Source organism: Dyadobacter subterraneus, assembly GCF_015221875.1.
In the GTDB taxonomy this organism is placed as follows: domain Bacteria; phylum Bacteroidota; class Bacteroidia; order Cytophagales; family Spirosomataceae; genus Dyadobacter; species Dyadobacter subterraneus.
The window spans coordinates 3,966,612-4,081,954 of sequence record NZ_JACYGY010000001.1 but is presented as its reverse complement, the minus strand read 5'-3'; the positions used below and the strand labels follow the sequence as shown (position 1 = coordinate 4,081,954).

88 protein-coding genes (1 of these 88 only partly in view) are annotated in these 115,343 nt (G+C 40.0%); 36 read left to right on the top strand and 52 right to left on the bottom strand.

What is annotated here, in order from left to right; translation table 11 throughout:
* From IEE83_RS16945 to IEE83_RS16925, 5 genes are all read right to left on the bottom strand, one after another.
* Positions 1 to 1,348, bottom strand: partial view of a M43 family zinc metalloprotease gene (locus tag IEE83_RS16945; protein WP_194121716.1) — the 5' portion only. The gene continues 203 nt to the left of window position 1, outside the view; only the first 1,348 of its 1,551 coding nucleotides appear in the window; its start codon is at positions 1,346 to 1,348; the stop codon falls past the left edge of the window.
* Positions 1,349 to 1,354: 6 nt separating this feature from the next.
* The gene (locus IEE83_RS16940) at positions 1,355 to 2,011 is read right to left on the bottom strand and encodes an outer membrane beta-barrel protein (protein WP_194121715.1); all 657 of its coding nucleotides are present in this window, start codon (positions 2,009 to 2,011) and stop codon (positions 1,355 to 1,357) included.
* Positions 2,012 to 2,473: 462 nt separating this feature from the next.
* Entirely contained in the window at positions 2,474 to 3,517 is a 1,044-nt protein-coding gene (locus IEE83_RS16935) for an NAD(P)-dependent alcohol dehydrogenase (RefSeq protein ID WP_194121714.1), read from the bottom strand.
* Positions 3,518 to 3,697: 180 nt separating this feature from the next.
* Positions 3,698 to 4,597: a metallophosphoesterase family protein gene (locus tag IEE83_RS16930; RefSeq protein WP_194121713.1), complete on the bottom strand. Its 900-nt coding sequence runs from the start codon at positions 4,595 to 4,597 to the stop codon at positions 3,698 to 3,700.
* 132 nt (positions 4,598 to 4,729) lie between these two features.
* Complete coding sequence (locus tag IEE83_RS16925) at positions 4,730 to 5,134, bottom strand: hypothetical protein (RefSeq protein ID WP_194121712.1); 405 nt, start codon at positions 5,132 to 5,134, stop codon at positions 4,730 to 4,732.
* Between the two features lie 429 nt (positions 5,135 to 5,563).
* On the opposite strand from IEE83_RS16925, the gene IEE83_RS16920 reads away from it, so the two are divergent.
* From IEE83_RS16920 to IEE83_RS16890, 7 genes are all read left to right on the top strand, one after another.
* On the top strand, positions 5,564 to 6,358 hold the full coding sequence (locus IEE83_RS16920; RefSeq protein ID WP_194121711.1) for a hypothetical protein: 795 nt from the start codon (positions 5,564 to 5,566) through the stop codon (positions 6,356 to 6,358).
* 19 nt (positions 6,359 to 6,377) lie between these two features.
* Positions 6,378 to 7,457 (top strand): hypothetical protein, encoded by a 1,080-nt coding sequence (locus IEE83_RS16915; RefSeq protein WP_194121710.1) that lies wholly within the window; start codon positions 6,378 to 6,380, stop codon positions 7,455 to 7,457.
* Between the two features lie 371 nt (positions 7,458 to 7,828).
* Entirely contained in the window at positions 7,829 to 8,461 is a 633-nt protein-coding gene (locus tag IEE83_RS16910) for an ABC transporter ATP-binding protein (RefSeq protein WP_194121709.1), read from the top strand.
* 11 nt (positions 8,462 to 8,472) lie between these two features.
* Entirely contained in the window at positions 8,473 to 9,588 is a 1,116-nt protein-coding gene (locus IEE83_RS16905) for a hypothetical protein (protein ID WP_194121708.1), read from the top strand.
* A gap of 148 nt (positions 9,589 to 9,736) precedes the next feature.
* Positions 9,737 to 12,172, top strand: a complete 2,436-nt coding sequence (locus IEE83_RS16900; protein ID WP_194121707.1) for a DUF2339 domain-containing protein — start codon at positions 9,737 to 9,739, stop codon at positions 12,170 to 12,172.
* Positions 12,169 to 13,428 (top strand): hypothetical protein, encoded by a 1,260-nt coding sequence (locus IEE83_RS16895; protein WP_194121706.1) that lies wholly within the window; start codon positions 12,169 to 12,171, stop codon positions 13,426 to 13,428. The genes IEE83_RS16900 and IEE83_RS16895 overlap by 4 nt, the downstream gene beginning before the upstream one ends.
* A 509-nt stretch (positions 13,429 to 13,937) precedes the next feature.
* Positions 13,938 to 14,645: a DUF4919 domain-containing protein gene (locus IEE83_RS16890; protein ID WP_194121705.1), complete on the top strand. Its 708-nt coding sequence runs from the start codon at positions 13,938 to 13,940 to the stop codon at positions 14,643 to 14,645.
* A gap of 24 nt (positions 14,646 to 14,669) precedes the next feature.
* On the opposite strand, the gene IEE83_RS16885 is transcribed toward IEE83_RS16890, so the two are convergent.
* From IEE83_RS16885 to IEE83_RS16855, 7 genes are read right to left on the bottom strand one after another with little or no spacing between them, the layout of a single operon-like run.
* Positions 14,670 to 15,722 carry a hypothetical protein gene (locus IEE83_RS16885; RefSeq protein WP_194121704.1) on the bottom strand — a complete coding sequence of 351 codons (1,053 nt, stop codon included), beginning with the start codon at positions 15,720 to 15,722 and terminating at the stop codon, positions 14,670 to 14,672.
* Between the two features lie 2 nt (positions 15,723 to 15,724).
* Entirely contained in the window at positions 15,725 to 17,323 is a 1,599-nt protein-coding gene (locus IEE83_RS16880; protein ID WP_194121703.1) for an FAD-dependent oxidoreductase, read from the bottom strand.
* Positions 17,320 to 18,840, bottom strand: a complete 1,521-nt coding sequence (locus tag IEE83_RS16875; RefSeq protein ID WP_228101843.1) for a polyamine aminopropyltransferase — start codon at positions 18,838 to 18,840, stop codon at positions 17,320 to 17,322. The genes IEE83_RS16880 and IEE83_RS16875 overlap by 4 nt, the downstream gene beginning before the upstream one ends.
* An 8-nt stretch (positions 18,841 to 18,848) precedes the next feature.
* Complete coding sequence (locus IEE83_RS16870) at positions 18,849 to 19,055, bottom strand: DUF350 domain-containing protein (protein WP_194121701.1); 207 nt, start codon at positions 19,053 to 19,055, stop codon at positions 18,849 to 18,851.
* Between the two features lie 30 nt (positions 19,056 to 19,085).
* Positions 19,086 to 19,247 carry a hypothetical protein gene (locus tag IEE83_RS16865; RefSeq protein ID WP_194121700.1) on the bottom strand — a complete coding sequence of 54 codons (162 nt, stop codon included), beginning with the start codon at positions 19,245 to 19,247 and terminating at the stop codon, positions 19,086 to 19,088.
* Positions 19,248 to 19,250: 3 nt separating this feature from the next.
* Positions 19,251 to 21,155: a DUF4178 domain-containing protein gene (locus IEE83_RS16860; RefSeq protein WP_194121699.1), complete on the bottom strand. Its 1,905-nt coding sequence runs from the start codon at positions 21,153 to 21,155 to the stop codon at positions 19,251 to 19,253.
* A 2-nt stretch (positions 21,156 to 21,157) separates the two neighbouring features.
* Positions 21,158 to 21,514, bottom strand: a complete 357-nt coding sequence (locus tag IEE83_RS16855) for an S-adenosylmethionine decarboxylase family protein (protein ID WP_194121698.1) — start codon at positions 21,512 to 21,514, stop codon at positions 21,158 to 21,160.
* Positions 21,515 to 21,698: 184 nt separating this feature from the next.
* Here IEE83_RS16855 and IEE83_RS16850 point away from each other — a divergent pair, with 184 nt between their 5' ends.
* The 4 genes from IEE83_RS16850 to IEE83_RS16835 all read left to right on the top strand — a co-directional run bounded on the left by IEE83_RS16850 (position 21,699) and on the right by IEE83_RS16835 (position 25,455).
* A complete protein-coding gene (locus IEE83_RS16850) occupies positions 21,699 to 22,160 on the top strand; it encodes a hypothetical protein (protein ID WP_194121697.1) in 462 nt (153 codons plus the stop codon).
* A gap of 410 nt (positions 22,161 to 22,570) precedes the next feature.
* A complete protein-coding gene (locus IEE83_RS16845; protein ID WP_194121696.1) occupies positions 22,571 to 23,392 on the top strand; it encodes an MbnP family protein in 822 nt (273 codons plus the stop codon).
* Positions 23,393 to 23,414: 22 nt separating this feature from the next.
* Positions 23,415 to 24,536 carry a cytochrome-c peroxidase gene (locus IEE83_RS16840; RefSeq protein WP_194121695.1) on the top strand — a complete coding sequence of 374 codons (1,122 nt, stop codon included), beginning with the start codon at positions 23,415 to 23,417 and terminating at the stop codon, positions 24,534 to 24,536.
* Positions 24,537 to 24,546: 10 nt separating this feature from the next.
* Complete coding sequence (locus tag IEE83_RS16835; protein WP_194121694.1) at positions 24,547 to 25,455, top strand: transporter family protein; 909 nt, start codon at positions 24,547 to 24,549, stop codon at positions 25,453 to 25,455.
* A gap of 105 nt (positions 25,456 to 25,560) precedes the next feature.
* On the opposite strand, the gene IEE83_RS16830 is transcribed toward IEE83_RS16835, so the two are convergent.
* Positions 25,561 to 26,979 (bottom strand): aminotransferase-like domain-containing protein, encoded by a 1,419-nt coding sequence (locus IEE83_RS16830; RefSeq protein ID WP_194121693.1) that lies wholly within the window; start codon positions 26,977 to 26,979, stop codon positions 25,561 to 25,563.
* A gap of 74 nt (positions 26,980 to 27,053) precedes the next feature.
* On the opposite strand from IEE83_RS16830, the gene IEE83_RS16825 reads away from it, so the two are divergent.
* Positions 27,054 to 27,983, top strand: coding sequence for an EamA family transporter (locus IEE83_RS16825; RefSeq protein WP_310588521.1), 930 nt, complete (start codon positions 27,054 to 27,056; stop codon positions 27,981 to 27,983).
* A gap of 60 nt (positions 27,984 to 28,043) precedes the next feature.
* A complete protein-coding gene (locus tag IEE83_RS16820; protein WP_194121692.1) occupies positions 28,044 to 29,285 on the top strand; it encodes a pyridoxal phosphate-dependent aminotransferase in 1,242 nt (413 codons plus the stop codon).
* Positions 29,286 to 29,381: 96 nt separating this feature from the next.
* Here IEE83_RS16820 and IEE83_RS16815 read toward each other — a convergent pair whose 3' ends face one another.
* Complete coding sequence (locus IEE83_RS16815) at positions 29,382 to 30,380, bottom strand: sigma-70 family RNA polymerase sigma factor (protein ID WP_194121691.1); 999 nt, start codon at positions 30,378 to 30,380, stop codon at positions 29,382 to 29,384.
* Positions 30,381 to 30,869: 489 nt separating this feature from the next.
* Between IEE83_RS16815 and IEE83_RS16810 the strand changes: the two genes are divergently transcribed.
* Entirely contained in the window at positions 30,870 to 35,069 is a 4,200-nt protein-coding gene (locus tag IEE83_RS16810; protein WP_194121690.1) for a hybrid sensor histidine kinase/response regulator transcription factor, read from the top strand.
* Between the two features lie 33 nt (positions 35,070 to 35,102).
* Here the strand turns inward: IEE83_RS16810 and IEE83_RS16805 are convergent, their stop codons facing one another.
* The 12 genes from IEE83_RS16805 to IEE83_RS16750 form a co-directional block, all read right to left on the bottom strand.
* On the bottom strand, positions 35,103 to 36,452 hold the full coding sequence (locus tag IEE83_RS16805; RefSeq protein WP_194121689.1) for an amidohydrolase family protein: 1,350 nt from the start codon (positions 36,450 to 36,452) through the stop codon (positions 35,103 to 35,105).
* 209 nt (positions 36,453 to 36,661) lie between these two features.
* Positions 36,662 to 37,249 (bottom strand): cysteine hydrolase family protein, encoded by a 588-nt coding sequence (locus IEE83_RS16800; protein ID WP_194121688.1) that lies wholly within the window; start codon positions 37,247 to 37,249, stop codon positions 36,662 to 36,664.
* A 23-nt stretch (positions 37,250 to 37,272) separates the two neighbouring features.
* Positions 37,273 to 37,581: a hypothetical protein gene (locus IEE83_RS16795; protein ID WP_194121687.1), complete on the bottom strand. Its 309-nt coding sequence runs from the start codon at positions 37,579 to 37,581 to the stop codon at positions 37,273 to 37,275.
* A 29-nt stretch (positions 37,582 to 37,610) separates the two neighbouring features.
* Complete coding sequence (locus IEE83_RS16790; RefSeq protein WP_194121686.1) at positions 37,611 to 38,873, bottom strand: MFS transporter; 1,263 nt, start codon at positions 38,871 to 38,873, stop codon at positions 37,611 to 37,613.
* Positions 38,874 to 38,930: 57 nt separating this feature from the next.
* Positions 38,931 to 39,548, bottom strand: a complete 618-nt coding sequence (locus IEE83_RS16785; RefSeq protein ID WP_194121685.1) for a TetR/AcrR family transcriptional regulator — start codon at positions 39,546 to 39,548, stop codon at positions 38,931 to 38,933.
* Between the two features lie 215 nt (positions 39,549 to 39,763).
* The gene (locus IEE83_RS16780) at positions 39,764 to 40,882 is read right to left on the bottom strand and encodes an ABC transporter permease (protein WP_194121684.1); all 1,119 of its coding nucleotides are present in this window, start codon (positions 40,880 to 40,882) and stop codon (positions 39,764 to 39,766) included.
* Positions 40,879 to 42,006 carry an ABC transporter permease gene (locus tag IEE83_RS16775; protein WP_194121683.1) on the bottom strand — a complete coding sequence of 376 codons (1,128 nt, stop codon included), beginning with the start codon at positions 42,004 to 42,006 and terminating at the stop codon, positions 40,879 to 40,881. Before IEE83_RS16775 ends, IEE83_RS16780 begins: the two co-directional genes overlap by 4 nt.
* A gap of 249 nt (positions 42,007 to 42,255) precedes the next feature.
* On the bottom strand, positions 42,256 to 43,002 hold the full coding sequence (locus IEE83_RS16770; RefSeq protein WP_194121682.1) for an ABC transporter ATP-binding protein: 747 nt from the start codon (positions 43,000 to 43,002) through the stop codon (positions 42,256 to 42,258).
* Between the two features lie 11 nt (positions 43,003 to 43,013).
* Positions 43,014 to 43,952 carry an ABC transporter ATP-binding protein gene (locus IEE83_RS16765; RefSeq protein ID WP_194121681.1) on the bottom strand — a complete coding sequence of 313 codons (939 nt, stop codon included), beginning with the start codon at positions 43,950 to 43,952 and terminating at the stop codon, positions 43,014 to 43,016.
* A 143-nt stretch (positions 43,953 to 44,095) separates the two neighbouring features.
* Entirely contained in the window at positions 44,096 to 45,028 is a 933-nt protein-coding gene (locus tag IEE83_RS16760) for an HlyD family secretion protein (RefSeq protein ID WP_194121680.1), read from the bottom strand.
* A 13-nt stretch (positions 45,029 to 45,041) separates the two neighbouring features.
* The gene (locus IEE83_RS16755; RefSeq protein ID WP_194121679.1) at positions 45,042 to 46,331 is read right to left on the bottom strand and encodes a TolC family protein; all 1,290 of its coding nucleotides are present in this window, start codon (positions 46,329 to 46,331) and stop codon (positions 45,042 to 45,044) included.
* Positions 46,332 to 46,386: 55 nt separating this feature from the next.
* Positions 46,387 to 46,989 (bottom strand): TetR/AcrR family transcriptional regulator, encoded by a 603-nt coding sequence (locus IEE83_RS16750; RefSeq protein WP_194121678.1) that lies wholly within the window; start codon positions 46,987 to 46,989, stop codon positions 46,387 to 46,389.
* Between the two features lie 207 nt (positions 46,990 to 47,196).
* On the opposite strand from IEE83_RS16750, the gene IEE83_RS33445 reads away from it, so the two are divergent.
* Both IEE83_RS33445 and IEE83_RS16740 read left to right on the top strand, forming a co-directional pair.
* Positions 47,197 to 49,155 (top strand): LTA synthase family protein, encoded by a 1,959-nt coding sequence (locus tag IEE83_RS33445; RefSeq protein ID WP_310588520.1) that lies wholly within the window; start codon positions 47,197 to 47,199, stop codon positions 49,153 to 49,155.
* A 183-nt stretch (positions 49,156 to 49,338) separates the two neighbouring features.
* The gene (locus IEE83_RS16740; protein WP_194121677.1) at positions 49,339 to 49,758 is read left to right on the top strand and encodes a hypothetical protein; all 420 of its coding nucleotides are present in this window, start codon (positions 49,339 to 49,341) and stop codon (positions 49,756 to 49,758) included.
* A 447-nt stretch (positions 49,759 to 50,205) separates the two neighbouring features.
* On the opposite strand, the gene IEE83_RS16735 is transcribed toward IEE83_RS16740, so the two are convergent.
* The 4 genes from IEE83_RS16735 to IEE83_RS16720 all read right to left on the bottom strand — a co-directional run bounded on the left by IEE83_RS16735 (position 50,206) and on the right by IEE83_RS16720 (position 56,920).
* Entirely contained in the window at positions 50,206 to 51,657 is a 1,452-nt protein-coding gene (locus IEE83_RS16735; protein ID WP_194121676.1) for a RagB/SusD family nutrient uptake outer membrane protein, read from the bottom strand.
* 51 nt (positions 51,658 to 51,708) lie between these two features.
* Positions 51,709 to 55,173 carry a TonB-dependent receptor gene (locus tag IEE83_RS16730; RefSeq protein WP_228101842.1) on the bottom strand — a complete coding sequence of 1,155 codons (3,465 nt, stop codon included), beginning with the start codon at positions 55,171 to 55,173 and terminating at the stop codon, positions 51,709 to 51,711.
* Between the two features lie 154 nt (positions 55,174 to 55,327).
* Positions 55,328 to 56,344, bottom strand: coding sequence for a FecR family protein (locus IEE83_RS16725; protein ID WP_194121675.1), 1,017 nt, complete (start codon positions 56,342 to 56,344; stop codon positions 55,328 to 55,330).
* A 21-nt stretch (positions 56,345 to 56,365) separates the two neighbouring features.
* Positions 56,366 to 56,920: an RNA polymerase sigma factor gene (locus IEE83_RS16720; RefSeq protein WP_194121674.1), complete on the bottom strand. Its 555-nt coding sequence runs from the start codon at positions 56,918 to 56,920 to the stop codon at positions 56,366 to 56,368.
* 549 nt (positions 56,921 to 57,469) lie between these two features.
* On the opposite strand from IEE83_RS16720, the gene IEE83_RS16715 reads away from it, so the two are divergent.
* Positions 57,470 to 57,883, top strand: a complete 414-nt coding sequence (locus IEE83_RS16715; RefSeq protein ID WP_194121673.1) for a hypothetical protein — start codon at positions 57,470 to 57,472, stop codon at positions 57,881 to 57,883.
* Between the two features lie 115 nt (positions 57,884 to 57,998).
* Here IEE83_RS16715 and IEE83_RS16710 read toward each other — a convergent pair whose 3' ends face one another.
* Together IEE83_RS16710 and IEE83_RS16705 are read right to left on the bottom strand one after the other, a co-directional pair.
* Positions 57,999 to 58,304 carry a MoaF-related domain-containing protein gene (locus IEE83_RS16710; RefSeq protein ID WP_194121672.1) on the bottom strand — a complete coding sequence of 102 codons (306 nt, stop codon included), beginning with the start codon at positions 58,302 to 58,304 and terminating at the stop codon, positions 57,999 to 58,001.
* A gap of 354 nt (positions 58,305 to 58,658) precedes the next feature.
* Positions 58,659 to 60,410, bottom strand: a complete 1,752-nt coding sequence (locus IEE83_RS16705) for an ABC transporter ATP-binding protein (RefSeq protein WP_194121671.1) — start codon at positions 60,408 to 60,410, stop codon at positions 58,659 to 58,661.
* A gap of 144 nt (positions 60,411 to 60,554) precedes the next feature.
* Here IEE83_RS16705 and IEE83_RS16700 point away from each other — a divergent pair, with 144 nt between their 5' ends.
* The gene (locus tag IEE83_RS16700) at positions 60,555 to 61,079 is read left to right on the top strand and encodes a peptide-methionine (S)-S-oxide reductase (protein WP_194121670.1); all 525 of its coding nucleotides are present in this window, start codon (positions 60,555 to 60,557) and stop codon (positions 61,077 to 61,079) included.
* Positions 61,080 to 61,108: 29 nt separating this feature from the next.
* Here IEE83_RS16700 and IEE83_RS16695 read toward each other — a convergent pair whose 3' ends face one another.
* The 3 genes from IEE83_RS16695 to IEE83_RS16685 form a co-directional block, all read right to left on the bottom strand.
* Positions 61,109 to 62,440: a ferredoxin reductase family protein gene (locus IEE83_RS16695; RefSeq protein ID WP_194121669.1), complete on the bottom strand. Its 1,332-nt coding sequence runs from the start codon at positions 62,438 to 62,440 to the stop codon at positions 61,109 to 61,111.
* Between the two features lie 90 nt (positions 62,441 to 62,530).
* Positions 62,531 to 63,508, bottom strand: a complete 978-nt coding sequence (locus IEE83_RS16690) for a quinone oxidoreductase family protein (RefSeq protein ID WP_194121668.1) — start codon at positions 63,506 to 63,508, stop codon at positions 62,531 to 62,533.
* 89 nt (positions 63,509 to 63,597) lie between these two features.
* Positions 63,598 to 64,212 carry a Crp/Fnr family transcriptional regulator gene (locus IEE83_RS16685; RefSeq protein ID WP_228101841.1) on the bottom strand — a complete coding sequence of 205 codons (615 nt, stop codon included), beginning with the start codon at positions 64,210 to 64,212 and terminating at the stop codon, positions 63,598 to 63,600.
* Between the two features lie 123 nt (positions 64,213 to 64,335).
* On the opposite strand from IEE83_RS16685, the gene IEE83_RS16680 reads away from it, so the two are divergent.
* From IEE83_RS16680 to IEE83_RS16650, 7 genes are all read left to right on the top strand, one after another.
* Entirely contained in the window at positions 64,336 to 65,391 is a 1,056-nt protein-coding gene (locus tag IEE83_RS16680; protein WP_194121667.1) for an alpha/beta fold hydrolase, read from the top strand.
* A gap of 130 nt (positions 65,392 to 65,521) precedes the next feature.
* The gene (locus tag IEE83_RS16675) at positions 65,522 to 66,391 is read left to right on the top strand and encodes a sugar phosphate isomerase/epimerase family protein (protein ID WP_194121666.1); all 870 of its coding nucleotides are present in this window, start codon (positions 65,522 to 65,524) and stop codon (positions 66,389 to 66,391) included.
* Between the two features lie 529 nt (positions 66,392 to 66,920).
* Positions 66,921 to 68,450, top strand: a complete 1,530-nt coding sequence (locus IEE83_RS16670; RefSeq protein ID WP_194121665.1) for a hypothetical protein — start codon at positions 66,921 to 66,923, stop codon at positions 68,448 to 68,450.
* Complete coding sequence (locus tag IEE83_RS16665; RefSeq protein ID WP_194121664.1) at positions 68,447 to 69,829, top strand: glycosyltransferase; 1,383 nt, start codon at positions 68,447 to 68,449, stop codon at positions 69,827 to 69,829. Before IEE83_RS16670 ends, IEE83_RS16665 begins: the two co-directional genes overlap by 4 nt.
* 187 nt (positions 69,830 to 70,016) lie before the next feature.
* Positions 70,017 to 70,541: a putative antibiotic biosynthesis monooxygenase gene (locus tag IEE83_RS16660; RefSeq protein WP_194121663.1), complete on the top strand. Its 525-nt coding sequence runs from the start codon at positions 70,017 to 70,019 to the stop codon at positions 70,539 to 70,541.
* Positions 70,542 to 70,668: 127 nt separating this feature from the next.
* Positions 70,669 to 71,409: a 3-oxoacyl-ACP reductase family protein gene (locus tag IEE83_RS16655; protein WP_194121662.1), complete on the top strand. Its 741-nt coding sequence runs from the start codon at positions 70,669 to 70,671 to the stop codon at positions 71,407 to 71,409.
* Between the two features lie 533 nt (positions 71,410 to 71,942).
* Complete coding sequence (locus IEE83_RS16650) at positions 71,943 to 72,350, top strand: response regulator (RefSeq protein WP_194121661.1); 408 nt, start codon at positions 71,943 to 71,945, stop codon at positions 72,348 to 72,350.
* Between the two features lie 275 nt (positions 72,351 to 72,625).
* Here the strand turns inward: IEE83_RS16650 and IEE83_RS16645 are convergent, their stop codons facing one another.
* Positions 72,626 to 75,793: a ligand-binding sensor domain-containing protein gene (locus tag IEE83_RS16645; RefSeq protein WP_194121660.1), complete on the bottom strand. Its 3,168-nt coding sequence runs from the start codon at positions 75,791 to 75,793 to the stop codon at positions 72,626 to 72,628.
* A gap of 663 nt (positions 75,794 to 76,456) precedes the next feature.
* Positions 76,457 to 76,918 carry an RNA polymerase sigma factor gene (locus IEE83_RS16640; protein ID WP_229251488.1) on the bottom strand — a complete coding sequence of 154 codons (462 nt, stop codon included), beginning with the start codon at positions 76,916 to 76,918 and terminating at the stop codon, positions 76,457 to 76,459.
* Between the two features lie 598 nt (positions 76,919 to 77,516).
* Here IEE83_RS16640 and IEE83_RS16635 point away from each other — a divergent pair.
* Positions 77,517 to 77,942, top strand: coding sequence for an SRPBCC family protein (locus IEE83_RS16635; protein WP_194121659.1), 426 nt, complete (start codon positions 77,517 to 77,519; stop codon positions 77,940 to 77,942).
* 26 nt (positions 77,943 to 77,968) lie between these two features.
* The gene (locus tag IEE83_RS16630) at positions 77,969 to 78,541 is read left to right on the top strand and encodes an isochorismatase family protein (protein ID WP_194121658.1); all 573 of its coding nucleotides are present in this window, start codon (positions 77,969 to 77,971) and stop codon (positions 78,539 to 78,541) included.
* 114 nt (positions 78,542 to 78,655) lie between these two features.
* Here the strand turns inward: IEE83_RS16630 and IEE83_RS16625 are convergent, their stop codons facing one another.
* Positions 78,656 to 80,071 carry a M20/M25/M40 family metallo-hydrolase gene (locus IEE83_RS16625; protein WP_194121657.1) on the bottom strand — a complete coding sequence of 472 codons (1,416 nt, stop codon included), beginning with the start codon at positions 80,069 to 80,071 and terminating at the stop codon, positions 78,656 to 78,658.
* Between the two features lie 434 nt (positions 80,072 to 80,505).
* Between IEE83_RS16625 and IEE83_RS16620 the strand changes: the two genes are divergently transcribed.
* Positions 80,506 to 82,815, top strand: coding sequence for a PAS domain S-box protein (locus tag IEE83_RS16620; protein WP_194121656.1), 2,310 nt, complete (start codon positions 80,506 to 80,508; stop codon positions 82,813 to 82,815).
* Here IEE83_RS16620 and IEE83_RS16615 read toward each other — a convergent pair.
* The 4 genes from IEE83_RS16615 to IEE83_RS16595 all read right to left on the bottom strand — a co-directional run bounded on the left by IEE83_RS16615 (position 82,812) and on the right by IEE83_RS16595 (position 88,724).
* Entirely contained in the window at positions 82,812 to 85,895 is a 3,084-nt protein-coding gene (locus IEE83_RS16615) for a lantibiotic dehydratase (RefSeq protein ID WP_228101840.1), read from the bottom strand. The genes IEE83_RS16620 and IEE83_RS16615 overlap by 4 nt on opposite strands.
* A 105-nt stretch (positions 85,896 to 86,000) precedes the next feature.
* Entirely contained in the window at positions 86,001 to 86,375 is a 375-nt protein-coding gene (locus IEE83_RS16610) for a response regulator (protein ID WP_194121654.1), read from the bottom strand.
* A 377-nt stretch (positions 86,376 to 86,752) separates the two neighbouring features.
* Positions 86,753 to 87,928: a sensor histidine kinase gene (locus IEE83_RS16600; protein ID WP_194121652.1), complete on the bottom strand. Its 1,176-nt coding sequence runs from the start codon at positions 87,926 to 87,928 to the stop codon at positions 86,753 to 86,755.
* A gap of 7 nt (positions 87,929 to 87,935) precedes the next feature.
* Positions 87,936 to 88,724: a LytR/AlgR family response regulator transcription factor gene (locus tag IEE83_RS16595; protein WP_194121651.1), complete on the bottom strand. Its 789-nt coding sequence runs from the start codon at positions 88,722 to 88,724 to the stop codon at positions 87,936 to 87,938.
* A 687-nt stretch (positions 88,725 to 89,411) separates the two neighbouring features.
* Here IEE83_RS16595 and IEE83_RS16590 point away from each other — a divergent pair.
* Positions 89,412 to 91,040: a Na+/H+ antiporter gene (locus IEE83_RS16590; RefSeq protein ID WP_194121650.1), complete on the top strand. Its 1,629-nt coding sequence runs from the start codon at positions 89,412 to 89,414 to the stop codon at positions 91,038 to 91,040.
* Positions 91,041 to 91,108: 68 nt separating this feature from the next.
* On the opposite strand, the gene IEE83_RS16585 is transcribed toward IEE83_RS16590, so the two are convergent.
* The 3 genes from IEE83_RS16585 to IEE83_RS16575 are packed head-to-tail and all read right to left on the bottom strand — an operon-like array spanning position 91,109 to position 94,575.
* Positions 91,109 to 91,453 (bottom strand): HU family DNA-binding protein, encoded by a 345-nt coding sequence (locus tag IEE83_RS16585; RefSeq protein ID WP_228101839.1) that lies wholly within the window; start codon positions 91,451 to 91,453, stop codon positions 91,109 to 91,111.
* Between the two features lie 54 nt (positions 91,454 to 91,507).
* Positions 91,508 to 92,308 (bottom strand): MYG1 family protein, encoded by an 801-nt coding sequence (locus tag IEE83_RS16580; protein ID WP_194121649.1) that lies wholly within the window; start codon positions 92,306 to 92,308, stop codon positions 91,508 to 91,510.
* Positions 92,309 to 92,343: 35 nt separating this feature from the next.
* Complete coding sequence (locus IEE83_RS16575; protein ID WP_194121648.1) at positions 92,344 to 94,575, bottom strand: hypothetical protein; 2,232 nt, start codon at positions 94,573 to 94,575, stop codon at positions 92,344 to 92,346.
* 165 nt (positions 94,576 to 94,740) lie between these two features.
* On the opposite strand from IEE83_RS16575, the gene IEE83_RS16570 reads away from it, so the two are divergent.
* A complete protein-coding gene (locus tag IEE83_RS16570) occupies positions 94,741 to 97,089 on the top strand; it encodes a GH92 family glycosyl hydrolase (RefSeq protein WP_194121647.1) in 2,349 nt (782 codons plus the stop codon).
* A gap of 3 nt (positions 97,090 to 97,092) precedes the next feature.
* Here IEE83_RS16570 and IEE83_RS16565 read toward each other — a convergent pair whose 3' ends face one another.
* Positions 97,093 to 98,544, bottom strand: coding sequence for a hypothetical protein (locus IEE83_RS16565; protein ID WP_194121646.1), 1,452 nt, complete (start codon positions 98,542 to 98,544; stop codon positions 97,093 to 97,095).
* A 287-nt stretch (positions 98,545 to 98,831) separates the two neighbouring features.
* Between IEE83_RS16565 and IEE83_RS16560 the strand changes: the two genes are divergently transcribed.
* Together IEE83_RS16560 and IEE83_RS16555 are read left to right on the top strand one after the other, a co-directional pair.
* Positions 98,832 to 99,638 (top strand): alpha/beta hydrolase, encoded by an 807-nt coding sequence (locus IEE83_RS16560; protein WP_194121645.1) that lies wholly within the window; start codon positions 98,832 to 98,834, stop codon positions 99,636 to 99,638.
* A 340-nt stretch (positions 99,639 to 99,978) separates the two neighbouring features.
* Complete coding sequence (locus IEE83_RS16555; RefSeq protein ID WP_194121644.1) at positions 99,979 to 101,136, top strand: zinc-dependent alcohol dehydrogenase; 1,158 nt, start codon at positions 99,979 to 99,981, stop codon at positions 101,134 to 101,136.
* 63 nt (positions 101,137 to 101,199) lie between these two features.
* Here IEE83_RS16555 and IEE83_RS16550 read toward each other — a convergent pair whose 3' ends face one another.
* Together IEE83_RS16550 and IEE83_RS16545 are read right to left on the bottom strand one after the other, a co-directional pair.
* Positions 101,200 to 104,049: a PAS domain S-box protein gene (locus IEE83_RS16550; RefSeq protein WP_194121643.1), complete on the bottom strand. Its 2,850-nt coding sequence runs from the start codon at positions 104,047 to 104,049 to the stop codon at positions 101,200 to 101,202.
* Between the two features lie 73 nt (positions 104,050 to 104,122).
* Positions 104,123 to 104,518 (bottom strand): response regulator, encoded by a 396-nt coding sequence (locus IEE83_RS16545; protein ID WP_194121642.1) that lies wholly within the window; start codon positions 104,516 to 104,518, stop codon positions 104,123 to 104,125.
* A 734-nt stretch (positions 104,519 to 105,252) separates the two neighbouring features.
* Between IEE83_RS16545 and IEE83_RS16540 the strand changes: the two genes are divergently transcribed.
* Positions 105,253 to 107,130 (top strand): arylsulfatase, encoded by a 1,878-nt coding sequence (locus tag IEE83_RS16540; protein WP_194121641.1) that lies wholly within the window; start codon positions 105,253 to 105,255, stop codon positions 107,128 to 107,130.
* Between the two features lie 89 nt (positions 107,131 to 107,219).
* On the opposite strand, the gene IEE83_RS16535 is transcribed toward IEE83_RS16540, so the two are convergent.
* Positions 107,220 to 107,708, bottom strand: a complete 489-nt coding sequence (locus IEE83_RS16535; RefSeq protein WP_194121640.1) for a hypothetical protein — start codon at positions 107,706 to 107,708, stop codon at positions 107,220 to 107,222.
* A 263-nt stretch (positions 107,709 to 107,971) separates the two neighbouring features.
* Here IEE83_RS16535 and IEE83_RS16530 point away from each other — a divergent pair, with 263 nt between their 5' ends.
* Positions 107,972 to 108,517, top strand: coding sequence for a hypothetical protein (locus IEE83_RS16530; protein ID WP_194121639.1), 546 nt, complete (start codon positions 107,972 to 107,974; stop codon positions 108,515 to 108,517).
* Between the two features lie 215 nt (positions 108,518 to 108,732).
* Positions 108,733 to 109,794 (top strand): cobalamin-independent methionine synthase II family protein, encoded by a 1,062-nt coding sequence (locus tag IEE83_RS16525; RefSeq protein ID WP_194121638.1) that lies wholly within the window; start codon positions 108,733 to 108,735, stop codon positions 109,792 to 109,794.
* Between the two features lie 88 nt (positions 109,795 to 109,882).
* Here the strand turns inward: IEE83_RS16525 and IEE83_RS16520 are convergent, their stop codons facing one another.
* A complete protein-coding gene (locus IEE83_RS16520) occupies positions 109,883 to 110,143 on the bottom strand; it encodes a hypothetical protein (RefSeq protein ID WP_194121637.1) in 261 nt (86 codons plus the stop codon).
* Between the two features lie 182 nt (positions 110,144 to 110,325).
* On the opposite strand from IEE83_RS16520, the gene IEE83_RS16515 reads away from it, so the two are divergent.
* Entirely contained in the window at positions 110,326 to 112,059 is a 1,734-nt protein-coding gene (locus tag IEE83_RS16515) for a serine hydrolase domain-containing protein (RefSeq protein ID WP_194121636.1), read from the top strand.
* Between the two features lie 151 nt (positions 112,060 to 112,210).
* On the opposite strand, the gene IEE83_RS16510 is transcribed toward IEE83_RS16515, so the two are convergent.
* Both IEE83_RS16510 and IEE83_RS16505 read right to left on the bottom strand, forming a co-directional pair.
* Positions 112,211 to 114,676: a TonB-dependent receptor gene (locus IEE83_RS16510; RefSeq protein WP_194121635.1), complete on the bottom strand. Its 2,466-nt coding sequence runs from the start codon at positions 114,674 to 114,676 to the stop codon at positions 112,211 to 112,213.
* Positions 114,677 to 114,780: 104 nt separating this feature from the next.
* Complete coding sequence (locus IEE83_RS16505) at positions 114,781 to 115,146, bottom strand: DUF8478 family putative metalloprotein (RefSeq protein WP_194121634.1); 366 nt, start codon at positions 115,144 to 115,146, stop codon at positions 114,781 to 114,783.
* Between the last annotated feature and the right edge of the window lie 197 nt (positions 115,147 to 115,343).

Genomic DNA, 115,343 nt, shown 5'->3' with positions numbered 1-115,343 from the left:
TTGTAGAGGTATATTCCACACCAGCACAGGAAATCCTTTGATATCTTCGATCAAAGTCAATATTACTGGCGTAACTATTGCGATCGTAAAAGGGCGTGTCGCGGCAGAAATCCGGGTCAGCCGTGTTACATGAGTTAAAGCTTGTATTATTTCCGTTGAAAACATGATACAGTCCCAGTACATGGCCAGCCTCATGCGCGAGTACTTCCTCAGTCCTCCCGCCTTCGTAATTGATCGATGCATGATTTCCATTTAAGAAAATACCGTAGGGAAAGAATGGGGCAGTGCCCTCCGCAACCGTTAAAAGCCCATCCATCGGAACGGTCACACTGGGGTAGTAAGACCAGGATGCCTTTTCATATTCTCCTGTGATATTGGGATAAACCCAAACATTGAGATAATGTCTTGGATCCCAGAATGAAGTAAATGCGTCGTTGAAGGCATCATTCGAAGAAAAGGATGTTTTTGAACTCTCCGCCTGGTGAAGTCCGGGTGAACTAAGCTTTTTCCCATCAAGACCAGTTTCCGCGGGATAAAATTCTACAAAAAGATCTTCTGCATTAGGATCTTTCTCTGCCTGGTTGATATTAAACTGATTACGAAATGCCCGGCTCATGTCCGCGGTTAACTGTCGTATTCTGTCTGCCGTTAGAACTCTGGTATTGACCTCATGAAAAATAACAGGCAAACGTACCACCGGATACGTCGGTTTGGGAAGTGCGTTGATGGTAATCTCGTTACTAACCTGGCCCAATCCTTTTACCTGGAATTTATAAACGCCGGAAGTTTTTGTTGCGAATTTTCCGGACCGCTGCTCCTTATCATTCACATAGAGCTGATAAGGAAATTTGACACCAACGACCTTACTACCTTTAAGCACATTGACCTTGAAATTTAATGTGTCTTTACCATTGGCGTAAAACGCCGCGGGCTGGTTTGAAATACTCAAAGAAAGTTTCAATGAAGCCGGATTCCAGACCCTGATAATCATCGTATCACTCACTTGTCCGGCCAGCTTGCCAACGATAGCATATCTTCCTACTTTTTCGGGTACAAAGGATTCACCAGTAATTTCAACATCGTTACTATAAAAACTAATTACTTCCGACGGAGCCTCAATTACGCTTCCACGCTCATCGTAAGCAATTGCACTTAAAGGAATTTCGGGTTTTTCGGTACCCAGAAAAAAATCGGTTGTTTTCGGCTTTTGAATTGATAATTTATGAAGATTATCAAACCTGTAAAATTCATCTGTTTCCAAGGGAGCTACCTTTTCGCAGCCTGATAAAAGACAAAATGCGTAAAACAGGCAAAAGAGCCGGGCAGAAAACATGAATTGATATTTCATGGCAAACTAGATAGAAAAGGACAGGATAAGAGAACGGTTCTTGATATCTGATGAAGATGATACGGAACGTAATCCGGCTTCGTAGCGAATTTCAAAAACAGGTCTTTTACGAATGTAAATGCCTGCCGAAACCGAGTAGCCATAATCGCCCCTGACATTAAGATTTTTGGTTGTTATGGGGTCATTCTCCCAATTTTGCTGTGGGGTTTTTGATTGGGAATTAATACCGATTCGCCTGGCATAATAACCGCCAAAGGCCAGATACGGGTTGATTTTTTTAGATCCGCCTTTGAGCACAAGCGGCAGGGCACTAAGCTGCAAATAATGTAATCTGTTTTTACTTTGAATACTTATGCGGTCATTATTAAACGTTTCTCTGGCGCCTTTGCTTAGGTAAGACAATTCAACACGGGCGTTGTAGTTTACTTTTGAAAAGAGATCCATAGCAAGACCGGCGTGCCAGGCAGAAAGAGATTTTTTGCCTGGAGAAGGCATCATGATACTGCTGTTACGGCTGAAAGAGCTCGCCAACGCACCAAATTTAAGACCGATATAATTTATAGTATGTTTTTTCTGCTTCGTCAGAACGCTGCCGGGCTGGCTGTTTTGTGCGGTAAGTCCGAACGGAAAAATAAGAATGAGGCAGGTAAAAAGTATTTTCATAGAAGAAGGTTATAGCTCCAATTGATACTAATACGTTCAAAAGTAACTTATTTATACTTAATAATTACAAATTTATTCGACAGTATACGTAAATTTTTATTTGTTATTCCAAGGTTTGTGTAAAATTAGTTCTATGAAACTAAATTTTTACCGTTTTAAACTTTGGTATTAAGGAATAAGGCAGTTTTGAAATAATAATCTGGAATTGGAGGGGGTTTGGGTGGTAATACAATTACTTATTCAAAATAATTCCGGTTCTGTTCATTATTCGCCTATTTATGCAGAAATAAGAAATTGCAGTAATTACCTGTTGAATCCCTTCGGTTTCAACCTCTGTGGTCATACGGTTAAAAAAAATCCATTAAACTTACCGAAATTCAGGTAAGCTTAATGGATTTTCTCTTTTGCGGATTATGCTTTTATAAAGTTTTGTTTTTCATCTGCGAAATCTTCTGATAACGATTACAATGTTGCGATATCGATCACAAATCTGTAACGAACGTCTCCTTTTTCCATCCGCTCGTAAGCGTTATGAATATCCTTAATATCGATCATTTCTATGTCCGAAACGATATTATGTTCTGCACAATAATCAAGCATTTCCTGAGTTTCAGCGATACCGCCAATACCTGAACCACCGATACTTTTTCTGCCGCCCAGCAAACTGAAAGCTGCTATTTCAGCCGGTTTCGGCGGAACACCTACGCAGATCAACGTTCCGTCAGTTCTTAAAAGCGAAAGATACATGTTGAAGTCGTGCGGCGCGGAAACTGTATCCAGTATGAAATCGTAAGTACCTATTGCAGCCTTAACCTGCGCTTCGTCCGTAGTTACAACAAAATGATGCGCACCTAATTTTTTTGCGTCCTCTTCTTTTTTAGGCGATGTACTTAGTACAGTCACTTCGGCACCGAAAGCTACACCAAATTTCACAGCCATGTGACCAAGGCCTCCAAGTCCAAGTACCGCCAATTTATGGCTTTTTCCTACTTTCCAGTGTCTTAATGGAGAATAAGTAGTGATTCCGGCACATAACAAAGGCGCAACTGCTGCAAGATTTAATTTCTCAGAAATACGTAAAACAAATTCTTCTCTTACCACAATGGTGCTGGAATAACCTCCGTAAGTTGGCGTTTTACCATCACGTTCGTAACTGTTGTAAGTCTGGGTGTTGCCTTCCAAACAATACTGTTCAAGATCCTTTTTACAATTTTCACATTCCTGGCAGGAGTCAACCATACAGCCTGTTCCGGCCAGGTCACCTACTTTGAATTTCTTTACATGATCACCCACTTTAACCACGCGGCCAACGATTTCGTGTCCCGGTACCATTGGAAAAATTCCAGGAAACCAGTCATTTTTAACCTGGTGCAAATCAGAATGGCAAACTCCACAAAATAGTATATCAAACTGTACATCGTGTGGGCCTACTTCGCGGCGCTCAAAGTTCCATGGAGTCAAATCTGCTGCGACACTTTGCGCTGCATATGCTTTTGCTTCTATCATTTTATAGTTTTGTTGAATTAAAAAATAAAGGTAGAAACTTCCGCAAATAACGGATTGCAAGAATCAAACAATTGATTTTTGAGATCAAAATAATACTATTGACTGACTATGTACATCAGGTGAAATTAACCTGGGAAAACTGATTGTTATTCAGTCCGATACCTTATTCTGCCATTTCGATTAATAATTACAATATTTTTCCTCAAAACTTCCATCTGCATAAAGGTCAATCAAACCATAACCGGGAGCCGTTTGACGGTTATTACCATTCCACCACGCGCCGCTTACAGCACCGTTGCAGATATAGCTGACGTTATTATATTCCACTTTGTCGCGTAAATGAATATGCCCGCTCAAACACACTTTCACGTTTGGGTGCTGGTAAAACAGGTTTATAATTTTGGACGTATCCGTGTGCATATCGCCTCCCAATATCTCCCACTTATTGATCACTTTGTCCTCAATCATCAGAGTGGCAGTCAGGATTGGAATGTGCGATAAAACCAACACCGGTGTTTGGGTATCTGTATTTTTTAATTCATTTTCGAGCCATGAGAATTGTTCCTCACCGAGTTTTCCAATATACCAGGTATCATCAATATCCAGATGTACGCTGTCGAGAACAATAAACTTCCAGCCTTTTTGCATAAAACTGTAATAGGGCCGGGAAAGACCGAGCTGATTCATGGCATAATGCTTCCCGTAGAAAGTTTGTTGCCTGCTTTTCTCGTCCCACCATATGTCATGATTTCCCAGACAGTAATGAACCGGAATAGAGCATTCTGCCTTCATAATACCATGAACAAGTTTCCACTGGGCATTGATTGTGTCAATATTTTCCTTGTTCATATCAAAAACAATGTCACCACCATTAAGAATCAAGTCAACTTTTGGCGTTTGCTGCTGAACATGGTGCAGGCATCTGACAAATTTTTCAGGTGCTGTGAATTCATTTTTTAAGTGGATATCTGTGAGATGAGCTATTCTTAAAACAGGCTGTTTTTCCTTGATGATCGGACCCGGAGCGAGGGCGGGTGTTAAAAGTAAACCAATATTTTTCAGCGCCGATCTTCTTTCCATACTATTGCTATTTTTGGACAAAGTTAGCTTGCCGACCGGATCTTTGAACTTTTCAATATTATGAATTCATTAAGCAAAATTGATTCTCAAATCCCGGTTCCAACCATGCATCCAAAGGATAAAATCACTTTGCTAAATTTTGCTTTTGAGCTTTTCCATTTGATAAAGTGTAACGACGGGAAGACCTAAGACGCATACATTTTTGAAACCATTGACTTTTGAATAGGTAAATTCCAGCGTGTCACCCAGGATGATTCTGTTTTGTGGAACCGGATTTAACACCACGCAATTTTTATAAATTGTATCATTTGGATTAGAACTATCCTGAATACCATTCAGATGCGACCTTCCCCAAAAGTTTTCACCCTTGTTTTCGGTGTTATCCAGCAGCTGTACAACCTGACCAGCGCATGAAATTTCCAAAATTCTGGCTTTTGTGGTATAAAATGTTTTATCCGTTTCTATTTGAGAAACCTCATTTTTCTTACAACTTAAAGAAATCAGCAGTAAGCCTAAAAACATTATGAATTTTTTCATCGGAGGTGGTTATCGGACTTATGTATTAAAAAACACTTAGTAATGTAATTGTATTAAATTGTCTTTTGTAGATCAATATTATTTTAATAAAAGTTACATCAATTTAATTAATGGATTTTGGTAGTCACTGTTGATGCGCTTGAAGCAGTGATATCAAAGCATAAAAATAAATTTCAATACTGAAAATGCAGATGTTCTTACCGGTTACTCAAACAATGCCCTAAATTTTTCAGTATATTTTTTGATCGTATATTTTTTTCTAATTTAGTTTAGTATCTGTTCGTCAGTCAATTGAGTTTTGGCTTTGCTCTAATTTGAAAAAGAATAAAGCTGGTTTCTAAGAGAAATCCTTGCAGCTAGACTTCAATTTCGTATGATTCTAAAAGTGACTGAGCCGGATATTGCTCTAATGACATAAAAGGCAATACAATGAAATACCCTTGCTTCGTATTTTGGATCTTTTTTGTAACAATCTCTCCTTGTTCTGCCCAGCGCGATCATGATCAGGATATACAGGACAGCGTTATCGGCTGGTGGAGCAATAACCGGTTTGATCACCTGAAACCGCAGACCGACGCGACCGGCAAAAAGAAGGAGGTCATTGTCAATGACATGATCAAGTGGATGAAAGCCAGTTATACGCCAGTCGGTGGTTTGGGTACCTCATCACGCTATATCAATAACAAGGGATATGGAGTTAATTTTCTTGTTTGGAATGTAAGTCACGATAAAATGTGGACAGAACCCAATGGAAATTTCAAGCCAATACCGGAAGAAAATACAAAGTTTGCCATAGCAGCGAACCAATTATTCGGTGCTTTTCCTATCAGTTTTATAAATACGGGAAATGAATTTTATTTTGTAATACAGCCAGACGGCTATGCTGAAACCAGTCAGACGTTAGATAACCGGAAGGGAGCAGATCCGCGTATTCATCCCAACGCCTACAAGTATATTACCAGAGTAAACGACTGGTCCACAGTATATCTGGCGCCTGATAATAAACTTCCATGGATTTCTGTAAGTAAAGGTGAGTTATTGCAAAAGGCCGAAGAGGGCCTGCAAAAAGTATTGGCTGACAAAAGAAAAGAGGTTGCATCGCAATGGCCTGATAATAAGAAAAAGCAGGATGAGGCGCTGGATTATTTTGAGAAAAACGACATTACCAGATACAGAAAGAATATACAGGAATTGAAAAGACGATATGCAAACTCATTAAAATGAAGCAGCAATTATTCGTAGTATGCAGCCCAGTATGTTCAGTTTTGAAACGGACCCGGATATTTTTAAAATTGATAACTTTGGAAAAGGTCTGAATCAGGCTTTTCAGGTTCTGAAACTGGATGCAGCAACCATGGCCAAATTGAATGACATAACACCATTATGGATAGCCGTTGCATTCCCATTTGAAAAAAAAGACAGAGGAAATCAGTTGTATGAATTGTATACAGCAATGTCACAAAACATTAATTATGATTACATCTACAATTATTTCTATGACCCCGACAAAATTAAAGGCAAAACCTACGCGCCATCAAATGCTGGTGAATTAAAGGCGAGACTGGATTCTTACAGAAATACAACTGCCGAAAAAAAAGACCTGACTGCTAAAAAACTGGGAAATCTGCCAGCTGGTGTTGTGTTGTTTGATGACTTTTCGCAGGAACAAGTTGGAAGCAAACCCGCCGGCTGGCATTTTAGCTCGACAGGAAAAACTCATGTTATATCGAAGATTGAAGGTGAAAATGGGAACTGGTTAAAGCTGGGATATAGCACGGAACTAACACCTGCCACGCTTAAAAATCTGCCTGAAAATTTCAGTCTGGAATATGATGTCGTCACTTCCGCATTTGACGGCAGGTGGGGGGCAAACCTCACGATGGAACTGAAAGGCAGCAAAAAGGGCAGCGATGGCGTGACCTATTCTTCCGGTTTGAAAACAAGTATTACAGCCGGCAACCAAAGTGCACTGGATGAAAATCATAATTACCGGGGGGAATTAAAAATTGACCTTTTAAACTATCCATCGAAAATGGATTATAACGACAAAGGCGGTTATTTTACCGAAGCCCAGCCCGTATTCACCAGCAAAAAACGTAAGGTGCACATTCAGCTGATAAAAAAAGGTCCGCTTATTTCTTTGTTTCTTAACGGAAAGGAATTCACCAACTCCTCACAATTTAAAACCAAATATGGCAAACCTTGTGGCGATTGCAGCATTGCAGACGGATTGTTATATACTGGTTTTGTAATCAGAAGTTTTACTCAGGAGCCGGATCTGGTGGATTGTTTTATTGGAAATATTAAGGTTACAAAGCTTTAACGACGTTTTGGTTAATAATAAAATAGGACTTTAACTATCTTGGTCTCTTTGGGTTTGGTGCAAATGTTTCGAAATATATGCGCATCGGATGCGTCCCTTCATTTCGAAATCTCCTTCAATTTTTTTGCAAGTTTTAAAGCACATTTTATAAAACTTTTTGCGAGGCTTAAACAAAAATGGCATCCGCCAATTGTTATACTTTAAGATTTAATATTAGAGAATCCAAAATTATTTCCCGGCTTTTCGCTCTACTTTCCAGTATTTCTACCTAAGTGAAAATTTGTCTGATTCGGATTGTATATAATAGTTTCTTTTATATAAATTTGGAGTGATCCAAGTAATGGCTGGACGGATATTATACCAGGTAGCAGATGCTGAAAATTACGAATTTTAAAAAATCATATAACAAAGATCTCATTCTTCAAATTGACAATTTAACTATTGAATCGGGTATAAGCTGGATTCGTGGTGCCAATGGAACCGGTAAAAGTACATTTCTTAAATCGGCAGCAGGTATAATTGCATTTGAGGGCGATCTTTCGCTTGCTTCGGATGTCAGTATAAAAGCGCAACCAGTAGCTTACCGAAAACTAGTCAATTTTGCAGAAGCGGAGCCGGTATTTCCTGAATTTCTCACCGGAACCGACTTGATCAGACTGTTTACAAAAGCGAAGGATGCGCCAGTAAAACAGGCTGATTATTTTGTAGAGACGATGAAAATGGGGTCTTACGTGAGCGATCCGGTTGGCACTTTTTCAAGCGGAATGTTAAAGAAACTCTCTCTTCTTTTGGCCTTTATCGGAAATCCAAAACTCATTTTACTTGATGAGCCCCTGATTACCATGGACAGCCAAGCGCTTCAAACCTTGTATGGCTGGATTGATGAATACTATTCGAAGAAGGGGACAAGTTTTTTATTATCGTCGCATCAGGCGTTAGATGAGTCTTTTCCACACGGAATCAGGGAATTATTAGTTGCCGGTCAGACTTTAAAATATATTTGATCGTTCCCGCCATGACCAGAATTTTACTGAAAACTTTTGCTGCCGGTTTTTACAAAGTACACGCAGGTCTGCTTTTGACACTGTTTGTTACCTTGTTTATCAATTTTTTCTTCACCAACGTTCTGAATCAAACCCATCTTAACAAGGAGCAAATTCTGCTGAATAATCTTAAACTTGTACTCACTTCGGTCAGTAACCCCGTTGCCATGGGAATTCTTTTTGTGATCTGGCTCGGCTACACAATCAAAAGCTGCCAATACGTATCCGCCCAGCTTGCCTTGAATCAGTACCAGTTTATGTTTTACAGTTGCAACGCCATGTCACTAAAAAAACAGTTTCTGTCCTGGTTTATTATTCAATCTGTTATCTCCATACCCATTTTGGCATTGGGCTTTTTTGCTATGGGTGTAGGAATTGCTTTTCACTACTTTTTTATTCCGATTTTAATACCAGTCTACCAGATGATTCTGCTTTCGGGAAGCGCCTTTTATTACACAAGGTTGGTCAATAATCTTACTGAAAAAAAGTCGGAACCTTATATTCCTGATTTGATTAGAAAATTTCCAAAGCCGGTTTTTAGCCTTTTTCTCTATCAGATCATTTATAGATTCAAACTCACATTTGCTATCACAAAAGTTATTTCGGCAATCGTCATTATTGGGATGTATGTTTTGTTCCCCGACAATAAAAACGACATCCGTATTGCCGGCATCAGTATTTTGAGTGTGATTGCTGCCCATACCGTTTTAATTTATCAGTCCAATGAATTTGAGCGTTCTTACCTGAGTTTTTGCCGTAATTTTCCTTTAAGCAAAAAGAAAATGTACTTACAATTTGTCCTTCTTTATCTGCTTTTGATACTTCCGGAAATCATCTTGTTTTTCTTTCTTAATACTCCTTTGATAGCAGTAAGAATTTCAATCCTGGGATTAAGTTTCGCACTTTTATTGCGGACTATTTTATATCATCAAAATCCAAAAATGGGATCTTATTTAAAGAAGGTTTTTGGCCTCTTTATTTTCTCGGCACTGATTGTGATGTTTGGTGGATTATCCTTTTTGACAGTGCTTTGCGTGGGAGTTTCTGTTTTTATATTTGACAGAAGGTATTACGGTGCAATCGAATGATTGGTGATCTTCTACTATACAGCTATGCAATATATTTTACTAGTACTTGTAATTTAAAGTTACATATGACTATAAATTCTGGTCATTTTATTTACATTTAGCTACAAATTGTATTCGAAACTCCCTCTTTAAAAATAATATTAAGTTAATGGAATTTATTCTCATAATTGGAATTGTCCTCATAGTGCTGTTGTTGAACAGCCATAAGAATCGATTAGAAAGCAGGTTTGACTCGATGCAGGCAAATTTCGATAATCTATTCAATGAGATCAGAAGAATTGAAACGCTGGCAAAGGGAAATGAGACTGAGAAATTGGACGTATCGTCTGAGATTCGGCCTTTTTTTGAAATAATAAAAGCTGAACAGGAAGCGGAAATAATTGAACAGCAATCGGTATTAGAAGTTCAAAATATTGCTGAGACAATTCAGCAGGAACTAGTTTCTGGACCTGAATTTGAGGCCGTTGCAGAACCAGAACCAGCAGTAGGTTTTGAAAAGATTGAACAAGAGCCGGAGTCGTCGTTTTGGCAACGTAATCCGGATCTGGAAAGGTTTATAGGAGAGAATCTTATCAATAAAATTGGTATCGCAATTCTTGTTCTGGGAATGGGATTCTTTCTAAAATACGCTATTGATCAGAACTGGATTAACGAAATCGGCAGGACCTTCATAGGGCTCTTTACCGGCGGAATTTTGATTGGTATTGCCCACAGAATGAGACATGCCTACCGTTCTTTCAGTTCAGTCCTGATAGGTGGAGGTATAGCCATATTATATTTTGCCATTACAATCGCCTATCAGCAGTATAATCTGTTTGGCCAGGAAGTCGCTTTTGTGATCATGGTCTTCATTACAGCCGCAACTGTGTTTTTATCCATATCATACGACCGCCTCGAATTGGCGGTTCTTGCTATTGTCGGAGGCTTTTGTGCACCTTTTCTTGTGAGTTCTGGCGAAGGAAATTATGTTGTTTTATTTTCCTATTTGCTCATCCTGAATGTTGGAATGCTCGTGCTGGCTTATTATAAGAAATGGAATCTGATAAATCAGATATGTTTTGTTTTGACGATGCTGCTTTTTGGAGGATGGGTCTGTACCAAAATTGTAAACATGAATGTGACCGAACCAAAGCCCTACTGGGGTGCTCTGAGGTTTGCAGTCTTGTTCTATTTTGTCTTTTTCGTTATGAATGTTATCAATAACATCAAAGAAAAAGTGGCCTTTAAAGAACTCGAAATTGTTCAGTTGCTCAGCAATACTGCTGTCTGTTTCGCGGCAGGAATTTTAATTTTAGGTCAGGTTCAAGACGGAATATACAGAGGTACGTTCACGATTTTTATGGCGGCAGTAAACTTCCTATTTGCCTTTTTTCTCTATAAAAATAACAGAGTTGACCGGAACCTGCTCTATTTACTGATCGGTCTTGTACTTACTTTCGTGAGTCTGGCGGCACCTATTCAGCTGGAAGGCAATTACATTACTTTGTTCTGGGCTTGTGAATCGGTGCTATTGGTTTGGCTTGCCCACAAATCGGGAATCCATTTTCTACGTGAGGCTTCTGCAATTCTGGTGGTACTTCTGATTATAAGTCTACTGCTGGATTGGAAAAATATTTATCTGGATCCGGAACCGATCAAAAATGGAAGTCATTTATTTCCGTTTCTTAATAAAGGTTTTGTGACCAGCGTAGTAGCAATTGGAGGACTTCTGGCTTACATTACTTTAATGAAACGTTATTTTCTTTCCGGCAAACTGATAACGCAGGATGTATCAATATACCTTGATGTTCTTTCTGTTGCAGCTGTGATTTTGACCTACTTTGGTATTATACTGGAACTTCATTATCAGGCAGAAATTTATTTCCCTGCTACCAGAATCATCATTCTTGGATGCTACAATTACATATGGTCTCTTTTGCTGGTTTATTTTAGTAGAAATTTACGATGGGAAGTACAGTTTGCTACGCTTTTGTATGCTGCTGTAATGGTTGTGGCTTTTGCTGTCTACAATAAAGAAACTATCTGGATACGGGAAAATTATTTATTGCGGTCGGGTTCCAGGCTTAGCTTTTTAAGCCATTATATCCTTACATTTTTGTCACTTGCAAACCTGTATTTCATATCCGTTTTCTGTAAAGGTTTTGCAGAAAGATTTAAAATGAAGAAGGCTTTTCAATGGATAACCATCGTGGCTATCGTTTATGCGGCTAGCGCTGAATTGGATCATATTATGGTAGCTTCTTACTGGAATCCTCATGTTTCTGTTGACGAAATTTTGACAGCAAATCATAAAGCTGGCTTTGCAATTCTTTGGGGAATATGTTCTTTCATACTTATTTACCTGGGGATGAAATGGAAATCAAAGACCATCCGTATAGCTTCCCTTGCCTTGTTTGGCCTGGCGCTGCTAAAACTGTTCATAGTTGATATCAGAGGACTTTCAGAAGGAGGGAAAATCGGGGCTTTTATTTCTCTGGGCGTTCTCTTGCTGGTAATTTCATTTATGTATCAGAGATTGAAAATACTTCTTCTAGAAGATGAATTAAAGGCTGACATCACTTCAGAAAACCCTGAAATACAGTGACCAGATTTCTAACAGTTTTGTCTTTTTGCTTTCTGTCTTTGTTGTCTGCAAAAGCGCAGAAAGATACCTGGGAGGCGGCTATTCCTGAAATACCTGCAGATGGATTTTATAAAATCCCCTTATCGCCGCAAGTTTTGGCCAAGGCAAAAAATCAGTTCAATAGGTTTAGAATTTCGGAAAGCTCAACAGAGGTTCCGTATTTGATTAAAACTGAGGCTGGCATAGTTTCGAAGAGCAAAACGGTAAATCTCCCTATTATAGAAAGAAAGGACGAGGATTCACGAGGTTTTATCATTTTCGAAAATCCAAAGGCAATTCGTCTTTCATCGTTAGTTATGAAAATCAAGCGCGTTTGGATAAATAAAAAGCTCAGAATAAGTGGTAGCAATGACGCAGAAAATTGGTTTGCGGTAAGAAGTGAATTTTTGCTGAGTGCATTTCAGAATTCTGAAAATAGTGATGAAACCACGGGTGATTACCAGATTGATATACCGCGGACAGATTATAAGTTTTACAAAATTGAATCCAATAACCATGATGATCTTTCAATAAATGTTCTTTCTATTGGATATGTAGTACATGTCAAAAATAAAGCTTCGCTTTTAGCTCTGCCTGAACCTCAGATGAGCAAGGAAAGAACAGAGGAGCCTTCTGCAAGTCTGTTTAAATTTGGTTTCAGAGAACCCTATATGATAAATCAACTGGTTTTTAAAATTAAAAAACCAAGGTTTTTTCAACGAAATGCAAAACTGTATCTGGCAGATCCCAGGATTAAAACGGCTCTCCGGAAGGAAAATAACAGCTTTGATTCCGACCCCTATAAGTTTTTTACATTATCTTCAAACGATTCTGTAAATACGATTTTTTTGGAAAATAACTCCGTGGCATCTTTTTTCATTCTGATTGAAAATCAGGATAATCCACCACTTGACCTTCTAAGAGTACAAGCTTTTCAGAATAAAAATTTCATCCAGGTATATTTGGAAAAAGGGAAAAGGTATACATTGAAAATAGGTTCGGCAGGTTTGGCCTCACCAGTTTATGATCTTGCAGGCTTTCAGAATCAGATTGAAGAAAACATTCCCGTACTTACAATTGGTGGTTTGCGGAAAGGGCCGGATGCAAATCCAATCAACGTAGCGAAAGACACTTTTTTCCTAACCAAAAACTGGATTTGGCTGGGATTATTCCTTGTTGCTGCGCTATTGGTTTATATGTCGATTCAAATGGTTAAAGAGATGAAAAATAACGGTTAATAGCAATTTTGACAGGCTTAAACTTTTGGAAAACTAATGGCGATTTTGTTTTATTACAGCGACTTAGTTCCTATGATAAGTGTGAAATCGGACAGAGAATTTATTGAAAAAGCCCGGCGGACATTGCCGCCCGCCAGTCATTTAATTCAAAAGGAAATCTGTTCTAAACCATTTTCATTAAAATCAGAAAAAGCACCGGCGTTTTGTTCGAAAGTCCCTTCGAAAAGAATGGGGAGATTGTGATCTTTGTTCTCAATTCGGCCATGATGATTGCGGAAATCGAAATATTTAATTATTAGCAAAAAGGAAACGAATAAAATAATAATAATGAACGATAGTTTTTTCATAGTTGAGTAAGGAGGATAACTTTTAAGTCGCGATTTACCAATTGTTTCAGAATTGGCATAACCGTTAAATAAATTCTGGCAACAAGTGAAAATGGTGATTGCGGCTTAGAATTTTACGCTTAAAGGAAAAAAGTGCATGACAGTACATTTATGTAATCTACAATGAAAATTTATTCCAAACTGGTTCTAAAATTCAAGCTCCCAATCTATGCATGTGTTCTTTTATCTTCGCTTTTGAATGTATGCAGGGCGCAAGGGGTACCACTGGAAGAAATAAAAACGGTAACCAGGGATAGCAGTCATAAGTATTTTTATCCCCGGTTATTGGACGAGTTTAATGCTCAGCCGGAATATTATTCGATGGAAAAAGGGATGTATTTATATTATGGACAGCTTTATTCCAGCAGTTATAAATTTTTCAATTTCGGTAAAAATGCCATGCAATTCGAACAGTTTATAAATAGAGGACAATTAAAAAAGGCGATTAAGATTGGTGAACAAATACTTTTGGAAAATCCGGTTAATTTAAATGTGCTTTACAAATTGGCATATTGTTACAACAAGGAATCGCAGCCGGAGAAAGCGGATATTGCCAAAAATAAGGCCGTAGAATTGCTTCGGGCGATAGAGTCTTCGGGGAGCGGAATGAATCGTGAACAAGCTTTTAAAGTTACCTCGGTTAACGACGAATATATCCTGGCTGGTAAGTTAGGGATTAAGAAAAAAATACGGAAATCAGAAATGTTGGCACATTCCGTCGTGGATAGTTGGGAACTGAAAGATCCGGATTCTGGCGTGATCAAATATCTCTATTTTGAGGTCTTATATAATTACGATGCAGTCCGTTTGCCAGAGGACGATAAGAAATGAAATCTTTAATCCAGTAGATCCTATTCAATATTCCCTCGGTTTTTTCCAGATAAAACCGTCCACAATATAATGGGTGATTTGAGGGAGTGTGAGTAATGGAATGATAACGGCCAGCAATGTACGGTCTATTTGAAAAGGAATCTGATGGAAAAAGCCGAATATATTTTTGTGCTCTTTCCAAACGGTCCAGTCCCACAATCCTTCTTCAAGATATGCCAGCAGAAATATCAATCCCAGGAAAAATACAATACCATATTTCCCAAAAAAGAACTGTACTAATTTATCCGTTTTTTGTTTTTCAAATTCGTTACTTCCAGAAATCCATATCAACGCCATGTAAGGAATTCCGTGACTGATCACATTCAGAAGCGTAAAAGCCAGATCGCCGTTGAAATAAATGATACCAAAATACCAGGAAATTAAAGTGCCGGTGACGACGACAAATTTAGGGATATTGATCCGCTGATTTCTGAAAAGATTCAGCATTTCTTTTAACAGATAAATGGCAATGGAAATCCAGTAAACGGCCGCTGCAAATTCCAGAATTCCTGCGGCAGGAAAGAAGACAAAATCATTATCAACAAACCAGTTAAAATTCCTTTTATCGCCTAAGTGCCAATTTAAAAGCGGATAAATAGTGGCGTAATAAATGACAAACTTATCAATATTTCTCTCCCAGGTTGGTGTGCTTTCGTAGCGGCTGTAAAGTTTCATAAAGCCATATTGCTGTCTGATAAAATGATACACGGCTAAATAGGCAAGAATCCGCCAGAACCAATTGTCGCTCAATGTATATACCAATGCCCCGACTATAAAAGATAAGACAGGAATTGAGATAAGCAACGGTTTGAATTTCCGGTAAGCTGCTTTGTTGAAATAGGTTCGATACAACGTACTGTAAACGTGAGCAACATCCACCAATAAGATCAAAAGTACCCACCATGCGTCAGGCATGTTTTTGTTGTTTTGAAAAACATCAGGAAAGCAAATAATTGCCAAAAGACAAAGAAAGGGTGGGAACAAAATGAAAAGAATATCCACAATCGGTTTTCCCAGCCACGGTTGTTTTTGAGCCATACTCAAATAGTTTTTATGATTTTTTCTGCTGCTCCGATTCCCTGATAAAAACCTTCTTCAAAAATACTTATACCCGCAATATCCGTGTGGGCAAAGTGTATTTTTTGATGAATACTCTCTGCCAGTTTTGTTCTTAAATTCCCGTGAATCATACCAGGCTTAGGCTGCACCATCGCATGTCCCCAAACCATAATATCAACATTTTCAGTTTGCTTTCGGATGTCAGGATGAACCTTTTGAAGATCGGCCAGGATTTTCTCAGTCCATTCAGAATGTGATGTCTGGTAAGCATGCTTTCTTGCTATTTCCGGTTCGGCGTGGGTTAATGGTAGATAATAAGTGAGATTTCTTTTGTCTTTTCTTTGCTGCAATTGCTGATGCGTGGCATCAACATATCCGAGCGATTCACTCTCATAGATCACATTATCCCAGCTCGCGGGCTGGCCGTTTCGTTCCTCGGTTTGCTGTACAGTCAGATTGGCCACCATCCAGGGTACATAATGCATATTTTCCTTTACCAAAACCTGACGCTGCTGATCTTCCAGCAAACGGGCGGCAACAAATTGTGGAATGGCCAGAATGCAATGTTGCGCCGTATAGCTTTTCAGGGTTTTCGTTTGGACATCAAAATAGTTAATCTGAACGCTGTCATTTTTGTATTTTACTGATGTGGCAAGTGATTTTGTTTTAATTTTTTGATGTAAATCTTTCTGTAAATGCTGCACTAAAAAACCATTTCCCTGCTCCCAGGTTAGCACATCATTATAGGAGGCGTTGTTTGATTTTCCTTTTCGGGAGGCAAAATAATGGATACCGGCCCAGGCGCTGATATTTTCGGAAGTCGTTCCAAAGTCATCCCGCGTACAGTAATTAACATACCATTTGATATAAGCACTGCTAAAATCCTGACGCCTCATCCACTCGTTCATTGTTATTTTATCAAGCTCCACAAAACGTTCATCTTTGCTGGAAGTATTAACCGGAATGCTGAAAGCATCTTTGCCATCTTTTCCTTTCATTTCTTTAAACTCATTCATCAAAAGAAAAAAATTATGAAACTCGGACAGTTCAGCGTCAGTCAGGCCTGATTTGGGTACGAGCCCATCCTGCCATTTTCCGTTGATATAAAGCCTTTCCTCCGGGTCCTGACAAAGAAAATATTCGTTGTAAACAGGTAATCCGGCCTGATCGTAACCCGTAATAACATTAGCTTCCGAAAGAAAGGAAAGATATTCAGTCAGATTGTTATTTGGCAAAGGAATATAATGCGCTCCCCAGGGATACTGTGAAATCCGGTTTGCTCCCGAAGAAGAGTTACCACCGGAATGCTCTTCCAGATCCAGAATTACAAAATCGGTAATATTGTTTTTTAGAAGATGTCTGCCCGCAGATAACCCGCTGATTCCGGCACCGATAATAACAACCTGTTTGGGCTCAGAATCCTGTGTTTCACCAAAAGCATGGTCACGGAGCAGGTGACCGGTTTTGGAAGAAGCACCAATAATTTTTCCAGGCATCGGTTTTTTTTCAGCACAGGAATTAATCAGGGGAGCCATGATGGCTAATCCGGCTGATAATCTGATGAAATCTCCTCTTTTCATTGTTCAAGATATTTTCCCCATTCCTGTTCGAAATAGGTGACCAGCGCCTGGTTGTTCAGCTTGTTAATTTCCAGTGGTTCATGCGCTTTCATATCTTCGGGAAATTGAAGCATTTGCTGCATAACAGCCTGGCTAATATATCTTTTTTCAATATTGAATGTATCAGGAATTTGGTAAGAAACAGAATTCATTGCCATTACATAACCCCATTCCCCAAAAGAAGGCACATAGTTGTGATACGCAACTGCATTAAAACCGGAAGCCTTCAAAGTTTCACTGACGCACCAAAAACTTTTCGGCGCAACATAGGGAGAGGTGCTTTGAATTACAGCTACCGCGTTTGTTGTCATTGCAGTTTTTAATAGTCGGTAAAAAGCTGTGGTATAGAGCTTTCCAACCGAAAAACCGGATGGATCCGGAAAATCAATAATGACACAGTCGAACTTTTTTTTATTTTCCTTTAACCAGACAAATGCATCTGCATTGGTAACCGTAACTTTTGAATTGGTCAATGCGTGATGATTGATTTCGGAAAGGATCTTTTGGGTACTAAATAGTTTTGTCATAACCGGATCCAAATCCACCAGTTGTATACTTTTAACTGAATTGTACTTCAAAATTTCCCGCGCGGCAAGTCCATCACCGCCACCCAGGATCAATACATTTTTGGGGTTGTTGGCAGCCATCATTGCCGGATGGACCAGCGCTTCATGATAGCGATATTCGTCAGCCGAGCTGAATTGAAGATTATTATTCAGATAAAGGCGCAGATCCCGTCTGTTTTTGGTGATCACGATACGCTGATAAGGTGTAGATGTTGAATAAACAACCTGATCGTTGAAGGCAAGCGTTTCACTGAAACTCATGATATTTCCCGAAAAAATAAAGGCAGCAATTTGTGCAATCAAAATCACGATTCCACCCATTCTGATCCTGTTTACATTTCTTATTTCAGCTGAAAAATAATGACACAGATAAAGTCCCACACCAATATTGAGAAGGCCAAAAAAAAGACTGGTACGGATAAGGCCAAGATAGGGTACAAACAACAGTGGAAAAATCAGCGATGCCAGCAGCGCTCCGATATAATCGTATGTAAAAACCCTGCTGACAAGTTCTTTAAATTCGACTTTGTCTTTTAAAATTCTCAGTAACAAAGGAATTTCTATCCCGACCAGTATTCCTGTTACAGAAACAATCGCATACAAAATGGGCTGAAAACTGACCGCCAATGGGAAGACCAGAAATAATAATGCAGCACTGAATCCGCCCACAAGTCCGACAAGCAGCTCGACGCGGATAAACCATTCAATCAGATAATGATTAAAAAAACGCGAAAGATATGAGCCGATACCCATCGAAAACAGATATACGCCTATGATAATACTGAATTGGGTAACACTGTCGCCCAGCAAATAACTGGCCAGCGTCCCGGCGACCAGTTCATAAATAAGACCACAGGTTGCTATGATGAAAACCGCCAGAAGCAGCACCCATTGCGAACTGTTTTTTTTCAAAATTATACTCATCCGTGGATTGCCGAGGCAATGATGATTGCGATGGCCATCATGAAAAATCCTGCAAAAATGGCGACGGCGACATTTTTATTCTCCATGATTTCCCGGCGAAGATTGTGTTTTGGCGTTAGCAGTTCAATGATGGCAAAACTTACCAGCAATACAAAAATGCCGATGCCTGAATAAACGAGCGAACTTATGATATACTGTTGCATCAATAATGTATTTATGCGTTGAAAGAAATATTATTTGTGTCCGCCAGGCCCCGAAGCGCTCCATTGCTGATTGTTTGAGAAGGACAATATTCGCCAGCCGGTGTAATCTGCGTACGCCATCCAGCCGATCATGCCGATTGCAAACAGAAAATACCAGCGCATCGGATAAAAGGATTGCAAAAAATTTTTCATACGTTAATCGTCGTTAAAGGTGGAATAAGGACTATTGGACCATCTTTGCCTTTCATTGTTATAATTTCTGATTCCGGAAATAATCGGCCAGGTTATGATACAAAGTAAGATCAGGATGAAATTACGATACATGGGTGTATCGTTAATTACTTTTACGTTGAAAATATAAGGCCTGTTGTTATACATGGTCTTTGAATCTCTTGTCCCTGTGACCGACATAAAGTAGGTTCCTGCCGGAATACTGCTAAAATATGCGTCTCCATAAGCACTGCCTTCAGACCAGAATTCTCCATCAGAATATCCCTTATATAGTTCCAGGCCTTCTTCCATATTGTATTCTGATCCATCTTTGACATTGACAAGGGTAATGTTGAATTCGAACCAGGAATTGTCAACCGGAGCGTATAGTTTAAGTAAAAGGTTACTTTTCCACTTTTTAAGTACAAATTTCTCTGTCATAAATGTGTTGGAAGCAACCGAATCTGCAAGCTTGTAATTTTCATCCAGAACCGTTTTTTCGAGATGATTCATGTTGATGAAATATTGTGTCAGTAACATTATGACCATGACAATTAATGCAGACTGTACGATCGTACCAGTATCTGCCCAGTTTTTAGGTTGAGCGGGAGCAACTCCGTAGCTGCTTGGAATGGAACCGGAAACCTGGTTTTTGATCACATTCCGTTCAATATATTCTCCCCGAAACCAGACATTCCTGTTGCCGGATTCTTTCTCAATACTCAGAATTTCGGGCGGGGATATAAAATCAATAGCCTGGATTTCCTCGTGGTCATCAAAAATATTGCCGGGAAATTCCCCGGTACTGTAAAGGATATCGAATTTGTAGGTGAGAAACCGGTTGAAAGTTTTATCTTCAAAAGAAAAATAATTCAGGGAGGCAACAGAGGGAAGCGGAGCTTGCTGCGTTTCTTTTAACAACATCCAGTGTCCGTCAGATTCGGTCAAAAATGCATAACCTAAATATTTGTTATACAGCGTATATTCCTTCCATTTATCATATTTTGAAGCGCTGTCCTGCTTATGTGAAAAACCTATAACCCGGTAATTGACATTTTGTAGTTCAATGTCAGAGCCGATCGGAACATGGATTATTGGCGATGTCGATTTGTTTACACCGTGCGCCTGTACCAGCATACCATCCGAAACAGAAAGTCTGGTTTCACAATGATCACACACCCAGCTCTGCGCATACGGATAGGTTTCAATGACCTTTTTTGTGTTACAATTCCGGCATGCAAAAGTTTTTCCTTCTCCTGTTTTCTCTCTTAAATTTTGAAAATTCAGGTCTTCAAATGAAACCGGATGCGATTTGAATGCCATCACGGTATTTTTGCTGAACTGAATGATTTCAATTCTTCCGTTGATCGATACCGCTTCAATACTTTTTATAGGTTTGGTATGCGCTGGTTTGAAAACCGAGCCTTCTACATCAATATAATCGGCAGAATCTTTATCTGTGACTTCGTAATGCTCATTATCCGGTGTCGTAAATTGCCGGGCAGTTGAGAAGATGTTATAATCATTATGGTTGATAGGGCGGATGTAACTGGCAGGTTCATAAATTGCAAACATGCCATAACCCTCCGCCAGATACCTGATTTTTTCATCGCCCATGTCCACCGACCAGTAGTTATATACAGCCTGCTCAAACCACAAACGGAAACGGCCCGTAACTGTAAATGGAAGATTATTCCAGCTGCCGGTTGTGCCGCTCTGGATAAAATCAGCTGCGTTTTTGATTGTCAGGGTATCAGAAGCCGAAAGGTTTTCGCCGTCACGTTCCCATACGAGTCCGCAGGTGCATACTGCGAGGTTGTTAACGGTACTTTTAAAGTCTATTGTTTCTCCACAAGATGGGCAGCTATGGATGTTATTTGTATTTTCCATAGCTATCGTCTTATAGTTTGTTCAACCAAAACCATGGCTTTGAAATAAGTGCTTATTTCCTGAAACAAAGCTTTGGCGGTGGCGCTATTGTCCCGCATATAATTGCTAAGATATATATCAATATTAATCTTGTTGAATTCCGGCCAGGTATGAAGCGACAGGTGACTTTCACTCAGGCAGATCACACCGGTAAAACCGCCAGGCTGAAAATCATGATATACTTCTCCGAGTTTCTGAAGGCCATAAATTTGGATTAAACGATCCGCCAGATTTTTAAAATCTTCAAATTTATCAAGCAATGCAGTTTCGTCAGATTGCAGGGTGGCAATGATATGAAGTCCGGGTGAGTAATTTTCCAATCTTTTTTCATTAATACGTGCAGCAATTTTATCAAAAACTTGTTAATCTGCAAGACTGCTGAGCAAACGGTAAACAATTAATTGAAATAGAGTTACAGAAAGTTAATTTCCGGATTTTAGATTTTTCGTAGCCTGTAACCGCTCGTCTGCTAAATGTTCTGTAATTGTCAAAACAGGATTAATTTTGAAAAAAAGAATATTCTGTATTGATTCATTACGTAGCTTTGCGATCATATTACGATGTTCATTATCGGTGGAAAAATTTAAACAATGGATTGCGCTTGGGTTGCTAAGCCTCATGCTTGTAAAAGTGTGGGTGATTCCGTTGTTGTACCTGGATTTTGAGGTTCGTCGGGATTACATTGTCGCAAATCTCTGCGTAAACCGTAACAGACCGCAGTTGCATTGTGACGGGAAATGTTATCTGGCTAAAAAACTCGCCGCTTTGGAGGAACAGGAGAAGAAACAGGCAGAAAAAGATTATATGTCCAAACTGCTGTTTCAACCAATGGAGCTAAAAAGCTATGAGTTGATGATGCCTGCCTGCCAGATGCGGGAATCGCTTTTGGTATCCTATAATTTCCTGTTGCAGGTAAAACTTTCAAAACTCTCTCCGGATATCTTCCATCCGCCTGCAATCGTTTAAAGCCATTTTTGGGAAGGTTTTCTTTGTATAAAAGACTAAATCTGTTATATCTGCCAGGCGTATATATGCTTCTGGTTAATTTTACTGCGAATTCCATGCTTAGGAATTCTCCTGAATTGGCTGGCTCTTCAACAATGTGTTTTTCTGTCGAGATCAAAATTCCGGTTTTTCCGGATGTATTTGATTCGTAGATCTGCACGCATAATTCAATTGATTTTTTCTCATTTATAACCACAAAAATTTTTGTGGCGGCTGCTGCTTTTCGTCTGAATACGGTCTGCTGTCTTTGCCTGCATTCGAAATATAAATTCGCAGTATACGGGCTACTATGAGAGAATTCAACCGACCATTTTTTTGGTCAATTTCTTCATTTTTTGAAATAAATCCTGGTAAGTAATACCAATAAAATTATGAAACTGAAATACGCATCTGTTTACTTTTTACTTTCTTTTTTATGTGCTTCGATAACATTGGTTTCCTGTTCAAACGACGACGTCGTCATTGATCCTGCAACCAAAGGCGATCTTAGAATTGAGTTTGACAATGTGGTGGGAGACCGCGATCTGGCCCTTAATTCGGGTAATTACCAGAATGCTGCCGGGGAGGCATTTACAGTTACAACATTGAATTACTACGTTTCCAACATTAAACTCTTGCAGGCGGATGGCGGCAGTTATACCATTCCGAAGGATTCAAGCTATTTTTTGATACGTGAATCTAATGCGGAATCACAAACTGTAACATTGAAAAATGTACCTGCGGGCGAATATTCGGGTGTGCAGTTTATTATTGGTGTCGATAGTTTGAAAAGTGTTTCTGACATCTCGCAGCGTACCGGAATTCTGGACATTGGAAGCGGACCAACCAATGATGAAGCTATGTACTGGGACTGGAATCCGGGATATATTTTCCTGAAACTTGAAGGAATTTCGCCCGTTGCCACTTCGGCAAACAGCAAATTTTACTATCATATCGGTGGATTTGGAGGCCGAACTGCGAAAACTATCAATAACCTGAGAACTGTAAAAGTTGATTTTGGCGGAAAAAAGGCTTCGGTGACCAAAGATCTGAGCCCGGAAGTACATCTTTTGGCAGATGTTTTGAAAATATTCAGCGGATCCACACAGCTTAGTATCAAGGCGAACACAGGCGTAATGTTTACAGATTTTTCGCAGAACATTGCCAATAATTATGTCAACATGTTCACTCTTGATCATATTCATGCAGACTGATTTTAAAAAGAGTTTCTGCCTGATGCCCAAGATTTTAGTAATCCTGATGTTTTTTTCAGGTATCGCTATGATCGGATGTAAATCTGACAATGAAACGCCGGATCCTCAGACCGGCGTTTCATTGTCAGTCAGCTGGAAAAAGCCATCACATTTTCCGGAGCCGGTATATGATATGTCAAAAAATCCGATGACCGCAGAAGGAGTGGAGCTGGGGCGCTTTTTATTTTATGATGGGATTTTGTCCCGCACCAACGCAATCGGATGCGGAACCTGTCATCAGCAATCGGCTGCTTTTACACATCATGGGCACGATCTGAGCCATGGCATTGACGATCTGCTTGGAACACGAAATGCGCCGGCAGTGCAGAATCTGGCGTGGAGCACTTCTTTCTTTTGGGATGGCGGTGTTCATGATCTTGATTTTGTCCCGCCCTCACCAATTCAGAATAAGGTTGAAATGGGAGAAACGGTCAGTAATGTTATGGTGAAATTAAGAAATACGCCGGTGAAAGGTGCTGGCTTTCCTGTCAATTATCCGCAGATGTTCAAGGCTGCTTTTGGTACGGAAGAGATCAATACCGAACGTATGATGAAGGCCTTGTCACAATTTATGCTTTCGATGGTTTCAGCTACTTCGCGTTATGATTATTATGTGCTTGGAGATGCCTCAGCAATTACTGCGCAGGAAAAAGAAGGCCTGGGGCTTTTCAAACAAAAGTGCGGAAGTTGTCATGCAGGTGAGCTTTTTACCGATTTTAGTTTTCGAAACAATGGCCTTTCACCCAACAAAATCAATGATCAGGGAAGATATGCCATCACACTTGACGAAGCGGACCGGATGAAATTTAAAGTGCCAAGTCTTAGAAATGTCGGGCTTACGGCTCCTTATATGCATGATGGCCGTTACCGGGCATTGTCAGAAGTGCTTGACCATTATGCCAACGATCAAAACAGCAGCAAAACAGATACTATGTATATTTCTCCGACACTGGATCCGGTATTTTTGTCAACAGGCCCCAAACCCGGTATACGGTTAACTGCGCAAGAAAAACTTTCAATCATTGCCTTTCTGAAAACATTAAACGATGAGCAGTTTATTTCTGACAAGCGATTTTCTGATCCCGGAGTTGGTACAGCTTTATAAAAACAGAACTATGAAAACCAGATATATTGCCCTATATTTTCTTTTGTTATGCGCGCCGGCATCTTATGCTTGCGACGCCTGTGGCTGCTCAAACAGCGGCGCTTATTTTGGTTTAATGCCGCAGTCAAACAAGTCGCTGCTTGGTATCCGTTACAACCGCATGAATTTTGTCACCCATCCGGACAGCCATGTACTCAGAACTGAGGAAACCTTTAATGTGACTGAGATTTATGCTCGTTTTTTTCCAATAAAAAGGGTGCAGGTTATGGCATTTCTTCCTTACCGGTTTGCCCAGCAGGTCACTACTTCGGATACTAAAAAGCAAAAGGGGCTGAGCGATGCGACGGTTCTTGTCAATTACAATGTGATTAACACTTTGATGGACAAAGAAGAAAGTTCAGATTTCAACCACACGCTGATGATTGGCGGCGGAATTAAGCTTCCCACAGGCCGATTTCATTATGATGAAAATAATGTAACAGATGTGGCTAATGCCAATTTTCAATCAGGAACCGGCACAACAGACTTTATTTTGAATGCTTTTTATACGATCAATAAAGACCAGTGGGGGCTGGCCATGAACGTTTCAAGAAAATTTAATACAACAAATTCAGATCATTATCGCTTTGGTAACCAGCTTTACGGAACCGTAGATCTCTACCGTTCTTTTAAAGTTGGAGCATATTCCCTGACCCCTAACGTTGGTGTATATGCTGAAAAATCAGAACTTGGTGTGCGCGACGGAAAAAAGGTATTGGAAACTGGTGGAACGCTTTTGAGCGGAACTGTGGGTGTTACACTTTTTGCCAATCGATGGACTGTGGGGGTTAGTGGACAGAAACCGTTAAGCCAGAATCTTTCTACCGGTTTTGTTCAGGCTCGTTCGCGGGCGCTTATCCAGGTAGGTTTTTTATTTTGATAAAGCCCGGTAATAGTTAGAAGATCAATTATTACTATTACCGGGAAACTTTTTCTATGAGCTGCCCGAAAGGATTATCACAAAGAATTATAAAAAAAGCCTTTATTATTTCCCGGCCAGCATTCCCAAAGTCTGGATCGATTGACGTAAACTACTGCTCCAGGGAAGTCCGTAGCTCAGTCGCATACAATTCGAAAACTGGTCTTGTAAGGTGAAAATTCGTCCGGGTGCGATGCTGATATCATGCTTCATGGCTGATCTGTAAAAATCGGCGGTATCAATTTTCTGATCCAGTTCGAGCCAGAGGAAAAAACCACCCTGCGGCTGGCTTACCTTGGTTCCCTCCGGAAAGAATTCCTGTATTGTATTTAAATAATTGACGCTATTGTGGTGCAAAAGCTGCCTTATCTTACGTAAATGGTTTTCATATCTTCCATTTTTCAAAAAACTGCCCACGACCTCGTGGGTGATGGTTGTAGATGAAAGCGTATGGTACAATTTGGTTCTTAATACCTGTTTTTTAAATCTGCCCGGTGATACCCAGCCAACCCTGTAACCTGGTGCCAGCGTTTTGGATACGGAACCGCAGTATAACACAATTCCGCTTTCGTCATAGGCTTTACAGCTCGTTGGCCGGCTGCTTCCGAAATAAAGATCACCATAAATATCGTCTTCGATCAGTGGCACATTGAAATGTTCCATCAAGCGCACCACTTCTTTTTTATGTTCCACCGGCATTGTGTTTCCTGACGGGTTGCTGAAATTACTCATCAGAATACAAAGTGTTACCTTTTTTGATGACAGCGCCTTTTTTAAAGCGTCAAGTTCAATACCAGTATTCATGTTGGTGGGAAGTTCCAGAACAAATAGCCCCAGCGATCTTGCCAGTTGCAGAATACCAAAATACGCAGGACTCTCCATAACAATCGTGTCACCGGGTTTGGTCAGGGCCATTAAACAATACGATATTGCTCCCATACATCCAGGCGTGGTGATAATGTCTTCATCCGTCAAAGCACCTCCCCAGTTAACAGACCATTTTGCGATTTCGCGCCGGAGATTTAGATTTCCCTGAGGCTGCTCATAACCTGTTCCGCTATCAGACAGCTGCCGCATAGCCTGAATCATGCCTTTGTTCAGTTTTGCAATAGGAAGAAGTTCGTTGGAAGGAAAACCAAGCGAAAACATTGTTACCTTTTTGTCCGTCATACTTCCATAAACCTGGTCGATCAGATCTTCTCTTTCAACATTGACCGTGCTGATGACGGGTTTACTCGGGGACGGCACAGCAATCTTTCTTGACAAAATATTACTGATATAGTATCCAGACTGCGGCCTTGACTCAATTAAAGAACGACTTTCAAGTTCATAATAAGCCTTCGTAACTGTGCTCATACTATAACCCGTATGCTCGCAAACTTCCCGGATAGAGGGTAGCTTATCACCAGTATTAAAAACGCTGGCGCGAATTTGCTTCTCAACCCGGTCTGCATATTGCAGGTACAAATATTCTGCTCCTTTCATACAAAAATAAAAACTGTTGCGCTGCAATTTAATAAAACTGTATCTGTATCGCTTCTTTATTTCCCACGATTTTTGTGAAGAAAACAAATTTGAAGGTTTTGAAAGAGACAAGATATTACCTGGCCGCATTGGCTGCTTTTACGACATGGGGCTTTTTTAGTCTGGTGCTCAGGCCTTTGCGTTCGTATGCGTCAATAGACATTTTATTTTACCGCGTTTTTAGCTGCGCAGTTCTGATGCTGTTGATTGTGCTGCTGTTTATGCGCAAACAGTTAAAACAGAACTATGATTTGTTTACAGCACTTTCAAAAGAGAGGAAAAAGAATATTGTACTTATCAATATAAGCGGCAGCATTTTTTTATGCATCAACTGGTTTTCATTTATCTATGTGATGAACCACATTAGTGTCAAAGCAACTTCACTTGCTTACCTGGTCTGTCCGGTACTGACTGCGCTTCTGGCCTTTTTCACTTTGAAAGAAAAACTAAGCCGTCTTCAATGGATTTCATTGGCACTGAGCATTTCGGGCTGTATTCTTCTTTCTTATGAGGATCTTACAAATATGTTTTTCAGCATGATCATAGGTCTGAGTTACGCATGTTACCTGGTAAGCCAGCGCCGGAATACCGGATTTGACAAGTTTATAGTACTCACCCTGCATATCGTATTTTCGTCACTGATACTTCTGCCTTTTTATCCTTCTTTCGCCGGGCCGCTGCCGGTGGCCGGTGATTTTTATTTCTACATTGAAATTATTGCAGTTGTGTACACGATCATGCCGCTATTTTTGAATTTATATGCACTGAAAGGTATCAATTCATCCACAGTGGGGATGCTCCTGAATATTAATCCCATGATTGCTTTTGTGCTGGCTATTGTGGTTTATCATGAAGACATGAGTGCACTCCAGATTTCTGCGTACAGCATTATTTTCACTTCCGTGATCATCTTTAATGCCCGCCAGATTTTCGGGGTAAACAAGAAAAAGATTTCCATTGCATAGAGCGGTATTTATCTGCATTAGTTTCCTCAGCCGATTTAAAACCTTATATCATACCCAATTATGGAATTCCTGAAAAGTCAGCGCCTTGATAATTTAAAATATGAGATTCGCGGAGCCACATACCAGAAAGCACTGGAACTTGAAAGTCAGGGTTTTAAAATTCACAATCTGAATATTGGCAATCCTGCTCCTTTTGGTTTCAATTCCCCCGATGAAATTGTACACGATCTGATCCTGAACATTCGGAATGCGCAAGGCTACACCGATTCAAGAGGATTGTTTTCAGCGCGTAAAGCTGTGATGCACCACACGCAGACTCTTGGAATACAGGGAGTTGAAATCAATGATATTTTTATTGGAAACGGAGTAAGTGAGCTAATTCTGCTTTCCATGCAGGCACTTTTGAATCCCGGCGATGAAATTCTTGTACCGTCACCCGATTATCCGTTATGGACAACGGCCATCGCGTTGAGCGGAGGGAAACCTGTTCATTATGTGTGCGATGAACAATCTGACTGGAATCCGGATTTGTACGATATGGAAAGCAAAATCACTCCGCGAACGAAAGGAATAGTGCTGATCAATCCCAACAATCCCACGGGCGCCGTTTATGAAAAAGATGTACTGGAAAACATCGCAAGAATGGCTGAACGGCACGGACTTATTATTTTTTCGGATGAGATTTATGATCAGATTCTGTATGATGGTGCTAAACATTATCCGATGGGAACACTGGTTGGTGAAACGTTGTGCGTTTCTTATGGCGGGTTATCAAAAAATTACCGTTCTGCCGGTTTTAGAGGTGGCTGGATGATTTTGAGCGGTGCAAAGCTGAAAGCAAAATCTTATCTTGAAGGTATCCTTCTTTTGGCCACATTGCGTCTTTGTGCAAATGTGCCAACACAATATGCTATTCAGACTGCGCTTGGAGGTCACCAAAGTATCAAAGATCTTGTTGTTGAAAACGGAAGATTACATAAGCAAATGAATCTTGTATACGACAGGCTGGTATCCATTCCGGGTATAAGCTGTGTTAAACCGAAGGGTTCACTTTACGTTTTTCCAAAAATAGATCTTAAAAAATTTGGCCTGCAAAACGATGAGAAATTTGTCTACGAACTGCTCTGCGAACAAAAAGTGCTTGTAGTTCCGGGTACAGGTTTCAATTATATAACCGATGATCATTTCCGGATTGTATTCTTGCCAACAGTTGATGAACTGAACCAGGCTCTTGACAAGCTGGAATATTTTCTGGAATCACGACAGGTATCATCGAGTCAATTGAGTGCTGTTCTTGTCTGAGAAAGGAATGTACCTGACGGATTTTCACTTTCTCACTTTTAGTCACATTTCTATTAATAAAATATCCCGGATAAATTGTGTGGATTGGGGCTTTTGTTATTTTAGGGATTGTATCAGTCGCTGGTAATCTTCACGCAATATCAGGTTTTCAAAATCGATACCCTTCACAATTTCGTCCCAGCGTGAGGGTTTAAAAATAAAATAACCATTGCCATGAATGGCTGTTAAAATGCCAATTTCCCTTAATTCCATATAAGCTTTCTGGACTTTATCTCTCGAAACTTTCATATAAGTGCTCAAAACGTCAATCGAGGGCATTCGATCTCCATTGACAACAAGATTCTCACCCAATGCTTTAAGAATCGATAACACAATTTGTTTCGGTTTTATCAGGCGTGAATTTTCATTGAAATAAAAGATTTTTTCAAATTTTGAGTTTTTGATATATCTGATCCTTGCCCTGTAACCTTTATCAATGATTCTTTCTTCCAGGTTAACGTCAGGAACAACAGAAGGACTTTTTTTGTCGGCCGAAGATTTTACAGCAATAGGTGTGCTGGTTAATCTTTTGATAATGTTCAGCAATTGAATTTCGGCTGATTTGGGAGAAATATTAAGTTTTTGGCCGATTTCCAGATAATTCTTATTGTCGTACCAGCTCAGCGAAAATATCTGCTGGTTTTGAGCCGAAAGTTGTTGTATCGTCTCTGATAGTCTGCTTAATAAATTGGTATAGTGGTCGGTACTGCCCAGTTGTGAGACGAAACTGATAGTCGGACTATCAATGGAATTTACAAAGGCAGCGTGTTTGCCGGTTTGCAGATTCAAATAAGTATAACATTCATTTTTTACGGATTTTAGCAAATAATCCAGAAAATCAACATGCAGTCTGTTAAAGGCTTTTGTCCTGTAATATTGAAAAAAAACGTTTTTAACCAGCTCCTCTGCAACAAAAGTTGAATTCACGATCTGCGTGGCATACCTGCAATAGGGATTATAAAATTGTTTAAAAAGCATTCCCAAACCTGATTCCGGATTTTTGAGGAAAGAGGATCTGACGTGAAATGGAATCTGACTTTCTAATCTGTTGAGCATGATCTGGGTTTTGACAAGAACTAAGGTCGGATTTTGCTAATCTCTTAATTCCTCTGACTTTCGTTAAGGAAGAGCCAGAGGAAGTATGCTGATTGTAAATTTGGTGCCGCCTAATCGTACATGGGGCATTTTAGGTTTAGGAATAGCTTTTAACATTATTGCCAACACCTTTTTTTTCGAACTTTTTTCAATCTGTAGTTCAAAAAATGAGCGTTTTTCCAAATGGTATTTTAAAATGAATTACTGTTTAAAAAGACATATTGTACATATGCAAATAACTGCTTTTAAGAGGCGAAGGAGTTGTTAAATCATACATATTTTTTGACAGATCGTTCTTTTTAGAGACGCGAACTACAAGCGCACTTTTGTATAAGACATTTTTGTTGTTAGAATATAATGGATAGAGGAAATAATTATATTAAACTGTTTTTGCCGAATAGAAATCCATTTTAAACGGCTTTGTAATTATATACTGACTAGTACCGACAAATGAGCATCATTGAGCTGTGGATTATGAGGAAGGGGGATCGTTTAATATCACTCATAATCTCTATTTTATTGAGTTGCGTGGTTCCCGAATCATCTTTTTCACAGTCATTTCCATATAAATTTAATTATCTGACGGTTGACGAGGGATTATCACATACCGATGCCAATTATGTGGCGCAGGATTGTTACGGTTATATATGGGTTGCCACCAATTTTGGCCTGGATCGGTATGATGGGTATTCTGTTAAAAATTATTATAACAAGAATATACCGCTTAGCAATGCTTTTAAAAATCGAATCATCCATCTTTTTCCGGATGAAAACGGTATTATATGGCTTGTCACGGAAGACGGACTGCAATGTTTTGATCCAAAAATTGAAAAATATACTGACTTTACTATCAAAGGAAGCAAGGTAAGTCCGGCATTTTGGAAAGTTGTAAAATCGAAGGAAAACCTGATTTATGGTTTTGCTGATTTCAATGTCACTTTGTATGCGGTAAAAGGGAAATTTCTTGAAGAGAAAAAACTGAACCCTCCGTTTGCTGTCCGTTTTACTGATATGATTACCGATCGGAAAGGTGAGGTCTATTTTTCAAGTAATGAGGGAATCTGGACTCTGGATAAAAATAACCGCTTTGTCAAAATTATGGTGTCGGGCTTGCCGGGAACTGAACTGAGTCATCTGTTTTTTGATAATAACAATAATCTACTGGTCACGTCCGGAAACTCTGTTTTTCTAACTGAAAAACAGAGTTCCTCTGCCACTTCATCACAGACCAATTATTTTATAAAAAAGCAGTTTACCAGCAAAAACGAAAAAGAAATAACAGGCATTGCAGGGGGCAAAAAGCCCGAATACTGGCTCAATACAGGATCAGACCTGATTCGGCTGGATCGTGATCTTAATCATATCCAGACGGTCAACAACAAGAGCTCACAGCTTAGCCTTAATTCGAATGTTCTTGGCAAGGCTTTTGTCGACAGATCTGAATGTCTGTGGGTTTGCACCTCAGGCGGAGGAATTAACTATTGCGATCTGAATCAGAAATTATTTTATACACTTCAACATAACCCGGGGGATGCTAACTCATTGTCCGGTAATTATATACGTTCGATTGTTGAAGAGGGTGAAAATTTGTGGATTACAACGAACGTTAATGGCTTAAACCGTTATAACCTTAATACAAAAAGGTTTACACATTACAGTACCTCCTCCGGAACTACAAGATTAAAAGATGATGTAGTCGACGGATTGATACTTGACAAAGATGGGAATTTATGGATTGGCAGTTCAAAAGGAATAGAAATTTTACTACCTGACCGGAAGACATTATGGAGGCCGTCAGGTTATGAAAAGTTTCCAAAATTTGTCATCAATACATTGGAGCAGGATTATTATGGTAATATCTGGTTTGGAAATCTGGATAATTCAGGTGTCATCTGGAAAGATCGGTCTAATGAGTTTCATGTCAAATATTATGCGGAAGGGCATTATATTTTGGCCGATAAAAAGAAACCTCAATTGTTTGTTGCTACCCGGCACGGTCTGAAACGAATTATGGTCGATGCGGAAGGAAACATAATTGATACGTTTTATTTCAAAGCGTCTTCAAAACCAAACGCGCTTAGCTCAGATTATCCTGCGCAGATACGCAAGCAAAATGATAGCGTATTTTGGGTAGGGACGATAGGAGGAGGATTGAACCGACTGGCTTTACAAACCAGGACCAATGATTTTTCAGTAAAGGTTTTTGCGGAAAACTATGGTGTGTTTAATGATGTGGAAACCATCGAAATGGATGAGAAAGGGAATTTATGGATGGGTGGAAACGGACTTCAATGTTTAGATCCGTTAACCGGAAAGCTGATCCGTTATGATAAAAATGATGGTTTGCAAGGCAACAGTTTTAAGATACGTGCTTCGCATAAAGGACCACATGGCAGACTTTATTTTGGTGGGATCAATGGTCTGAATTATTTCTATCCGGACGAAATCAAGGCAAACAGGATAGAAGCCAGGCCGGTTCTTACCAATATTATCATTAATAATAAAACCCCGGAGTATAGTAGTGCTGAATCTTCTGATCAAACCATCTCTAATGCAATAGGTTATGGTAAGAAACTGAAATTGAGTTATTTACAAAATAATTTTGTCATTTCTTTTTCTGCCATGCATTTTGCAAATCCTTTAAAATGCAGCTATCGGTATCAGCTGGTCGGATATGATAAGGATTGGAAATATACAGATGGAAAAAATCCTTCGGCAGCATACAGTAACCTGGATTACAGCCATTATAAATTTATTGTAGAAGCAACTAACAATGACGGGCTGTGGAGTAAGAGCCAGGCAGAAACTGAAATCGTAGTCACACCGCCTTGGTGGAAATCGGAGGCTGCTAAAATGGTATATTTGCTGCTGTTTATTTCTGCTCTTTCCGGGATTTATATTTACCAGGCTCGTTGGTACCGTTTAAAAAGGGAGATTGAAGTAAGGGCTATCAATGAAAAAAAGAGAGAGGAAATGCACTTGCAGCGCGAGGAACTTTATCAGCAGCAGCTTACCTTTTTTACAAATATTTCTCATGAATTCCGGACGCCTTTAACACTGATTTTGGGTCCGCTTGAAAGTCTGATCAGCCAGAATACAAATGCTTCCATTGACAATTCTTATCAGCTGATTCTGAGAAATGCCAGAAGGATGATCAACCTGATCAGTGAGCTGATGAATTTTAAAAAGATTTCGGATAGCCTGATCAAATTGCAGGTACATCCGCTGAACATCAGCAAATTCTGCGTTGGGCTCGTATCTGATTTTCAGAATCTGGCGGCGAGTAAGAATATCAGTTTGAAAATGAAGGACCATACTGAAAAGAATGTATACTGGCCGCATACCGGTTTGTTTGATGTTCAGGTGCTCGAAAAAATTCTATTAAATCTTCTCAATAACGCGATCAAATATACACAGGCCGGCGGAAATATTTCCTTTGAAATATTTTCTGATATCGATAAGTTTAAACCATCTTTCGAAGTCGGATTTCAGCTGCTGAATGAGAATCACAGAGCGTCGAAGTATCTTTACTTTTGTGTATCCGACACAGGTATTGGAATTTCCAGCGATGCAATTACACGGATTTTTGACCGGTATTACCGCATTGGCAGAGAGCAGCTTGGGTCGGGTGTGGGGCTCGCGTTGGTGAAAAGTCTTACTCAGCTTCATAAAGGTGATATTTACGTTTACAGTGAGCCCTTCAAAGGAACAGAAATCATTATCGGAATTCCGCTTGGCGAAGAGAATTACAGTGAATCGGAACGGGCGTCCTTTGGCAATGATCCGGAGGTAAGGATGGAACCGGTTGATAATTCAATTTTAGCTCCGCTTTCAGATCTTGAAACAGATATTGCACCGGATGCACAGGCGGTTCATAAACACATTTTACTGGTTGACGATAATGCTGAGCTTCGATTATTTTTGAGGCAGACTTTTGAGAAATATTATTACATCCATGAGGCCGAAGACGGAAAGTCTGCGCTTGAAATTGCGTCAGAAAAAGTGCCGGATCTGATTATCAGTGATGTAATGATGCCGGGCATGAGTGGTATCGAGCTCTGCAAACTCGTGAAAGAACAGTTTGAAACCAGCCATATTCCTTTTGTCATTTTATCTGCAAAGGACGCGCTCGCCACAAAAATTGAAGGATTGGAATCTGGTGCGGATTATTATTTTGCCAAACCTTTGAGTGTGGATCTTTTGCTGCTGACAGTTCATAATATCTTTGAAAGAAGTGAAAAATTAAAATTAAGATATACAAAAAATTATCTGTCGGAAGCAACAGAACTTGTACATTCAGAAAAAGATAAGGAATTTTTCCAATCGTTGCTGGCGCTTATTGAAGCCAATATTCAGGAGCCTGATCTTGATGTGGAATTTCTATGCAAACATCTGTATATCAGCAGAACAAAACTTTATCAGAAAATAAAAAGTATTACCGATCAGTCGGTTGGAGAATTTATCAGGACAATCCGTCTTAAAAAAGCTATCCAGATTATGACGCATGAGGACATTGCTATGAATAAAGTGGTGGACCGCGTTGGAATGCAAAGCAGTTCGAATTTTTCGAGAGCGTTTAAAAAGGAATACGGAAAATCACCGCTTCAATTTATGCAGTCATTAAAAAAGAATTCTGTTTCAAACTCCTGAAACAGAATTCTCAAAAATTGTAAAGATGTAGTTTTATTTAATTTTAAACAGATTTATCGCATTATCATGAAGTATGCGTCTGGCTATGTCAATGGCTTCATTTTCTGAAAGATAACCGGTTCTAACCTTTTCTGTTAGTACATTTGATACTACGGATCTTGCTATCAGAGAATGTCCGTAAGCGTTTTCAACATTGTCGTAGTCGCCACCAAATGCCATGATTTTGTTTGCCGGGACTGTTTCAATCCACTCGTGCAGATAACGTTCACTATATGAAGGTGAAATAACCGCTGACCAGCACATATCAATGTATACGTTTCTGAAACTTTTTGCCTGAGTTGATAAAATTCCGCCGAAAGGAAAGCCTCCGTGAAACAAAACAAATTTTACATTTCGATATTCTAAAAATAAATTGGCCATATGAGAAGGATTGGCATTATCGATGATATTTCCATCACCTGACTGCAATCCGGTATGAAACTGGAAAGGAATATCATACTTTCCAGCAAGCTGGATAATCTGATGCATGATGTAATCCTGGAAAGGTTTTACTTCCTCGAATGCGAAAACTTTACCGTTTTTGCTCTTCATCAATTTTGCAAAAACACTGTCGGCAACAGCCTTGGAAACATTGTCATATTTTAATATTCTGTGATAAGCCAGGGCAGATTTTACGCCGATAATGCCTCTTCCGATTGCGTCCTGAAAAGATCTGTTTAATACTTCAACGTAAGAATCAAGAGTCGATATTTGTGTATCGTGGCGGCTTCCCAAAGTTAAAACTTCATTTTTTGAATGGATTCGGATGAAGTCATCAAATTTCTCCACATAACGAAACATAGGATCATTAGAGCGCTCAGTACCGACGTCCTGAATCACATACTTTATTTTTGCCCGTTCTTTTAGTATATAGTCATACCATTTGCCATTGTATGAATTTTTGAGTTTTTCAGACAGCAACAAGACTGTGTCGTCATTAAGATCTCTGATGCCAAAAAGTTTATCGATAGTGAGCAAAACAGTCCGGTTATAAGCTGTATTTTTTGACATCTCCCAAAACGGTTTCACCAGATTCCATTTCTCCATTACCGTGTATTTGCTGGTAAGCAGTTCCGCAAATTCAGGCTTTCCCATACCCGCCGATTTGATATCATCATCCGCATAAAGTGCAAGCAAAAACATAAAATCTGGTGCGGACTTTTGGGTGCTGACAAATTCCTGCATCAAATGTTCATGCGTATCGACCAGCTCAATATTATCTACAAAATTCTTTATCCGGACTTCAAAACCCGCTTCTGGCAGCGGACGAATCTGAACCTGAGAAAATAGGAAGGAGGGAAATAGCGATAATAGAATAATTAAATATACAGATAATGCTTTCATAACACCTGGTTGGAGTTCATTTGTAATATTGGCTTTTCATGCAACCTATTATTACTACCCATAATCTTAGGAAAGACACTATTTGTTTGGGAAGTATTTTGTTGAATACTGGGAAAAATACAAATGTTGTGGGTGTTAGTTTTATTTGATAGATAACAAAAACCTTACAAATTCATAATGCGATTGGAGCAGCTTCGGGTGTTTAAGCCCTACTTAATATCAAGTTCATCCCTCAACAATAAATCCCACGCTGCAACAGTAAGCACTTCTGCTTGTCCGGGGAAAATTTTGGTAGTCATAATACGGTGAACTTCTTCGTCGCGATCCGCACAGCAGTCAGAGAGCACTGTTAGCTGATAATCTTTATCGGTGGCTTCACGCAGCGTGGATAGTACAACGCCGCTTGTGGAAATTCCAGTCAAAATTAAATGTTCGATTCGTTTTGCCCTTAAAATTACTTCCAGATCACTGCCTGTAAATGCGCTTATACGACGTTTAATGACGGTAATGTCGCCAGGAAGCGGCGCTATGTCCGGGTGAATTTCTACAAACTCATCCATGTTAGCTTGTGATAAAACCTGTCTGGAAGCATTAAAACCTTTATTATTGGAACTGATTTCAGGCAATCCGTTTCTGAAACCCAGTACCACGTAAATGACAGGAATTTCCTGACTACGGGCTCTGGCAATTGCAGCGGCCACATTGGCGATTAGCTTCTCTTTTTCCGCCAGCCTTGCCAGTGTTCCCATTTGTAAATCCAGGACTAAAAGTGCTGTATTTTTTGTTTTGCTTTCCATGTATAATCAAGAATTTGGAGAATTTAAACTTTGTCTTTGTTGACAAAATGAATTGAACAAAAAATACTTATCAGCGCAAAACCTGCAAAAAAAAGAATTGCAGATAAATTATCACCCATTGAAATTTTGCCAAATCTGATAAGAAACAATGCTACAATCAGATTCATAAATGCCCAGAGAATATTGATTACAGGTGAGGATAAACCCTTGCCCGGCGGATTTGAAAATGGCGTTGGAAAAGCGTCTCCGGTTATTCCTTTTACAAAATGCGGGACAAAATTTGCCAGAAACAGACCAGCCCAAAAACCGCTGAAATATTGATACCAAGCCATAAATTGGAGTGTTTTAGATGAAAATGTAACTAGTTAGACTGAATTGATTTTTCTCTGCTTTTCTTATTGTTTTTTTCGGAAGGTTTTAATAAGAATTTGGAAAATATAAGAGCGATAATGAGTGCAAGTATTCCCTGGCAAAACATGGTCAGCGGAGCGGATATTTTTTGAGATACCGTACCGACTAGTAAACTTCCCAAAGGCAGCATCCCAAAATAAGCCATCGCAACGTAGCTCATTACACGTCCACGCATTTCGGGAGCAGATTCCATTTGAATAAGGGTAATGCCAGCCGTCATGGGAGAAAGCGATACAAATCCTATAACAACGGCAAACGGTATTGCGGCAGGTAAATATTCAACGCGTGAAAAAACGATCAAACCAACACCCAAAATGGAAACACTAATCAGGAGAACTGATTTTAAGCGACTTACTTCCTTTATCGAAGCCATAAATAAACTGCCCATTATAGCACCCAGACCTACAAAACTGCTGATATAGCCGTACGTAGCAGCATCACCGTTATAGACAATTTTGGCAAAAAACGGCATCATTGTATCATACGGCAAAACAAGCAAGCTCAAAACCAGAAGCATGAGCATGACAAGGCCGATTAACGGTGTATTTTTTAGATAAGTAAATCCTTCTAAAAGCTCGGTGATCACTTCTTTTTTTACCAGCGGAGGTTGAAAATCAGGTAGTTTCATCAGTAATAATGAGGTGATCACAGCCACAAAGCTGAACGCATTTACAGAAAAACATATGCCCGCGCCGAATTCATTAAGTACAATTCCGGATAAAGCCGGTCCGATAAGCCTGGCTATATTGACCATGGCTGAGTTGAGTGCTAACGCGTTAGGCAAATCTTCCTTGTTGTTAATCATTTCGTGTACCATGGGCTGTCTGGCTGGCACGTCAAATGCATTAATGATGCCCAGTACAACACTTAATGTCAATATTTCCCAGATCACATAATGGTTGTTCAGGATTAAAACAGCCAGCATAATAGCCTGAATCATAGAGGCTGTCTGAGTAACCAGCAATATTTTATACCGGCTGTAACGGTCGGATACAATCCCGCCGAAAAGGGACAATAAAAAGGAAGGAAATTGCTGGGCAAATACAGCCAGTCCAAGCATAAAAGCTGAATGGGTCATGGAATAAATCACCCAGGTAACGGCGGTCCGCTGCATCCAGGTGCCAATCTGCGAAACAGATTGTCCGCAGAAAAACAACATATAATTGCGGTTTTCGAAAGCGCGGAAGGTGCTGGTTAAACGATCTGTTTTCATATAATTATTTACTATTCGACATTATTAGTCATTTTGTCGAAAATTGATCAAATTTTTTTACTTCTTTAATCCTTGTATGATCAAGGTGGTTAATGTTTGCATAGAGGAATCAATCCGGCTAAAATCATTTTCCATTAAAATTTCACGTTTAAGTCCATGGATTGCTGCCAGCAGCACAAACTGTACTGACTCTTGCTCTGTCTGGTCCATGCTTCTAAGTTCTTGATTTTCAATTCCTTCCTTTAATATCCGACTTATTACAGCCGTTTCCTTTTCCATGATCCGTCTGCGAATGGCTTGTTTTGCTTTGTTGTAATCAGAAAGTTCGGCAGCGTCCATACCTTCATCAATTGTGCTGAAAAATGATCTTTTGCTTTGGGCGACCGTCAGTTTGGTCATAAAAAATGCGTAGAGCTTTTTTTCGGCAGTTGTTTCTTTGTCAATTGCTTGTGAAATACTCATTTGCATATCTATAATTTCGGCATCAACAACGGCATCAAATATCTCTTCCTTGCTTTTGTAGTAATAATAAAGTGAACTTCTTCCTTTACCAATAGCTTTGGCCACATCATCCATAGTAACCTTTCGCAGGCCATATTTCTGAAAAAGCTGCTTGGCTGCCAGAAGTATCTGCTGCTGGATAACTTCATCTTTGGCTGGATTTCGAACGATCATTTAGCAAGGAAATTTAGACTCGATGTAAAATTAATAACAATAGACATAATGTCAAATTTTGTCAAAATGTTTAATTGTTTTTTAATTTTGTAGTAAATCTTGCAGGATACCAGACCTTTATTCAAAATGTTTTAAGACTAAATTGAGCAAAAGAAAATTATCATTAAAAACGATTTGATTTTAACGAGGTAGTTTAAAATACAAATCGGGCTTAATTAATTTGTTTTTTTGTAGTTCCGGATTGCCCATCCGTTTAGTATAGCGGCAAAGCCTACCAGATAGAAAAACTCCATTTTTACATCATTAAAACCACTTCCTTTCAGAATAATCATCCGGTCTGTTTTGACAAAATGCGCCACTGGTGTCATGTTAGAAATCACCTTTGCCCAACCCGGCATCCCGTCGGTGGAGGTGAAAAAACCACTCATTAAAATGAAAATCATGATGAAGAAAAAGGCGACAAACATTGCCTGGACCTGATTGTCACTATATGTGGAAATTAAAAGGCCAAACCCAAGCAGTGCAACAAGGTACACTGCGGCAAAGGAATAAAGAGTAAGAAAACTTCCGCGCGGAACGATCCCATATACAAGCCAGCTGATCGTCAGTCCAAGCGTAAAAACGATCATTCCGATTACCCAGAATGGAATCAGTTTACCCAGAATGAATTCCCATTTTTTGATCGGTGTTACGTTAATCTGCTCAATGGTTCCGACTTCTTTTTCCTTAACAATATTCAAAGCAGTGACAAATCCACCGATCATTGTCAGTAGTAAAACCAGAATCGCAGGAACGACATTATATTTATACTCAGCTCTGGGATTAAACCAGTTTGTATATGTAATATCGATTGCTCCCGACTGCTCAGGTGCAACTGCTCCACGCAGGTTCATGTCAATATTCACGTTAAAATCGGTGATAATGGAATTCAGATATTGTCCGCCGATTCCTGCTTTTGTACCATTGATCGCATCTACCGAAATTCCAATTTTTTGCACACCCTCGCGTACGAGATTGCGCTCAAAACCGGCAGGAATTTCCATGATAAGATCTGCTTGTCCTTTTTCGATATAGGTTAATGATTTTTTGAAAGAAGTTTCAGCGCTGACCACTTTGAAATATCCGGAGGAAGCAATTTTTGAAATAAGTTTTTGTGAATACGTGCTATGATCCTGATCAACAATTGAAATATTGATACTCTTCACATCAAAATCAATTGCCAGCGGAAATATTACTAACTGGATAATCGGGAGCATAAACATGATGCGAAGGATTGTGGTATCGCGCCGGATTTGCCGGAATTCTTTCTGTAACAGGAAACCGAGCACTTTCATTGTAGTCTGATTTTAAAATTTTTCAAAGCAACACCCAGTAAAAGGAGAGTCATTCCGGTTAGTATCAGCGTCTCTTTCCATACGTACTGAAATCCAAGTCCTTTTAACATCACAGCTTTTACAATAATAAAATACCAACGAGCCGGAACGATATGTGAAATAATTTGAAACGGTAACGGCATATTTTCAAGTGGAAAAAGAAAACCTGTAAATATCAGTGTTGGAAGCATCATGCCCATCATAGAAAGCAGCATTGCCGTTTGCTGGGAATTGGTAATATTGGAGATCATCAAGCCCAATGAAAGACAGGTAATGATAAAAAGTATGCTCTCAAAAAACAGGAGAAAAACGCTGCCTTGGATCTGAACGTCCAGTAAATAAACGGCCAGCAGTAAAATCAAAATCACATTGATCATTGATAAAAGCAGATACGGTACAGCCTTAGCAATCAGTACGAAAACTGGTTTGAAAGGCGAAACCAGCAAAACTTCCATGGTGCCAAGTTCCTTTTCCTTCACCACGGCAACGGAAGTCAGCGTGGTACAGACAATCATTAAAACAAGCGCCATTACACCAGGAATAAAGTTCAGCGAGCCGTTTCCTTCTTCATTGTAAAGCATGCGGGTTTCTGGAATGATCCGGTACGATAAAGCAGGCGAAGGAGCAATCTGCTGCTGATAATCCATGATTATTGCAGTCAGGTAATTCACGACCGTTTTTGCGATATTAGGATCGGATCCATCGGTAATTATTTGTACCTGACTTTTTCCAATATGCAAAAGATCTTCTCCGAAGTGCGCTGGAAAAATAAGTGCACATTTAATATTTCCTTTCTTAAAAGTTTTTTCAATATCCTTAAAATTCAAAACCGATGCCTGAACCTGAAAGTAAGAAGAAGTCTTAATTTTGTTTGTAATCTGTTGTGAATTAATGTCTTTGGCGTTATCTAAAATAATAATTTCAATGTTCTTCACTTCATTGGTTAAGGCAAAACCAAAGAGAATAATTTGTACAACAGGAAGTCCGAACATGATTAACAATGTTCGTCGATCTCTGAATACATGAAAGAATTCTTTCTTTATAAAAGTTGAAAGTTGAGAGTTGAAAATTGAAAGTTTTTTCATCGACCCAGACTGGATTTAGTAGACTTAATAATACTGGCTAAGAATTTTGTAATACATATTCACGAAGTTCAACAGATAAAAATTGTACATGTTTACAATCCTGATTGCGAAAGCGATTGACTTAGGTGCCACCACATTATTTTTCATATAAGTTTTCCCATATAGACTATATCTGAAAAACAAGTCACTCAACAACTCACTCCCAATTATTAAATTCAAATAAATTCCCGCTATCACCACTTTCAACTTTCAACTCTCGACTCTTTTGGCGCCTCGGGCTAGCTGATAAAAAACCTCGTCCATCGACTCCACCCCGAATTTCTTTTTTAAATTTGAAGGAGAGTCCAGCGCTTCTACTTTTCCGTCGACCATCACTGAAATCCTGTTACAGTATTCTGCTTCGTCCATGTAATGTGTTGTTACAAAAATGGTGATTCCTGAGGCGGCTGCTTCGTAGATCATATCCCAAAACTGTCTTCTGGTTACCGGATCCACACCACCGGTTGGTTCGTCCAAAAAAACAATTTGCGGACGGTGAAAAATCGCTACTGAAAATGCAAGTTTTTGCTTCCAGCCCAGCGGCAATTCGCCAACTAGTTTTTTGGCTTCTGATTGCAATCCAAGTGTTGTGATCAATTCATCAATTCGTTTCTTTATTTCTTTTCTCGATACGCCGTAGACACCTCCATAAAATTCAATATTTTCAAGTACCGTCAGGTTTTCATACAAAGAAAACTTCTGGCTCATGTAGCCAATATTTTTCTTGATACTTTCCTGCTGTTTATAAACATCAAAACCAGCAACCGTGGCTGTCCCGGAAGTAGGGAAGGAGAGGCCGCACAAAATCCGCATCGCAGTGGTTTTTCCGGCCCCGTTTGCACCCAAAAATCCAAATATTTCTCCTTTGGCTACTTCAAAGGAAATCTTGTTTACAGCATAAAAATCTCCAAACTGCTTGGTGAGTTCCCTGCAAACGATGGCTTTGTTGTCATCCATAATTTTAGAAATTAGCGCGCCGGTTCCTGTGTTTTCTCTCGCATCAGACGGATAAAACTGTCTTCAATACCGGGTGTGATTTGCTGTATCAAAATATCGCTATGCCCTTTCTGAATGGCAAATGCTTTCAGCTCTTCTAAATCACTATCGCCGTTTTCTTTCAAAGTAATATGAAGAAATTCGCCAAAAGCATAGCAGCTATCTACCTTTGGATCTGAGCGGAAATCATTTAACAGTTTGTAAATACTTTCTGATTTTGCCGCAAAAAGAGTGGTAGGGAAAGATTTGATAATATTTTCCGGCGTATCTACACTCATGATTTCGCCATTCTGGATCAGTGCAATTCTCTCGCATAAATTCGCCTCGTCCATGTATGGCGTTGAAACCAGAATCGTAATCCCTTTTTCCTTTAAAGCTTTCAGCATTGCCCAAAATTCTTTACGCGAAACTACATCTACGCCGGTTGTCGGTTCGTCCAAAAGCAGCACCTCCGGTTTGTGTATCAGTGCACAACAAAGCGCCAGTTTTTGTTTCATTCCGCCGGAAAGCTTACCGGCGCGACGGTCGCTGAATGGTTTAATCTGGTCATAAATATCCTTGATCAACTCATAATTCTCATCAATCGTCGTCCCGAAAATAGTGGCAAAAAATTCAAGATTTTCTTTGATTGTCAGATCCTGATACAAAGAAAATTTTCCGGGCATATAACCAACACGGTTACGGATCTGTTGATAATCTTTTACGACATCAAAGCCAGCCACCGTCGCGCTGCCGCTATCAGCCAATAAAACAGTGGTCAGGATACGAAATAAGGAAGTTTTTCCCGCGCCATCAGAACCAATCAATCCAAAAAGCTCTCCCTTCCTCACTTCAAAGGAAACTTCATGCACAGCCCGTACCTTTCCCTTGTCGTAAGTTTTGGAGATTTTATGAAGTTCGACTGCGTTCATTTTTTTTAGTTGAAAGTTAAAAGTTGAAAGTGAGGAGTTGAAAATGATGGGGAATATTTTGATGAAAGACTTTTAATTTTTAGGTTTTGATAACTTACAGTTAACTAAACCTAAAACTCACCAGCCCCACTTTCAACTTTCAACTAAAATACCGCTTCCCCATACATACCAATTTTTAAAAAGCCATCATTCTTAACCCGGACTTTTATTGCGTAAACCAGATTCGCTCTTTCGTTTTTTGTTTGAATGGTTTTTGGCGTGAATTCTGCCTTGGAAGAAATCCAGTAAATTTGGCCGGAGTAAGTTTTGTAATCTTTTTCACCCTGGTCAATCCGAACTTTTACCGTTTGCCCATTTTTTATCCGGGATAATTTATCTCCTGTAATGTATGCTTTCAACGTCAGCGTGTCAACATTTGCGATTTTGTACAGCGGTTTTCCGATTGCTGCCATTTCTCCTTTCAACGCATAACGCGTCAGGACAATACCGGTTAGGGGATTGATAATTTGTCCTCTGTTAATCTGTTCCTGATACTGTTTTGCCGTCACGGCGAGCGGTGATTGCTCGCTTAAAATTCCACGGTTCTGTGTTGCTGAATTGTAATTGTAAAGTTTGATTTGCTGGCGCGTCACACCGATCTGTTTTTGGATTTGATCAATGGCCGCATCGATATCATCCAGCTGTTTTTGTGTTGCTGCGTCAGCTTTTACCAGATTTTCCGTTCTTTTTCTTTCCCGGATTTGTTGAGCCAACTGTGATTCCTGTACAGCCAGTTGCCTCGATGCAACTTCGGTCTGATCTTTTGAGCTTCCCGTCTTTTGCTTCAATGCCGCTATGGCTGCCTCGGCCTGCTGCTTTTGAAGTTCCGGGATTTTTACATCAATTTGCCCAACATTATCACCCTGTTTCAACTGAGCCCCTTCCTGAACTGAAAAAGATAGCAACTGCCCGTTTTGTTGTGCAGAAACAATAACCTCGTCCGCCTCAAAATTGCCTGACGCATCATAATCATCTTTGGTTTCACAGGCAGCGATCAGGAAAAGACAAGCGAGTCCTGATAAAATACTTTTTTTCATACTTAAATATTTTCTAGTTTTCACTTCCTGAAATGTGGTTGTATTTATATTCTGCCTGCAAAAGCTGGATGGTATGAAGAATCAAAGTCTGCCGCGAAGTGTTTTCGGAATTAAGCTGTGAAATGTATTCGTGGACCGTTATCACCCCGTTTTCCAACTGCGCCAGTGATGATTTTTTTACAGATTCCCGAAGCCCGATTACCATTTTGTCCTGTTCAATCAAATCCTTATACTTTTGAATATCTCCGCTTTGCTGACTTAGGCTAAGATTGGTGTTATATAGAAAAATTTCTTTGTCAACTTCCAAGCTCTGCCGGCTTATGTGTAGACTTTGTCTATTGTTTTTTAGCGAATAAAGGCTGCCAAGATTCCAGTTTAACCTTAGACCGATGACAAACCAGGGACCAAATTCATTTTTGATAATATTCAGTGTCGGACGGCCATAAGCGCCCTGAAAAAATGCGCTGACCTTTGGCGTGAAGGCCGATTGTAATTTTTTATCTTCTACATCAAAAAGACGTTTTTGCAGATCATAGAATTTTATTTCAGGACGGTTAATTTCGGCTGACATGATTTTTTCACCAGGCATTTGCAGTTTTGTTTCCGAATCCACTTTTTTATCAATGATAATTGACAACATTTTAAGATATGCCTGCTTATTTGCTTTGAACTCAATGCTGTTCATATCCACATTTATAAGCTCAGCTTTTAACTGGTCCGCATTGCTTCGGAAGGAAGTCCCGTTTGCCAGCGCCGCAAGTGTTTTATCAAGCTGACTTTGCAGTTCAGATTTTCTTATTTCGTTTTGCTTTAATTGTTCATCCATAAGAATAATGGCAAAATAAATCTGATTCACCCTGTCATTCACCTCTCTCAGATTCATTTCAATATTTTGCTCCTGAACGGCCTGATTGGCTCTGATCGAGGCTTTTTGATTATTGATATCACCAGCGTCATAAATGATCTGGCTAATATCGGCCTGTATTTTATATTGATCTTTGCTAAGGGTAGGGAAATTCACGCCCGGAATTGATGGAATTACTTCTGAGAAATTAATAGTCTGCGATTGGTAGGAAGCCTGGCCACTGACAGCTACCTGGGGCAGATACAATTTTGACGCATTCTGTAACGAAAAACCACTGCTCTTGCGAACCAGATCATATTTCTTAATCAGCGGAAAATTCTCACGAGCCAGCGTGTAACATTCTTCAATTGTAAGATTTGAAATGTTCTGGGCTTGCGCCGCTGTCTGTACGGAGAAAAAGAAAAGAAAAAGCAGCCGGATTTTTTTCTTTTTAATCATCTTGTTTAGTCTTTTATTTTAATCGTTTGATTAATTAAGCCTCAAAAAAATGATGTTAAACTAACATCATTTTTATCCACATGGGTATCAGTTCTTTACGTTGTTTCATGAGCATGTCGTACTGTTCTTCATTTCCAATTAGTTTTGATAAAACGGGTTTTGCCACAAAGGGAAAAACGGTGATGCCAAGTAAATTGATCAAAATATGAAAAGGACTAACATTTAACTTACGGGCCATTAACTGTTTCATAAAAACAGATTGGGTAACACGTTCTTTTGCGTTAACAAGCTGGGCAAATTTTTCAGGCCTTCTTCTGATTTCACTCAAAACAAAAATGGGTAGATCCGGATTTACCAAAAGTAGATCAATGTAGGATTCTGCAATTTTATCCAGTTTTTCTTCCAGTTCGGTTTTCTCATCACTTAAAATCGGGATGATAGTACCGAAAAGTTTATTGACCTTTTCAAGCATTACAAGCTCAAAAAGCTTCTCTTTACTTCTAAAATAATAGTTTAACAAAGCAAGGTTAATACCGGATTCTTCTGCTATATCTCTGGTTCGGGCCGCTGCATAACCTTTTTCGGTAAACACTTTGCGAGCCGCTTCCATAATTTTTTCCTCAGTCGATAAATCCAGATTTTTCTTTCCCTTTGCCATATGCTTGTTTTAACACGTCGCAAAGGTTATTAATAATTCAATTAAATCAAAATTATTAATCATTTGATTAAATATTTTTATGATTAAATAAGCATTTTGAAAATTTAACTATATCAACAAAAAATTGCAATATTGTAAAATTCAGAAAAAATTCAGAATCCGCCAGTATGTTTGGCTTTATCACCCCTAACTATAAAAACGTTTATTGTGCATCATTCCGAAAGTCCAGCAGTTTTAATTCAGGTCCCTCCGGTCAAGATTCAAAAAAAATCGCCGAATTCATTTGCGCTTGCAGGGATTATGGTAGTACTTGTTGTATCCATGTCGCTGATTACGAGGATAATACTGACTGTTAAATCTGCGCCGGCTATTGATTTTACAATATCAAACCTGACGGGCATTTTTATAATCGGTCTGTTTTATGATTTGGTAAATTCAGCTTATTTCATATTGCCGCTGATGCTTTACATTTGGCTAATGCCTGCCAGATTGATGCAAAAACGTTGGCAGCTGATTTTGCTCAATGGCATTTTCGCTTTCTTTATTTTCGGACTTCTATTCAACATTGTTTCGGAATGGTTTTTCTGGGATGAATTCAGCTCACGCTTTAATTTTATTGCTGTTGACTATCTGGTTTATACCAATGAAGTCATTGGAAATATCCGGCAGTCTTATCCGGTTGAAGCCATCGTTGCTGTACTTTTACTTGCTACCGCTATTATGGTTTTTCTTCTGAAACCAGTTATAAAAAGTGCGGCTGCTTATTCTGTTGCTTTTAAATCCCGGTCTGTCTGGATGCTGGGATATTTAATTATATTACTGGCATCTTATTTTCTGGTCGATAATAAAATAAAACAGTTTTCTGACAATACTTATATCAATGAATTATCAGGAAACGGGCTTTATGAACTCTTTGCTGCTTATCGAAACAACGAGCTTGACTATGCGCAATTCTATCAGAAAATCCCGGATCAGCAGGCTTTTCGAATGATCAGAGAACAAATAAAAACGCCGGAAAGTCATTTTGTCAACAACGATCCATTTAGCATTGAGAGAAAAATAATTAATACCGGTGCAGAGAAAAGAATGAATGTGGTGCTGATAAGCGTCGAAAGTTTAAGTGCAGATTTTCTTGGTGTTTTTGGTAATACGCAAAGTATAACGCCAAATCTGGACTCTCTAGCCACGCATAGTCTTCTTTTTACAAAATTGTACGCCACCGGAACACGTACGGTTCGTGGACTAGAAGCTTTATCAGTCGGTACGCCTCCTACGCCGGGACAATCCATTGTCAGGCGTCCCAAAAATGAAGGTTTGTTTTCCATAGGACGGGTTTTTAAGGAAAAAGGTTATCAAAGTAAATTCATTTATGGAGGTTATGGCTACTTTGATAATATGGGATATTTTTTTGAAAACAATGATTACCAGGTTGTTGACAGAAATAAGATCGCCAAAAAAGACATTGCTTACGAAAATATCTGGGGCGTGGCTGATGAAAATCTTTTTACACTGGCTACAAAAGAAATTGAAAAGACGGTTAGCTCAGGAAAACCAGTTTTTGCCCACATTATGACCACTTCGAACCACCGGCCGTTTACTTATCCGGGCGGCAGAATTGATATACCTTCGCATACCAGCAGGGAAGGGGCGGTAAAATATACCGATTACGCAATCGGGAAATTTATCAAGGAAGCCAAAACAAAGCCTTGGTTTAAAAATACCTTGTTTGTCATTGTTGCGGATCATTGTGCATCCAGCGCCGGAAAGGCGGATTTGCCAGTGAATAAATACCTGATTCCACTATTAATTTATTCACCGGGAAATATTAAACCTGCTAAAATGGAAAGGCTCATGAGTCAGATTGACCTTGGTCCGACGATTCTTGGCCTGCTGAACTTTTCCTATACGAGTAAATTCTTTGGATATGATATTTTCAAACTGGAAGAAGGACGAGAAAGAGCATTTATCAGTACTTACCAAAGCCTAGGCTACATCCGACGCGACAGCCTGGTTATCCTAAAACCACAACGTATTGTTAATACTTTTATCCCGGATTTCAAAGATGGTTCTTCAAAACCTGCAAAATCAAATAGTCATTTGACCAACGAGGCTATTTCCTGGTATCAGACAGCGAGTTATCAGTTTAAAAACAAGCTGATGAAGTAAATCACGGTTATATTTTATTGATTCACTATTTAATTTGAAAAGTCAGATTGGCAGATTCAGGAGGAAATAGCCATTACATATTATCATTTTGTTAACTGCTTCAAACTGAGTTTTACATGATTAACTTCGTCTCAATATTCAATAAGATATTGTGCGTTGTTTAAAGTATTACCGGTTTTGATAATGAGGTGGAGTAATAAAAAAGAGTGGTTTTATCTCGCTGTAACACTGCTGCTGCTTACATGTGGCGTCATTTATCTTGTTTTGCAACCCTCGTATGACGAGCATTTTATTAATAAGCTCGATAGTCCGAAAAGTTTCAGGCTTCTGTCCGCAAAGGAGGAAAAAGATTCCATTTTTATTCGGGTAGATGGCCTGTCGAACTCCAATTATAGTCTGCGACTGGATTTGTACAGCCGCGATCCACACAGGAAAGCTTACAAGCACTTTTATTCCGAACTCATACAAATTCCGGCTGGGGAAATCCATGCTGCGTTTAAGAGGAAACTTGCCGGGGATTCCATCGGAGCGCAGGTTACCTATCTACCTCAGGAAAGCAAAAACGCAGCTGGACAAATTGTTTTGAAGACTGGATTTTTTTGATATAATCAGAAATTGAATTGCCTGAGTGGTGCAAGAAAACCTGTTAAGGGACTGACTTTAAAACAGTAAATACACCATCAAAAAAATGGCGGCCGTTATGCCGGCCGCCTGTAATCTGCAACAGAAACCGGGCACTTTTCAGCTGGTACGTTTCTGTGGTCGTGGACCAATCTATACAGGTAAAACCTGTTATTTGCATAGCGTTCATTCTTTTAATTCATGGAAAACGGCAGTATTTTAAGTTCTGCGGGCTGGTAAACCAGCGTTCCATCAAGATGGTTCCAATAAAAGAATGAAAGAGATTACTGATGTAAGTTAGTATAATTTTGAATGTGCCCGAATGATCTGCAACAATTTTCAAACTTGTTTTACAAAAATCATAAAGGGATCAAATGAAAAGAGGCACAAATTTTTTTGTGCCTCTTTTCATTTAACTGCCGTTAGCGGTTAATAGCCAGGATTTTGTTTTATTTTTTCCTTATTGATATCAATCTGGCTTTGTGGAATAGGGAAAACCAGATTATTAGCCGTCAACTGATTCACAAGCCTGATCTGATCTTTTTTGCCATTGATGACGGTGATAGCCCTGTCCGTGCGTACCAGATCAAACCAGCGTTGTCCTTCGAAAGCCAGTTCAACACGTCTTTCCTGTTCTATGGCCAGACGAAACGCCTGTTGCGTTGGAACATCAGATGACGTTTTAGGAGCCAAGCCTGCCCGGGTACGAATCATATTCAGGTAGGTAAATGCATCTCCGGCAGCCTGATAACCTATTTCATTAAGTGCTTCTGAATACATCAACAACACATCGGCATAGCGAATCAGTGGAATATTGTTTCCATTGTCATTTTTAGCGACCGGCACATCGTAGTATTTTTTAATAAATCTGTCCGGGATCACCTGGCCGGTAGCGTTGGTATACGATGATGCCACTGACACATCTTTACGAAGATCGCCAGCTTCATAGGCATTGATAATGTCGGTAGTCGGCTGATTGTTGCCATCACCGCCAAAGGCAATCACAGCATTCCCTGAGTTTTGCGGTGCAAAAGAATTTGGCCAGGCATTTCCTTCTCCGGTTCCGCCAGATTTGTACTGGACATCAAAAACAGATTCTTTATTATTTTTATTGGCTACTTTAAAAACGTCTGCGTAAGATGGCAACAGGGCATAATTACCCTGATCGATCACTTCTTTAAGCTTGGAGACAACTGTTGAATATTTTTTCTGAGTTAGATATACCTTGCCGAGATATGATTTGGCGGCGCCTTTCGTTGCTCTGCCTATGTCAGCACCTGTGTAAGAAACAGGTAAAACACTTTCAGCGTCTGTTAAATCTTTTTCAATCTGCGTGTAAACCTCAGCCGCGGGATTTCTTCCGAAAGAATAACCTTCATCAGGTGTGGAAACCGGTTTTAAGATCAGCGGAACATCACCGAACGTACGAACAAGATCGAAGTAAACAACAGCACGTAAAAATTTGGTCTCCGCTATGTACCTGTTTTTGAGGTTTTCGTCCATGGTTACCGCGCCTATCTTATCCAATATGGTATTAAAACGGGCAATCACACTATATGCATCGTTCCACCGGCCGGAAATGTATGGGTTAGTCGTTTTGATATAAAACCGGTCGAATTCATCCTGGTCAGTCACGGATCCGGAAGCTACGGCTACGGTATTATCAGAGGCAATTTCCCCAAAAATGTAGCTGTTTCCTGCCAAACCAGCAGCCTGCAAACCGGCATAAGCGCCGTTTACTGCATTTTTAAAATCATCCGCAGTTTTATAAAAATTATCGCTGGTTGCTGTCGAAATTGGTTTTAAATCGAGGAAATCTTCACTGCATGCCGTTAATAAGATTATCATCGAAGCAATTACATAGAATTTTAATATTTTCATTGTTCGTTATATTTTGAATTAAAACTATCCTGATGGTTTGTAATCTATAATTTACAAACCGATATTAATCCCGATTGTGAACGTTTTGGCTAGTGGATAAACACCATAATCAACGCCTCCGGTAAGAGGGCCTTCGTAATTGCTCACCTCAGGATTGTAGTTCAGGTATTTTGTAAAAGTAAAAAGGTTTTGTGCAGATGCATAAATCCTGACCTGCTGTAATTTTGCCTTGCTGATAAGTGATGCAGGGAGTTGATAACCAAGGCTGATATTCTGAATTCGCAGGTAAGATCCATCTTCCACCCAACGGGAGGAAACCGCGCTATTGTTTCCGGTGGTACGGGCATTGGCGCGTGGTGTTACGCCGTCACCAGGGTCAGCGGGAGAACGCCATCTGTTTAAAACCGTAGTCAACTGGTTAGCATTACCTTCAAGGTTTTCGAAAAACCGGCGGCTTAGGTTCAGGATTTCTCCACCCTGCGTTCCCTGAATGGCAATATTCAAATCAAAACCTTTGTAACTAAATGTATTGGTTACACCGTATATGAAATCCGGTTGGTTGTTGCCGATGATGGTTCTGTCATTGGCGTCAATTTTCTTGTCACCGTTTACATCTTCGTATTTTACATCTCCTGGTTTGGACGTAGGGTCATGAGGGTAGCTGTCCAGATCTGCCTGATCTTTAAAAACGCCTAATTGTTTATATCCAAAAAAACTTCCGATCGGAGAACCGATTTGTGTGATATTGGTTTCGCCAACGCCGCTTGCGCTGCGAATCGGATCTCCCGTTGGCCCAAGTGCAAGAACTTTATTGCGATTGAATGAAATATTCAGGCTTGTGTTCCAGATCAGGGCTTTTGTAAGATTGCGTGTATTGACTCCAAATTCCCAGCCTTTGTTCTGCATCTTGCCGATATTTTTTACTGCACTGCTAAAACCAGTTACAGTTGGCACGTTCACAGAAAGTAATAAATCTTTCGTTGTCCGCTCGTAATAATCGACTATCAGTGAGATACGGTTGTTGAAAAATCCAAGATCAATACCCGCATCAAGCTGCTGACTGCGTTCCCAGCCCAGTTTTGAGTTGGCAAGAGAAGAAGGTGCAAGTCCGTTTACCAGGCTATTGTTGAAACTGTAATTATCTGCTTTAAGTGTACCTACATAAGGATAATAACTTGAAAAGGCATTGTTTCCGGAAAGACCATAGCTCACGCGCAGCTTCGCCTCTGAAATCGCTCGGATGCTTTTCATAAAAGATTCTTCACTTATTCTCCATCCCAATGAACCAGCCGGAAATGTTCCCCAGCGATTGTCAGGCCCAAATATCGAGGAGCCGTCGCGTCGTACGGATACATTGACAATATATTTTCCTTTATAGTTATAGTTAGCTCTTGCAAAATAGGAGGCCGAGGCATTTTCCACTTTGGAAGAAATCGATGTGGTTGTGGTACCGCTTGCACTTCCATTCAAAGTTTCCACAACATCATTCGGATATGAGCTTCCTGTTCCCTGACTGTCCTGATATTGCAGTTTGGTTGATTCCATACCAATCAAAATGTCAAAATTATGAACGTCTTGTATTGACTTGCTGTAATTAAGCGTCTGGTTGAAAAGCCAGCTCATACTTTGATCAGAATAGGCAGTTCCAGTCGAAACGGATGGTGGCAGAATCTGATTCAAAGGCATTTTTGAAGTACGATATGCATTGCGTCGGTTACCGCTGAAATTCACATTTCCTGAAACGCGGTAAGTGAAATCTTTAAACAATTTCAGCTCAGCATATGTATTTGCCAGTAAAGTTGTAGTTAACAGCTGGCTATTGTATTCAGTAATGTTGGCAACCGGATTTGTGATACCCGGATAATTATAAGGCGCTGCAAAAGCCGTTTGAGAAGTATAAGAGCCATCTGCAGCATAGATTGGAATAAAAGGCATTACTGACAAAGCAGAGTTAACCACGGCGTTGTCTGCCCAGTGTCCGGCATCTTTTACTTCCTGCTGTACTTTGTAGGAGGGATTCAGATTCATTCCGATTTTAAGCGTTGGCAAAACATTTACTTCCACATTGGCCCGCAAAGTATAGCGGTCCAGAGCTGATCTTTTGATGATACCATCTTGTTGTAGGAAACCTCCGCTGATGCTGTATCTGGCCTTATCAGTTCCACCTGAAGCGGAAAGTTGATAACTGCTCATTTTCGCCGTCCGGAAAATCTCGTCCTGATAATCTGTATAAGGTAACGCGGCCACTTTTGCCGGATCATCAAAATTCAGCCAGTCAAACACCTCACCTCTTGGATATCGGTAGCGCAAATAATCTGTTGGCCTCACACTGTTTGGGTCCGTTATGTTTGCCCCCTTGATATTATCTATATAAGCATTATTGGAAGCCTCTTTACCAAATTCTGCGAACTGTTGTGAATTAAGTAAATCTATCTTCTTGCTAATTTGCTGAAAACCAGTATAAACATCCAGATTTACACTGGGTTTGCCGCTTTTTCCTCTTTTGGTTGTGATCAGAATAACACCGTTTGAGCCTTTTGAACCATAGATAGCCGTAGACGATGCATCCTTCAACACATCCATGCTTTCAATATCATTGGTGTTAAGCGTGCTGAAAATGGAGGCACTGACTATATTTCCATCCACCACAATCAGCGGCGAATTACCCGCACTGATCGAGCCAAAACCACGTACTTTAATTGCCGGCGTGCTGCCGGGTGTACCATTATTTTGCTGGATTACAACACCCGGAATTTTGCCCTGGAGTGCAGTTGCCACGTTGGAGACCGGCATATCCTTAATCTCATTCATGGGTACCGAGGCAATGGCCGAAGTTACGTTTGCTCTTTTCTGCGTACCATAACCCACCACAACAATTTCCTGTAACGATTTTGTATCAGTTGCCAGCGTAACGTTCACAACTGATTCATTTGTTACCGTTTTTTCGGTAGAAATATAACCAACGAAACTAAAAATTAGAATCGATGATCCGTCAGGAAGGTTTAGTTCAAAATTTCCGTCAGCATCGGTTGAAGTTCCCTGCTGGCTGCCTTTTAGTACGATACTTACGCCCGGAAGCGGCTGACCCTTGTCATCAATGACCTTTCCGGAAACCGTTTTATTAGCTTTTGGAACTTTAATAATGGTTTCATTCAGCTTTCGTTGCAGGAGTATTCTGGTTCCTTCGATTTCATAGGTAATATCTAAGGGAATCAAAAGCTTATCCAGCACGTCAGACAGTTTGCTGTTGGTAGCGGAAAATGATACCTTTTTTCTGGCCTGGATGCTATTGGTGCTATAAATAAAACGAACGTTTGCCTGCTTTTCAATCTGGGACAAAACACTTTTGATTTCGGTGGATTCGATCCTGAGAGAAATTTCTTTATTGAGCAGTTCCTGCGCAGTGACGTTGCGGGCCAGGGTCATGCCGCATAACGCAATAGACAGCATTAACTGCGTAATACTTATTCGCATAGCTTTAATCAGAAACCATTTGATTGATACACTTTTTTGCATAGTTTTAAAAGTTTTGTTGTTGTAACAGACAGAAAACAAACATGTACCGTTTCGGAATTAGCGTTCCTGGCGGTTTATCAGGCCGGTAATGTTCGAGCATTGCCGGCTTTTTCTTTATGGTTCTCCTTTCGAAGAATTCTTGTTAAATCAGTTCTTAATTCCGGCAGCCATCACCGCTTATAAAAAGTGTCGTTCCTCTTAATTCATAATTGCCACTGATCGATTTACAAATCAGTCTGAGCTGGGAATATAGGGGAAGGTCATTGATATCTCCCGTAAAAACACAGCGCTCTATGGCACTGTTTTCGAGTACAATTTCGACACCATAAACCTGTTGAAGGATCGCAATAACTTCTGGCAGTGGTGTTTCTTCAAAAATAAATGAAGCCTTTTTCTCAGGCGGATGTACAGCAATGGGTTCTTCGACCAGTTCAGGCACAAGCACTTTCTTATCAATGTCAAACCGTATCTTTTGATTAGGATTTAATATAATTCCGTTTCGTGTCCGGGCTGTTTTCTTGGAATTTTCATAAACAGACACTCTGCCGGTAACCACCGATACTTCAATCGATTTTGCTGAATTCAATGATTTTATATTAAAACTGGTACCTAAAACACGGGTTACAAGTTGTCCTGTATACACAAAAAATGGTCTAGCCGGATTTTTGGTTACATTAAAAAAGGCTTCGCCGCTCAAATGAACAATCCTGGCTTTGGAATCAAAATGTTCCGGATAACTCAGGCTGCTTTGTGCTTGTAATGTTACTTCTGTACCGTCTTCCAGAACGACTTTATGGGATTTGTCTGAAGTATTTTTTAATTCAATATTTCCTTTGGGAAGTATCGTCTGCGCGCCCAGAGTCAATTCAGTCGTTTTTTTTAAAACGGAAGTTTTTTGAAGCATAAGCGCGCCGTAGGCCAAAGTGATCAAGACAGATGCAGCCATGCCCAGTTTTACCCAGGGCATACCAAAGATGGAAACTTTCCTGTTGGCTCCAGAAAGTCTTTTCCAGATTCTTTTCCGAATGATATTTTTTTCCGAAGGAGCAATGATGATTCGGGTTTCCGCCAAGGTGTTTTCTGACCAATCCTGAATTTGCTGCTTTTCTTCGGGCGTGCATTCTCCTGCTACATATTTTTTCAATAGCAGATCGAAGTCGTACTGGTTCATTTATCTGGGGATTGAGTCTTATTAATTGTCAGTATGATAAACCTTTAAGTGTTCTTTGAGCACTTTAAGGGACTGCGTAATGTGATATTCAACTCCTTTTTCGGATAGATTTAGCTGCCGCGCGATGTCCTTGACCGAATGGTTTCCAAACCGGCTCATTTTGAAGACTTCACTGGTTTTTTCAGGCAGCTTTTTCATGGCCCGTTCTACGGCTTTGGCCAGGTCTTCAAAGCGGATAATTTCGTCGGTAGAATTGGACTGATGTATTTCGTGAAAAAGAAGATATTCCTGATACTTACGCTGGGTAATCTGTGATTTGATATAGTTGACCGTCAGGTTTCTGATGGACACGACGAGATAAGAACTCAGATGATGAATATTTGCCTGCTCTCTTTTGGTCCAAAGATTTTCAAAAACATCGTGTACAAGCTCCTCTGCTTCTTCTTTTGTACCCGTATGGTGATATGCAACTCCGAATAATTTAAACCAATAGCGATTGTAAATTTCTCCAAAGGCTTTTTCATTGCCCTGCCGAAGTAAATCTACCAGCTGCTCGTCAGTAAATAAGTTATTCATTGAATTCAATATTAATTTAAGTATAGTCAATTAACTAAATGAAATCCCTAAACGATTTTAAATATTCTTTAAATTGTTCAATAAATATCAGATAAGTATAATTATTTTAAGTTATAATATTTGTTAACTGAGAGGGTGATTTATTCCGGATTATGTTGGATCAGCCTGCTGGCAAAACTTGAATGATAATTTATTGAGGTAAATGAGCTGTTTTTAAAACTGAAAAAAGCGGTGTTCGGGCTATCGTAATCTCAGCTAGCGCGGATTTAAAACCTGAATTTATTTGGTGCGAGTAACTAATATTTCTTGTTAAAAGAACAAAGATTTAATAATGAAAAATCTTTTTGTAACCGATAATAATTTATTTTATTGCAACTTTTCATACAAAATGCAGTCTTAAACAAAAGGCTGCTGAGGAATGGAATCAATAGCCCGAAAGTGAACAACAATTTTTTAACCTAAAATCAAAGATGCCTATGGAGAAATAAGAAACTAGTTAACAATCGATTTTTAAAGTTTATTTTTTAATTCCCTCTTTCAAAAACTTTTATGATGTTACAAAAACTAAAAACAATATCTACTGCACTATTTTTCTCTACTTTACTTTTTTTTACTTCATGTACCGATCATAACATTGAATCTGGTCCATTAAAACTAACCACACTGAAGTCCTTTGGCGTTTCCGGATACCAGATACAGGTTGACGAATTGGGTGACAAACCTGTTTCAGAGTATGGAATAGTGTATACCTCATATCCACGTGGGTTAGGTGGTCATAATTTTGAACCCACCATCTCTGACCGCAAAATTGTTTTTACCACACCTATTCAGGCAGGTTTAAACACCTTTACCGGAACCTGGCGTAATGATGGCGGAACTTTTTATTACTACCGCGCCTATGCTATTGTTGACGGAAATCCCGTTTATGGTTCTCATTTGAGCTATACAGTAGAGATTCCTTGATTCTGATAAAATAAAAGTCTCCAACAAAAATCTATGGATTTCTGTTGGAGACTTCTTACGTCTAAACTATATCTTCGGGGTTTTCTTTCTGGCCTTCAAGATTTATAGAGTAAAATTAATTCACCGGCTTGATACTGCCTTTTGCATGTTTAAAATCACCATCAGGCAAAGTCCAGTTCATGTAAACGAGCTGGTTTTTATGATCCTGGATCTGGGTTACGGTGTTGCCGTTGATCTCTTTCCAGGTCAGCATAAAAAGTTTGGAACGGAGCTGGGTAATTTCAATTTCTACCGTTTCAGATTCGTCAACCGGGATACCGTTTTTTTCGGAGATGTGAAAGGTTAATTGCGCATCACTCTGGATATCCAGCACAGCTTTTGCACCAAAATCAACTTCAAACTTTTTTCCAATGATTTTCATATTCTTCTAGTTTATTGAATATCCTGATAAATTATTTCAAGGTAGCACTTGTTAAATCTTATGGAAAACTGAAAAAGGGCAGATAAGTAAAATCAGTTTTCTGCGTAGCGTATCAAATTTTTAAAAAAGTAGGTGTGATTTGTTTGTTATTTTTTGGCTTAAATCCAGCGGAATTCTAAGCACCACTTAGTCATTAATCTTACATCTCTTGTTTGAGATGTTTTATATTTTATAATTTCTAATCACTTAATCCATAAGTAAATATAAAATTATATTTCTGAAATAATACTGTGCGGCCCGGACAAACAGCATGGTGTTTCAGGACAATTTTTAGTGACTTTTATCTTCTGAATATTATGATCCAAAGCGCCTTTCTCCAATCTGCTGTCTCCACATCGCATAATATAATCCCTTTTTTTCAAGCAAATCCTCATGTGAACCTGTCTCGACAATCTGTCCTTTTTCCAACACATAAATGACGTCGGCATGAAGAATAGTTGAGAGCCTGTGGGCTATTAAAATTGTCATTTGCTGTCTGTCGGTAGAAATGTCTCGGATTGTCTGGGTGATATCCTGCTCCGTTAGTGAGTCAAGTGCCGAAGTCGCTTCGTCAAAAATCAGCAGCCGTGGTTTTCTTAAAAGTGCCCGTGCAATTGAAATCCTTTGTTTTTCACCGCCGGAAAGTTTCATCCCGTTTTCCCCTAACATGGTCCGGACACCATTTGAAGCCTTTGCGATCAGTGCTGTGGCTGATGCTTTTTCCAGAGCCTGTGATATCTCTGCGTCGGTAGCCGACGGTTTTGCGTAAAGAAGGTTTTCCCGGATGGTTCCGGCAAATAACTGCGTATCCTGTGTTACAAAGCCGATTTGTCTCCTTAACGGGTTGTAACGTATCGTTGAAGAATCATCCTCGTTAAAATAAATATGGCCTTCAACTGGCAAATAAAGCCCGATCAAAAGTTTCACCAGCGTAGACTTTCCGGAACCGGATGGCCCGACAAATGCAATGGTCTGACCTGATTTTACACTGAAAGAAATGTTATCAATTGCATTATAGCTCGCAGACCGGTGCCGGAATACGACATTGTCAAATTTAAGACTGGATAGCGGGCCGACTTCCACAGAATTTTCGGGCCTTTGCTCAATAGGTTTATTCATCAATTGATCAAAAATCTTAACCGAGGCGTCTACTTCGCGGAATTGTAATATTAAGTTACCCAAATCCTGCAAAGGGCTGAATATTGCGGTGGAAATAAACTGCATCGCGATCAGCTCGCCGGTGGTAAGTATCTTCCTGAAAATCAGCCATAATAATATAAACAGAATCGATTGTTTTAAAAGATTCAGCGTGACGCCTTGCAGGAATGTCAGCACGCCAACTTTGCGCGCTTTGAACATTTCAAGCTGAAAAATTTCGAGCGTTTGTTTGTTTAATCTTCTGATTTCAGAAAATGTCAGTCCAAGGCTTTTGACAAGTTCAATATTTCGGAGGCTTTCGGTGATAATACCGGCCTGGGCATTGGTTTGTTTGTTGATGTTTCGCTGGATACTTTTTATTTTTTTGGATAATAACCCTGTAAGTGAGCCCAATACAAGCACGCCAATTAAAAAAACTGGAATCAGCATCCAGTTTTTATTGATACTATACCAAAGCAAAAAGCCAATGGAAATAAGAGATGAAAAAAGAATATTGATAAAGGAATTCACAAAACGCTCAGTGTCTGTCTTAACTTTTTGCAGAACTGATAAGGTTGTTCCGCTTCTGTTTTCTTCAAATTCCTGAAATGAGAGTCTTAGTGTTTGTTTCAAGCCGTCATTGAAGATATTCATACCAAATTGAGCTACTGCTTTTCTGGTAAGATATTCCTGGTAAGATTTTGAAAGTTTGGCAACAACAGCAATACCAACGGCGATTCCCAGCCAGTATAAAACGCTGTTGATAAGTTCTTTTTCTGAAAGATTTTTAGGATTTCCTGCATAGTCATCAACAATTCTTCCGAAAATCAAAGGGTCCAGAAGCGTCAAAAGCTGTGCTAAACCTGCCAGAAGAAGAGATATAAAAATAAGCCGTTTCTGTGGACGTAAATATTTCCAGAGTGTTTCCATATGGTTTGTAACTGTACTTTTACATTGTACAATTCCTATACCAGCGGCTTACACAATTTTGGCTGTCCAGAACCTGGTTCGGTATTTTGAACCAGAGACTATATTATATGGTTTTCAAAAAAACTTTGATGCAAAAACAGCAACATGGAAAGTGTAAGTAAAATCGGATTTGGAGGAAGCTGTCACTGGTGCACTGAAGCTATTTTTCAATCTCTAAAAGGAGTTGCGCTCGTGGAACAAGGGTGGATATCTTCTGAAAAAGAAAAGTCAAGCTTTTCGGAGGCTGTGATTGTCTATTTCGATCCCGGACTTATTTCTTTGGAAACATTAATTGCCGTGCACCTTCATACGCACAGCTGCACTTCCAGCCATAGTATGCGCTCAAAATACCGGTCGGCAATTTATGTTTTCAGCGAAGAGCAAAATGCACTTTCCAGGCAAGCGATAGATGTTTTGCAAGCCGAATTTGACAAGCCGATTATCACAACAATTGAATCATTCCACGATTTTAAACTTAATCAGGAAACCTATCTTGATTATTATTACAAAAACCCTCAGAAACCGTTTTGCAAAAATATTGTTACGCCAAAGCTGCGGCTGCTGTTACAACAATTCTTTGGCGCTGTGGATCATAACAAGTTGGTGGAGGAATCTTTGAGCGGCCTATGAAATTTCCTGGAAACAAAGCTTTTCCGGATTTAACGCATGGAAAAATTATCATAATGAAATTCGCGCTGATCAAAATCATAGGCAGCAAGTCCTTTGAGTATACAATTTGCAAAATCTTCTGGTCCGCAAAACCAGATACTTACCTGAGCAAAACTACCAACGACTTCATGAAGCATCTGGGCCGTTAAATACTCTTTTTTACCTGAATTTAAGTGATAAAATCTAACACCGCTTTGCTTGCATAGATCTTTCAGTGAATCAGGAAACATGGTTTGCTTATCGGTACGTGTTGAATACCAGAAATCAACAGTTTGCAAACTTTCTTTCTGACTAGCCAATTGTTCAAGTTTTGCCAAAAAAGGCGTAATACCAATACCACCGGCAATCCAGATTTGCCGCTTTGCAGACGATCTGAAAATAAATTCACCATACGGCCCTTCGATCTGAACATTTTGTCCTGCCTGTAAATGTTTGGTTAGTTTACTTGTAAAATCACCAAATGATTTGATAGCAAAACGAATAGACTGCGGATCCTTACCCGAAGAGGCAATGGTAAAAGGATGTGGCTCTGTATCATGTTCAAAACGAAGAAAAGCATACTGGCCCGGCTGATGAATAAATGGTTTATGATTTGTTGAAAGTCTTAAATCAAGAATCCCGTTCTGCCTGTTTTCCAGTTGGGTTATGACAGTATTGATTTTACGGGAAGCGCCAATTTTTTGGAAGAGCGAAATACAAGCCGCGGCAGTTCCAATCGCTGCCAATAAAAGTAATAAATAACCGCCCGGCGTGGTTAACCAGCGTTCTTTAAGCTGAGCAGTTGCACCGTGATAAGCCGCCAAAAGAAAAACAACCGGAAATATTCTGTGCGTTTTACGGAAAATGGAGTAGGGGATTTTTTTGAATAAAGCAATGATTACCAGAATCAGCACAATGTAAAACGTCCATTCAACAAGAATAACACCGCTTTGAAAAAGCCCGATTTCAAGATCAGAGAAACTGCTCCCATCGGTCAATTCTCCGGGATCTGGAATTAGCCCATAATCAACAAGTAAGTGTGGTACTTTTTCGCCCAGCCAATGAAATACCATTAAAATTGTAGCAAAAATTCCTGTCCATTTGTGAATGACGTAGGCTTTGTCAAGACCTTTCATCCGGCGATTTACCCATGGATTGCGGACGGAAATAATCATGGATAAAACCATGAGAGATAAAGCAGAAAGGCCTGTCAGGAAAACAAACTGCTCGCGCAGTTCCCAGCCGTCCGGATTGTCAATCAGGTGGCCGGGCCCGGGAGAAAGTGCATAAATTATCCCTGCGACTACCAGGGAGCCAGTAATCCATTTCGTTGTGGGTTTCATAAAATAAAGGGGATTGGCCGGAGCTGCCAAGCCAGACAATAAATTGAGATAGAACTCCGGCCGGTTTTGAAGGAAATGTGAAGTGCGGAATTATTTTATTTCGACAACCAGTCGTTTGCCATTTGCAACAGCCAAGTCATATACCGATTCAATCTGATCAAGAGAAACGGTGACCGTGTCGATGATCAGTTTTCCATCAGCCGCCAACTGAAACATCTCCGGCAAGATCTCACTGAATAATTTTCCAAGATGCTGACGGGTGAGGCTTCCTAATCCCGAGCCAGTCAGATGGAGGTCTACGCTTCGTAACGTGGAGGCAGACAATTGCAGCAAATCACCCGATACGCTGCCGACTGAAACAAACCTGGTTTTGGGTGTAAATGAGCCTTGCTTTTTTAATGAAGAAAGGATCAGTTCCGCAGAATGTCCCCATAAATAATCGATAACAACATCAAAAGGTGTTTGATTATGAATGGTTTGAAGCTGTGCCAAAAGAGAATCGTCAGATTGTTGTAGTGAGATCACTTCGTCGGCGCCCAGTTCCAAAAGGGCTTTCAATGATTCAGGATTCCGGCCCGTTGCAATAATTTTCTTTGCTCCGCAGTGACGTGCAATTTGAACGGCCATGCGGCCTGTAACGCCAGTTGCTCCGTTAATTAAAACCGTTTCGCCCGGTTGCAAATCTGCTTTAAATCTTAATCCCATGGCAGCGCCGATTACCGCATTGGGCAGCGCAGCAGCCGTTAGAAAATCCAGATTATCGGGTAAAACAACCATTCTGCTTTTTTCAATCACAGCCTTTTCTGCAATCATTCCGTCCATGCTAATGGCGTAAACCCGTGTGCCATCTTCTAAAAATCCCACCCCGTCGCTGCCGATTATTCTGGCTTTTGGTGCATTTCCTGTTTCGGCTGAATAATGGCTTCCGCTTGCAATGCTGCGGTCAACATTTTTAATGGCGGCCGCTTTTACTTCCATCATTACCTCATCTGAACTGGAAACAACGGGTTCGGCCCACGCTGTATATTTTAAAATTCCATCTTGCGGATTCATCACTGCTGCTTTCATCTTTCTTTTTTGTTAATTGTTGATAAGACAAAAGTAGCATGGGCTCAACCTGCCAAACGATAACATTTGTTACCGAATTGAGCCTTCCCTCATTTTCCGCGGGCAATTTTATTTTTGAGCCGGCTTAAATGCACCCGGCTAATTCCCAGATAAGAGGCGATATAATGCTGGGGAATGCGCTGCACAATAAAGGGCTGATGATTCAACAGGTTTTCATAGCGTTCCTGCGGCGTATCGCGGACAAAAGAAAGAAAATGCTGCATATAGTGAAGCGTGCGCTCAAAAAGAGCATTCATAATTTGATTCCGCATAGCGGGGATTTCGCTGACTTCCTCTATGAGATTATCCACATCACTTTTCTCAATCCACCACAAAGTGCACGGCTCGATTGTTTCTAGGGAAAAGAGGCTGGGAGTGCCCTTTTTGAAGCTTTCAATGGAAGATACGGTACTATTTTCAAAAAAGAATTGAAATGTCACTTCTTCACCTTTGTTGTCAAACCATACCCGGAGGCAGCCTTTCTCGATCAGATAAGCCTTGCGGGATATTTCACCTTCCCGTAGTAAAACGGTTTTGGCCGGAACCTGTATGCGTTTAAAACGATTGGTATAATCTTCCCACTTTTCAGGTGATACCGGAAATTTTGCCCTGAATTTTTCAAATATGGTTGACAGCTGAGCAGGATGAGCTTGTTTAGCAGACATACGATATATTTTTAAATTCCAATATCAAAAATTAGCGCAATAAATCCATTTTTATCTTGTCAGTATCTTGCGGGTATGGAGAAACGATGATATTTGTGGTGAAAGATAAAACTTATTCAAGTCATGAAATTAATTTTTACTGCTCTGCTTTTATATCCATTTCTATCATATGCCCAGACATCAACTTTGTCTGATGAAGAAATCCATCAGTATTTTTTAGAAGCCAAAACCAGATTTTCAGCTTTTGAAAAAATACATGGCCATTTTATAGAAACGGCAAATGTGAAGATGCATTATCTCACCTGGGGCAAGCCTTCCGGTACACCCTTCATTTGGATACATGGGAGTTTGAGCAGCGCCTATGAGATTTTGCCTTTTGCGGATAAACTGGTAAAAGCAGGTTATTATGTTATCGCCATTGACTATTACGGTCACGGCCAGACAAATATTCCTGAACATGAAGTATCACTTTACCATGTGGCAGATGATATCAAGTTTTTGATGGATCGTTTAAAAATCAGTAAAGCTGTCGCTGGCGGATGGTCACGGGGCGGTTTTATCGCCACGGCTTTTTATGATGCTTATCCAAAAAAAGTACTGGGATTGATTTTGGAAGACGGAGGTTCGGTATCAATAAATACCAATTATCATAAAATGGACTCAGTTACGCTGCTTAAAAAAGTAAAAGAAAATGCCAGTCAGGTATTAACTGATACTTCGTATGCCACCGCCTTTGAGGCCTACCGGGCCTTTTTTGACAAGAGCCAGAATGATGATCAGTTTGAATTACTAAACTGGGTAAAACAGGATAAAACCGGGAAGTGGGTTTTTGGCGCCGGCTTATGGAAATTATTTAACATGAGCACCTATGAGCAATCTCTGGACAACATTTTACGTCCCACACGAGCGCCGCTTTTTGCAGAATCCATGTCAGTGATTGAGCCGAAAATTATCTTTCGAAATCTGAAAGTCCCGGTGATGATACTGGATCCGGTCAGTAAGGGTGATTTATTTCCGTTTGAAAAGGAAAATCAGGCATTGAAAAATAAATATCCGTATTTAATCAGCCATGAAATATTTGAAGATACCGGTCATAATATTCATTACCAGCGTCCGGAAAAATTTACCGATAAGTTGATTGCTTTTCTTCAAACCGTGCGATCATTTGCCAAAAAATAAAAATCTGGTTGAAGACCCATTTTTAGCCCTGTTGAAAGTTTTAGAGTAGTGGCTTACTCGATCCGGCTTTTAGGTTTCAGTCATTCATTCCTAAATTGATCAACATGCTAACATTCCTAAATTGATCAACATGCTAATCGATAGAAAAACATTCCTGAAAGAAGTTTCTTTGTTCGCAGGTGCTTCCATGATTTCGGCAGATTTATTTGCAAACTTGGCACTGCCGGTCAAAAGTGATATTAAATTAGGATTCGTAACCTATCTGTGGGGCAAAGACTGGGATGTGGCGACTATTATTAAAAATTGCTCACAAGCCAATATCCACGGAGCTGAACTGCGGGTAGAACATGCGCACAAAGTGATGCCGGAGCTTAACCAAACCCAAAGATCAGAAGTTAAAAAGCAGTTTGCAGACAGTCCGGTAAAACTTGTTGGGCTTGGTACCAATCAGCAATATGATTATCCGGATCAAAATCTGCTGAAAGCTTCCATGGACCGGACTAAGGAATTTATCCGGTTAAGCGCTGATGTTGGTGGCTCGGGTGTGAAGGTAAAACCAAATGGTCTGCATAAGGATGTCCCGGTTGAAAAGACACTGGCCCAGATTGGCGCGTCCCTTCATGAACTTGCCCAATATGCCGCCGATCTTGGACAGCAACTAAGACTTGAAGTACATGGTGAGGAAACGCAGGAACTGCCTAATATCAAAAAGATCATGGAGTACGCCAATCATCCAAACGCAAAAATATGCTGGAATTGCAATCCCCAGGATTTAAATGGAAAAGGGTTTCAATATAATTTTGATCTTGTAAAGCAGTATTTTGGTGATACTTGCCACGTACGGGAGTTGGACAGAACTGATTATCCCTACAAAGACCTTCTGGCAAATCTTAACAAAATGAATTACAAAGGCTGGGTTCTTTTGGAATGCCATACAAACCCTGACGACAAATTAAAATCAATGATCGAACAACGTAAAGTTTTTGATCGCATGATTTAAAGATTTTGGGATTTCATTTTTTATATCTCATAATAGATTGTGTACTTTTCTCATCAAAAAAAGGAAAAGTTCACAAGCAGTTTTTTTCTGTCCCAACGCAGAAGTTAGCTAGAAGTAATTCACAATTATTTGCTGATTACCGAAATAATAAATTCTTATCTAAAAATTCCTGGAGTTTTTATGAAAATATTTTAAAGTTTTATTTCGAAACGCATTTCTTCATTAGCATACCAAATCTGGTTTTTTAGTATAAATTAAAATACAATGAAGAGTTTTAATTGTATTTTTTCTTGAAAAACAAATTTTTTCATTCATTCTTTCGGGTTTGTTTATTTTTAACTGAGCCAGAAAAAAATAGTGGCTGGCTAAACTATTTTCTTTTTGTAAAATTGGGAGTGATTCTCTCTACATTCGTTGTCTAATTGCCAACATTTAACAGGCAAACTGCTGATCATGAAAAAATCCATAGCAGCGGCATGGCTTTTTATAAATGCCTGCATACCCCTGATAAATATGAAATACAACACCGATGAGTGAAAGTCACCAGCGCCGGCTTAAAATATTATTCTTGATTTCTCTGCCTGTGTTAGGCAGTTTGTTTTGGTATTTTATCAAGGTATTTCAATTTCAAGGCAATCAGGAAGAATTTAGCGACGGGATGCTGGCCTTGCAGCTTAGCAGGGGATGGCTGGAAGGGCGTCCGCTTTTGTACGACAATTTTTATGGAGATCACGCCCGGCAGCACAACTATTATTTTATTCCATTAACTGGTTTGTTGACCAAATTCACTGGGATTTACGGACTCTTCCTTGCGTATCTTGGCCTTTTTGGTGTCTTTTTCTGGCAATGGTTTAGTGGTTTTAAAAGATTTGGTACTTCACTTTGGACCACCAACTGGCTCGCTGTGGTGTTTTTTGTTTTTGGGCCGATGGGCTATTTTATTTATCTGGATTACTTTGGCTGGCATCCGGAGCATTATTTTCTTCCCCTGATGGCGCTGTTTGCGCTTAATCTGGCCAAACGAAAATATGCTATGGCTGCAGTTTGGCTGCTGCTTACTTTTCTGGTAAAGGAAACATCCAATATTCTGATTTGCAGTTTGCTATTATTTTGCTCAGTAGTTGATTTTCTGCTTACTGATGCTGGAAAGCCGTGGTTCAGTTATTTTCTTAACAAGAGAAATCTGATTGTCGCCTCTGTATGTCTGCTGCTATTTTGTCTAAGTATGGGCTGGCTGTCCCATCTGAACGGGCCGCAGCCAAGCAGGTTAGGAACCGCCATTTCACGTATTCAACAAAGTGCAACACCGGTCAGACTGATCACTTATATTTCGATTTACCTTGTCATTGGTTTGATTGCACTGATTATGGGATTATTTCCATTTGCCATTTGGCTGAGATCTTTCAAAAGAAGGGGTATTATTCTTGGGGTACTGGCTTGTGGTTACAGCCTTTTGTTTGTAGTATACTTTTTCGAAACGCTTTACTACTTTCCTACAATTTACATGAGCGTTTCTTATCCGCCAAGGATTGGAGGTTTGTGGGCACTGATGTTAAGTGCTTATGTATTTATAAGTTACCGGTTCTCTCAGGCTGGTATTATGCCTGCTGCATTTTCTGTTACTTATATTTATACCGGTTTAGTGTTTCAATTAATTTTGAGTTCGTTTATCGTTTCTCACCGTTTCGTAATTGATTCTGATTCCCGAAGTTTAGGTATTAGTGCTTCAAAATTTATTAATACCAGATTTGGACTTAATCCCTATCCTGACGGTAATGCCCACCAACTACATGAGCTTGCAAAAAAGCTTCCGGAGGGCTCTGACGTCATGGTTCCCAATCAATATATTTCCTATTTCCAAAACGTATATCCTGGTTCATGGAATTATGAAGAAAAGCCGCCGATGCTTCTTAGAAGGCCGCTTCTTTATGTCTATGAGAAAAGTCTGATTGGTAAAGTCAGCTATTATAAATTTCCCCAAAAAGGATACCGCGTTATTCCTAATCATCAACTTCTAATTCTGGCAGATTCAAAATGGTACAATCAACGTTACAAATGAATGGGGAACAAAGAGAAAAATGGATCCACAAAAATGCTTATTACTACAAATGCCTGACGACTTACCTCAAATTTATCATTCCTGAGGGATCTTCTGTGTTGGAAATTGGCAGCGGTACGGGCTTTCTTTTAGAAAAACTTAAACCTTCGCGTGGTGTTGGCATTGACTCATCTCCTGAGATGATCAGTTATGCAAAAGAGCATCGTAGTCAATATGCTTACCATCTGATGGATGCTGAGGATATTACACTGGATGAAACCTTTGATTACGTTCTCATCAGTGATACGGTGGGCAGTTTTATTGATGTTCAGAATGTTTTTGAACAGGTGCAAAAAGCATGTAATGCAGAAACCCGTCTGATTATTACTTCGACGAATTTTATCTGGCGGCCGGTATTAAACCTGGCTGAAAATCTGGGTATGAAAATGCCTCAGAAAAGACAAAACTGGCTGGATATCGGAGATATTACCAACTTACTTGAACTGGCTGGTTTTGATGTAATCGACAATTACAAAAAGACTATTTTTCCAAAATACATTCCTTTGGTATCCACATTTCTGAACAAATATGTCGGCAATTTGCCGTTGTTCAACGCACTTGGGCTGATTACCTGTCTGGTTGCCAGAAGCAAAAAACAGTTGCCAAAACCGGCAGAAGAAATTACGGTGAGTGTTGTTATTCCTGCGCGTAACGAAAAGGGAAATATTGAAGCGTTGATCCGCAGAACCCCACAAATGGGAAAACATACAGAAATTATTTTTGTAGAAGGGAATTCAACCGATGATACCTGGGCAGAAATTCAGCGGCTGGGAACCTATTACAAGGAATTTTATGATATTAAATGGATTCAGCAGGATGGAAAAGGGAAGGGTGATGCAGTCAGGAAAGGTTATAGCATTGCCACAGGTGATATTTTGATGATTCTGGATGCAGACATGACCGTGGCTCCCGAAGAACTGCCCAAGTTCTTTAATGCCATTGCTTCCGGAAAAGGAGAATATATCAATGGAACGCGGCTCGTGTATCCGATGGAAGATCAGGCTATGAGATTTTTGAACTTACTGGGAAACAAGTTTTTCAGTATGGCATTTTCCTGGTTATTGGGTCAAAACCTGAAAGATACACTTTGCGGAACAAAAGTAATGAGCCGCGAAAACTACTTAAAGCTTGCTGCTAACCGTGCATATTTTGGTGAATTCGACCCGTTCGGGGACTTTGATTTAATATTTGGATCGGCCAAACTCAATCTTAAATTTATTGAAGTACCTATCCGCTACAAAGCACGAACCTACGGAGAGACCAATATTTCCCGTTTCAAACATGGATGGCTGCTTTTGAAAATGACCTTTTTTGCGTTGAACAAAATCAAATTTGTGTAATCTTTTTATTTGGGGCTGCATCAAGACGAATTATGAAATTGACGATTGATATTTAACACAATCTTCAACTGGAAATATGAGGTGTCGAATATTGTTTTGTGCCGATTAAAACATTCTCCGAATTAGCAATTATTTAGCTTTGTCGTAAATTGGCAAACAAATAATTTATCATAAAACGGTTAATGCAATGCCTATTCATGTCGCCATCACACGCAAGGTTCTCCCAGGAAAAGAGGAGGAATTCAAACAAGCTCTTCGCCGTTTCCTGGGAGAATCTTTTTTGCACGGAGGTGTGGAAGGAGCCGGGATGATCACGGCTTTGCCAGGTACTGACGGACGTGAAATCGGTATTCTTCGGACTTTTGCCGATGAAGCCGAGCGGGACGCTTTTTATAATTCGGAATTATTTCGAAACTGGGAGGATTATGCATCCACCATAACAGAAGAACCAGTTTACCGTCAACTCAATGGGCTGGAAGCATGGTTTCGTTCACCACTGCCTCCGCCGAGATGGAAAATGGCACTAGCCACACTTTGCGGCGTTTATCCAACGAGCTTATTTTTATCTTTTGCATTAGGTCCTCTCATTCAGACATTTCCTTTGATGCTCCGTATTTTTATTATCGCAGCGTGCATGGTAGGCTTGTTAACCTGGGTAGTAATGCCTCAGGTTATTAAAGTAATGAAACCGTGGCTTCAAAGTAGCAAGTGATTTAGATTGGATTGTGATCTAAGAATGTTAAATATCTACGACAATTCTGAACATTAAGAGACAGCGCAAGTGATGTTTTTGTATAGAATTTGAGGGGATTAAAATTTTAATTTGATCTTATCTAATTATGGAAAATAAAAAGCTGGAAGGCAAAATTGCACTGGTAACAGGTGCGTCCAGGGGCCTGGGAAGGGAAATCGCGATAAGTCTTGCCAAAGAAGGTGCGACGGTTATTTTAAATTATAAAAGCAGTGCGGCACAGGCTCAGGGAATTGTTTCACAAATTATTTCTTTTGGGGAAAAAGCGTATGCAGTTCAGGCTGATGTATCAAATGAAGCTGAGGTTCTGGCTTTGTTTTCGCAGATTAACAAATTGGCAGGTAATGTTGATATTTTAGTTAATAATGCCGGGATCAATCCTGTAAAACCATTGCTGGAACTAACACTGGCGGATTTTCGGCAGTCACTTGACGTGAATCTGACTTCGGCTTTTCTCGCAACGCAGGCTGCTATTCCTTCTATGATCGAAAAAAACTTTGGCCGGATTATCAATATTTCTTCCGTTGCCGCACAGCTTGGCGGTGTAATCGGTCCGCATTATGCAGCCGCCAAGGCGGGCATGATCGGCCTCACGCATTCATATGCTGCGATGCTCGCAAAATATGGCGGCATCACGTCTAACGCCATTGCGCCAGCCCTTATTGAAACCGATATGATCAAAGGCAATACTAATATAAAACCTGGAATTATTCCGATTGGCCGTTTTGGGCAACCGGATGAAGTATCGGATGTTGTGATATTATTAGCCACAAACGGCTATATTACCGGCCAGACCATCAACGTTAATGGCGGCTGGTATATGAGTTGAGTAATGATCCTTTTCCTATAGTTGACCTAAAATTCACTTCAAATAAAATTTCAAAATCCGGGAAAACATCGCTCTTCTGTTCCCGTATTTCAACCACCTGGAATTGGTCAATCGACAATTAAAAATGAAAACTGTACAGGTGCGATCTCAGTAAAAGTCAAACCGGGAAAAAATTGCCTTAATAATTTCAAAGGGAAAAAATTTGTTACCCGGTAAATAACTTTCAAAAACCAAGCATCTTGTTGCGAAGTTTTTTGTAAAATAAATTCTATATTTATACGATATACGTTAAAGTATATCATTACTAAACAGGTTATTACGTGATTTGTAGAAATAATTCTATTTATCAAACGCAATGTCTGTTGAGCGACAGCGGCGGTTTGATATGAAAAGTATAGTTAGGGCCATTTATGGAATGGGAATTGTAAGTTGAACCATGCGACGGCGTGCCTATGCAGACTCTGAGAGGTTCTGTGCAGCTATGCTCTTTTAATGATAAGCCAAGAATAACTAAATATTATCTCACCTTATATATGCAGCAATTATCCCAACCCTTAATTGCCATAGTCGATGACAGCGCTGTGGTCCGGACTTTCACCGCTTTTCTTCTGGCTAATTATGATTTTGAAGTCGTGTTCGATGCTGAAGATGGCCAGGAGTGTATCGACAAAATGCACCAGGTGGAACAGCTTCCCGATATTGTTATTCTCGATATTGAAATGCCTGTTATGGACGGTTTTCAAGCCGCGGCAATTTTGAAAACAAATTGGCCTGAGGTGAAAATTATCGCGTTTTCCAACATGAATGATTCTTCATCAAAAGAAAAGATTCTGGCCGCAGGTGCCGAGGCGTTTGTAACCAAAGAAAGTGACATCACTGAAAAACTCATTGACATTATTAATAAAATCTGGCAACAAAATCAAATTAGGATCGAATCATGACTTTACATGGTTGCTTTATACCGTTTAATTATAGCTTGTTTGGGTAAGGTTAATAATAATCTGATCAATTGATTTTGAAAAATGAAATACTTAAAAGCGACGTTTTTTAATATTTTTCTGCTGGCCGCATTATGCATACAGATTTGATAAAAGATTTCATCGATGACATTTTTTGTTAACAAATTGATTTGTAGTACTCTTTAAGCCAAGACAATTCTGGAAGAAATGTCTGAGGGTTTTTCATGTGCTGCAAGATGTAGATGCGGGATTTGAAATTATGTATTAAATATCAAATGAAAGCGGGTTCCATGATCATTTTCAACCAGAAGCTTAATGCCAAGCATAGTACTAATTTCCTTTATCATCAACAACCCCAATCCATTAAATTCCTGCGAAACTTCGAGTGTTTTTTCGTTAACATCATCCTCTGTGTTCAGCCAGTGTGCCAGATTTGAAGAAATGCCGGAGCCGCTGTCGGCTATTATCAGGTGCAGTTTATCCGCATGCGTTTCAGTAAAAATATGGATCTCACCGTTGTAGGTAAATTTATTAGCGTTATCTATGATATTATGTATCACCACGCCAAGCAAATGCATATTGGATAAAACCGTTACGTCCTGCCCGGTTTCATGAATAAAAGTATTTTGATGCTCCTGGGTTGCCGAGGAAAAAAATGTGATTTTTTCATTAATCAATGGATACAGCAAAACCTCGCTAAATCTGATATGTTCTCCTTTAAACTGGGTTTTGATATACTGGATCATGTTTTCAAGAAGCTGATTGATCTGTTTCGCAGAAATCGTAATATTTTTTCCAATCAGCGCAACCTGATCATATCTGTGGACATCCATCAGCGGCTCGATCTTTTCGGATGCGTATATCAAAAATTTCATGGGCGTTCTGATATCATGGCTGATGGATGCTACAAGGCGCGTTCTGATATGCATCTGCTTGTTCAATTCTTTTTCAGAAATTTGAAGCTGGTGCAGCGTCTCTTCCAGAGATTGCGTCCGGGCCTTTATTTTCATTTCCAGCTCCTGGTTTTGTTTTTTAAGATAACGGGTTCGGGACCGGATAAACATAAAAACGGCTGCTATAAAAATTATTGCGACGGCTAATCTGAACAGAAATGTTTCATACCAGTGTTTTGGAATGATGACAGTAATTGTTTTGAAAACATAATTTCCTTCCCCAAACCCGCTGGTTTTCCGCACGCTGACGGTGTATTTGCCTGACGAAAGTTCTGAAAACCGGATGGTGGGATCCTCAGATTTCAAATATATCCAGTCCGGGGCAGCCGGCTTATAATCCGATTTTGTTATCGCGTAGGATAAATTCGTATTATAATTATTGCCAAAATAAGGTGAGGCGATGTGAAGACTAACCCGCTGCGGATCCTTTTCGAGCAAAATTGTATCGCCTTTTATAAAATTTGTCTTATCCCGAATTTCAATTCTGTCAAAGAAAAAACTTTTATCAGGAAGTTCCGGTTTAATCTTTTCCGGCGTAAACCACACCAGGCCGTTCATGGAAGGAAGTGAAACAGAGCCATCCGGAAGTCGTACATAACTTGGCTGACCTCCGCCATTAAACTCATTGGTAATAAATCCGTTTTCTTTATTGTAATATAGAAAAAACGGTTTTTGGGGCTTTTCGCATCCATTTTCAGATTCTTTCACAAATTGAAGAAAGTCCTTTTTTGCAAACTGCAACAATCCCTTGTTGGTAGGTATCCACAGAAATCCTTTTTTATCTTCCACAATGTAATGTGCTGCGGAAATGTACTTGTTTGCATCCAGAGGTAGCTGTATCAGTTTGTTCCCGGAGTAATACAAAATTCCATCGCCCATGGTTGTTATAAAAATCCCTTTATTGCCTGGATTTTCTGAACCATTGGTTTTAGTCGTCCTGGGAATATAAATGCTTCTGATAATTAATTTTTCCGTTCCGGGAACCACCGCTGTCTTACCTGTTTGGATTTCAGCGGAAAACAATCCATGGTGGGTTATCAGCCAGAGCTTTTGATCATTTCCTTTCGAAATGTACATCATATCCTCAATGACGGGACCTTTGAAAGGGGCCGGCTTTTTCGCAGGCCCGTCCGGATCAATAAAGTAAAGACCTTTATGATATACCGAAAACCAGATCCGGCCAGTATCATCCACATACATGGTATAAATCTGATCTCCCATGTCCCAGTGCTGAAGGAGATTTTCTCCTTTTGCATCGTGCTGATAAAGATGGTAGCCCGACTTTGACCAGATAATTCCCCTTTTATCTGTAACAATACTGGAACCGTCGCCCTTGTAGCCTGATTTGACAGAGGGTAATATGCTATTGTAAATTTCTCCGGTTTTAGGGCCGGAATCAATTAGTCCAAGTACATTGCCCTGGGCTGTAACAACCTGACTTTTGCCGAAAACCGTTTGTGCGTAAAATATATTTTCAGAATCCTTATTTCCAAAGCGAAGCGTCCGGAAATCCTTGGCTGTGAAAACAAATAGACCAAGGGTGGAGCTGCCCAGAAAAAGTCTATTCTTTTCCTTATCAAAATATGCAGTTTGAATGATATTGGCATCAAGGTCAAAGCCGTCCAAAATCAGGCGCGTGTTGCACTGACCTGCTTTAATATCATCTACGTAGTAGAATTTTTTGTCCGACTTAATGAAAACCTGATCAGATACATTATTCCAGAAAATGGTATTTTTTTTCTTTCCTTCCGTGTTGGAACGATCATTAAGCATATCACCTGCGAGATGAATTTTTTCCAGACCATCTACTTTAAATCTTAACAGATCTCCATCCGCCGAGAAACGAAACAAGGTACCGTTTGAAATAAAGTACTCATTAAAATCACTGGTTTTGTAAGCAAAATCCCACGATTTTTTCCAGTTGGTAAAAAATTCGATCTTGTTTCTCTGTATAATATAAAACGTGCCAATGCGCGAAGGAACCAGGATCATGTAATAGTGAAGCAGTCTGTCCGACATCTGGATCAAACTATTTGGCAGGCCGGAAGCCGTTCTGTCGTGATCGGTGTGGCTGTGCGGAACCCGTGAAATTTGCTTTGTATAATATTGAGAATCATCAACAGCGTTGGGACTTTCAATACGCATAACATCGTCCAAATTATCACCAATGGCATAAATTCTGTTGGTATTACCGGTCATGTCCGGCAGAAGGGAATAAAATCTTGGACTTAATAAACTTGAATTGGTTTTATCAAAAGTATAAAAATGATGGCCGTCGAAGCGCACGAGCCCGTTTTCGGTAGCAAGCCAAATAAAGCCGTTTTTATCCGCTGCAATACTTTTAACACTATTTTGAGGCAGCCCGTTTTCATCGGTATATTGACTGACTGCATATTTTTCAGAGTATGACTGGGAATGCCCGGTGGTAAACCACAGGCATATCAAAGCAATTAAGAATATTCTTGTAAACATATATTACTGCCTGATGTGCTTTTCTGTTTTGTGAACCACTAAAAAGTAAAAGTGGCATGTAACAATTTGCAAAATACAATTAATTGATGCTTTTCAAAGCGTTTGTCAGACGGAGGAATTGAATGCCAGTTTTGAAAATACCGTTTACTTTTGGTTGATATTATACATGTGAAAGAAAATAATCGGAGAGGCTATCGAATTTTTAAAGTATCAGGGATCACAGAAGTTTTTAAATGGCTAAGCGGACTGACCATTTTTATATTTGGTGCGGGGATGGTTTTTATGGGCTGGCAGCTCCTGATAAAAGCAAATCTCCCGGGGAAATTGCCGGGAGATTGAAAGTTTAATCCACATTTTTGATACTGCCAAGTAATCAGGTGATAACAACTTTAAGTGTATGTGTTTGGGATTTGATTTTAATTTTTATGTTGATTGTATGCGTGTTATAATTGCCAGTAAAGCGAGCTTATGATTATAGTTTGCTGATGAAATGTTAATGCCTTTTAGTCTGAAAAACAAGTGGTAACTATTTAATCGTTTTTTGAATATATGACGCTTCTATTCAGAAAAAGTCACAATTTTTTTAATATTTAAATAGAAAAAATTATATAGGTCAGCTGCAATCCAGATTTTGCTTATTTGTCTTGTTCAGATTGAAAATAGTTACCTGACAAAAAAATATCTTAATAATTCTATTACCTTAACCAGTAAAATTCCCAGGAAGAAAACCGTTTCCATATACTTGTTCCTGAATTTTTCTTTTGTTCTTAACAATCGCATTTTCACCGAACTTTCCGTCACTTTGAGTATCTCGGCAATGTCGCGTATACTTAGCTCATCAGCATATTTCATCAATAAAAGCCCTTTTTCATCCACTGTAAGCTGGTCCATGGTGTGCTGAAATTTGCGGGCTTCAACATCGTCATGATCAAACAGATTATTTAAAGTAGTGTCATCCGGAATTTCAACCGATTCATCATATACTGTTTCCTGACTTCTTTTATTAGACCGGAGTTGGTCCATGCAATGGTTGTAAGTAATGGAATAAAGCCAGGTTGAAAACTTGGCATCTTCCCTGAAAGTGCTGAGTCTCAGAATTAATTTGAAAAAAATATCATGCGTCAAATCTTCTGCTTTCGCGGAATCTTTTACAAAAAACAGACATTTCTTTCATATAATTTTTCAAAATAACTATTGTTTTGGGTTTGAACATATAGTTTTACCAAGTCTTCATCGGTATAATTTTGATCACGGGATTCTTCTTTAAACGGTTTTTCAGACATACTTTCAAAATGTAACAGGCTAGCCTTGAAGTTTTAGTTTTTAGACAGAGCCGAAAAGTCGGCGCTGTGTATTTTTTTCTGTTGATGTAAAGTGTATTGATTCGCAAAAGACTTTAACCTTGAAGATCAGTATTCCGGTTTTCGGAAGACTGACATTCTTATTCACTTTTTTTTATAAGAATTTCTTTACAGATGGATAATTTGGATTTAAATGAACCTGGCGTTAGACGGGGATGGATGAAAAAAGTAACGAATTATTTCTATTTCGGTAATAAAAAATTTGATAGCGAAGATTTTTGAAATGACCTGAATTCCGTAGGACAGATATCTTCTGGTTTGAAGATTTATTCCTGTTCAATACATCGTATTCAACTATTGTCAACGCTTTGTTTATATTTGATGAATGCGAAAAACACGGACTTTTCAATCTATATATCAGCATGGCTAAAAATCTTTCTACTATTTTCTTAAATGCTTCCGTTTCAAAAGTCTGGGATGCGCTTACAAAACCTGAACTTGTCAAATTATGGCAATATGGGAGTGAATTAGTTACTACATGGGAAGTTGGCAGCACTATAAGATTTAGCGTTGCCTGGGATGGAAAACTGTTCGAACAATGGGGAGTAATATTAGAAATTCGCCCTAAGGAATTGATAAAGTACAGTCTTTTTGCGCCTCGTCCGGGGCTGGAAGACAAACCCGAAAATTATTTCATCATGCATTACATTTTGACAGATGAAAACGGGCAGGTAAAACTTGAAATTTTACAGGAAGATAACAGGCCTGGTGCCGTTCAGGAAGCGCCGCAAGGAGAAGAAAACCCGGTTTTAAAAATGTTAAAGGATATTGTTGAATCTGCCGGATAAGAGAATTCGGGAAAACCAGTTGTAAGATGATTCCAATTACAGATGCCAATAACACGCAAACTTGTTTGTTGGTTATTGATATGCAAAACGCCTCATTTAGTCCTGAATTTCCTTGTTATGATACGGTGGGAGTGCTGGAAAGAATTAATGCGATCACAGATTTATCCCGGAAAAAAGGAATCCCTGTGATTTTGGTACAGCATAACGGAAGTACCCAGAACGAATATGTTCCAATGACTACTGATTGGGAATTATTGCCAGATTTAATCGTTGAGAAAACAGATATTTTGCTGGAAAAAACGGCTAATGACGTATTTTATAACACAGATCTTGAAACAGGTTTAAAAGCGGTGAATATTACAAATTTGATTATTACGGGTGCTGCAACGGAATTTTGTGTGGATTCAAGTGTACAATCAGCCCTGACAAAAGACTTCAACGTGCTGATTGTAGATGACGCGCATACAACAGCAGACAAACCGCATTTAAGTGGTGAGCAAATTACTAAACATTATAATTGGGTATGGAGCAATTTGACGCCAACAAAAGGTAAGATTGAGATTAAAAGCTGTGAAACCATTTTAAAAGAACTGGCATAATAGGGGTTGATATTAAGAAATACATAAAAATACCTTCATTTATCAACCATAGAGGGAATGATAAATGAAGGATAAATAAAGGCTGAAAATCTGAAAATGATCTTTGTATAACGTTTATTTTTTTGCCGACGCCAGATTGGAAATAACCTCCCACTGAAATCTTAAAAATTTATGCAGTGATTCTTCAAGGATTCTTTCCTGGTCACTGTGGGCACCGAAACCTTTTGGACCATCTTCACTATCCATCATCGGGCCGATTCCGTAGCATGCAATGCCTTTTGCACGGAGAAAAGACATGTCGGTTGCACCGGTAAGCATTGTTGGAAGGGTTATGGTATTGTATGTGCTTTTTACGGCAGCTTCAACGATTTTAAATGCCTCAGTGGTCAGGCTGCTTGGTTTTGATCCCGGACGTGAGGCAGCGCTGCTGCTGATAATCTCCACCTGCGGATCATTTATTACCTGTCGCATGGCATCGAGCAACTTGGGCATATCTTCATCCGGCAGCGCACGAATATCCAGCGAAGCTTCTGCCTCGGAAGGAATAACATTGCTGCGGTAACCACCTTTAAAAATATTGGGCGATATAGAAGTGCGCAGCGTTGAGTAATAACGCGGTTCGTTCACCGCCAGATATTCCTGTGCCGTCTCGGTGTCTTTTCCACTTAATATTGACTTGTATCGTGCAGCTTGTTCCGGTGAGCTGATTTCTGCAAGTCTTTGAAAAAAAGCCTGGGTTGTTTCATTCAGACGCATAGGTGTTTGCCATGCCGCCACATTTACAATAGCCTGTGACAAATGCACAATGGCATTACTGCGTAAAGGAACAGAACCGTGTCCGGAAATTCCTCTGGCAACAAGTTTTACGCCACGCGGTACTTTTTCTGTTGTCGCCACTGCTGCGTATTGTATTTTTCCACCAGTACGGGTCACTCCGCCGCCTTCTGCAAAACAATACTCGGCTTCAATTTCCGGCCAGTGCTCTTTAACCATATAATCGATGCCAAACTTTACATTTCCTTCCTCTCCGGATTCTGCCAAAAAGATTACATCGCGATCCAGCGGAATATTCAACCGTTTCAAAGTAAGCATGAGCATAAGGCCCGTGGCAACATTATCTTTGTCGTCCACAGCGCCGCGTCCGTACACATATCCATCTTTTCGGGTGGCAGAAAAAGCAGGATAGGTCCATTTGGTTGAATCAATACTGACAACATCGGTGTGTGCCATTATCAGAACCGGGCGTTTTTTGCCGCTCCCGCTTATACGTGCTACCAAATTCGGGCGGTTTGGGTCAAGTGAAAAAGTCTGAACTTTGATACCTTCTTTCTCCAATACAGATTTCATGTAGGCCACAGCCGGTGCCTCTGTTCCGCCCGGATCACTCGTATTTATCCTGAGCAGTGTTTGAAAATGCAGCATTGTCTCCTGTTCAATTGCCTTCCAGTCAGGCTGTTTGACCTGGGCATTTGCCCCGGCAAAAGTGAGAAACGGAATCAGCAGCAAAAGGCGGAAATTGATTTTCGTCATTGGTGGTTGAGTTTAGTAATTAGTTATAGGAGTACCGTACAGAAGCCTGGATGTGGCATCTTCAAATTTTTATTAACTGGTTTAATAACCAATGAGTTAACTCACGGTATTTTGCTGCGGCTATTTTAAATCTATAAAAAAAGAAATAGCTTAACAATCATTCTTGGAAAATTGAATTAAAAACTGAAAATGCACATGTTTACTTACAGAAAAATGCCACGAAGATGCATGTGAGCAATAATTTGATTTGAAGAAATGGAATGCTGGCATCTTTGCAATAATGGATGTGAACACATTTTAACCTTTATTTTCTGAATAAATTTCGGCTTCAAATAGTATAAAACAGTTAGTAGATTTTAATTGAGCGCATCTGCGTGATAAGAGAATCAGAAATTTTTATATTTGAAGCCCAACCCAGGCACAACGTTATAGATATGGCAGAAAATTTACATGAGCGAATTAGCAGATTAGAGAATATAATTAAGGCATCCGAACTTGGCACGTGGGAATGGAATATTCAAACCAATGAAGTGATTTACAATGAGCACTGGGCCGCGATACTTGGTTACCGGCTGGAAGAATTGATGCCCGTAGTGAAAGATCGTTGGCAAAAACTGATTTATCCCGATGATTTGATTTCATCCGTGGCTGCATTGGATGATCATTTAAACGGGAAAACCAGCCTTTATCAAACGGAAGTCAGGCTTCGACACAAATCGGGTCACTGGGTTTGGGTTTTGGATAAGGGAAAGATAGTCAGCCGGAATAGTGAAGGTAAACCTGAACGGATGATGTGTTCACATCAGGATATTTCGGGCCGGAAAAGAAGCGAACTTTTGCTTGCACAATATAAAGAGCTTTTACAGATTACCAAACAGGCGGCTTTAATCGGTTCCTGGGAACTTGATTTGCGGTTGATGAAAGTAAGCTGGAGTGTTGTAACAGGCAAAATCCATCAGGCCCCGTCAGGTTACAATCCTGGATTTCATGATTTGAAAAAGTTTTATTCCCGCGCAGGAAATGCTTTGCAGATTGTCACTGCTATCAATAAGGCTAAAAAAAAAGCCAAAACTTTTGATCTGGAATTTCAGATCCTGACACACCTGGGGAATTTGAAATGGGTAAGACTTATCGGAGTACCTTTCTATGAAAACAACAAATGCATAAGAATTTCTGGCCTTGTTCAGGATATTGATCAAAAAAATAAAATAATTGCCGACTTAGCTCTTCAGGAAGAGCAGTTCCGGCAGACTTTTGAACATGCAGCCAATGGCATGGCATTGCTAAGTCTTGCCGGGAAGTGGCTGAGGGTTAATAAAAGTCTTTGTGAATTATTGGGTTATAGTCAGGATGAACTATTAAAACTGACGTTTCAGGACATTACTTACGAGGATGATCTGGATGAGGATCTTGGGTTGGTGAAGGAGCTTTTGGATGGCAGGATAAAGAATTATAATATGGAGAAACGGTATCTCCACAAAAATGGAAGTATCGTTTGGGTTCTACTTTCCGTTTCTATGGTTCGAAGCGACCGAGGAGAACCGCTGCATTTTATATCACAAATAAATAATATTACGGAGAGAAAACTTCTTGAACTGCGTTTGCAGAAAACCAATGATCGTTTGAAAGCGATTTTAGATGCCAGTACTCAGGTTGGAATTATTGAAACTCACCTTAACGGGACAATAGAGATATTTAATGTCGGCGCGGAAAATCTTTTGGGATACAGCGAAAACGAACTTGTAGGAAAGAAAACGCCTGAAATTTTTTATTCTGAACAACAGCTTCTTGAAAGAGTGGTTTCTGAAAATTTAAACGCTGTTCCAAAAGGTTTTGAGCTGCTTGTCGGCAGTGTAGACAGCTCAAATTTTGACACTCGTGAATGGACATTTATAAGAAAAGATGCCTCGGAGTTTTCGGCGAGTGTCACCGTCACAACCGTCAGGGATTATCTTGGAATACCCAAAGGATATCTTTTCGTTTTCTTTGATATGTCACAACTTAAAGAGGCTGAGACAAATGTCAAGTCACTTCTGGATATGGCCCAACACCAAAACAGAAGACTTCTGGATTTTGCCAATATCGTTTCACATAATCTTCGTTCTAACGCCGGCAATATCAGCATGCTGCTGGAATTGCTTCGCAACGAGTTTCCGCAAGCCGCAGATAATGAATACTATCCTATGCTTGAAAAGGCTACAAATAATCTGCTTTCAACGATCGGGAATTTGAAAGATATCGTATCGGTGAATTATTCAAGCGAGAAAAATGCTGCTAGTTTAAATGTTTTGAAATTTGTTGAACAGTGCATGGCAAATCTCAGCGCTTTTATTCTTGAAAGTGGTACCATGGTAAGTCTGGAAATTAGCAAAGACATCAATGTTACCGGTACAGCTTCTTATCTGGAAAGTATTCTGATCAATCTTTTATCTAACGCTATTAAATACAGAGCCGCCAATAGGCCTCTTCACATTGATGTATTGGCCAGAACGACAGGAAGTTTTGTTGAAATCTGTATCAGGGATAATGGCAGGGGAATTGATTTGAAAAAATACGGTGATAAAGTATTTGGACTTTACAGAACTTTTCATGGCAATCAGGACGCTCAGGGTATTGGACTGTTTATTACAAAAAGCCAGATTGAGGCCATGGGAGGAACTATTAATCTTATAAGCGAGCCTGAGGTAGGCACAACTTTTACGATCACACTTTTTAATGCTGACAAGGTTATGTCGTCACATTAAGCTTTGACTTTGGATTGCCGGGCATTCAGAGAATCGTAATGCTTGGCAAGACAATGGTATATAATCAGCTCGTAAGCACGCTGTTTTGTATTAAAGGTGCGGTTTACACTCATGTGAATCAGGCTGCTGAGTATGGAAAAATATTCTGTACGACCTGGTAGGATATCGGAAAGTTCGGCCAGGCCGCCTTTGATTTCCTGATTCAAATCGGTTGCACCGGATTCAAATACCTGATCTATGATTTCTTTGAAATTGCGATAATGCATGCCCAGTTGTTTACGCAGCGTAGAATTACCTTCAAATTCATTGAAAAAATTCTCTTTAAGATTTTCCATGAGATCAGCACATGAGGAGAGATCCAGTCCGGAGTTGCTTAACAGCATATTAATTCTCCGGATTGAAAGTTCAAACCGGGCGATTTCATCAGGGATATCTTCAAAGGATGAAATGGATTCTAAAAAATCCATGCTATCCAGATGAAATAAATTCTCGCAGATTTCTATGCCTTCATAGCTATATCGTTCCAGTTCCCGTTCGTAAGTACCAAGCTGTATTTTATAAACAAGACCGTTTTGGACGTACTTTTCGAGCATTTCTTTTACACCATCAATCACCTGATGATAAAAGCCTTCCGGAGCTACTCCCCGGAAACGAAGTCTTAAATGATAATCTGGATCCTGGTAACGGACAAAGAAAAATTGTGTAATAACTTTTTTTTGTACCAATTTGTTGATGAATGGATGAAGTAAAAGCAGCAGTTTGTCAGAAGATTTTTCTTCACAATAAATCTTGAAATACAGCCAATCGCTGCCAACAGAAAAACTTCGCTGGGGAATTGTCTTTGGAATTTTATTTTGTATTCCCTTTAAAGGGGCTGCCTGCGGATTACAAAGAGGAATAACGATTTCGTTTGCAAACCGGAAATCATCCTTACGTAAAAAGCTATTATCTGTTGAAAATAACGTTTCAAAAACGCGTATTTCCTTTTGCTTAGTTACTTCCTGCATCAAAATCTGCAAAGAAAGATGAATGCGTGTGTCAATCAAAAGTTCATTATCACCCGAGGTAATAACAAACTGCGTCGGCAAGCCCATAGCAGCAAGCTTGTCTGCAACATGATTCGGGTGCGAAGAATTAAAAACATGTTCCTCCAGCAGCCAGCTTTGTCTGCTGAGAATAATGTTTTTATATTTTACACGGGGAAGGTGCCGTTGATTGCCAAAAATTGCCCAGTCCCATTGCATATTGAGCTCTGAATCCTGCAATTGTAGTTCACACAAAAACTTGTAAATCGGAAGTCCTTTCGTGAAATTATGTGCATTGGACAGCCGCGGGATAATGCGTTTATTTAACCTTTTGGAACGGAGGATAATTTTCTCATTCACGATTGAAATCATCAAATCCTCAATAGGAATCTGAAAATCTTCGTCCACAGAAGATTTTCCCATGTAAGGAATTTCATAGCGATGCAGGACAGGACGTGTCATAATATTGCCAGCTCCTGAGTCGGGGCAGTGAACAATTTCTGCAAAAATCACATCCGGACTGTTTTGCTCCTCCAATTGGGCGCATTGCAAAAGCTGCTTACTCAACGCAGGGTCTGCATCATGAAAACGACTTAGAATATTGACGGCAGAGGGGCCGCTGCACGTTAAAAGATTAAACATAAAATCCCCCTGGTCGACAGCTTCGACAGATTCTGCCAATAGATTTCCCAGTGTATAAAAGCTGTAAGGCAGCGATGAAGATTTTACCTTTTCTTCTTTTTTAAAATCTTCAAGAGCACTTAGGTCAGCATCGGTAAGTTCGATTTCGGATAACTGGTTTTTTAAAAAAAGCGTGTATTTATCAATGAGCAGATTTTGCCACCATTCGGGATATTCTGCTGTCTGTTTTTTCTGGTTTTTTGGAAAAGAAAGTTCTTCGATCATTGGCGTGTAGCTGGCTCCAAGCGTACTTTGAAGGCCATAACCTATGCCGGTTTGATGATCCAGCACGGTTGTAAGTACTGCTTCCTGCTGCTGATACCGATCCTGAAATCTTTTTTTGAACTCCTCAATATCCCGGTTTTTTTTTGGTCTGTTTAAAACAAATAAACGGGAAAGCTGTCTTGTTATCGTCGATATTGTTTTATCCGACAAATGATTCACCGTGCTGAGTGCAACGGTATCCACATGTACAAGATCTTTTTTAATTGTAGGAATGCCAAGAAAGTCGAGCTTTTCCTGAAGTGCCTGGTACATCCGGACTCTATTGTCTTGCTGGTTAAGAAGTTGCAGCAAAGCATTGAGATGTCCTGTGAGCAGATAAGTATGATCCAAATGAGAAATTTTCTCAATCATCGTATCCAGATAGCCGGCACCGGTTACATTCGGTTCGAGCTCGGTTACCAGTATCCTATTTTCGATTAATTCGTCGATAAAATCATAAGCTTCCACAGCTTCAATCGTGTGGCTTTGCAGCAAGGCTATAAGCTCGGGAATTTTCACACCATTCCGGGCGCGGTCTAAAATCAATCGTAAATATTCATCGCCTTCCAAGGAGCTGACAAAATAGCTTCTGCGTTCCTTGTCGACAACTTGCTCAATATATCTAAAATCCTCACCAGCTGCATAAAGCGAGCTGTTTACTGATAAGGTAAGCTGCATACGCACACTTTGTTGTCTGATCAGCCATTCTTTAATAGCGATCAGGCATTCCATATCCAGGCGTGTATGCTTGATCAGCACATCCTGTTCAGAAATGCGCATGTCAGTTTCAGCACTGATAATGCCGGTCGAAGCCAGTGCAAAAAAACCGTAGGGAGTACAACGCGTACTCATCCTCACCAGATATTTGTAGAGTGTAATTTCAAGTTTATCAGTTTCTGAGACTTTTTCACCCGTCAGCCATTTGATAAACCTTTCATACAAAACACCTGATGCAAGATAAATTGCTTCCTGAGCTCCAGTGTTTCCAGAGTACCATTCCCTAAGTATATCAGAACTTTTATTGATTAAAAGTTCCTGATGAAATTTCTCAAGCTGATCAACGGCAATAAGTGGTCGCCGAAGCATGAACAGGCCAAAGTGAGAAAGCATGAGGTGACGGCACTGGTGAATTATATGTCAAAAAATAGGATCTAACTGTTGCAAGATAACAATCTAAAACAATTTTCACTTATTGCCACTGCCCGATTTTTATATTCAGGCGCTTTTACGACAAAAAGCAATGTCTCTGAATTTTTCCAAAGCCCTTTGAAGATTCGCAGGGGGGAATGGTTCTTTCAAAAAGTATAACGGATCCAATCCATATCCTGAAAAAAGATATTCCGGATATGAAGCTGAAATGATAAGCGCCTGTTGTTTACGGAGTTCCGATAAAATACTTTCAGGAACCGTCATTTCAGGTGAAGGCAAACTTGCAAAAACAAGGTCATAAGATCCTGTCTGCAGCGTGCTCAATGCCTCTGCCGAATATGCACCAGACCAGGTAAGTTCAAGGCAACTCGTACGGCGTATGAAACTTTCCAGAAAGCTATCGGCAAGCCACCACTTTTTGATAAGAATACATCTGTACACCGGCTTTGGAGTTATTTGAAAACTGGATTCAATGGTGTTCGACCAGTTTACCGCGTTCACAGTAAGAATGAGGTCATGCCTGTGTTATCTTTTGATTGCTGGGCGCTGTTCTTTGCACTTAGTGAAGTGATTCTCTCTTTTTTAAGAACAAGACGTTTGCTAACAGATGCGGAAGTTGTGGATTTTGATTGCATGGGTATGTAAGATTTTAAAGTATAAATTAATATTTAAAATCATACAGCCTTCTTTGTGACTGAATGATGAAACGAAGCTAGTGTTTCTCTCCAGCCATTTTTAATTATTTAGACGTAATGGGAGGCGTTTTTCGATAAGCGGCAAACTATTACCGATAAAATTTATTGGTCGGTAAAATACTATCAGTCTGCATTAAGAAATATTTGAAGGGTTACCTCGTATTCCAGTTCAGTTTTTTGAAAAGTGAGCTCATGTACGTCAGGGTACAGCATGCTGAGGCGTTTACGGGTATTGGAAAGACCTATACCGCCGGATTTTTTAGAAGGGGTAATCACAATAGGTGTCTTACTGTTTTCAGGAAGACTGTTTTGTACAGTAAAGTACAGCGTGTCGTTTTCCACAAGTACTGAAATGTGGACGTAAGATGATTTGATACTTAAATTGACTCCATGCTTAAATGCATTTTCAACAAGAGAAATCAAAAGCAGGGGAGCAATTTTGTGTCTTTCGGTAATGCCCTCAGTATCCATCGAAATTTTAACAAGATCGGAAGAATGACGGTATTTTTCAAGATCCAGGTAATTTTCGATGTATTCAATTTCTTCAATTAAAGGTACTCTGTCTTCATTGACGCCATACAAACTATAACGCATTAAACCGGACAGTTTAAGAACCAGGTCCGAAGCCTGATCATCCACATCCAAAGTCCGGTTATAAATACTGTTGAGGGTATTAAACAAAAAGTGCGGATTAATTTGAGATTTTAAAAAGCCAAGTTCTAATGCCAGATTATCTCTTTCCAAAGCCAGGTTATTGTTTTTGAGCATCATATTATTTCTTTGAAACTCAATCGTATCCCTGAAATATTTGATACTCAGGTAAATAGTAGGGACCTCAAAGCTGTACCAGAAATTCCAGGAAGCCACTTTCGGCATTGTAAAACAACCAAACCATCCGGCTTGTATTAAAAACAAGCCGTAAACCTTCTGTATCCATACATCCTGATATTTGCCAGATGCATAGCCATTACTATATGGAAGAAGCTGACGGATTGAAAAATAATTACACCAGTAAACCAGAAGAAAAATAACTAAAAAGCTCAGTATGAATGGAATGACCTTCTTCTTGTAAAGATATCTGGGGAAAATAAAAAGGCTGAAACAGTAGTAAATAAATAAGGTTTGAAAGAAGAAAATTGTGCATAAGATATTCGTAATGAATAAATTATCTCTTGTGAATGGCCCTACCGAAAAATATTTACTGATAATCCAGGTAAGAATGCATAAACAAAGATGAAAAATAATGATCCCGGCTTTTTTATTATCGAATATAGCCTGCAAACTGATTTTATTTTTCATCCGGATTTTATTTATTTTCAGCTGCTTTTTTTAAAGCTTCAAGCACAACTTCTCTGTAAGTGACACCAATGTCTACTTTTTTGCCATCTATGGTTGTAATCTGATTTCCATCTATTTCTTCAATGGCGTTGATCCTTATAATATTAGAACGGTTAACCCGTATAAAACGGTTTTCCGGAAGCATGGTTTCCATTTTAGTCATGGTATTCAGGGTGACGATCGTTTTGCCGGGGAGAAAGATTTTGATGTAATCTTTCATCGCCTCAATAAGAAGAATTTCTTCCGGAATAACCCTGACAAGCTTTTTATCTTCCTTAATCAACAGAAAATCACTGCCATTTTGTTCTCTTTTGGTTGGTGACGGCAGCTTCAAAGGCATGTTTGCAGAAAGATCCGGTTGTCGTATTTCTGTATTGTCCGTTTTGAGTGCCAATAACTCCGTAACCCGGTTAATGGCTCGTATAAATCTTTCAAAAGATACCGGTTTGAGCAGATAGTCAGTCACTTCGTGTTCAAAACCTTCCAATGCGTAATCGGAGTATGCTGAAAACATTAATATTTTTGGGCGCATATTTCCTTTCAATGAGCGGATGAATTCAAAACCGTTCATTTCCGGCATTTCCACATCAAGGAATATCAAATCAGGTTTAAGCCGCTGCATCTGGAAAAGGGCATCCACCGCATTTCCAAATTCACCGACTACTTCTAAAAAGGGCACACGTGCAACAAATTTTCTGATGACTTCGCGAGCACCAGGCTCGTCATCTATGATAAAACATTGTAAAATCGTACTCATAGTCCATGATTCATCGGTTCGTCTGAAATTTTACCGCATTGGTCGAATAATCGTAAAACTGGTCGAAATTGTTTTAGTTCCATAATTCAATACGCGTATTTTTATTACAGAATTTATATTAACAATTAAAAGGACTCATATCAGTAAGGGAGCTTTTGTGTAGTAGAACTAAGTTTTTTGGATTACAGGCTACTTTCCACGGATTTAAATTGACTGTAAACATAATATTAATATACGCTACTTTTAAAAGAACAGATTTTTGATATTTCATAAGGCTAGTAGCACAAGGGTTTAGCTTGTAATTAAATTTAAGAGGTAGGTATAAAGACATAATTAATGCTCAACGTTATGATGGTTAAATAAGGTTTTAAGTTTTTCGGAAAATGAAAAACTGATCCTATAGTGTGTGCGTAGTGAGGAACAGGATTACATTTTTTGTAATCCTGTTTTTGTTTGGTAGCCATTCAATACCGGAAATTTCTTTCTCTGAAATGACCATTTTAAGCCCTGAGCATATTACATTTCAGCCAATATTCTGGTCAGGATGTGCAATTCCAAAGTTTAGGGCTAATTTACTAAAAGTATACGACATCCTTTTAAGATTGAAGCATCCAATCCGGGTTCAGTAGTCGTTTTGTTTGATCGGGATTGTATTAATGTCCTTGTTTTCTCAATTTTATACTTTTCATGACAGGAAATCTTCATAATATAATTTTTCTTTGCCTTGGGTTGATCGTTTGTGTGTCGTTGCTAACGGTGATGGCGCGGAAACTTAAAATTGCCTATCCCATCTTTCTTGTTCTGGCCGGATTATTTATCAGCCTGATACCCGGTGTGCCTGCCATCCATTTAGAGCCGGAATTAATTTTCATTGTCATTTTGCCCCCTGTTCTGTTTGATGCAGCGCATGAAATGTCGTTAAAAGCGCTCTGGAAATGGAGACGAATCATTTCAGTCATGGCTTTGGGTTATGTGCTGTTCACCGCCACTGCGGTTGCTTTTGTGAGTGTATGGCTCATTCCGGGTTTTACACTGAGCCAGGGCTTTTTGCTGGGGGCAATAATTTCGCCACCGGATGCATCTGCGGTCATGGCTGTTTTAAGATACAGCAGACTGCCCAAAGGTACTATGGCAATTCTGGAAGGAGAGAGCCTTCTGAATGATGCTACCAGTCTTACCTTATTCCGTTTTGCTCTCGCTGCCATCACCACGCAGCATTTTGTATGGCACGAAGCAGTTACTGGTTTTGGATTGGTGGTAGTCTCGGGCGTGGCTATCGGGCTAGCTTTTGGAGGATTGTCGTATGCAATCTATAAATGGCTCCCAACGGATGCGAATGTCGATATCGCGATTTCGGTCGCGCTGCCGTATCTGATGTATCTGAGTGCAGAAGCTGTTAATTCTTCGGGAGTACTGGCGGTTGTGAGTGGAGGCTTGCTGGTAGCCTACCAGACTCACTTTGTGTTTTCGCACAAAAGCAGGCTCAAATCTGCTTCGCTCTGGTCATCTATTGTGTTTATTCTCAATGCCGTAGTCTTTTTTCTGATCGGATTACAATTACCGGAAATTATCAAAGACTTGGGGCGGTCCGGTCTGGTTACAGCAACGGGTTATGCATTAATTATTACGCTGGTCGTGATCATTGTCCGTTTGATATCGGGTCTTTTCAGTTCAGTTTTTACTACCTACATCAGCCGGTATATTACTGTCGCTGCAAAACGGCCAGGCTGGCGTCTGCCGCTTTTAAGCAGCTGGGCAGGTATGCGCGGCGTTGTTTCTTTGGCTTCTGCCTCGGCAATTCCATTATTGCTGCCTGATGGCCAAGGCTTTCCTCATCGCAACCTGATTTTATTTATCACCTTTATGGTTATTCTAGTAACATTGATAGGGCAGGGATTAAGTCTTCCCTGGATGATCAGAAAACTGGATCCCAAACCGCTGGAAGATTTAAAATCAGATCATCATCAGCTGCTTGAAATTGAATTGGAGCTGTACGGAGTTGCTGAGAAAGAACTTAATCTTAAACACAAGGCCGATGTTGACAAAAATGTGCTTTTGCAATACCGCGGTGAATATCTCAGCCATAAGCGGGAATTATTAAAAGATGCTAACAGTGATGACGGCGCAAGACAAAAAGCCATGGAACGACTGGATCATTTCAGTGAAATTATGGGCAGGGTCATTGCAAGGGAACGTCACGAGTTGCATGCATTCAGAAGAAAGGCTGAATATGACGATGATATCATTGCGTTCATCGAACATCGTCTAGATTTGGAAGAGGAGCAGCTCCAAAGGGATATGGATATGGAAAATTAATTTACCACGAAGGCTTAAAAATAAAAGCAGACCAGATATAAATCAGGCCTGCTTTCGATAATTTCAATTTATTGTTCAAGCGTCACTCCTTCTTTAATCTGACTGACAAATTCAGGAGATGGCTTGAAGTATGGAATCACGTGCGCGTCAACGATAATGGTGGAGTTAAGCGCGATATTTCTGGCAGTTTTCTGGGCCCTGTGTTTGATGGTAAAACTTCCAAAGCCACGGAAATAGACATTTTCTCCTTCACTCAGCGAATCTTTGATTGTTACAAAAAATGATTCAACTACTTTTTCAACGGTGTCCTTTTCGATCCCTGTCCGTTCTGATATTTTGGAAATGGTTTCTGCTTTTGTCATGCGGTCTGTATTGTGGGGTAAAACAAAGCTCAAAGGTAAGGTTTTCTGCATTAACACACAGGTTTTTAGCAGTAAAAGTCTCAAGCCGCATTTATTTTTCAGATTTCAAATGCGATCCAGCTTTTTAGCAAAATCTATTAACACGTCCTTATCCTTTATGACCGCCATAAAACCTGAAATATGTCTGAATACAAATCCATCAAGAGCAGTTACAGTTTCCGGGACAACGGCTACATTGGTATCAATGGTTTGGATCTGCCAGCCATTGGCATGCGGTAAGATAGCAAAAGTATGCTCTTTTTTATCTTTCCAAACCGTAGAAAACTGATCAAATACTGCTACGTTGTTATCTAAAATAGTCCGGAATTGATAATCTGATTCTGATTTTGCCTTTTTAACCGACGAATAAATCTCATTGGCTATGATGTCCTGAGCTACTTCTACCGCCTTTAAAAATTGCCTGAATTGCACGGCAGCATCTGTCATATCGCGGTTAAAACCACCCAAAATCCCGGAAGTATTTTTAAATCCTTTGGGAAGTGTTGACCAAAGTTCAAAAATATTATCACGATTTGTGTCCATTACATCAATCGACGAAATAAACCGTCCGAAAAAGGCCTGGGCGTCAACAGGACAGATTTCATTTTTAAAATGCTCATAAACCAGACCGGCAGCTGATAAAAGTTCTCTGTTTTGATGATGGTCAAAATTGAGCATCTCAGGATCATAAACCCCGCCAACATCCAAAACCAGAATATTGCTATCGGCGACTGCCTCTGCAAGCACTTTGGGATCACGGGTTCGGATTAATTCGAATTGATAACCTGCCTGGCGCAGAAGGGCAACAGCAATGACCTCGTCTGCGTGAAAGGCTGTGTCATGGGTAATGACAGTTGAAAAAGACATAAAGAAAAAATAAGATTTCCGCAAAATTAGTGAATTCAGCGGGATTGTCCGGCACTGATTACACCCAGATAACGGCCCATCCAATAAGGCAGCAAAAAACTGTCACCTGCACTGAGTTCAGTATTTCCGTTTGTTTCAGCGTCAAGTTTGAAAAGGTTTCTGTTATGTTTTAACTCCGGCCGCTCATCAGGCGGAAGCACTTCTTTGGTTGTTTGCCCGCGAAAATTCGGTGCTATTAGTTCAATATCTTTTCTGTGACTGTTCAGCGTTTTCCACTCGATCATGTCAAGAGGGAATTCTTTCAAATACCAGATTGTCTCGTTCAAATCAAAAGCTTTGGCGCCTGTCATGGCATAACACAAATTCCAAAGGCCATCTTTTTCGGGACGCTCCAATTCCCAGTGCTGCCGGATTGCAACCCTGTATTTTTCTTTCAGATTTTGATCAAAAGCATAGGGATATAAACACCAATAAGCAAGAAAATACATTTCATCATCAGAATGATTCCAGCCTTCTGATAACATCTTCGCCCAGTCTCCTGCAGACGAATCAGCCTGGCCAATATCAGCCATCGGTCGTGTTAGATTTTCCAGATAGCCATATTTATTCATCAATTCATAAGCTTTTTGTTTGTAAATCGGTTTTCCGGTGAAGTGATAAGCCGCCTGTAAAAAGCCTATAATGTTGGAAGAATTCAGTTTTCGATCACCAATATTTTTTCCAAAACCATTAACATACGCAGGATTCCACTTCGCCCAAAGTGTTGGTTTTCCATCAAAATCAATAAGATACCAGTCGTTTTTAATAATATTAGTCATAAGCTCGTCCATGCGCTTGATGGCGCGTTGCTTCACCGGACCATCCATTAATTCCGCCATCAGTGTGAGCGTGAACATCTGCCCGACGGTTTGATCACTGCTGGTTGTTCCCCGCCAATCCCATTCGGGATCTTTGGCATGAACCCAACCGTTGGTCATTCCGCCGTCCCATGGTACATTTGAAAATTTGTGGTAACCTCTGTGTTCAAATCCGCGGGCAAAAAAACCTTGGATCCCAGTAATGTCAAAAAGCCGCTCCATCGCTTCAAACGATTCAAGACAATTTTGCAGCGCCTCCTGGCTTCCGGTTACCTTGTATCGGAAAAGCTGACTCACCAGATACATGGATGTCCATAAATTATCACTATCGCGCTGCCCGGTTTGGGCGGTGGACAAATCACCTTTGACAATGGAAGCAATATCGCTGTTAAATCCATAGCGAATATGCCTTTCTCTTACCTGTTTTTCATAAACAAGGGCTTTCTTTTCCAAAGTCATCGGATCAAAATGAATTTCTGCCAGACCTTTGTTTGTCAATATCAGGATGTTTCCATTTTCGCCCTGTGAAATTGCGACGACCTGATTGGATGGAAGCCAGCGTTCTCCAAAATAATAATTGAATTTTCCATCCTCACGAAGCATGAAAGCACCCAGATTACTACCAAACCACAATTTTCCTTTGATGGAATGAATTTGAGTCAAAGCGCTTACCGGTAACTTAGCTGACAAAGGTTTGATTACATTAAATTTTACAGCATCCAGGATTTGGTAGCCATTTTTTGTTCCGATAAAAACCTGGTTTTTGTCAATATCAAAACAAGTCAGATCAGAACTTTTAAAACCTGTTTTAAGCTCTTTCTCACCTGGTAAAAGGTACTGAACGGAGTTATTACTTAAAAATAAATACCGGTTTCTAACAGCGTCGTATTTGATATCGAGCAAAGTTTCTGTGCCGGCGTTTCCTTCCCAGAAAAGTTTTTTACCATTAAAAATCTTTACATTTTTTCCATCCGAAACCACACTGGTGAAGTCAGGCCCGGTACACAAAATACTTGCGCGCGGTAACCCATGGTTAGTCAGCCAACTGCCGGCAAAAGCATTACTGAAAACAGCAACACTGTCCAGATAAACAAGCTGATTGTTGTAAAGAGAAATATCTTTGATATGTCTGTCTAAAAGAGGTTTGTATGATTTGTCGGGTTTCAAAGTTCCGGGATACTGAAATTTTCCGGCATCGGGTTTTAATATTCCTTTTGAAGAAACAATATAAACGATACCATTGCGGTCCGTTTTTACATTGGCTAGTGAAATGGTGCTGTCTGTTAAATAATATTTTACGCTGTAATCCTGTAAATAAGACTTGTCTTTATAGGGAGTTATTTGCGCAGATAAATCCTGTAAAATAAGAGAAAGTAAGCCGACACAGAGAAAGGTTATTCGTTTTCGCATAATACCAGATTTTGAATAATAGATATACCGTGGTCGGTTGTTTTATGACTATCATAATTTGGTAATGCACAAAAAATAGTTTTGAAAAGATTGTTGGTATGTATGAACATATCAATTTCAAATGTATCTTTATCGAAAATTTGAATGAGATATATACAATTTTCTATGAGATTGTTACAGAAAATCTACTTTGTACTTTTGGCTGCAATGTTTGCATCCTGCGCTTCATCGCATGATAATTTCCTGAAATATGTCGACCCGAACATCGGAACGGCACATAGCCGCTGGTTTTTTTACACGCCGGCCGCAGTGCCTTATGGAATGGCAAAACTGGCTCCGTCGACAAACGGGCATTATGGAAATCCTTCCGGCTGGGAGGCTGTGGGGTATGATACCCGGCAGAATTCAATCGAAGGTTTTGTGAATTTTCATGAGTGGCAGATAGGAGGGGTAAGTTTTATGCCCACCAACGGAATTGTAAAAGTGAAACCCGGTGATCTGGAAGGACCAAAAACGGGATATCGCTCCGGATTTGACAGAAAAAATCAGGTGGCCCATCCTGGGTATTACAAAGTGCTGCTTGATGATTATCAGATCACTGCTGAACTTACTGCCACCAAAAGAGTAGGTTTTCACCGCTATACTTTCCCTAAAAATGACCATTCACATATCATTCTGGACATTGGGAATAAACAAGGTGAAAGTAGTGATGTGACTGCTGCCGAAGTTAAAATGGTGGATGATACCCATTTTGAGGGTTATGTCAGTACTTATCCCAAATACGTTGGACTTTATGATCCCGAAGGGAAGGTCTCCATGTATTTTTATGGTGAAGTAAGTCGCAAACCCAAAAATATTTCGGCTTTTACCGCTGATCATGTCTTTGAAAATAAATCTTTTTCAGAAGGTAAAGGTGCTGGTCTTGTGTTAAATTTTACAACAGCAGAAAAGGACCAGATCGAAATCAAAGTTGGACTTTCCTATACCTCAACAGTTAATGCAAGGGAAAATCTGTTGGCAGAAGCCAGAGATCTGACCTTCGATAAGGCCAAAGAAAAAGCACAAAAAATCTGGAAGCAGGAGCTTGGGAAAATAGCACTGACGGACTCGAATCAGAATAATAAAACAAAATTTTATACCGGTTTGTTTCATGCTTTGCTGGGCCGGGGAATTGCCAGCGATGTGAACGGGTCTTATCCTATGCACGGCGGAATTCAAGGGAAATTACCTGTTAGCAAGGATGGCCAGACACCAGAATTCATGAACACCGACGCTATCTGGGGCGCTTTCTGGAACATTACCCAGCTTTGGTCTTTGTCTTATCCGCAGTGGTATGGCAATTACGTCAATACCGAGCTTCAAATTTATAAAGACAAAGGCTGGTTTGGCGACGGTATCGCCAACAGCGAATATGTTTCAGGCGTAGGAACAAATTTTGTTGGTCTGGCTATTGTCGGCGCCTACAATGCCGGCATCAGAAATTATGATACAGAGCTGGCTTACCAGGCTGTAAAAGCCAATGAAATGAATTGGATCAACAGAAAACCGGGTTCCGGGAAAATGGATACAAAAGCTTTCATGAAGTATGGTTTTGTTCCTTTTCTGAATGAAGATAAAACTGATTCTACCGGCTCACATTTTTCTGCTTCGCACACGCTTGAATATAGTTTTAGCGCGTATGCGGCGGCGCAGATGGCAAAATCTTTAAATAAAAAGCAGGATTATGAAGCGTTGATAAAATATGCCAATGGCTGGAAAAAAATTTTCAACCCGCAAAACAAGCTGATGCATCCCAAAAAGGCAGACGGATCTTATATTGATAAACTCGATCCTTATGAGCCCTGGCGAGGTTTTCAGGAGGGAAATGCGGTGCAATACACGTTTTACGTTCCTCACAATCCGGCAGGATTGATTCAGGTAATGGGTAAAGATATCTTCAATAATAAACTTGACAGCATTTTTACGTCCTCGGAGAAATCAGGTTTTGGCGGTGGAAAACAGATCGATGCTTTTGCCGGAATAAAATCTATTTATAACCATGGTAATCAACCGTGCCTGCATATCAGCTGGCTGTTTAATTTTTCGGGCAAACCATGGCTTACACAAAAATGGACAAGACTTATTTGTGATCAGTTCTATGGTACTGAACCGATTCACGGTTATGGCTATGGCCAGGATGAAGATCAGGGGCAGCTCGGTTCCTGGTATGTACTTGCATCGCTGGGTTTGTTTGATGTAAAAGGATTTACGGATGCCCGTCCGATCATTGAGCTTGGCAGTCCGCATTTTACAAAAGCCTTGATTAAGCTGGGTAATTCAAAAAATCTTACGATTAAAACCGTCAACAATTCAGAGGAGAATATGTTTATTCAATCCGCAAGCTTCAACGGTAAAAAACTGGAAAACTGCTGGTTATATCGCGATGAACTTATGAAAGGCGGTAACCTGGAATTCACGATGGGAAAAGAGCCAAATCAATCGTGGGGAGTTGCTACACCACCTCCATCGGAATAATTCTTAATTATGACTAAGGTCCGATTGCTGCGTAGGAATGGTTTCATCAGCATTAAAAGTTGGAAGACTGGAACGTAGCGCCGGATTATCCAGCATTTGTTTAAGACGGACCGGATCGGGATATGGAATCTGGAAAGCTGGTTTTTGAAGCGTTGACTGATTACCGGTTCTTAAATATTCGGAAACGTTTTTAATCTGTATCAAACCCATTTTATGCCGGTTTTGCATATCAATAATATCATCCTTTCTTCTGGCAAAATGACCTTTGAAGAAAACTGTAAAAAATAAAATACTGACAAGTGTAAGTGCAAAGTTGATCCCTGATCTTTTATAAAATAATATTGGCAGTCGAAGTGCAAACCAGGCATTAGCGGTAAGACCAATGCAAAGAAAATCAGCATACCGTGATGTGACACTATTCAAATCATGACCGCGGCCATAACTTGTCGCGAAAGCTTGCAAAAGTGACCAAAGCAAACAGCCGGCCATAAGCAGGTCGTATCGGGTAAAATTTTTATGGTGTATCAAATAAGGAAGTGCAATACAGGTTGGTATCCATAGCATAAGCGCTGCCCAATACCTGACTTTAAAGGGCCAGCTTTCCATCAGCAAAAAAGTGGTAAATAACTCTTTAACACTATGCGCTTTAAAAATTTCATGGCCAGGCATAGGCGGGATTGTCAGATAACCCACCAACGCAGTAATGAGTAATATTGAAATAAACAATATAGTTTTAGCCTGCTTCTTGCCAAGATAAGCATGAAAAATATATACCGATGCAACGGCAAAAGGTGTCATAATGCCTGATGCCATTGTAAATACGCTTAGCACACAAAGTATAAATATAAGAATAAAGGAAACAGTTTTGAAGGGACGCCATACAGAAAGTGCCAGTGCGGAAACGGTGAATAAAATCAGAAAATAAAACTGACTTTGAAAACCTACAAGAAGATTTTCCCAGACAAAGGGAAATACAGCGCCGGTCAGGATAACAGGCAGCATGAGCCATTTTATTCCTTTTAATTCTCCTGTTTTATAAACCAGGAGAATTAAAAGAAAGGGAGACGAGGAAGCCAGTAAGATATTAATCCGTGCCTCGGTCAGATTATTCCAGTGACCGCTTATTTCGTATGATAGTAAAGTCAGGAGTCTGGTTGGTAATACGCGGTGCTCGTTGTGCGGCAGCCAAAGGTCCTGGAATTTAAATGTCCCTTCCAGCCACGGGCGTAATAAATGATCTCCTTCGGCATCCCATTGATCCCAAAATGGTAGGGACACGGCGAAATGTTCGACGTAATACCAGCGGGGAATAGCAATCAGGGCAAAAAGAAGAAGAAAAAGTAAAGGTGTTTTTAAGTTATAATGCTGATCATCTGCCAGTAATCCTGCAATCTTTTTCTCACTGACCGTTTTGACGCTAGCACTTGCAAGATCGGAAGAGGAATAAAATTTCATTCAATTATGATTTGTCAGGTGGTGTATCAATATAAAACTGACTTTAAAAACCGGCAAATGTAGTGTCAGCTACCTGGCGGCTGATAAATTAATCAGTGAATGAAGGGACACGGGCGATTTGAATTTGGTTGCAAACAATATGAATCTTCGTGCATTTTTCCATTCTTCAACGCTTTAATTCATTCTTCGAGGTTGTAAAACTTCCGGAAAAATTTCAAATAAGTATACTGAGCCGTTTCTGGTCTGATTTTTTAAATCGGCTTTAAACTTCATCAAACTAAATTATTATGAAAAAGAACATAGTTTTTATACACGGAATGTTCCAGAATCCCAAAAGCTGGGAAAAATGGATTGCTTATTTTTCAGAACGCGGATATAACTGCACGGCCCCGGCCTGGCCCGATCATGCAGGAGAACCTTCGCAACTGCGCAGTAATCCTCCATCGGGTTTAGGTGATTTGATGCTGGATGATGTGATTGCGGCAATGGAAACTGCTGTAATTGCAGCGGGTGGAAATAATCCTGATGTTAATGAAAAACCTATAATAGCAGGACATTCGGTAGGAGGGCTTTTAACACAAATTTTTGTGAGCCGCAATCTTGCAAGTCTTGGCGTGCCAGTTAGTTCTGTTGCTCCAAATATGATGATGACACTTGACTGGCCATTTTTCAAAAACGTATCTGCGATAGCTAATCCTTTCAAAGGCGATGAACCGTTTTTTCAAACTCCCGAAAGTTTCCACGAAAGTTTTTGTAATACGCTGGATGAAGCATCGGCCAAAGTGGCTTTTGAGCAATTTGCAACGCATGATAGCCGCAATGTTTTGAGAGGGTGCCTTGGACCATCCGGCCATATTGATCTCGATATGCCGCATGTACCTTTGCTTTTTGTCAGTGGAAAAGAAGATCAGATTGTACCAACCGAGCTGGTAGAAAAAAATAGTAAGGCATATACAGATGATGTCAGCGGACTAACTTCTTACAAGGAATTTGAGGGCCGTTCTCATTATATCTGCGGTGAACCGGGTTGGGAAGAAGTTGCTTCCTACGTATACAACTGGGTTGAAACGCATCAGGAACACGTTGTTCTATAATTGACTGACCTGTTTGGTTAATTTAAATAAAAAAGGATCAGTAAATCATGTAAAGTGATTTGCTGATCCTTTTTTATTGATGCAAAAACTCAATAATACGAGCATTATAGTTTCAACGAATTTCAACTTTTTTACCACCTTATTGTAAAATTTGTTCATATCAAACTTAAAAAACCAGAGGGGCAGGTCTTACTTTTTTCGGGCAGAGTTTAGTGTTTTTTACAAATCTACATCCCTATGAAAGGAATCAATTCTACATGTTTTACCGGGCCACAGGATTTGTAATTGTGGTATAGTTGTTGTCAGTAGCTACATAATCATCAAAACTAAAAACAATTTTATGAGAGCAGCCGTATTTCACAAACCAGGCGATATTAGCGTGGACAACGTTCCGGATCCGGAAATCCTTGATCCAAGAGATATTATTCTTAAAGTAACATCCACGGCCATTTGTGGGTCAGATCTTCATATTATGAGTGGTTCTGTACCTCAAAAAGAAGATATGGTTTTGGGTCACGAATTTATGGGAATTGTAGAGGAAGTTGGCTCTGCGATTACTAATCTTAAAAAGGGAGACCGTGTAGTGGTGCCCTTTCCGATTTCCTGCGGACAATGCTTTTTCTGTAAACATGAAGCTTCGCCGGCCTGTGAGAATTCTAACTTCAAACATTATGGTCCCAACGGCGATATGCTGGATCAAAAGGGTGGCGCATTATTTGGATATACAGATTTGTACGGTGGATATTCCGGCGGACAGGCACAGTACGTACGCGTACCTTATGCTGACATCAGCCCCCGGATTGTTCCGGATAACATGACCGATGAGCAGGTATTATTTTTAACAGATATTTTTCCAACAGGTTGGTCGGCAATTGACTGGGCGCAATTAAAAGGTGGTGAGGTAGTTGCGATTTTCGGATCCGGTCCGGTAGGGTTAATGGCTCAGAAAGCTGCCTGGATTAATGGTGCAAGTCGCGTAATTGCTATTGATCCGCTTAATTACCGTTTGGATAAAGCCAAAAGGGTTAACAAAGTTGATACACTTAATCCTAAGGAAGTAGATGTCGTTCAGGCTATACGTGATATGACCGGTGGCAGGGGAGCAGATGTATGCGTGGATGCAGTCGGTTTTGAGCCGGAAAGATCATTTCTTGATAAAGCAAAAGCAGCCATTAACTTTGAAGTAGGTTCACCAAAAGTACTCGAAATGTGTTTCGAAGCTGTACGCCGAATGGGGACTGTTTCTATTGTGGGTGTTTATGGATCTACTTATGACAATTTTCCAATGCACCGGATTTTTGACAAAGGTATAACGATCAAACAGGGACAGGCGCCGGTTCTGAATTATATCGATCATTTAATTGATCTTGTCAAAGAAGAAAAAGTAGTATTGGACGATATTATTACCCATACTTTATCTTTGGAAGATGCTGCGCATGGATACAAGATTTTCCAGGAAAAAGAAGAAGATTGTGTCAAAGTTGTTTTAAAGCCATAAATAAATATGTCCCTTTCAACAGCTTTGAAAGGGACATATTTTCAATTTTAATCCAGTCGTATGTTATAAATCTGACGGCAAATAAATTTCAAATACCGATCCCTGGCCAGGTTGGCTGGTTGCTGTAATTGCGCCTCCATGATTTGCTACTACCTTATCACAAATCGCCAATCCAATCCCAGTGCCTTCAAATTCACTTTTGCCATGAAGACGTTGAAAAGCCTGAAAAATCCTGTCGGCATATTGTTGTTCAAATCCTATTCCATTATCTGTTACTGAAATCAAATGATAGGAAGATGCCCAGCGCGTAGGTTTCACGTGCGGTGGGATTTCTGTTGATTTTATTAATCTTGATCTGATATGAATTCTTGGTAAGCTTCCCGCATCACGAAATTTAATAGCATTGCTGACCAGATTTTGGAACAATTGTCCCAGCTGAACCTTATCACCATTAATGATCGGAAGCTGATCTATCTGTATTTCTGCCTGCGTTTGCTGAATCGTGTATTCCAGATCAGACAGCGTCATGCTTAAAACTTCATGCAGTGAAATCCTTTGCGAATCCTGCGGATTGTTCGAGATTCTGGCATAGGTCAGCAGATCGGTAATCAACGCGGACATTCGGGTGGCAGCGGACTGCATCCGGTCCAGATAAATGAGCGCATCTTGGGAAGGTGAATCATATTTCTTTTTAAGAAGATCACCAAACTGCTGTATTTTGCGCAGAGGCTCCTGAAGATCATGACTGGCGATGTAAGCAAATTGTTCCAGATTCTGATTGGAAAGATTTAAAAGATGATTCGCTTCCGCCAGATCGTCGTTAGTAGCAGCAAACTCTTCATTAATCGCAGCAAGTTCTTCGTTTGTCGCAGTTAACTCCTCATTTGCAGTTTCAAGTTCTTCTGTCCGCTGCTGTACAAGCTGTTCGAGTGTGACCTGAAGTTTGCGCTGCTCGGTAACATCCTGTGCGGTACCGCTCAACAGAGCCGGTTTTCCTTCTGAATCATAAAAAACCCGCGCTTGTGCCTGTATAATTCTTCTTCTACCCGTAATACGGTTTATTATTGGATGCTCATTTTTATAGATACCGGAAGCCCCGGGTTTGATAGCTTCGTTGACTGCATCTTCAACAAATTTTCTGTATTGTTCAGGAATAGGATTATAGGCTTCTTTTTCATTGAGATAATCTTCATCCAGCCCAAGCCAGTCCATAAAGCGCCCCGAATAAATAAATTTTCCGGCATTAATATCCAGACTCCACGTGGCCAGTTCAGCCAGTTCGATCGCTCCGCTCAGCTGCTGCTGGGAATCGGAAATCTGCTGACGTGCTTTGACTTGTTCGGTTACATCGATGGCAATATCGAGAATCGCATAAACATTTCCGGATTCATCAAAAAGTGGAGAATAGGTAATGTTATAATAATTATGTGTCATTACACCATTCCTGACAATATTCACCTGTGCCCCGGGACTCTGAAACATTTTTCCGGTGGTGTATACATCATCCAGTATTTGAAGAAAAGCCTGGTTTTCCAATTCTGGCATTACGTCAGCAAGTCGCTTTCCGGCAATTTCATCACCTTTTCCAACAATATCTATAAAAGCTTGATTAGGAAGCTGGATGATAAGATCACGGCCAACAAAAAGTCCCATCGCGGCAGGCGCATTGGCAATGATGGACCGAAGCTGAGATTCGCGGCTTTCAACTTCTTTTCTGGCCAATACCTGCTGAGTTACATGCGTGGCTATCACCAGAACGCCTGAAATACTTCCATCTGTTTCTCTGTTCGGCTGATAAGAAAGATCCACATAAATCGTTTCCAGGTTGCCGTTTCGAAGTACAGTTGCGGGGGTTTCCATGGCAGTGTAAGGAATTCCGGAATCTATTACCTGCTGTAAAAGTATATCAAAACCCTGTCCACGAAGTTCGGGCAGGATATCCAGCATGGATTTGCCAATCAATTGGTCAGAAGGCCTTCCCACAAGCTCGCCATAAAATGGATTAGCCATTGTAAAAACAAGATCCTGCTTGCTGAGAATTGCAATTGCGACCGGAGATTGCTCAAATGAAGCCAGTATTTTCCGCTGACTTTCTTCAATTCTTTTTTGATATAAAACCTGTTCGGTAATATCAACAGCCATATTTAAAATGGCATAAACTTTTCCATCCGTATCTGTCAGCGGCTGGTATGTAAATTTAAACCAGAATGATTGAAGCTTTCCATCTACAACGAGATCGACAACTTGCTGGTCAGTCTGATAGATTTCTCCTGTATCAAAAACATTTTCAAGAATACTTATAAAAGGCTGGCCTTCAAGCTCAGGTAGAGCTATTGATAATTTAGTACCAATCACATCAGGCGTTTTTCCCCAGACCTCAATCATTGCCTGATTGGCCGTATCAATAATCAGGTCGCGGGACCGGTAAACAGCGATGGCAAAAGGTGCCTGCTGGATCAAGCCTTTAAAATGTGCTTCACTTTTTTGAACCTGCTGCTGATGCAGCTTTTCTTTGGTAACATCCTGAGCGACACCAGAAAACCGGGTCATTACATTCTGCTCGTCATATTCTGCTTTTCCAGTAAATCTTACCCAACGCAAAACTTTGTCTTTCGCCCCGATTGTCCGGTAAGTAACGTCATATTCGCCTGAATATCCGGGTGTCATGGCCAGATTTCGGGCCACGGCAACCCAGCCGCTGTCGTCCGGGTGGATGTGGGTAATAATGTTTTCCAAAAGCAGGTAATCATCTTCCAATCCGAACAATTCCCTGCACCGCTGATCCCAGTGTACAATCCGTGTTTTAGGGTTTACTTCCCAAACGCCAAGTTTTGCCGCTTTTAGTGCAAAGTCTACGCTGAGGCGTTCATTTAGTCCATGATTATTATTTGGTATTTCCTGCCCGTTACTCATCGGTCGAGTAATTTGTTAATTTGAAAATTTAAATAGACATCCGTGTAAAATTTTCATGCCTGACACGGCATAATTATATTTTAAACCTGGAAACAAGTTGATGCGCCAGATTCATGAATTCATCAAAGCTGGTAGGTTTGGTAATAAAATCATCGATTCCTTCCCTGAATGCAGATTCTACCAGCCGGGGATCCGCCGAGGTAGATATCATAATGGTTGGTACGGTTTCGTAAAACGGATTGGAACGGATCGCTATTAGGGTTTCCAGACCGTTCATTCTTGGCATATTCATATCCAGAACAATCAGATCAAAGGAAGAAAGTTGTTTTTCCTGAATAGAAAATAACAAATCAGAACCATTTTCGGCTTCAACAATCCTGATACCTGGATCAATTTGTTTTATTGCATCACAAATAAGGTAACGGTCGTCGGGATCATCATCAGCCAGGTAAATTGTTTTTGAATTCATAAAGCCTGCTTGGCAAATTATTTTTTAGAATACGAGGTTCACGGGAATTTGGTCTACATAATCTTCTAGTTATTCAGATGCAATCACCTATAATAAACAGGCCATGTGCTGACTTAGAAAAATCATGAAAAATTCTGGCATGCAATAGCACGCTAAATTCTTGCCAAATATATCCCAAGATGGCGTATTTACGATACTTTTCATTAAATTTTACTGTAAGAAGCATAACGGATAGGAGTGGCGGGTACAAAAACATTAAAATGTGAATTTATATTTTGAACAATGATTTGGTAATCCAGAAATTGTAACTTTACTTTGTCTATATAATTAATAGACTAATAGTTTTCCTGATTACCACCAGTCAGACAAGAGCTAAATAATTGTTTACCTATGAAAACAAATTTTTTACTTTGTCCGCCATCTCAAACTGCACATTTGCGGGTAATCACTTCTTCGTTTACTCCTTTTTATTGCTGCAGTACTTCCGGGAACAAATCCGTTAGAACAGCAATATCCAATCAGGTCTGTTGTCGCCAATAAGCATTATTTAACATTACAAATTTAATCTGACAAATCTGTCGGCTTTACCGCTGAAAGGATTTTTTACGTATACAACTTAGCGTATTTGTCCATTTAACGTAGCACCAGATTCTGATCAGCAAAATCCTTTGCAGATACACTGAATCTGCAAAAATTTTCTTGTCACTTTATTAATATTAATTTACTATCAGGAAATGAAAAGAAAAAAACAAAAACTCACCGCGGCATTACTTCTTGCCGCAACAGCTCTGCTGCCCGGTTATGCACAGAACATTACCCAGCAGCAGCAACCTTTCAAAGGAGTTGTTGGCAAAACTTCCGCAGAATCAAAAGAAGTCTGGACCAATCCGGTTAAAGCGCCAGCCGGTGCACCTAATGTGGTCTGGATATTGCTTGACGACGTGGGTTTTGGAGCAAGCAGTACTTTTGGTGGTGTTATTAATACACCGACTTTCGATAGCCTGGCAAATAATGGCTTGCGCTATACCAATTTTCATACGGCTGCCATTTGTGCGCCAACACGTGCGGCACTTCTGACCGGGCGTAACCACCATTCTGTTCATGAAGGCGGTTTCTCGCATACCTGGGCATCTTTTGGGTATCCGGGTTGGGATGGAAGAATTCCTTCGGACAAGGGAACAGTCGCTGAAATTCTGAGAGAATCAGGATATAATACTTTTGCTGTGGGAAAATACGGGCTTACACCCGATCAGGATGCAAGTGATGCAGGACCTTTTGATCGCTGGCCTTCCGGAAAAGGTTTTGATCATTTCTTCGGATTCCTGGGCTCACAAACAGATCAATACAAACCTGACCTGGTTGAGGACAACGCTCACGTAAAACCTGATGGCCGACACCTGAACGATCAGATTACAGACAAAGCGATCAGTTTTATCGGCAGACAGAAAAAAGCGGCACCGGATAAACCTTTCTTTTTATACTATTCTCCTGGCGCCACACACGCGCCGCATCAGGTGGCTACCTCGTGGAGTGATCCTTACAAAGGGAAATTCGACGGCGGCTGGGATGTTTTCAGGGAACAGGTTTTTGAACGTCAAAAAAAGCAGGGGATCATTCCGGCCAATGCAGTGCTGCCCGAGCGCAATCCTAACATCAAAGCCTGGAACAGTCTTTCTGCTGATGAAAAGAAATTGTATGCCCGTTTTATGGAAGTATATGCGGGTTATCTCACTTATACGGATCACGAAATCGGGCGGGTTGTGAGTTATTTGAAAGAAATAAATCAGCTTGACAACACACTTATATTGGTAGTAATAGGTGACAACGGAGCCAGTAAGGAAGGAGCTTTGGGTGGCGTAATCGCCAGGCCTTCCGCGGCTGCAGTTGCTGCTCCGCAGTCAGAAGCCGATCAGCTTAAAAATAATCTTGCACAGATTGATAAAATAGGAACACCTGAGGGAACCAACGCAAATTATCCGCTGGGTTGGGCACAAGCTGCCAATACACCTTTTAAATACTGGAAACAGGATGCGCAGTCAGAAGGCGGAACACGAAATCCTTTAATTGTTTTTTATCCAAAAGGCATCAAAGACAAAGGAGAAATCCGCAATCAATATGGTCATGTGATCGATCTTTTACCGACAATACTTGAATTTACGGGCATTAAAGCTCCTGAATTTATTCGTGGAATTCGTCAGGACAGTATTCAGGGAACCTCCCTTGTTTATTCTTTTAACGACGCCAAAGTTGCTTCACGTCATAAGGTGCAGTACTATTACATTTTCGGTTCGCGTTCTATTTACAAGGACGGATGGAAAGCCGGATTTGCTTTTCAGCCGGCCGCAGGTTCCATAGGAACTTTTGCCAGTACGATCAGCGTACCTAATCCGGCAAATAATGATTGGCAGCTTTATAATTTGAATGAGGATTTTAACGAAAGAATCGATCTTGCCAAAACAAATCCTAAAAAGCTGGAAGAACTGAAAGCACTTTTTGAAGAGCAGGCAAAAAAATATAATATCTATCCCTACATTACCTGGGATGATGTTTTGAAAGGACGCCTGTCGCAAAGATCTGTGGAACAACCGAAAAAATCGGAGGCGGAAAAATAGTTGAAAGAAATATTGAATTGAATTTCACCAGTATGAATGCCGGTCCAGGAAACCTTGTGACGGCAATCGTACTGGTGAAATTTTATAATCTATTTTTTGTAGGCAACTTCAAATTTGACCTGCGTTCCATCCGGAAGTTTTGGAACAATGGCAAAGTATTCCACATGTTGCCTCGTAGCAAGATTGCCTTTTGTACGAACAACTTCAATATGGTATAACAATTTGCCTGCGCCACAATCGCTTGTTATCAATTGACTCACTACATGTGCAGCCGAATCTGTTAAATAACTTCCTGCCAAAAGCATTTTTGAATCAAAATCAATTTCCTGACTACGGTTTGCAATATATCTTTCGTATTGCTGCTGTGAAGTTATAACCAGATTTACAACTGAATTGGTATCCAAAACTGCGGGTGACAAGGCTGATGTCGCACTTAGCTCCTGATAATTTAAAATGCCTTCAGTGCAAGCCACCACATTGGGTTCGTCGCTTTTACAGCTGTAAAACATGCTTGTGACACCGCCAAAAGCAAAGAAGGTGAATAAAAAAATACTTAAAGTGTTAAACTTTCTGATCATAAAAAACGGACTGAAACTGAAAATGCAATTAATTTTTGTGGGTTTAATTATATGTGCCTGCCAGCTAAAAGCGAACCGGAGGGAGAAATATACTTAAAACACTTTGTAAAGATAAGAACGCAAAAACTCATAATCCGAGCGGATATGAAAAGAAAATTTTTATATGCCTCTTATTTTTATGATTAAATTTATATTAATCCCCGCTTTGGTTGGCTGTGAATTTGGTGTTTCATCGTAGTTTTAATAGACTTCAACGATCGCTGATGAAAACCTTTACCGGTGTCATATGTGTAGTATTGCTGGCCCTACATATGTTTGGGCTTTCACTCGCGGTATTGTGTTTTGATTTCGGTTACCAGACAGCAGAGTCAAATAGCGCGGGAGGTGAAAAATATATAGTGAAGGCATTTACTTCCACAGCTCCGAATGAATCCTTTTTTCAGGATTTCAGTGATTCTGACGGACTTTTCCGGATTGATGATCAGCTCTATAACATTACCGGCAAGGTATACCGGGAGGATACATTGTTTGTCACTTTTCAAAATAATGAATCTGCCTGGCAGCGTTTTACCGTTTTGTCGGAGATCATGCAGGATGTTTACGCTGTCAATAAAACATCCCATCCCATAAGTCTTGCCATTAAACTGTTGACTGATTTTTCCAAATCTTATTTATCATCAAATTGCCTTACATTAGATAGTCCAGTCATAACAATTCATCGACTGAAAGAAGTCTTTTTTAATCATCTTCAATGCAGCTGGAATCAGGAAATTTTATTACCGGATTCTCCGCCTCCTGAAAGAGTCTAACTACATGCAGGATGACTTGAAGGCCAAATTTTTTGGCTTGTGTTTCCCTGCATTTCATTTTCAATAACACCGGCATATTATCACGCAGAAAATTCCCAGGCTACGTCTCCGGAATTTGGCGGTGATAATGGCTATTATGTATATATCAAAATTTCAGATAAGGCGTAATTTAATGATCTGTAAATCAGTGATTAAATCGCCAAAAATATTCGGATATGACAGCAATATCAACAGAACCCATAGGGAGTATTCCAAGGCCGGCCTACTTGCAGGACGCAATGCAGGCTTTTCAAAAAAACGAAATTAAAGAAAATGAATTAACTGATCTTTTTGCGCGCGCAACCCGGGAAACAATCCTGCAACTGGAAGCAACCGGTTCTCCTGTGATTTCGGACGGTGAGCAATCCAAGCCGAGTTTTGCAACCTATGCCGTGGCCGGTTCATCAAATCTGGCATCCGGCGGCGTTATTATTCCCTTTGCAGATGGGCATACCAGACAGTTGCCGAAATTGGTTTCAGGTCCTTTCAGATATCAGCATTTTGCTTCGGAATACCTTAAAGAAGCCAGAAATAATACTTCTTTGCCGATAAAACAGGCCGTAATATCAGCATCGGCGATGAGCTTGCTTTATCCGGCGGAAGGTATTGATGGGTATTCCCAACAGCAGTTTATCAGCGATTTACTCGATCAGGCAGAATCAGACATTCGTAAATGTCCAGATGCAGGTGCTTACAATGTTCAAATTGATTTTACCGAAGCTCGTCTGGCATTAAAACTTGATCCAAGCAAAGGATTGTTAACTCAGTTTATCGATCTTAATAATCAGGTGCTTGACCGGTTTTCACCGGCTGAACAGAGCAGGATAGGAGTGCATACATGCCCTGGTGGCGACCACGATTCTACCCACAGCGCAGATGTGCCGTATTCTGAATTATTGCCGCTTTTTTTCAAACTTCACGCGGATAATTTTTACCTTGAATATGCAGGCGAAAAGGATAAAAAATCTGTGCTGGAATCTATTCGGGAAAATATTAATCCAAATCAGAAGATATTTCTCGGCGTTATTGATGTGTTGAACTCAAGAATTGAAACGCCGGAAGAAGTGCGTGATTTGCTCCTAGAAGCCTCCGAATATATCCCGGTTGCACAATTGGGTTCTACGGATGACTGTGGATTTTCTCCATTTGCAGATGACATTTCCACTGCGCGTGAAATTGCTTTTGAAAAAATAAAAGCCCGGGTGCAGGGTACTAAACTGGCAGAAGCAAAAATATAATACATACAATCAGCATAACAAATGCCGCACAAGAAGCCAACAGGGACTTGTGCGGCTTATTTATTTTGAATTATCAGAATCACAACGATCAGGGCTTTGTCATTTCGTCAAGCAATTCGTTGTATTTATCAATTTTGCTTTCAAAATTTCTGATGCCCGTTTCATAAATTATTTTCAAGGAAAGTAAATCGTCTATATCAGCCTGATAAACCGGATCGGCCTGGTCTTCCTCAGATAACTGTGGTAATAACTCAATCAGTTTTTTTAAAGATTCCGTGTTTTGTTCGAGCCTGTAACTATTCCAGTCGATCATTTTTTGATATGCCTGTTGTAAAGAATTTTTTTTCATGGTTTGAGCATTTGAAAATTTTAATTGATAAACCTGTCTTACAAAACCATGCCCTTACGCCATTTAGTAACAACTGCCACAAAAAACATTTGAAAAAATAATTACATTAGCCTAATACAATCAACTTGCCTTCCTGCTTGTATAAAATGGTTTATTAATACCTCGTTAAAAGATCTGATCGAATGAAATTTTTCTATTCCTTACTTTTGCTGACATCTATTTTGTTGCAGCCAAATACCCAAGTTAAAGCGCAGTCTGCCAGGATAACGGCCCGTGTTGATTCTCTTTTTGCAGAATGGAATAAACCGGGAAAACCGGGCGCTGCTGTCGGGGTAATTCATCAGGGAAAACTGGTTTACGCCAAAGGATTTGGGGAATCTGATATGGAAACTGGTGCTCGAAACGGACCGGAAACCATTTTTCATGTCGCCTCTGTTTCCAAGCAATTCACCGCTTATGCCATTGTTCTTTTATTTCAGGAAGGTAAACTTTCACTGGATGATGATATCAGAAAATATTTGCCCGAGGTGCCTGATTTTGGTAAAACCATTACAATTCGCCATCTGATTCATCATACAAGCGGCCTGCGCGACCAATGGAATCTGCTGGCGATGGCTGGCTGGCAACTCGATGATGTCATTACAAAAGAGCATGTTTTCAACCTTGTTAAAAGGCAAAAAGAACTGAATTTTGAACCGGGTTCCGCATATTCTTATTGCAACACGGGTTACACGCTTTTGGCGGAAATTGTAAGTCGTGTTGCAAAACAGCCGTTTCCGGAATACATGCAGGAACATGTTTTTAAACCACTAGGTATGAAAAACACGTTGTTTTATGATAATTATGAACGAATTGTAAGAGGCAGGGCCTATTCATTTCATAAATCTGAAAAAGCTGCGGAAGGTTATGAAAAGAGCATTTTGAGTTATTCAAATGTAGGAGCGACCAGTTTGTTCACAACCGTAACAGATCTTTCGCGCTGGATTGATAATTTCAGTTCTCACAAAATTGGAAACGCTGCAACGATGACCCAGATGCTGGAAAAAGGAAGGCTAACAAAAGGAGACACATTACCATACGCCTTCGCTTTGTCCCATGGGAAATTGAAAGGGCTGGCCTATTACGGACATAACGGAGCAGATGCAGGATTCAGATCTTTTCTGACATATTTTCCCAAGGAAGATTATGGTTTTGTCGTTTTAAGCAATCAGGCAGAATTTGATCCACAGAAAAAAGGTTTTGAAGTGGCTGGGATTTATCTGTCTTCGTTGTTTAAAGAGGACAAAACTGTGAAAACTCCGGTCACGACCCCAACAAATTCAGCGTATAAATTTGATTCAACACTTTTCAAAAACTATGAGGGATCATATGAACTTGCAGAAGCTCCCGGATTCATTTTGAAATTCCGGCGGGACGGCGCCCGATACCTAGCTCAGGCAACGGGACAGGGTGAAAATGAAATATTTCCCTCATCAGATTCTACTTTTTTTCTGAAAGTAGTGGAAGCTTCTGTGATTTTTCACAAATCAAAAGTAGGGAAAGTCAGCAAAATTACACTTAGACAAAATCGAGATCATACGGGAAATCGGGTAAAGCCTACTGTTATTAATGATTTGAAAAGAGAGGAACTGGTTGGCAAATATTACAGTCCCGAGCTTGAAACATTTTACACAATTACCCTGAAAGATGACACGCTAAAACTTATTCATGTACATCATGGAGAAGTAATTTTAAGAGTGGTCAATAAAGATCGCCTGACAGCGCCCTGGTGGTTTGTGCAGAATATAGATATCGCCCGCGATGTATCAGGAAAAGTGACAGGAATTCGTATGTCAAATGGACGTGTTGTGAATTTATGGTTTAAACGCCTGAATGAAGATTTTGCAGCAGGTGACCCTACGCCAATTAAAAAGTAATTCAATTCGGGATTGATCCTACTGTTTTTTCGCCCTGTTGAGTTAAAAAAAAGCCTGACTTTTGCAGACTGTGGCAAAAGTCAGGCTTTTTTTAATATTCGTATTGTGTCTTTAAATCGATATGATGATCAAATTTATTTCTGTTTGATAATCAAAATGGGACAATCACTTTAACACTTCCATTGCGTCCCATGTTGTAAATACCTGAACGGCCATTTGGAGAGGCTGTGTAATATTCAAAATATTTCAGACGGTTCAGGTTTGACTGATAAGCTGTGTCAAACAGGTTGTCGACTTGGAAAAAAAGCTGAAATAATGTCTTTTTGTTTCGATTATTTACTGTTGTTCCGCAGCCAATATTAAATAATGCGTAACCGGCCGTGGCAGTTTCCGTGTTATCGACACCATAGAATTTATTTTGTGCTCCATAATAATCTATTTCAACTCTGAAATAAGTACCGGCCAGGTTTCCGATTGGTTTTCCCAAAGAAGCTCTTAGCTCGGAACGGCCGTGGACAGGAGGTATAAACGGAAGATATTTCGCCGAATTTCCTTCCATTGCAATTAAGGCATTATTGCGGTTTAAGCCTCTGATAAAGGCCAGACTATTATTGAAAGTCAACCATTTAAAATTGGTAGGATGGAAATTTATACTAAACTCTGCTCCGTATAATTGCGCTTTGGACTGCTGATATTTATAAGTAAAATTACCCGGAACTATGATGACAGGCTTTCCTTCTGCATCAACCAGCCTTGCCTGGTATATATAATTGTCGATTGTGTTGTTAAAAAGTTCGACGCTGAAATCGAATTCTTTGAGATAACCAATGAACCCAATATCGGTTTGCAGGCTGAATTCAGGTTTGAAATCCCGGTTGCCCAGATAAACAATATGTGCACCCGGATCAAGTCCATTGGAACCGATTTCTGTAATGTTGGGTGCGCGGTAACCTCTTGACAGATTTGCTTTAACCAGAAGCCTTTCTGAAATATTATAAGTTGCGCCAAGACTTCCTGAAATTCCGTTGAAATTGCGGTCGTACGAAGGAAATTGTAAAACGGCACCGGAACCTGGCTTGGTCAAAAGTTCATTGAATCCGGTTTCGGGATCGTGCTGAACATACTGATCTTTCCAGTTCCATGAGCGTGTATCATAGCGCATGCCGCCACTGATATCAACTTTCCCAAGGGATTTTTTCAAAAACAAAAAGGTACCAATATCAAGCAGATTGTAATCCGGAATTGGGAAATCTGTTCCGCTCAGATTCCGGTTCATCTGATACATTCCATTTACACCCAAAGTGGCTTCCAAACCCTTCCATTCAGGGAAATTGTATTTAAAATCGTAGTTATAAGTGTTCAGCTGAACGTAAAGTCCCGGCTGCTCCGGCGCGGTTGGGTGATTGTACTCCCGGCGCACACTTTGCTGAAATCCAAACAGGGCAGTCAGATCAGCTTTTCCCAAAAGAAAACGGTTCCTGGTAAATAACCGGTAATGCTGAATACGCTGATGAAGTGGATTAATGCTGTAAGTTTTTAAGTCATGTTGCGAAACCAGCGGACGATTTTTGATATTGTCGGCACCACTTTCAAGTACCTGACGCGTAAATTTTCGCGTTAGTGAATCCCGGCTGCCATCGGGAATTTCCTGTAAATTATTGTAAAGCGTTGCATAAACATAAGATGATCCCCATCGTTTTTCAATGCCGGTCATCGCGGAAAGATTCAGTTCATTGAAAGCGGTCCCGAAAACTCTGCCATCAATTTTATTTTTGTAAGCAGTAGCATTTTTCCCAGAAACTCTGAATGCAGATTTCCATCCGTTTCTGTTATAGGCGAGTCCACCTGATGCACCGATCATGCCATTGTTGGTATGATATTCCGTTGTGATATCGCCTTTCAGCTTTCCCTCAGGACCTTTTGGGATATATGGAATAAAATTAATAACCCCTGCAACGGCATCGGATCCATAAATAAGGCTTGCCGGCCCTTTCACCACTTCCGCCCGCTCTACACCATATTGATCAATTTCAATACCATGCTCATCTCCCCATTGCTGACCTTCCTGCCTTATTCCGTTGTAAAGCGTCAAAACCCTGTTGTAACCAAGTCCCCGGATAAAGGGTTTTGAAATATTTGGCCCGGTAGTAACCGCGCTGAGACCGGGAACACCCTTTAAAACTGCATCGACAATGTTGTTATTGACGTTCATATCCATCTCCTTTTTGCTCATCACAGCAATGGCAACAGGGCTTTTCCTGAGTTCTGTCGCCCTTGAAACGCCGGTAACCACAACTTCGCTAAGCGTGTTGTTGACCGGCTGTATGTCAATGTTCAGTATTAAAGCTCTTCCCTCTGTAATATCTATTTTTTTAGTAAAGCTTTCAAATCCAATGGATGAGACCTGTAATTCATATCTTCCAGCCGTGATATTTAATAATTTAAAAGAACCCGAACTATCTGCCTGCGTTCCAAAAGTGGTCTTGAAAAGTATTACTGAGGCAAAAGGAACTGGCTTACCTCCCGAAATAATCTGGCCTGAGACAGATCCGGTTTGTGCTTTTACAAAAGAGTTTCCACCAAGAAGTAAGGCGGTTAAGAGAATATATATTTTCATAAATAAGTTAACGTTAGAGGCAATACAGACCTTGGTCGCGTAACAATACACACCTGGTCTTATTTCAAAAAAAGAGTAGTAAGACTATTATTCTGGTAGGAGATTCAGCAAAGGGGCGGGCCGCGGAGAAATGGGATAGAAATTTTTTGATGCGCCTTTTTTTCTATATACAGGAAATTGACAATGGCTGGTTTTCTCAGAACACATGGCTGGAAACCTATGTCAGTTGTAAATGAATCGAAAGGGATATTGCTGATACAATCCAGCCAGTTAAGCTCAGACTGGGAATGATGATGATTTGGGAAAGGACATTTGGATCCAAATTCAGCATAGGGGTGAACGTGGCTGATAATCCGGCCGTCCGGCAAACGATGAGAATGTCTAAAGACAACATTGCTCAGGCAGATCAGTGCCCAGAGCACCAGCAGAAAGCTGGCCGTTCGTTGTCGTTTAGCAATTTGTTCTCTCATTTTTTCTATTACAGCACGGCTGGATTTCTAAAATTTATTTGATCAAAATGATTTTGGAAAGAATGACATTTTGAAACACATTAGCTTGGTTTTAAATATATTTTAGACAAATCTAAAAATTTAATTTAACAAAGCAAATTTAATAATTAGAATAATCGTATAGATAAGTTTAAATTCCACTTAATCTACTGAAAGAA

Excerpts from the sequence above, each read along its gene's own strand:
- IEE83_RS16770 (WP_194121682.1), bottom strand. The coding sequence starts at position 43,002 with ATGGATGACAACAAAGCCATCGTTTGCAGGGAACTCACCAAGCAGTTT.
- IEE83_RS16835 (WP_194121694.1), top strand. The coding sequence starts at position 24,547 with ATGAAAACCAGATATATTGCCCTATATTTTCTTTTGTTATGCGCGCCG.
- IEE83_RS16705 (WP_194121671.1), bottom strand. The coding sequence starts at position 60,410 with ATGGAAACACTCTGGAAATATTTACGTCCACAGAAACGGCTTATTTTT.
- IEE83_RS16590 (WP_194121650.1), top strand. The coding sequence starts at position 89,412 with ATGACAGGAAATCTTCATAATATAATTTTTCTTTGCCTTGGGTTGATC.
- IEE83_RS16525 (WP_194121638.1), top strand. The coding sequence starts at position 108,733 with ATGACAGCAATATCAACAGAACCCATAGGGAGTATTCCAAGGCCGGCC.
- IEE83_RS16530 (WP_194121639.1), top strand. The coding sequence starts at position 107,972 with ATGAAAACCTTTACCGGTGTCATATGTGTAGTATTGCTGGCCCTACAT.
- IEE83_RS16520 (WP_194121637.1), bottom strand. The coding sequence starts at position 110,143 with ATGAAAAAAAATTCTTTACAACAGGCATATCAAAAAATGATCGACTGG.
- IEE83_RS16665 (WP_194121664.1), top strand. The coding sequence starts at position 68,447 with ATGAATGGGGAACAAAGAGAAAAATGGATCCACAAAAATGCTTATTAC.
- IEE83_RS16715 (WP_194121673.1), top strand. The coding sequence starts at position 57,470 with ATGATGTTACAAAAACTAAAAACAATATCTACTGCACTATTTTTCTCT.
- IEE83_RS16800 (WP_194121688.1), bottom strand. The coding sequence starts at position 37,249 with ATGGAAAGCAAAACAAAAAATACAGCACTTTTAGTCCTGGATTTACAA.
- IEE83_RS16790 (WP_194121686.1), bottom strand. The coding sequence starts at position 38,873 with ATGAAAACAGATCGTTTAACCAGCACCTTCCGCGCTTTCGAAAACCGC.
- IEE83_RS16915 (WP_194121710.1), top strand. The coding sequence starts at position 6,378 with ATGCAGCCCAGTATGTTCAGTTTTGAAACGGACCCGGATATTTTTAAA.
- IEE83_RS16930 (WP_194121713.1), bottom strand. The coding sequence starts at position 4,597 with ATGGAAAGAAGATCGGCGCTGAAAAATATTGGTTTACTTTTAACACCC.
- IEE83_RS16655 (WP_194121662.1), top strand. The coding sequence starts at position 70,669 with ATGGAAAATAAAAAGCTGGAAGGCAAAATTGCACTGGTAACAGGTGCG.
- IEE83_RS16750 (WP_194121678.1), bottom strand. The coding sequence starts at position 46,989 with ATGGCAAAGGGAAAGAAAAATCTGGATTTATCGACTGAGGAAAAAATT.
- IEE83_RS16555 (WP_194121644.1), top strand. The coding sequence starts at position 99,979 with ATGAGAGCAGCCGTATTTCACAAACCAGGCGATATTAGCGTGGACAAC.
- IEE83_RS16545 (WP_194121642.1), bottom strand. The coding sequence starts at position 104,518 with ATGAATTCAAAAACAATTTACCTGGCTGATGATGATCCCGACGACCGT.
- IEE83_RS16785 (WP_194121685.1), bottom strand. The coding sequence starts at position 39,548 with ATGATCGTTCGAAATCCAGCCAAAGATGAAGTTATCCAGCAGCAGATA.
- IEE83_RS16780 (WP_194121684.1), bottom strand. The coding sequence starts at position 40,882 with ATGAAAGTGCTCGGTTTCCTGTTACAGAAAGAATTCCGGCAAATCCGG.
- IEE83_RS16695 (WP_194121669.1), bottom strand. The coding sequence starts at position 62,440 with ATGAAACCCACAACGAAATGGATTACTGGCTCCCTGGTAGTCGCAGGG.
- IEE83_RS16810 (WP_194121690.1), top strand. The coding sequence starts at position 30,870 with ATGAGCATCATTGAGCTGTGGATTATGAGGAAGGGGGATCGTTTAATA.
- IEE83_RS16890 (WP_194121705.1), top strand. The coding sequence starts at position 13,938 with ATGAAAATTTATTCCAAACTGGTTCTAAAATTCAAGCTCCCAATCTAT.
- IEE83_RS16615 (WP_228101840.1), bottom strand. The coding sequence starts at position 85,895 with ATGCTTTCTCACTTTGGCCTGTTCATGCTTCGGCGACCACTTATTGCC.
- IEE83_RS16820 (WP_194121692.1), top strand. The coding sequence starts at position 28,044 with ATGGAATTCCTGAAAAGTCAGCGCCTTGATAATTTAAAATATGAGATT.
- IEE83_RS16765 (WP_194121681.1), bottom strand. The coding sequence starts at position 43,952 with ATGAACGCAGTCGAACTTCATAAAATCTCCAAAACTTACGACAAGGGA.
- IEE83_RS16675 (WP_194121666.1), top strand. The coding sequence starts at position 65,522 with ATGCTAATCGATAGAAAAACATTCCTGAAAGAAGTTTCTTTGTTCGCA.
- IEE83_RS16840 (WP_194121695.1), top strand. The coding sequence starts at position 23,415 with ATGCCCAAGATTTTAGTAATCCTGATGTTTTTTTCAGGTATCGCTATG.
- IEE83_RS16735 (WP_194121676.1), bottom strand. The coding sequence starts at position 51,657 with ATGAAAATATTAAAATTCTATGTAATTGCTTCGATGATAATCTTATTA.
- IEE83_RS16795 (WP_194121687.1), bottom strand. The coding sequence starts at position 37,581 with ATGGCTTGGTATCAATATTTCAGCGGTTTTTGGGCTGGTCTGTTTCTG.
- IEE83_RS16600 (WP_194121652.1), bottom strand. The coding sequence starts at position 87,928 with ATGAAAAATAAAATCAGTTTGCAGGCTATATTCGATAATAAAAAAGCC.
- IEE83_RS16740 (WP_194121677.1), top strand. The coding sequence starts at position 49,339 with ATGAGGTGGAGTAATAAAAAAGAGTGGTTTTATCTCGCTGTAACACTG.
- IEE83_RS16910 (WP_194121709.1), top strand. The coding sequence starts at position 7,829 with ATGCTGAAAATTACGAATTTTAAAAAATCATATAACAAAGATCTCATT.
- IEE83_RS16680 (WP_194121667.1), top strand. The coding sequence starts at position 64,336 with ATGAAATTAATTTTTACTGCTCTGCTTTTATATCCATTTCTATCATAT.
- IEE83_RS16805 (WP_194121689.1), bottom strand. The coding sequence starts at position 36,452 with ATGAAAGCATTATCTGTATATTTAATTATTCTATTATCGCTATTTCCC.
- IEE83_RS16550 (WP_194121643.1), bottom strand. The coding sequence starts at position 104,049 with ATGAGTAACGGGCAGGAAATACCAAATAATAATCATGGACTAAATGAA.
- IEE83_RS16580 (WP_194121649.1), bottom strand. The coding sequence starts at position 92,308 with ATGTCTTTTTCAACTGTCATTACCCATGACACAGCCTTTCACGCAGAC.
- IEE83_RS16885 (WP_194121704.1), bottom strand. The coding sequence starts at position 15,722 with ATGGCTCAAAAACAACCGTGGCTGGGAAAACCGATTGTGGATATTCTT.
- IEE83_RS16720 (WP_194121674.1), bottom strand. The coding sequence starts at position 56,920 with ATGAATAACTTATTTACTGACGAGCAGCTGGTAGATTTACTTCGGCAG.
- IEE83_RS16865 (WP_194121700.1), bottom strand. The coding sequence starts at position 19,247 with ATGAAAAATTTTTTGCAATCCTTTTATCCGATGCGCTGGTATTTTCTG.
- IEE83_RS16935 (WP_194121714.1), bottom strand. The coding sequence starts at position 3,517 with ATGATAGAAGCAAAAGCATATGCAGCGCAAAGTGTCGCAGCAGATTTG.
- IEE83_RS16880 (WP_194121703.1), bottom strand. The coding sequence starts at position 17,323 with ATGAAAAGAGGAGATTTCATCAGATTATCAGCCGGATTAGCCATCATG.
- IEE83_RS16625 (WP_194121657.1), bottom strand. The coding sequence starts at position 80,071 with ATGACGAAAATCAATTTCCGCCTTTTGCTGCTGATTCCGTTTCTCACT.
- IEE83_RS16645 (WP_194121660.1), bottom strand. The coding sequence starts at position 75,793 with ATGTTTACAAGAATATTCTTAATTGCTTTGATATGCCTGTGGTTTACC.
- IEE83_RS16710 (WP_194121672.1), bottom strand. The coding sequence starts at position 58,304 with ATGAAAATCATTGGAAAAAAGTTTGAAGTTGATTTTGGTGCAAAAGCT.
- IEE83_RS16725 (WP_194121675.1), bottom strand. The coding sequence starts at position 56,344 with ATGAACCAGTACGACTTCGATCTGCTATTGAAAAAATATGTAGCAGGA.
- IEE83_RS16505 (WP_194121634.1), bottom strand. The coding sequence starts at position 115,146 with ATGAGAGAACAAATTGCTAAACGACAACGAACGGCCAGCTTTCTGCTG.
- IEE83_RS16870 (WP_194121701.1), bottom strand. The coding sequence starts at position 19,055 with ATGCAACAGTATATCATAAGTTCGCTCGTTTATTCAGGCATCGGCATT.
- IEE83_RS16755 (WP_194121679.1), bottom strand. The coding sequence starts at position 46,331 with ATGATTAAAAAGAAAAAAATCCGGCTGCTTTTTCTTTTCTTTTTCTCC.
- IEE83_RS16575 (WP_194121648.1), bottom strand. The coding sequence starts at position 94,575 with ATGCGAAAACGAATAACCTTTCTCTGTGTCGGCTTACTTTCTCTTATT.
- IEE83_RS16585 (WP_228101839.1), bottom strand. The coding sequence starts at position 91,453 with ATGCAGAAAACCTTACCTTTGAGCTTTGTTTTACCCCACAATACAGAC.
- IEE83_RS16535 (WP_194121640.1), bottom strand. The coding sequence starts at position 107,708 with ATGATCAGAAAGTTTAACACTTTAAGTATTTTTTTATTCACCTTCTTT.
- IEE83_RS16700 (WP_194121670.1), top strand. The coding sequence starts at position 60,555 with ATGGAAAGTGTAAGTAAAATCGGATTTGGAGGAAGCTGTCACTGGTGC.
- IEE83_RS16670 (WP_194121665.1), top strand. The coding sequence starts at position 66,921 with ATGAGTGAAAGTCACCAGCGCCGGCTTAAAATATTATTCTTGATTTCT.
- IEE83_RS16815 (WP_194121691.1), bottom strand. The coding sequence starts at position 30,380 with ATGCTCAACAGATTAGAAAGTCAGATTCCATTTCACGTCAGATCCTCT.
- IEE83_RS16905 (WP_194121708.1), top strand. The coding sequence starts at position 8,473 with ATGACCAGAATTTTACTGAAAACTTTTGCTGCCGGTTTTTACAAAGTA.
- IEE83_RS16560 (WP_194121645.1), top strand. The coding sequence starts at position 98,832 with ATGAAAAAGAACATAGTTTTTATACACGGAATGTTCCAGAATCCCAAA.
- IEE83_RS16730 (WP_228101842.1), bottom strand. The coding sequence starts at position 55,173 with ATGCAAAAAAGTGTATCAATCAAATGGTTTCTGATTAAAGCTATGCGA.
- IEE83_RS16540 (WP_194121641.1), top strand. The coding sequence starts at position 105,253 with ATGAAAAGAAAAAAACAAAAACTCACCGCGGCATTACTTCTTGCCGCA.
- IEE83_RS16830 (WP_194121693.1), bottom strand. The coding sequence starts at position 26,979 with ATGAAAGGAGCAGAATATTTGTACCTGCAATATGCAGACCGGGTTGAG.
- IEE83_RS16845 (WP_194121696.1), top strand. The coding sequence starts at position 22,571 with ATGAAACTGAAATACGCATCTGTTTACTTTTTACTTTCTTTTTTATGT.
- IEE83_RS16775 (WP_194121683.1), bottom strand. The coding sequence starts at position 42,006 with ATGAAAAAACTTTCAATTTTCAACTCTCAACTTTCAACTTTTATAAAG.
- IEE83_RS16760 (WP_194121680.1), bottom strand. The coding sequence starts at position 45,028 with ATGAAAAAAAGTATTTTATCAGGACTCGCTTGTCTTTTCCTGATCGCT.
- IEE83_RS16565 (WP_194121646.1), bottom strand. The coding sequence starts at position 98,544 with ATGAAATTTTATTCCTCTTCCGATCTTGCAAGTGCTAGCGTCAAAACG.
- IEE83_RS16630 (WP_194121658.1), top strand. The coding sequence starts at position 77,969 with ATGATTCCAATTACAGATGCCAATAACACGCAAACTTGTTTGTTGGTT.
- IEE83_RS16570 (WP_194121647.1), top strand. The coding sequence starts at position 94,741 with ATGAGATTGTTACAGAAAATCTACTTTGTACTTTTGGCTGCAATGTTT.
- IEE83_RS16940 (WP_194121715.1), bottom strand. The coding sequence starts at position 2,011 with ATGAAAATACTTTTTACCTGCCTCATTCTTATTTTTCCGTTCGGACTT.
- IEE83_RS16920 (WP_194121711.1), top strand. The coding sequence starts at position 5,564 with ATGAAATACCCTTGCTTCGTATTTTGGATCTTTTTTGTAACAATCTCT.
- IEE83_RS16650 (WP_194121661.1), top strand. The coding sequence starts at position 71,943 with ATGCAGCAATTATCCCAACCCTTAATTGCCATAGTCGATGACAGCGCT.
- IEE83_RS16925 (WP_194121712.1), bottom strand. The coding sequence starts at position 5,134 with ATGAAAAAATTCATAATGTTTTTAGGCTTACTGCTGATTTCTTTAAGT.
- IEE83_RS16635 (WP_194121659.1), top strand. The coding sequence starts at position 77,517 with ATGGCTAAAAATCTTTCTACTATTTTCTTAAATGCTTCCGTTTCAAAA.
- IEE83_RS16660 (WP_194121663.1), top strand. The coding sequence starts at position 70,017 with ATGCCTATTCATGTCGCCATCACACGCAAGGTTCTCCCAGGAAAAGAG.
- IEE83_RS16510 (WP_194121635.1), bottom strand. The coding sequence starts at position 114,676 with ATGAAAATATATATTCTCTTAACCGCCTTACTTCTTGGTGGAAACTCT.
- IEE83_RS16690 (WP_194121668.1), bottom strand. The coding sequence starts at position 63,508 with ATGAAAGCAGCAGTGATGAATCCGCAAGATGGAATTTTAAAATATACA.
- IEE83_RS16900 (WP_194121707.1), top strand. The coding sequence starts at position 9,737 with ATGGAATTTATTCTCATAATTGGAATTGTCCTCATAGTGCTGTTGTTG.
- IEE83_RS16620 (WP_194121656.1), top strand. The coding sequence starts at position 80,506 with ATGGCAGAAAATTTACATGAGCGAATTAGCAGATTAGAGAATATAATT.
- IEE83_RS16595 (WP_194121651.1), bottom strand. The coding sequence starts at position 88,724 with ATGAGTACGATTTTACAATGTTTTATCATAGATGACGAGCCTGGTGCT.
- IEE83_RS16860 (WP_194121699.1), bottom strand. The coding sequence starts at position 21,155 with ATGGAAAATACAAATAACATCCATAGCTGCCCATCTTGTGGAGAAACA.
- IEE83_RS16515 (WP_194121636.1), top strand. The coding sequence starts at position 110,326 with ATGAAATTTTTCTATTCCTTACTTTTGCTGACATCTATTTTGTTGCAG.
- IEE83_RS16685 (WP_228101841.1), bottom strand. The coding sequence starts at position 64,212 with ATGTCTGCTAAACAAGCTCATCCTGCTCAGCTGTCAACCATATTTGAA.